The following is an 89,351-nucleotide window of genomic DNA, read 5'->3' on the forward strand; positions in this document are numbered from 1 at the left end:
CTTTTTATTCCTTCTGTCTCTGCATGGGCGAATTTTGCTGCTTCATCCATTAAAACTTTCTCCCTTGCGTCATAGGCTTGCCGGAAAGAAGAATCTTGACTCATACGTTCCCATTTATTTATCGCTTTTTGTAAAATAGGATCTTCGTTCATAGCAATATCCTCCAATAGTTTAGTTAAGTGCTCATCCTCATTTGCTGAAAGCAATAAAAGCCAACGAACAAATGGATCTTTCCACGGATTTACTTTTTCTTCATGCCATTGTTCAGTTAACTTTGGAATTTCTATAATGTGGATTTCTATGTCTTCACTCAGGAGTTTTTGTTGTTGTGTATTCCATAATATGCTCGTTGTATGGAAGGCTGGGTGTTCCGAAAACATTACGAAGTTTAGTAAGTTTATGGTGATGGTTTTGTGAAGTGCACTGTAGGGCATCCCTTTTTGTAGTTGAGATGTGTATAGTCTTCCCCAATAATATAAACTGCGTTTAACCATATCGTGATTATTATTGAGTTGTATTTCTACATTAACTTTTGTTCCTGTTTCTAATGTCGCTGAAATGTCTAAAATAGATAACTTATCCTCTTCATATTCCCTGTGTAAATGTGGATCTTCTAGTTGTAGAGAAGCAATGGGCGACTCTAAAGACTCTTGTAACATAGCATTTAAAAATGCAATTAGAATATCTTCGCTACCATTCGTACCAAACAATTGTTTAAATGCAAAATCAATGCGTAAATTAACTAACTGTTGGTTGAACAAAGTTTGTCCTCTCCCTTATATGAAGGTGCTTCTTTCCTTCATTGTACATAAAAAGAACTAGAGTATGCAAACAAGCCATTATTCTATTAGAGGTTGTTTAGAGATTCCTATCATTGATTACCACGAAAATTTCATATGGACTGTGTGGGTATCACTTAGTAAAGAAAGTTATGATGAAGTATTAGAAAAGTGGGATGAGAGAGGCCGAGAAAATAGTGATCCTTATTTTGGTTGGTTATCTGTAGAAATACGAGTTTATCCAGAAACATTAAATTTAAAAACAAATGTACATATAAGAGAAGTTGGAACGGCACCGTATGTTGAATTAGAGCCAACCGAGCATCCTTTAGCAATCGAACAAAGAAATGGAATTACTTTAGAGAGAGTTAAAGAAATACAAGAAATGATTCAACGACATAGCTAGATTAGAAGAGAAAAAACGAGTGCTAGCACTCGTTTTTTTCTTTACACAACCGCAGGATTATAAATCATCGTAAAGTGTCCTGGTAATAATTCAATGTGACAAGGTGTATGAAGCGAACTTTCTCCATCTGTATCTACTTCTTTTTCTTCTTTCGTTTCAATATGAATGGATTTCGCTTTTACGTGGAAGATGTCATTTTCATTTGAGTCTTCAAATAGTTTCTTTCCGATGTAATCTTTAAATGCTTGAATACCTGTTGATTTGACTACGAAAATATCAAGTGTTCCATCATCACATTTTACGTTCGGAATAAAGGATGGAATACCACCAAGATATTCACCATTTCCAACCATGACAAGGACAGCTTCGTCTTCATATACTTGTCCGTCATAAGTAATTTTTACCGGGAATGTTTCAGCATTTTTTACAGTTCGAATTGTGCTTAAATAGTAACCGATTTTACCAAGCTTTGCTTTTTCTTCTGCATCGATATTGTTTGATACTTCAGATACGAGTCCAATGCCCCAGAAGTTTAAGAAATGTTGTTCATTTGCTTTTGCAACGTCAACTGGTTTTACGTGTTCCTTTGTGATAAGTTTTGCTGCTTCTGCAATGTTTTGCGGAACACCAAGTGTGCGAGAGAAGTCATTGCAAGTTCCACCTGGAATGATTGCAAGTGTAGGTCTAGTTTCGAGAGGTGCTAAGCCATTTGTGCATTCAAATACTGTTCCATCACCACCAAAGACGATAATTAAATCTACTTTACTAGCAAACTCTTGGCAATATTTTGTTGCATCACCTTGTTTTTTCGTATGAAGGATATGTAGATCAGGAAAAGCTGCGACAAGAGGTGGTACGATTTTCGTTAAATTTGTATGTAAGTCACCTTGACCAGCTTTCGGATTTACGATGAGGAGTACTTTTTCAAATTTTGTCTTTGTCATTTTTATTCTCTCCCTTTGTCTTTTACGAATCGTGATAGAAAATAAACCTCCATCAGTAATTGATGGAAGCTTATTTTATTATATTACTCCGTTACAACTGAAGCGATAAATGGTAAGTTACGATATTTCTCAGCACAGTCGATACCGTAGCCAACGATAAATTCGTCTGGAATTTGGAAGCCAACATATTCAGCTTTTAAGTCCACTTTACGGCGTTCTGGTTTATCAAGTAGCGTACAGAACTTAAGTGCCTTTGGTTTATGCATAAAGAAGTGGTCTTTTAGAAAATGAAGTGTTAAACCAGAATCGATAATATCTTCTACAACAATTACGTTTTTCCCAGTAATGTTTACGTCGATATCTTTTAGTAGTTTCACTTTTCCTGTTGTTTCTGTTTGATTTCCGTAGCTAGATGCAGAAATAAAGTCAATTGTTACATCATTTTTGATGTGACGAATTAAATCAGCAGCAAATACGAATGAACCTTTTAATACTGCGATAACTACGATTTCTTCTCCTTCAAAATCACGTTCGATTTGAAGTGCTAATTCTTTAACTTTTGCTTGTAATTGTTCTTCAGAAATTAAAGTGTCTTTTATTTTAATATTCATTGTAATCCTCCTACAGTGTAAAACTTGCGAACATTTCGACTGTAAAGGATAGAATAGAAAAAGTCAAAGGAGATAGTAATTTTTTACAAAGATAACGCCAAAATCATCTGATGATATGATATACTAAGTGTATTAAGAAAACGCTTCCATAAAGGGTGAATATGATGAAGAAGAAACAGTACACAAGTGTAACATTTATAAAAGCATTACTTTTAACAATTGTTCTTGGCCTGTTGGCTTACGTAATTGATGTACCTGCGATTCGTATTTCATTAATTGGAATGACTTTAGTGTTAGGAGCAATTTCGCACGGTATGATGTCGCAGCTAAAAGAAGCTGGACTTGATGATATGAGAGATCATATAGATAAAAAGTAAGAAACCTTCATTATATAGAGTGAAGGTTTTTTTGTTTCTTACAAAAATGTAAGGTAGTTGTAAGGCAAATCGATAGTTGCATAATAGCATTTTGGATAAACTATGGGTGTAAGGTAAAAGGCAAGCATATTTTAGGTAAATTAAGTTTTAGGCACTCTATATGTGAAAAAGGAGTAGGAGGGCATGGAGAAACGTTGGACGACCTTTTCTTTTTTAGCGACTAGTAACACCGTAATGCTAGATGGAAAAATGGATTTTTTGCACTTGTTTGATCGTGAAGATGATCATTCTTCTTCTAAATTTACAATGAAATGGAATAAATGGAGCGATAGTTGTAGGTTTGAAGAAGAGACCCCTAACGAAGAGCAAAAGATTATTTTAACAAACCCTATTAAAGCGTGGGTTGTTCAACGTCGTAAGTGTAACGTCAAAAATCACTTCAAGAAAACTGAGCCGAGACAATTAGTTATCGCTCCGGCCCGTTCTACTTCCAAATCACGCGAAAGTAACATGTAAATAATTGAGACACACACCCGAAAAAACATCGTACATATTGCGATGTTTTTTTCTTTTTCTACAATGAAATCTTTAAATGAAATATATTTCATCTGCATCTTATATTTATATCTCTTGCTTATTCTAGTAATACATCCGATGCGAGTTGATGTGAATAAAATATAAGGAGAGAATGAAAATGAAAAAGAGACTATTACCAATTTGTGCAATGGCACTTTTAGCAGTAGGATATTCTTCAGTAGCGAGTGCAGATACTGGAACAGTAACAAAGGAAGAAGCACAAGTGCAACAAGATAAAGCTAAAAAAGAAGAAGCTATTAAGGAACAGCAAAAAAGTGAAGTAGAGAAAAAGCAAGCGGCACAAGTACAAGAAAAAAATGATATGGCTAAAAAAGAAGAAGCAATAAAAGCTGAGAAAAAAAGTGAAGAAGAGAAAAAGAGAATAGCGCAAGAACAGTTAAAAAACGATATGGCCAAAAAAGAAGCAGCGATAAAAGCCGAGCAAAAGAATGAAGTAGCTAAAAAAGAAGTAGCAAAGCCAGTTGTACAAGGTGAAAAATTACCAAATACAGCATCAAATAATGTAGCAATGATGGGATTAAGTGCATGTCTTGTAGCGGTAGGTACATTATTTGGTTTGAATCGTCGCAATAAGATTAAAGCGTAAATAAAATATTTTCCTATAAAGAATAGGATAATTTCATATATTAAAAATGGTAGGTTACTCCTACCATTTTTGGCATGGAGGAATGAAGAATGAAGTTACTCAATTATATCGGTATCATATTGATGGCTATAGGGCTATTCATGGGATCCTATTATGCTGTGGAATGGTATAAAGGAAGAAGCTCTGCCGGGCAATTAACTGCAGAAGAAATAAAGAGTCTTAAAAATATACAATATACTCAACTTTCTCGTGAAACACCTGTAACTTCTCAAGTGCCTTCTTCTCAAACAGAACATAAAGAAGGAGAAAAGGTAGCGATGTTAAACATACCAAAAATAAAGAAAAAGTTTTCTATATATTGGGGAGCGGATGATACGACTTTGAAAAAAGGAGTGGGTATGTTCGTTAGTAATTTAACGACAACACCATCTGGAGGGGGACATACTGTACTGAGTGGACATCGAGATACTGTATTTACAGATTTAGGGGAGTTGAAAGAAAAGGATACCCTTGTTTTAGAGTATGATAATAAAACGTACACATATGAAATTCAAAAGACATGGATTACTCATGCGGATGATCGTACTGTTATTATAAAAAAAGAAGAACCGATATTAACACTGACAACTTGTTACCCATTTGATTATATAGGGGATGCACCAGATAGATATATTATCGAGGCGAAGTTAACTGGCAGTTATTCAAAATGAAATTATAGTTTTTGAAAGCAGGAGGGGGATATATCAGTTATGTCAAAAAACATTTTAATTGTTGAAGATGAAGACATATTACGTGAAATATTAAAAGATTATTTTTTAAGTGAACAATATGTAGTGTTTGAAGCGAGGGACGGGAAAGAGGCTTTAGTTGTATTTGAAGAAGAAGAGGTTGATTTAGTTATTTTAGATATTATGTTGCCAGAACTCGATGGATGGTCTGTTTGCCGAAGAATTAGGAAGACGTCTGAGGTGCCTATTATTATGCTGACGGCGCGCGTAGATGAAGACGATACGTTACTTGGTTTTGAACTTGGGGCAAATGACTATGTGACGAAGCCGTATAGTCCGCCAATTTTATTAGCAAGAGCGAAAAGGTTGTTAGAAAGCAGAAAAGTGACAAAGCAACTTTTAGAGAATGAAGATGATACATTATCAATCCACGATATTCACGTTCATTTTCCGTCGCGCACTGTTACGGTAAATCGAACTGATATTAATTTAACACATACAGAATTTGAAATATTAGCGTATTTCATGAAAAATCAAGGAATCGTTTTAACGCGAGAACAACTCATTTCAAGAATTTGGGGATATGAATTTGCTGGCGATGATCGAACGGTTAATAGTCATATTCGTAATTTAAGAAATAAATTAGGAGAGAAAGCAAAGTACATTACAACTGTAGTACGAACTGGTTATAAATTTGAGGGGAATATATGAGAAAAGGAATTGTACTAAAATTATTTACTCTTACAACAGCATTATGTATGTTGATTTTAGCGACGATATTTATTGGACAAACGATATTTTTTAAACAATATTATGCGAATCGAAAAGTGGAAGATATTAAAGTAAATTTAAATTCCTTTGAGAAGAATTATTTAAACTACACAGGAAACGTAGAAGGAATTCAGAAACTTGAGCAAGACTTTTTAAGAGAAAATAATACGTGGATTACGACATTAGATAAGAACGGGAATTTAAAACATGCAGATGATTTTTATTTTGAAGTAACGATAGATCGTAGGCAACAAAAGAGCTTTGGACAACAAATATTCAAAATTCCTTTATACAATCTCGTCAATATAGAAGAGATTGATAATAAATCATCAGATCAGTTTCTAGGCCAAGGAATTTATTTTTCTGGAGTGAAAAAAGGAGATAGTTTTATTCCATTCTCTTTCTCGTTATCTAAGCAGAATTTAAGTGGATCTAATAAACCGTTAGAAAAAGCATTTAAGGAGAAAATGAGTAAATTAGATGAGGAGAAAAAGAAAGCAGCTGAGGAACAAGTAAGTAAGGAAAAGAAGCCGGCTGTTCAGGAGCAAGCTGCCCAAGAACCAGATGCTTACATAGGTGGGTTTGTTACAAAAGTACAGTTTCCAGATGTAAAAGGTCCTGTGAATCCAATTTATAAAAATACTTTATTTTTGGATAGTATAAAAGAATTTCAAACGGATGTATTACTAAAAGAGAGTAATCAAATAGAGTATTCAACAAAGACAATGGACTATGAAAAGAATGATATAAAATATAAATTATTAATGAAACCAATAAAAGAAAAAGATGGATCAGTAACATATATTTATGCGATGGCTTCTTTACAGCCCGTAGATGAAGCTGTACAAATGGTGCAAGATTATTACATCTATATCATTGCATTTGTAGTCGTTCTTATTTTTTTAGCTTCGTTTTATTATTCAAAACAAATTGCAAAACCATTATTAAAAATAAATGATACGACGAAGAAAATAGCACAATTAGATTTTACAGAAAAAATACCCATTACTTCAAAAGATGAAATTGGAGATTTATCGAAAAATATTAATGTGCTATCAAATAAACTCCATTCGCATATTGGGCAGTTAGAAGAAGATATTGAAAAGGAAAGAAAGTTAGAAAAGACGCGAAAAGAATTCATTTCTGGTGTTTCACATGAATTAAAAACACCGCTAAGTATTATGAAAAGCTGTATTTCTATTTTAAAAGACGGGGTAGCTGAGCATAAAAAGGATTATTATTTTCAGGCGATGGAGAGAGAAGTAGACAAAATGGATACGTTAATTTTGGATATGCTTGAGTTAGCTAAATTTGAATCTGGTACATATAAAATGAAAAAGGATTCGTTTTATATTGATACAGTAATTGAAGACATATGTGAACATCTATCTGTGGAAATAGAGAAAAAAGAGCTTCGTGTTCATAAAAATATATGTTCATTTGAAGTGATTGCAAATCAAGGCCGGATTGAACAAGTCATCGTGAATTTCATTACGAATGCCATACGTTATACACCAAATAAAGAAGATATTATTATTTCTACAATAGATGAGAAGGATCGTATAAAAGTGTGCATTGAAAATAAAGGTACTCACATTGAAGAAGAACAATTAGATAAAATTTGGGATCGTTTTTATCGAGTGGATACAGCTCGTCAGCGTTCACAAGGTGGGACGGGGCTTGGGCTTGCCATTTCAAAGAATATTTTAGAACTACATGATACTGAATATGGGGCAGGAAATACAGAAGATGGTGTGTTATTTTATTTCTATTTACCGAAAAAAGCGTAGAAAATATGATCTACGTTTTTTTAAATTATTTTCATATTATCTTTACCTAATCTTTATTTTTAATCAGTATAATTTGTTTAGAATATGAGGTTATGTAAGGAGTCGATGAACCGTGCATAGCAATTGGCTAAGTATAATGGTATTTATTTTCTTTTGCGCATTTATTGTATTTTTAATTGATATTACGATATGAAAAAAGAGCGCTCATTAAGCGCCCTTTTTTTGTGTATTCATTTGATAAGCACTGATGCTTTTGAATAAGCGTGGTGAAGTGAGGAATAAAAATATAAGTAAAACTGTACATAAAATAAAAGAACCAAGCATTGTACTTCCATTTACGATTAATGAATATAGTACAGCTGATTGACCTTTCGGTGCATATTGTCCCCAGAAAATAATACCGGCAATAAAGTGACAGAAGTAGCGAGCAAAGCTACCGACAAATGTAGCAAGGATAATATAAACAAGGATTTTCTTACCATGGTTTTGTTTTGCTGAAGGTCTTTCTTTACGACTACCTAAACTTGATTGCTCTTCACTATTTTCATTGGAAGTTAAAAGTGCTTTTTGAATTGGGCGATGGAATAATCCAGCAAATCCAATAAAAGCAAAGGCAATGAAGTATTCAATGAATGCTTGCACCGGTGTTAAAATGTAAGCATCTCCTACAACAATTTGTAAAAGACCCCAAATTAAGCCTCCTAAGAAAGCCGTTTTAAAACCCCAGCGGTAAGCGATAATAAAAATAGGAATCATAGCGAATGAGATAGAACCGCCTGTTGGAAGTTTAAGTGATAATGGTAAAATATCGATAATCATGGCGAAGGCTGCAAGAATAGCAGATTCGATCATCGCTTGTAAATTGGTGTTACGCATGTTGTCTCCCCCTAAATCCAAGTTGTACAAAAAAGAATAGATATCATAGGAGGATACGAAATACGTAAATAAAAATGAGGTATGTATTTCGGACGTTTGCACAATCCCTGCGTTAGCATTAACTAACAGGTTCGAAGGGTCGGAACGAAGTGTTCCCTCTCAGCGGCATGGCTCCCCCAGTGATAACGAGATTCTTTATTTGCTATTGTTTATTGTAAGCGAAATGGATGAGAATGGCAAACAAATGCTGTATGACAATAATTGAAATAGAATTGTAGCGAAATGTTAATAAATATGAAGCAAAAGGGTATAGTACAAGAGAAATTGGGTGTGGTATAATTTTTTTGAAAATAATTATCATTCTCTTCTGAGGGGGAAGGTTATGAGCTTAGTAGATATTAAAATTGGAGAGAAAGTGTTAGTAAAAAGTATTCAGTCTTTAGATCAGCTATTAAAGCGTAGACTAGCTGCTTTCGGTCTTGCGGAAGGAAGCGAACTTCGCTTGAAACAGAAAGCGATGTTCAAAGGTCCTTGTACATTGGAGTGTCGTGGACAGTTAATTAGTATTCGTCATTGTGACGCGAAAATGATAAAGGTGGAATTAGCGTGAATAAGGTAGCTTTGCTAGGGAATCCGAATACAGGGAAGACATCATTATTTAATGCACTTACTGGTTCTTATGAATACGTAGGAAACTGGAGCGGTGTAACAGTAGAAAAAAAGGTTGGTAAATTAAAAGATAGACAAGGAACATTAATTGATTTACCAGGTGTGTATGATTTAAATCCAGTTTCACGTGATGAAGGTGTTGTAACAAACTTTCTATTAACAGAAGAATTTAATCATATGTTAAATATCGTAGATTCCTCGCAGTTTGAGAGAAATATGCATTTAACGTTGCAATTACTTGAATTTGGTAAGCCGGTCTCAATTGGTTTAAATATGGTTGATGTGGCGAAGCAAAGAGGAATTGTCATTGATGTAAAACGATTATCAGAACTATTAGGTGTAACAGTCGTTCCTGTCGTTGCAAGAAGTGGAAAAGGTTGTGAAGAACTACTTGCGACTCTTAAAGAAAATGACAAAAAGGAGAAAAAGCCATTCCTTATTTCATATGGTGTACAAATGGATGAAGGAATTGGAGAAGTAATTGCTCTTTTAGAGACAGCGAATTATGAGCATCCGAGATGGTTAGCACTTCAATTTTTAAGCAATAACGAAGTAGTAGAAAAAGAAATGAAAGCATTACCAATTTATAAGGAACTCATAGCCATTCGATCTCGCTTAGAAGGAAAACTTGATTGTACGTTAGAAGAGCACATTTACAAAACTCGTGAAGCGTATATTGAAAAGTTAAAAACAAATGTTATGAAGCATGAGAAAGAAGGAAAAATTCCTTTTTCAGAAAAAATTGATAGATTAATTACACATAAAATTTTAGGACTTCCAATCTTTTTAGCAGTTATGTTTTTTATTTTTCAGGTTACGTTTACGTGGATTGGTACACCTTTATCGGATATGTTAGATGAGTTTTTTGGTGGTCAGCTTACGGATTGGGTGACGGCTGGACTTACAAGTATTGGAGCTTCTGATTTTATTCAAGCACTCGTTACAGAAGGTATTATTGCCGGTGTTGGTGCTGTATTAGTATTCGTACCACAAATCTTTGCACTATTCTTTTTCATTTCATTATTAGAAGACTCAGGATATATGGCGCGAATTGCAGTTGTTATGGATAGAATTATGGAGTTCTTTGGCTTAAACGGTAAAGCTTTTATTCCGATGATTATTGGTTTTGGATGTAACGTTCCAGGTATTATGGCAGCGAGAACGATTGAACAGGAGAAAGAGCGCTTACTTACAATTTTAGTAACACCGTTTATGTCTTGTTCAGCACGATTACCTGTATATGCATTATTTGCGGGCGTATTCTTCCCTAATAGTCAGGCGACTGTTGTATTTTCTTTATATGTCGCAGGTATTGTTCTGGCATTACTCGTTACAAAAATTATGTCTCTTACGATTTTGAAAGCAGAAAAATCTATTTTCGTAATTGAACTACCGCCTTATCGTGTGCCACAAGCGAAAACGTTATGGCTGAGCACGTGGGAGAAAGGAAAGGGATTTGTTCGTAAAGCTGGTACATTCATCTTTGGTGGTTCGGTTGTTATTTGGTTATTAAACTATGCAGGTCCATCAGGATTTGGCGTTGATATGGGAGATAGCTACTTAGCGATGATTGGTGGATTTATCGCACCATTATTTGCACCGCTCGGCTTTGGAACGTGGCAAGCTGCGGCATCCCTTTTAACAGGATTTTTAGCGAAAGAAGTTGTCGTTTCTACAATGGCAATTATTTATGCGGTTAAAGAAGATGTGCTTGGAAATGTAATGGGAGCACATTATACAGCATTATCAGCTTATGCATTTATGTTCTTTATTTTATTATATGTTCCGTGTTTAGCGACCGTAGCTGTTATTAAACGTGAAACAGGATCAGCGAAATGGACGATTTTTTCAGTCGTTTATCCACTCGTAGTTGCTTATGTATTAACGCTCATTATATACCAAGTTGGATCCTTACTCGGATTCTAGAAGGAGATGTATTGTGATGATGGTCAATATTATAATTGGAGCTATCATTTTTGGTTATGCAGCATATACGTTAGTTAATTTTGTAAAGAGAAGTAAAAAAGGAAAATGCGCGGCATGTTCTTTAAATAAGTCATGTCAGTCGCAAACTTGTAGCCCGGATATGGAGCAAATTGCTCATAATAAATAGAAAAAAGCTTTGCGAATTTCGCAAAGCTTTTTTGTTTTACTTTTTACTTTTTAATTTTTACAAGTTGAGAAGCTTCTACGCCTTTGTAACCAGGGAATTCTTTACTCGGGTCTTTATCAAATTTTAATACACCTACAGATTTTTCATCACCTTTTACATTGCTGTAAGTTGCGTCATCAACAATCGCATACATATCTGTATATGCACGGCCACTTCCGATAATTGTGTTGCCTTCATATTTTAATTTCGCTCCATCAAGTGTAGCATTTTCTACTTTCTCTTTTGCGAATAATACACCTTGTTCTGTTGTTACAGCTGGTAATTTATCAAGTGGTTTCGTGTTGTCTTTTTCATCAACTTTGCTAAGTAACTCTTTTTTCACTAGTTCTTCACCAGTTTTCTTATCCATTACAAGAACTTTTTTACCATCTAATGTTGTCATTTTCATTTTATAGAAGTCTTTTTCTTTCACTTCTTTTTTGTTTTTATCTGTAATTTGTTGAACTTGTTCTTCTGAGCCGTACAGTACAAAACCGTTCGCTTTCTCTCCTAATAAAGAACAACCTGATAATGCTCCAAATGAAATTGCTGCTGCTAATCCGATTCCTACTAATTTTTTCATGATGATTTCTCCTTTTATATGTTTTATAGTAAATACAATTTTTGTATTAGTGCTTACATGTGAAGAAGCTTGTTTGTTGCTTCTGGTATTAGTGTATAAGAAATATCGGAATGCAACTATCGAGTTAGCTTACAGTAACATTACACTTATGTAATTTAGTGAAATTGCACAAAAGTAAGTTAATTTCAAAGAGGGATAATGAGAATATATTAGAAATGCAATATTGTATATAGAATGTCATATTATAATGGATGTATTTTGGAAATAACATGTAAGGACATATTAGTTTTGTTATAATAAACACATAGGCTGTAAAAATGAATATTCTTTACTGTAAAGGGAGATTTTTCAGTTTTCCAAGTAGTGAATTTGAAATATGAGGTATATCATAGGAGGAATTTAGATGTCTGTATTTAAACGATTAAGAGATTTAACAATGTCGAATGTGTACTCGTTAATTGAAAAAGCGGAAGATCCAGTTAAGATGACGGATCAATATTTACGCGATATGCAAGCGGATGTACAAGAAGCTGAGAAAAGTGTAGCAGCTCAAATCGCACTTGAGAAGAAATTCAAAATATTATTTGAAGAGCAAGAAGCACTTGTGAAAAAACGTGAAGAGCAAGCTCATATGGCTGTTCAAGCTAATAACTTAGATCTTGCGCGTCGTGCATTAGAAGAAAAACAAAATGCAGAGCAAAAGATGAATGAGTATAAAGCAAGCTACGAGCAAAATAAAGCTGCTGCTGATAATCTGCGCCTTAAGCTAGAAGAAATGCGCAAGCAATTAAATGAGCTGAAAAATAAACGTGAAACACTTGTAGCACGTGTAAATGCAGCGAAAGCACAGAAAAATATTAATCAGGCGATGTCTGGATTTGATTCAAATTCAGCAAAAGCTGGTTTAAGCCGTATGGAAGAGAAAGCTCTTCAATTAGAGGCTGAAGCGGAAGCAAGCGGTGAAGTTTATAAAAAAGAAAAGTCATTAGATGATGAATTCGCAAGCTTAAACAAAAATTCTGCTGTTGACGATGAATTAGCTCGTATTATGAAGCAGTATGAGAAATAATATAGAATAGAGACAAATGAACCGACATGTCTAAACAAATTCATGTCGGTTTTCTATTATATTTTTGAGGAGGTTTTGCAATGACATGGATGAATGTAGTTGCCATGCTTGTATGGACTGGAGCGAGTGCAGTACTTTTATTTGCAATTATGTGGGTTGATTCGATTTTTACAAAATACAATGATTTAAAAGAAATCAAAAATGGAAATACAGCTGTAACAACTCGTTTTATTATGAAATTATTTGCACAAGGGTACATTTTATCTCAATCGATAACGAAAGCAAATGATTTATGGCAAGCACTTCTTGCATCAGCAGTTTCTTTCGTTATTTTATTAGTGGTAGAAATGTTTATCGAATTCGTATTAAAGAAAATGTCTGGTCTTGATTTAGAAGAAGGTACGAAAGAAGGTAGCGTTGCACATGCGATGTTAGCCGGATCATTACATATTGTTGGTGCACTTATTTTAGGTGCTTGTTTATAAAGAGAAAAGGAGGGGTAAATCATGAGTTTATTTAAACGAATTAAAAATATAATGAAAAGCCCAGAGCCACCGAAGCCGGAAAAGAGTCTTTTAACGTTAGCTCCTGGTGATATGATTGAAGTTTCATTAGTCATGTACGAATTAACTGGGAAAACGAGTATGCATTCTCGCAAGGAAATTGTTTTAACACTGCAAGACGGGAAAGACATTCGTTATTTAAAAATTGAAGATCGTGAAAATACGTATTACAAATTATATACACCAATTGATGGTCGCTTAGATTCAATTGAGGAAATTCCGACGACAATTGAAATGGATGATACTGAGTATCATATGGAAGAACAATATAACGGACGTGTTGTTGTGATGGGGAAAACACCATTCTCCGCTTCAGAGGAACAGTATGTATGGGAATTCCAATCAGATAATCGAAAATTATTGCGTATTGAATGGCAAAATGGTCGCACAATGATGTATGAGGGAGAAGCAATCATTCCTGCTGATGTACAAATTATAAGAGCAACGTAAGGGGGCGTAATCATGTCAAACCGATTGTTTACCATGATTAAATCGTTTGTGATCCCTATACTTGCTATCGTTACATTACTTGTTGTTGCTGGTTATGCCTTATCAGGTTGTCAAGGCGGGCAGACAAAGTCGATTCAGGACCGTTATCCGCTTGAGTCTGTCGCAAAGGAAGGTAAACAAGAATCTTACGTGTATAGGGCCGCCAATCGGTCAGTTCCTGAAGTCGCGAAGGAACTTATAGCCGAAAGGAAACCGAAACAAGCATCTAAAGAAGACGAAAATCAAATGTTTCTCGTTTATTCGGATAAAATGTATAACCTTCAAAAGGATAAAGAGAAACCATCTGATACGTTAATTGAAGTAAGTAATGAAGAATTTGTCCGTCACAACTACCAACCGTCCTTCTTGCAAGGATATATTATGGGTAGCATATTAAACGATATATTCGGTTCACGAAAATCATCATATGGTGATTATCGAGGATATAATGACAGACAAAATCATAAACCAGTTATTCCAGAGAGACCACCTACGAAAGAAGAAAAGAAAACCCCACCTCCAATTACGAAGGAAGGGAAAGGGTCTATCATTAAGCGAGGCGATAATGTAGATTCGAAACCATCAGTAGGTGATAAGGGAAGTATTACTGAAAAAGGAAGTAATACGACGCCCCCACCTTCTACTGGAAGCAAGGGTAAAATTACAAAAACACCAGGTGGTTCAAGTGGATCAGATGTGAAGCCGAAATCATCTATTAAAACGCCGCCAAGAAATACATCTCCTCCGAAAACGAGGGTCGGTGGTTCAGGGAAAATTACGAAGAGAAGATAGTTATAGAGACCGAAAAGTGGAATTTGCTTTTCGGTCTTTTTTATTATGGGAATAAATTCCTTTTAGCTGATACAATTAATACATAAGGAGGGGATAGTATGACTACGTATAAAAGATTTAGTGTAATTATGTTCCTTGTATTATTCCTCAGCTTGTTTATTAGCACGACAATGAAATTTCATTTTGTAGTAGGTATTCTATGGATACTGTGTACATGCACTTTATTGTTGTATATCCCGCTGCGTTTTCAACATGAAGTGACGGCTTTTCAAAAGTATGTAGCGTGGATTAAACGTGGGAGTCGGTGGGGCGAGTAAAAATATATATACTTACTGAAAAAAACTGACAACGATAGCAACTTAATAATAAGAAGAGGGTGTGCCAAAATGTTAGCACACCCTCTTTTTTCATAATGATTAATGAATATCACGTTTCTTGAAATTACCGCCTTTTACTTCTGCTACATCATAAACGGTAATAAAGGCATTAGGATCGATTTCATTAATAAGTTCTTTCATTTTACTTTCTTCTAAACGGTTAATTACGCAAGAAATTTCTTTGAATTTCTCTCTTGAATAACCACCGTATACTTCGTTATATGTTGCACTTCGGCCTAAACGATCACGAATTGTTTCTACCATCAATTCAGGCTCTTTTGTAATGATTTTAAATGCTTTCGAACCACTTAAACCAACTTCAACGATATGAATCACTTTCGAAGCAATAAAGTAAGCAATTGCCGAAAGGATAGCTCCTTGAAGACCGAATACGGTTGATACGAAAATAAATACGAACATGTTTAAGAATAAAATAAGGTCACTCGTTCCAAATGGTAACTTACGAGAAAGCAATACAGCAAGCATATCGATTCCATCTAATGCTCCACCGTTACGCAATGCTAGTCCCATACCAAAACCGATGATAATACCACCAACAACTGTAACTAATAATGTATCGCCTTCAATAATAGCTGGTATTCCGTGCATGACAACGGTACCTATTGCTAATGAAGCAATCCCGATAATGGAATAAATCGCAAAGCTTTTACCGATTTGCTTATATCCTAACCAAACGAAAGGAATGTTAATAACTGCGATTAGAGCTCCTAATGGCAATCCAAATAATCTTGAACTAACGATACTTAAACCAGTCACACCACCATCTGATACGTTATTTGGAATTAATACTGCTTCTAATCCGTACGCTGTGATAAATGCCCCAATAATAATCATCAAAGCTTTAGAAGCAATTTTTAGCTTATTGGGCTTGTTTTTGATAATTTTCTCCATGTAATTTCCTCGTTTCAAACTAGTTTCTTATTTGTTACGTAATTCACACCTAAATTCCATTTTAACATTTAATTTGAAAAATTTCTCCTTTAATGGATGTATGCAGGGAATATTATGACCATATTATCTTTAAAATATTTTTGAAATAAGTATAAGAAATCCCATCCTTTCAAAGGATGGGATGCTATTAAGAAAATATAAAACTAAGTACTGATACGAATACAGCGAAGCCTAAAATAGTTCCACATATTTTCATATGGCGCTTACGTCCCATTACGACAATCGCAACATATTCACGGATCATTGCGTTAGGCCAATAATAAAATGCAGTTTTTGATCCGATCCCTTGGCTGTTAAGACCAGCTTGTCTTGCATATATACCAGCGCGGAAAAGGTGAAAATTATTTGTGGTAAAAATACTTTTATATTTACCTTCAGGCTTTAAAGAATCCATAATTTCTTTAGAGAACAACATGTTTTGATATGTGTTTACAGAGCGATTTTCTTGCACTGTATGTTCAATCGGAATACCTTTTTCAACAGCGTAATTTTGCATTGCTTCTGCCTCAGGAAGTCCTTCATCTGGACCTTGACCGCCAGAGAAAATAATTGTTGGTGGTGTATTCACAGCAGCTTGTTTCCAATAAAAGTCGATAGCTTTATTAATTCGGCTTGCAAGTAAAGGTGGTACTTTATCATTAATTAAGCCGCTACCGAGAACGATAATGAAATCTTGATTACGTCTTGGTCTGTTGAATTGGTATAAAAAATATGCGCTTAAGAAGTTAGATAAGTGTATAAAGAAATATATGCTTATAAGAGAAATAGCTGCAAAAATAGGCTCTAAATGCGATGAAACTAAACTTGCTGGATTTATAATAGGGAGCATTATAAAGAATAAAATCCCTAAAGCAGCAATTAAAGTTAAAGAGTTTGTGAAGCGTCTTCCTTCACGTTGCATTAAAATTTTTGCATTAAGAAAGAGTCCAAACATTAAAGCGACTATAGCAAAAGGAATCATTACAAGTAGTGCTAGCATGGGGATGATAACGATAAAATGTAAATCGTTATTACCAGACTCAAATGAGGCTATAGCGCAAAATAATAGAAATGAACAGATAAAGGCATTAAATAAAAAGCCGTTTATTATTTTTCGCGGATCTTTTAAATACGAGATAAGAAAAATAATAAACAATATAAGAGGAATAATTCCGAAATACATCATAAATATAGTACACCTCAATTTGTATAAGAATTTGACATACCTTTTATATTACATGATTTTATAAGTAAAAATGAAAGAAAAAATGATTTTGAATTTTCTCAATAAAATATATAGATACGTATGTTACAATATATTCAAAGCGATATATTAAAAGTAAAATGGTTGAAAAGGCACTCAGTAGAGTGCTTTTTCTTTTTGTATGCAATTGTGCATATTATATTTTTTTTCAAATGAAGAGGATTACAATATAAGTTGTAGACAGACTTTATAAAGCAGAATTTCATACAAACATTTCCCTCTACTTTTTGTATCTAACAATCGTATAACAATAAATAATTCTGTTTTATAGTGTCTGTTTTTGAAAGGTGGCTTCTTTGAAGGCACCTTTTTTTTATTAGTATAGATAGTTTTCACTGTTAGCATAGTATAAACTATCTATACTAAACATTAGCAATCTTCCGTATAAATATTATCAATTTACTATATATTCCAGTGGTGTTAACCTACATATGAAAGGCTTTCTTTTTCAAAATATTACCCCTAATAAAATTTTGAAGAAGTCAACTGTCTCCAAACTTGTCTTTATGCTTAAAGAAAAAGCACTCAATTTGAGTGCTTTTTCTTATTGAAACATGCTATTTTTCTAGGCGATTTTCATAAAATAAAAGTAAAGAAATGAAAGTGGGTGACAAAATGCCGGCAGTTGTGGAAGGTGTTATTATTGAAAACTGCAATGGAACAATTAATGTAGGTGACAAATATAACGTACAGCCGATTGAAAAGACGAAGGCTTATAATGGATCGGGATCATCAAATACAGGAATGAAAGTACAAACGTTTAGCGGGATTAGTACAGCTGATGTATGGGATAATGATGCGAATGATCAGGGGATACAGTTTACTTTATAGTACAGTATGTAAAATTGCATAAAATGATGAAGTTGCCCTATGATACAATCTAGCTGTGAGCTGTTAATGATTCTTCTATAGTGTAGTTGTTAGATTAGAAATATAACATCTTATCGAAAATCATACGTACAAAAAAAGACACTTCAAACGAAGTGTCTTTTTTATTTTAGTGATATCCTTTAGCAGAGTCTTTATGAATTTTATTTTTAAAAATACTGTAGCTCCAAAGCTGATATCCAATAACGATTGGTACCATGACCATTGCTACGAAGAACATAATTTTTAAGTTTAATTGACTACCAGCTGCGTTGTATAACGTTGTACTGTATGCATCGTTAATACGGGATGGTAACATTCTTGGGAACATACCTGCAAAGCCAGTTGTCATAAACATTGCGATTGTTAGGCAAACGAATGTGAATGCAAGGCCGATTTTATGTTTGTACACCATAATAAGTGCGAGTACACTCATTAGCATTGCAAGTACTGGAAGAATGAATAGTACCGGATATTCCGTAAAGTTTTGGAATAAGTTTGTCCGATTAGCAGTTGCTACATAGAAGATAGCTAAAATAATAGCTGCTGCCATTGAAAATGGTCTTGCGATTTTATAAGCACGGTCGGATACTTCACCAGTCGTTTTAATCATGACCCAAAGGGCACCGGATACGACAAATATAGCAGTGAAGAACAACCCTCCTAAAATACCGTAATGGTTTAGTAAGCTAAGTAAATTTCCTTCATAGCCATTTTTTCCGATTTGTAGTCCGTAATACAAGTTAGCGAATGTAACACCGAATAAGAAGGCGATTAGGAAACTGCCAATTGCAAATGCCCATTTACAAGTTTTTTGCCAAATTGGTGAATCATCTTTATGCATGAATTCCAGTCCAGCGGCACGAGCAAATAGTGCAAGTAATACTAAGAATAACGGTGTATATAGATAACTAAACATATTTGCATATGTGACTGGGAAGGCAGCAAATGTTGCGCCACCAGCTGTAATTAACCACACTTCATTACCGCCCCAGAATGGGCCAATTGCTTCTTGTAATTGATTTCGTTCTTGTCGATCTTTCGTAACGAAAGGAAAGATCATTCCGTTACCAAGTGCATACCCGTCAAGGATGAAGTAAACTGTCCAAATCACGCCCCATAAACCGAACCAGATGATTGCAAGCATATCATGAGACATGGGCCACGCCTCCCTCAGTAGCAGGATCTTCTAATGCTGCAGGTCCTTTTTTCGCGAACTTCAGCATTAAGTATACGTCTGCGATTAAAAGTAAAGTGTAGAACAAAATTAAACTAATTAATGAGAACCAAATTTGCGGGACAGATATAGGTGATACAGATTCTGCGGTACGCATTAGTTTATATACTGTCCAAGGTTGACGACCTACTTCAGCGACAATCCATCCTGCGTTAATCGCGATATAAGGAAGTAAGACAGACCATATTGTAATTTTTAAATAACGTTTTGAGTTTTCTAGTTTTCCTTTTCGGTTTAAATAGAAGCCATACCAAGTTAATGCCATAAAGAACATACCAAGTGCAACCATTAAGCGGAAGCTATAATACACGAGGTTAACATTTGGACGTTCATCTTTCGGAATATCTTTTAAACCAACAATTTCGCCATCAAATGAGTTTGTATAGAAGAAGCTTCCGAGTTTTGGAATCGTAAGGAATTCAAAGTTTTTCTCATTTTTTACATCAGGAATTTGAACAATTGAGAAGCCTTGTCCTTTTCCAGTTTCCCAAACTGCTTCCATCGCAGCTCCTTTTGCTGGTTGATATTTAGCTGCTGATACACCAGATTGATGTCCCATAAACGGTGTAATTGTTGCGGCGAATAAGCCTAACATTAAACCAAACTTAAATGATTTTTTGAAGAATTCCACTTCATTTTTACGTAATAAGTGATAGGCACTAATTGCCATAACGAAGAAAGCACCTACGATATAACAACCAATGACAGTATGGAAGAACATATTCCAAGCATATGGATTTGTAACGAGTGCCCAGAAATCATTTAATTCAGCGCGGCCATTACGTACTACGTAGCCAACAGGGTTTTGCATAAATCCGTTTGCTGTAATAATCCAAAGGGCGGAAATATTTGTCCCAAGTGCAACCATCCACATACAGAAGGCACGGAACTTTGGTGAAATTTTGTCTTTACCGAATAACCATATTCCCATGAAAGTAGATTCTAAGAAGAAGGCAACGAGTGCTTCGATTGCGAGAGGTGATCCGAAAATATCTCCCATATATTTGGAGTACTCAGACCAGTTCGTTCCAAATTGGAATTCCATCGTAATCCCAGTTATAATCCCCATTACGAAGTTAATTGTAAATAATTTACCCCAGAAATTTGCCATTTTACGGTATGTTGGATTCAATGTGCGGGCGTATTGAGTTTCCATACATGCTACTAAAATGACAAGTCCGATTGTCAAAGGTACAAATAAAAAGTGATAAAAAATAGTAATTGCAAATTGAAAACGACTCAGTAACAGAACGTCGGACATAATAAATATTCACTCCTTTTTTACATTATCTACAATCAGTTTATAGTGAAAATACGTTTAAAGTATGTGAGACTTGTTACAAAGCTGTGTGTATATTTTGAAAGAATTATGTCGATTATCTGAAAATATCTTATTTTTACTATAAAGCGATATCCTTTTTGAGTTTTTCATATTTTGGTACACTATATAAGTAATGTAAATGAGAGAAAAGAGGGTTTTTTACTATGAAGTCATTAGAAGAGATTTTACAATACAATGAAAAATTTGTTGAAGAGAAAAGATACGAAGAGTATGAAACGGGAAAATTCCCGAATAAAAAAATGGTAATTATCTCTTGTATGGATACTCGTCTTGTTGAATTATTACCAAAAGCAATGAATATGCGTAACGGTGATGTGAAAATTATTAAAGTAGCAGGAGCTGTTATCTCACATCCATTCGGAAGTATTATGCGTAGTATTTTAGTTGCTGTATATGAACTTGGTGCTGATGAAGTTTGTGTAGTTGGTCACCACGATTGCGGTATGGCAAAAATTCAAGCAAGCAGTACAATTGAGAAGATGAAAGAGCGGGGTATAACAAATGAGAAATTAGATACACTCCGTTATTCTGGAATCGATTTAGAAAGATTCCTACAAGGGTTCTCTAGTGTAGAAGAAAGTGTAGAACATAGCGTATCGATACTTCGCAACCATCCATTACTTCCAGAAGAAGTACCTGTTCACGGTCTTGTTATAGATCCTGATACAGGAAAATTAGATTTAGTTGTGAATGGTTACGACAATTAAGAATTTACTTTGTCATTCTTTTTATCTGGGACAGGATCAAATCCTCCCGGGTGGAAAGGGTGACATTTTAATATACGCTTACAAGTAAGCCAAAAGCCTTTGAGTGCACCATGTTTTTGAAACGCCTCTAATCCGTAATGAGAACAAGTCGGATAAAAGCGGCAAGTTGGTGGTGTCATCGGAGAAATGAACTTTTGATAAAAGCGTATAATCCCAATAAAAATCTGTTTCATAATGGTCTCCTTTTCAGCATAGTCTTAAAGTATTATAGCACGACGGTACATAATACTTTACTAATGTGCATTTCCGTTATATCATATTGGATATAACGGAATTAAATTAAAAGCGGGAGAGATGTTGTATGCCATCAGTAGAAAGCTTTGAATTAGATCATACGATTGTAAAGGCACCTTATGTAAGACATTGCGGAGTTCACAATGTAGGTAGTGACGGTATTGTAAATAAATTTGATATTCGTTTTTGCCAACCGAATAAACAAGCAATGAAACCAGATGTTATTCATACGTTAGAACATTTATTAGCATTTAATTTACGTAAATATATTGATCGTTATCCGCATTTTGATATTATCGATATTTCACCGATGGGCTGCCAAACAGGATATTATCTTGTAGTAAGCGGAACACCGACAGTACGAGAAATCATTGATTTATTAGAATTAACATTAAAAGATGCGGTTCAAATTACAGAAATTCCAGCTGCAAATGAAACACAATGTGGTCAAGCGAAGCTTCACGACTTAGAAGGAGCACAACGCTTAATGAACTTCTGGTTAAGCCAAGATAAAGATGAACTTGAGAAAGTGTTTGGATAAGAAGAAAAACTGCCTGTGAAAGGGCAGTTTTTTTATTTGTAAAAGAGAAAAGTACAGGTTTTATAGAAAAACAATGAGTTTCACTTATGAGCATTTTTAAGAAATGAAAGGCAGTAGGTGAATATATTAATGAGAGCTCCTGTTTGAAAAACAGGAGTTTTTTGTGTGAATGGAGTATTGACTTTAACGTATACGTCAAAGTTTATAGTGAAGATAAATAAGGCGTGAGGAGGAAACGATGAATAAGTATAGCATTGGTGAAATTTCAAAAGAAACGAATGTAACGACGAGAACACTTAGATATTATGAGGAAATTGGATTATTAAAACCGTCGTACGTTGCTGAGTCAGGATATCGTTACTATTCAAAAGATGATGTAATTACATTGCAACAAATAACAACGTTTAAAAAGCTTGGTTTTAAGCTTTCGGAAATAAAAAAAGTGTTAAAAGAGGAAAAGGGGAATTCAGAAGAAAGATGGAAAAGTGCAATTCAAAATGAAATTCAAACAATACAAGCGGAAGTAAAAAGATTACAGGACTTAGAAAAACTATTATATACAGCATTTCATTCCATTGAATTAACTGGAGAGCTTAAAACAGAAGATTTAATGTTATTCATAAAATCAGTACAGGGAATTGAGCAGAGAGAAAATTTCCGACAAAAATATTTTACGGAGGAAGAACAGAAGGTTATAGAGGATTTACCAACACTTGAAGAAAACAATGAAAGAACAAAAGAATGGTTACAAGTATTAAGAGCAATTCGTCAGCGTATAAATGAACCAGTAGATTCACCGGAAATTCAAAAATTAGCGGAAAGGGTAGTGGCTTTTTCAATGCACGTATTTCATGAAGATGAACAATTAATAAATAAGTATTGGGATTTAATTAAACCTGAAGAGGGAGAGATTGCAAAAGTATATGGACTTGATTCGGAAACAATGAAGTATATAGATGAAATGGTGGAGTATTATTTGAAAAAGGAGGAAGATAAATGACAGCCACGCAAAAAGAAAAGCTATATGGAAAGGAGCACGCACGATTAGAGCGGCAATACTTTTATAAACATGTGGGGATTTTCATTTTTGCACAGCTTCTATTTATTTTTATAGTAGGGCTTGTACCAGCTCAAGAGTTGCCAAGCGGTTCCTATTTCCTTCATATGAAAGAGTGGATTTTAAATAAACAAATTGGATTTTATAAAAATGAAACGATTAATACGATTACAAGTGTCTGGACATCAGTGCTTATTATTCATTTTATATGGGCGATGTCTTACATTCTTTTTCCGAAAAAGAAGCGTAATTCTTCGAAACAAGAAACAAGAGAAGAGATAAAAGAAGAAGTGAAAAAGAAAAAGGAGATTAGCATAAATAGGGCGTGGATGTATTTAGTATTTGGGGGCTTAATTGAAATATATTGGGCGACAGGATTAAAAACAAATTCAATGAGTATTTTGACACTCATTGCAATTTTAGTGAGCTTTCAACTACTAATTGAAGCAACTAAAAAAATTCCAATTGGTACGGCATATGCAGTATTTACTGGAATTGGTACAGTTGGAACGATATTGGTAGATATTTTATATTTCAAAGAACCATTTTCGCTCATCAAAATTTTCCTCGTTTGCTTATTGGCACTATTTATTATCGGATTGAAATTTAGTGGGAATAAGGAAGAGGTGAAATAAAGTGGCATGGATCTATTTAATTATAGCTGGGCTCTTTGAAATTGTCGGTGTAATTGGGATAAAGAAAGTAGCCAAAAATAATAGTTGGACGAATAATATTATTTTAATAGGTGGTTTTATTATTAGTTTTCAATTTTTAACGATGGCGCTTCAAGAAATTCAGTTATCGATCGCATATGCAGTTTGGACTGGAATCGGAACGCTCGGGGCAGCAGTTGTCGGTATTTTATTTTTTCAAGAACCTAAAAACGCTTTTCGGATTATTTGTATTGTTGGGATTATGGGGACGATTATTGGATTGAAAGTAGTGAGTTAAAGAAGAGCACACAAGCTCTTCTTTTTTATGGAAGTATGTCAGAAATCCCAACGAAGAAAGTGATTATCCCAACTATAAAACAAAAGATAGCTTTCGATTTTTGCTTTTGTTGTATTTCAGCAACTCCCGAAAGAATAAATGTGATGCTTAAAAGGATAAATACATAAGAGAAAAGAATAGAAATTCGTGTAAAAAGACTAAAAAAAGAAAGAATAAAAGCAATAGCAGATAGTAAGATTCGAAGGTTTGTTAGCATAGTATCCTCCAATTTATTAACTGTTTAAAAAATCCAAATTAGTGAGAGGTAATGGTCAGTAGGTGATTGGAAATTATATGTTATCTTTAGTGAAAGTAGTTCGATATTACAATGAAGAGCATAAGACTAGAAACGAAAAAATGCGAGATACCCATTGATTTTCTTCCGGATTTCAGTTCATTAATTCCTAGAAGAATAAAGAAACAACTGAGAGCAAATTGCATGTATGGGAGAAGTGTGAAGTTGTCGGTAGCAAGAGAATAAGTGCAAAGAGAGAGTGTGAGAAGCATGAAAAAATAGCGTAATCCAGTTAGCATTGTATACCTCCTTTAAAGAGACTATTTATCGAAATATTTCTGAGAAGCCAAGAAATAAAGCACCAGCTCCCGCTAACAGAGCAAGTATACTACCACCTTTTTGCTGTTTTAAGATTTCCTCTATACTAATAACGAAAGCCATCATCCCTAAAAAGATGAACATATAAGGCATAATTTCTCTATTACTAGTAAAGAAACTATAGATTGCTATACATAAAGCAATAAGTGAAAAAGTAATTCGCAATCCTTTTAGCATACATGTATCCCCTTTATTTTATATAGCTAATGATAAGAACAATCCAAATGAAAGCACCGGCAACAATACAAATGAATCCTGTTCCTGAATCCTTCTTTTTTATTTGTTCCATTGCAATGAGGAACATGAGAGCTCCTAATAAAAATTGTGAAAGTGGTAGAAAGTTATTTTGACCTGTATAGAGCCCGATTATCGACATTATGATCACAGTGAGTGCGATTGCAATGCGAAGTACACGAAGCATATTATGAATCCTCCTTATTATTTTTTGTATAAGGATTATCTTCTGGTTTATCAACGGAATGTTTGTATGCATAGCCTTTATTAATTGTCATGATGGAGAGTACGAGGATGATTAGGACGATGATAATACCGATAATTAATATTTTGAACATAAAATCCCTCCTTTTCTTTATTTTACATAATTTTGTAATTGATGAAAACAATAGAAAATAAAAGGATGAAAGAAGGGTGTTACATGGAGACGAAAAAAACATATTATATATCAATAGGAAATGGTCAAATTTCACAAGTGAAGACGGCGGATACGTATAATTTTGAGATTTCCGCAAATGATGAGGAAATTATGGAATTACGAGAGCACTTTGATCAAGCATATGTAGAAGATTTAGGGTCATTTGTACGCTCCCACGTTCCATTTGTTGAGTATCATCACGATTCAAATAATGACCGATATGATGAACAACTACAAAAAGCATATAAAATGATTTACGATTTAGGAAATCATGAGACGAAAGAATTAGTCGCACAAATGGGAATAATCAATGGATTGTAATTGGATAATATTATGCAGAAAAGCGAGAATATGCTACAATTTGTGGTAGGAAAAACTTGTAACCATCAATAGGGGAGTAATGGCATGTACAAATTTAAAGATTATTACCACAACACTGTACAATTATCGTTTGAACGTTATCCATTTTCTCCTGAGCCAAAGCATGTTTGGGTTGTATGCCGGTACGGGGATCAATGGTTATTAACACATCATTTACGTCGCGGTCTTGAATTTCCAGGTGGTAAAGTAGAAATAGGGGAAACACCGGAAGAAGCGGCAGTTCGAGAGGTTCATGAAGAAACCGGCGGCATAGTTTCTGATTTAACTTACTTAGGACAATACAAAGTATCTGGAAAAGACAAAATAATCATTAAAAACATTTATTTTGCAACAATTAGTGCGGTAGAAGAACATACGCATTACGAAGAAACGAAAGGGTCTGTTTTATTAAAAGACATTCCTGACAACATTAAAACGAATAGAAAATTTAGCTTTATAATGCGCGATGACGTATTAGCGCGTACGATGAAACATATAGAAGAAATCGGCTGTTTTACGAAGTAAAGTGGCCGGTTTCTTTTTTTGTATGTAAGAATAAATGTAAATATATCTTCACATTATTTTGGGTATATTATACAATTTTGTAAAGATATATTTACATTTTAGGAGGGGGAAGATGGATAAAAGAAAAGAAACGACTATTACTGTTTCGATGGTTAAATTAAACTTTTCTTTATTTTTTATAATAATTGCTTTGTCGTTTGGAATTGGTTATTTGCATATATTTCTTTCAGATGGGGTTCAAGTTGAAGTTACATTATTAACGATGTTTCTTTTTATTATCGCAATGATTGTTCTCGTTTGTATTCATGAAGCGATACATTTAATTGGCTTTCGCTATATCGGAGGTGTTCCGTGGAGTGAACTAAAATGGGGCGTTAATTGGAAATTAGGTGTTGCATATGCTCATTCTAAACAGGCGGTTACAGTAAAGCAAATGAAGAAAGTGTTAATGCTTCCGTTTTTACCAACTGGAATTTTGCCAATTGTATTGGGATTAGCTATGAATCTGGAGCCACTCTCATTTTTAGGAATTCTACTAACAGGAGGTTGTATCGGTGACATTGCCGTATATCAAAAAGTTTCAAAGTTTCCAGATGATGCGCTAGTAAAAGATCATCTGAGTAAACCTCAGTTTACAGTGTATGAATAATAAGAGGAGGCGTTTTTGAAAAACGCCTCCTCTTATTATTGTTACTTTTGGTTGGTGAATTGATATATTGTGAAAATCGCTGATATAATTTATTTGTTATTATTGTGTTGATACCTCCACCTCTAAAAACGAAAGCACCCCCAACAAATCATCTACGATACGTGAATGCTTAAAATCACCCCAAAACGAATCTTTTTTCCAAACACCAAGAATCCCTACTTGTTCAGAACCAAGCACATCGTTTTCTGGATGATCTCCAACATAAAGACATTCTTCTGCCTTAACATCTAGTCTTTGCAAAGCACGTTCGAAAATTTCAGGGTGAGGTTTTTTAATTCCTTCAGCTTCTGAAACGAGAATGGTGTTTGTATACGTATGTATATGTAGTGCTCGAAGGTTGCTCATCTGAAATTCAGTAAAACCATTTGTGATAATACCAATTTTAATGTTTCGCTGTTTTAACTGTTGAAGTAGTTCATGCGTGTTTTTGAAAGGAATACAATGATGTTGGAAGTTTGTAATATAGTCGTGTAGCAGTTGCTCTTGCGTTAAAGTAGTAATGTTGTATTCGGAAAGGAGAGTAGCATATACTTTATCCTTCCACGTATAGCCATTATTATCGAGTTCAAGAAATCGAGAACAATACTCTGATTTCTCTATACTCATCAAATGTGAGGAGAAGCGATTATATTGCTCACAAATAAATTGTTCTAAAGATTGGCGCCGATCTAATAGTGTTCCATCTAAGTCGAATAAGATTGCACGAATCATGAGAAGCCTCCTTGCAGTTTTTATAATTAATTATCGCATATTCGTAAAAAAATGATTATGATATTTTGTAGAATGGAATAATGGGGGATTGCATGAAGAAACTGTATGGTAAGTTAGTGTGTTGTATTATAGCAAGCAGTTTAGTTGCAGGATGCGATAGTGCTATCGAGGTTACGAAAGAAAAAGAAATTTGTAAAACAGAAGAAGATTGCACACAAATAGGAGATAAAACATTACAAAAAGTATATAAAAAGATAGAGGAACTTTCAGAACTTGAAAAAGTAGAGGATTATGACATAGAAGAGTATGAAAGTATGAATATGAAAGAGGCGGAACAGAAAAAAGAAGAGGATGACAATTATTTCTTTTTAGCTTCTTATTATATCGATGGTGATGAAATTGTAGATCCTTATTTTGAGAAATTGGATCGTAAGAGATTGAATAAAGCTTTTGCAGATGACGAAGTAGCAAAAGATGACTTGTTAAGCCAGCGGCAAGATAGAGAGTATCATGAAACGTTATGGGACATGTATCGCACTCTCATTCCAGTGAAATATCGTGAGAATATAACAGGGTTTGATCTAATAACGGATGGTTATGACGGCGTTGTTGCCCATGTCATGCCAAGTATGGATGACCCGAGAGATTGGTTGCTTAGTTTAGACGTGCTCGATTCTGGGGTGAATATAGATGAAGTGATGAAAACATTAATTCATGAAACGGCTCACGTATTAACGATTGGGCATAAACAAGTACCAGTGGATAGGAAATATTTAGAGGCGTTTGATGAAGAGAAAGACATTTCATCATATCGAAATAAATGTAAAACGGTGTTCTTGAAAAATGGATGTGCGAGAAAAACTTCGTATATTAACCAATTTTATAATGAATTTTGGAAACCAATTGAGCAAGAGTGGACAGAAAAGAAAGTAGAAGAAAGTGAAGAGGCACAAATTAAATTTTATAAAGAAAAGCATGATGAGTTTGTATCGCTGTATGGAACAACAAATGTAACGGAAGATATCGCAGATACATTTACAGCGTTCATTTTACAAGATTCAAAAAAGGTGAAAGAAGGAACAGAGTTAAAATATAAGAAAATTGCTTTCTTCTATCAGTTCCCTGAGCTTGTAAAAATGAGAGCGGAAGTGCTGTCGGGATTATATGATGTTTCGAAAACGATAGAACAACAAAGTGGAGACTAATGTGAGTTATGCGTTCGATATAGTTTCGTTAAAGTAAAGCGTGAAGAATTTTTAATTCTTTGCGTTTTTTCATGTTGATAAAATTGAAAATTCTGTATTTTTCTTTAAAAGAAGAAGGAACTGGAGGTATAAAATAGAATTAGTATAAAAACGTCACAATTTAGACACAATTATAATGCGCGTGTTGTAGGGACTATAAGTTTACTCTCGAGGAGGTAATGAAACGTATGAAAACGATTCTTGCTGTTGCTGGTCTCATTTGGGTAATGTCTCACGGTTTTCCGATTTTTGAAGGGGAGCAAATTCGTAGTGCTTTGAATGAAAAGTTTAATGATTATCATGTGATAGATCGAAAAGATAATGTCGTTACAGTACGTGTGAAAGACTGTTTCCATACAGTTACGGTTGCGGATGGAAACATTACAAATGAAACGAAAATGTGTGATAAAAGGTAAAAGAAAGAAGCTGACTATAGCGTACTGTTTTGAGTCAGCTTCTTTTTCTTTTTCCAATTAGAATTTTTTCAAATGCCTCAACAAATACATACATAAGAGTTGCAAGAACACATGTGAGTAGTACGCTAAGTAAGACGAGTGTGAAGTTAAAGACTTGGAATCCGTAGCTAATTAAGTAGCCAAGTCCTTGTTTGGAAACGAGAAGTTCTCCGAAAATAACACCGACCCAGGATAAACCAACGTTTACTTTTAACGTTGAGATAATTGCTGGAAACGATGCAGGGAGAACGACTTGCTTATAACATTGCCATTTATTTGCACCAAATGTGTCCATCACTTTTATATAGTTAGAATCGACTTCTTGAAATGCACTGTAAATAACGAGAATGGTAATGATGATGGAAATGATTACTCCCATTGCGATAGAAGATGAAATGTTTGGACCGAAAATAACGATGATGATTGGACCGAGTGCAACTTTTGGCATTGCATTTAGGACGACGAGATAAGGATCAAGTACGCGGGCTAGAAGTGGCATCCACCAAAGGAACGTGGCAATAATAGCACCAAGTACTGTTCCGAGAATAAAGCCTACTCCTGTTTCCAGTAATGTCGTCCATATGTGGACCCAAAGTGAACCGTCGATCCATTTCGTTAAGAAGAGATCCCAAATACTCGAAGGAGAGCTAAAGAGTAAAGGATCAATCCATTCTTTTTTACTAGCTATTTCCCATAGTGCAAAGAAAAGAATAAGTAGTAAAAGTTGTAGCGAGCGAGCAATCCAAGCGCGTCTGCGTTCGTTCTTTCGAAATTGTTCATGTAGTTGTTTTATATTATCCAAGTCGTTCCAGCTCCTTCCATATATCTTGAAAGAGGGCTGGGAAATCGTAGTGATGGCGTGCTTCTAACGGTGATAAAGAACGGATACTTTCCGGGACGATAAAGGTTTTTGCGATTTTTCCGGGATTCGCTTGCAGTAAATAAATACGATCACTCATCGCGATCGCTTCTTCAATATCATGAGTAACAAGTAGTGATGTTTTCTTATATTTATTTAGTAAGTTGAAAACGAGTTCTTCTAGTTTTAATTTCGTTTGATAATCGAGTGCGGAGAATGGTTCATCTAGTAATAAAATTTTCGGATCAGTCGCTAATGTTCGAACGAGAGCGGCACGTTGACGCATACCGCCGGATAGTTCACGAGGATATTGTTCTTCTACACCATGAAGACCGACTTGTTTTAAAAGATTTAAAGTATGTTCTTTCATCTGCTCATCATAAATCTTTCGAATATGAAGTCCAAGCATAATATTTTCTTCAATCGTTTTCCAAGGGAATAAGTAATCTTGTTGCAACATATATCCCATAGATGATGTTTTCGTTGTAATCGGTTCACCATCTAAAAAGACGATACCGTCAATTGGATCAAGTAGTCCAGCAATGATTGAGAGGAGCGTTGTTTTACCGCAACCACTTGGACCGAGTATAGAAATAAATTCGCCTTCTTCCACTTGTAAGCTCATATCTTCGAGAATAAGTTTGGCATTCTCTTTTGCAAAAAAACAGTGAGAAACGTTACGTATTTGCAAAAAACTCATACACTTCGCCTCTATTTCTTAATAACGCTTTCGGCAATTTTTGTATTGACGAGCGCTTCATGTGGGACTTCTTTTTGTAATTCACCAGCGTCTTTCATAATAGTTTGGAGCTGTTTCCATTCTTCTGCATCTAATAGTGGATTTGTCGCATAAGAATGTTGCTTTTTATACCGTTCAATTACTTTTACTGTAATGTCTTTTGAAGTGTCTTTAAATAGCGGGGAAACAGTATCAGCAATCTCTTCTGGACTATGTGTATCAACCCATTGCTGTGCTTTATAGAGAGCACGTGTGAACTTTTCAGCAGCAGCTTTATCTTTCTTTAAGAAACTTTCTTTTGCCATGAACGTTGTATAAGGAACAGTACCAGATTCATTTCCGAATGAAGCGACGATATAACCTTTACCTTCTTTCTCAAGTATACTTGCAGTCGGTTCAAAGAGCTGTACAAACTCTCCAGTACCAGATGCGAAGGCATTTGCAATATTAGCAAACTCGATATTTTGAATTAAGTTTGTATCTTTATGAGGATCAATGCCATTTTTCTTTAAAACGTATTCTCCAACCATTTGCGGCATGCCGCCTTTACGCTGTCCTAAAAATGTAACACCTTTTACGTCATTCCAATTAAAAGAGTCTAGTTTTTTACGTGAAACTAAAAATGTCCCATCTGTTTGTGTAAGCTGTGCAAAGTTAATGACAGGGTTTTTCGCTCCTTGTTGATGAACGTAAATAGACGTTTCAGAACCGACGAGAGCGATATCAATTCCGCCAGATAATAGGGCGGTCATCGTTTTATCGCCACCAGCTGTTGTTTGTAGGTCAATATTTAGTCCTTCATCTTTAAAAAATCCTTTTTCAATCCCAACATATAATGGGGCATAGAAGAGAGAATGGGTAACTTCGCCGACGCGAATGTTTTGAGTTTGTTCTTTCGTACCTTCTTTTTTACTACTACAAGCAGCAAAAGTAAAAACAGCTAGTAACATGATGCAAAAAATCACGATTAATTTTTTCACTATATAACACCTCCTAGAAGTCACTCTACAAGCATGATATGTAGGTAATCGCCCATATGTGAGTGTAGATAGCAGGAATTTTTTTGGTGGTAAAGAAGTACAAATATAAGGGGTGATAAAATGGAGTACGAATACGATGATAGCGTACATTTACATCTTGATTATTTCGGGACAGAATGTGATATGGAATCGATTGCTTATAAGAGAAAGAATGAAGACGTATGGGATGTGTATTTTAATTTTGGAGTATACGGTATTCAGAAAGACGATGTAGAGTTAGGGAGATTTATGGACGAATATGCTGGTCATTACGTTTTTTCTGTACATGCTCGCGATCTTAGCTGGGAATTTGGAAGTGCCCAGTTTGAAGAGTGGGTTTTGAAAAATCGGATAGTAGAAAAAACGCTACAAAAATAGGAGGAATTTTGTGATTGGATTTCTCATCTTATTATTTATTTTTGTGGCCGGATTTTTTATCATGCAAATGCTTATTTACCGATTTGCAAAGAAAAACATCCATAAATATACAAAAATAAAATGGTTTCATATGTGGCTACATATGAATATGAAAAAAGGTCCGAGATTAGATTTTTTTGATTTTGTAATTATAGTACTCGTATGTATCGTATGGAAAATATGGCTGCTTCCTTTTATATAATACACATGCTAATCATTTTCTCTTTTATCATAAAATAACGAAAAGAACCTGTCTTGTGGCGGGTTCTTTTCGTTATAGTAATAGTTGTAAAAAACTTGCATTTATACATAAAACAGTGAGTGGTGTTGTGAAAGATATTTTGACAAATACAGAAACACATACATACAGAATTAAAGTGTGGGGAATAAGAAAGAGGTCGTCCAACGGTGGACGACCTCTTTCTTATTATGCTTGGTTAGTGCGGAAGAATGGAAGTTTCTGCACAATGTGAATTAATCCGTATGCAAGAATTAAGCACATAAGAGGATTAATGAAAAATCCATAGCGATTAATTGCTAAGAATAAGTTTGAGAAGATAATGTAAATAATAGAACTTGCTACTAGCATCATAACGCGTTTATGTTTAAATGAATTTAGCATGAAGCAGAAGCTGCTCAAGAATGTACCGGTGATAAACACTCTATGACATAGTTGCATAAAGTTGTGAATACGGTATTGGTCTACAGCAGGAGCTGTTTTGAATAATTCAATTGTTTTACCGACAGTGAACCAAGAGAACCAATAAGTGAAGTCCGTCTTAAATCCGTTCTTGATTAATTCTTTTGCGTATGCACCTTTGTCATCTAAGCCTTTAGCTCTCATTTCATTTACTATATTTTCATATCCAATTTTATTAAATGGATCTGCACCGGCAATTAGTGGATCTGCACCTTGGGTTGAGAATAAAATAAATTGGTTGAGTGCTAAGTAGTTACGAACAACCCATGCGCCAATAATAAAGAAAGGTCCGATAAACCATAACAATCCGATTCGAATGGAGTCTTTAAATCCATATGTAAATAACACAACAAGAACAGGAATGAGCATCATTGGAGCTGGATTTGGACGGAACATAAGTAAAATTGAAACGACAATTCCAAACCATATATGGAATTTCACTTTATTGTATTTCCATGCGAGAACAAATACATATACACATAACGCCAATAAGAATATGGATGGAACTTCTGTTAGCAATGTACGGAAGTATGTATAGTTACTTGGATAAATAGCATATAAAATACTTGCAACAATTCCATAAATGTTTTTTTCGAACAATTCTTTTCCTATTAAGAATACTAATAGCACTGTACAAAGATTCATGATCATGTTAATAACAGTTGCTACGTAATAGTAAGGAATTGATGTAATATCAGAAATAATCATAGCGCCAGCTAATAGTAATGGCTGACCTGGTGTAATATATGCATTTTTTCCTGGAACTTCACTAGGTTCTAAATACACATAACCAAATACACCATGTTTTAATAGTTGTTCAGCTGTTAACGAATAGTTAAAGGCATCATTTGCACCATATGTTACTTTGACTAACTCTCCATCTAATCCTGGCTGTTTTACTAAACAAAAAACGTGCAACAGGAAAGAAAGCGCCAAAATTACATATACCGCTTTAGGCAAACTCTTAAACTTAGTAAGCAAAAATGAGCAACTCCTTTTTTATTAATTCTTTCGTATTTTTATTGGAAATCTTTAATAGTATTAAGGATTTCCAAAACATAGTTATTATATCATAAAGTGGAATGCTGAAATTAAGTTTTTCAAGAATGAGTAATTTGTATGCCACAATTTAACTGTTGATTAAGGGAATATTAAGACAATACATTTATGATAGAAACAAGTATGCAGACGAAATATGTAATATATGTTATTTTAATAGAAATAGTTCTTTCGATGCGGGGGAAATTAAGACATAGAAACGAGGGAATGAATTGAAGTATGGTTCTACACTTTTTCATCTTCCAAAAAGAAATATATTAATTTCTAGCATTATAAGTAGTATGGTGACTTTATTAGTAATAACTATGCTGTTTATGATTTTAAAGGTTTTTAATTTAGACATGATGAAAGATCATTTAAATCAAAAGCTTGTTTTAAGTGTTATGATGATTTTCATATGGGGCATAACGTTTTATATTACGCATTTCAATAAAAAAGAGATGTCTATACTTAGAGCATCCCTGCGAGTGCATTTTATATTACTTTTACTAGCTCATACAGTAGCGTTATTTTATATTGTCATGCAAGTTAATATGAGTTTCATAGAGGCAATGAATTGGATTTACTTTTATAATATGCAGTTTATATTAAGTTTTGTAGTAATTTATGCAATATATATTCTTGTATATAATTTAATAGGTAAGGTTTTTCTAAGTATGGTTTTAACGAGCTGTACGTTAGTCATTTTAGGTATTGTGAATTATTTAAAGCTTATTTTCAGAGGCGATCCGTTATATCCTTCTGATTTCACACAAATTACGCATATGCAATCTGTTATACCGATGGTGATGGACTATTTTAGCTGGAGCTATATTTTTGTCATTATCTTAAGTATCGTAGCTTGTATTGTTGCAGGGATATATATGAGAAGCAATATTCAAAATGTAAAGATTCATCTAGGAATAAGAGCCTTATTAGTAGTAGGATCTATTTTTGTTCTATATGCGTACGGTAATTTTGCGAATACATTTATGAATAAAGTATTTCAAAAATCAGGTGTAGATTTTGTTTTGTGGAATCAAAATGAGAACTATGCTTCAAATGGTTTTGTACTAGGGTTTATTAGCAATTTAGATACAACAGTTATGGAAAAACCAAAAAATTATTCTAAAGAAAATATGCTTCAAATAGCAAACGATATAAAAAAACAATATAGTGGAAATATAGGGAATGAAAAGAAAAAAGAGAAACCGAATATTATTTTTGTAATGAGTGAATCGTTTTGGGATCCGACGAAAGTAACTAACCTTTCTTTTAGTGAAGATCCTGTACCAAATTTACATCATTATATAGAAAACTTTCCTGGTGGACAAACTATTTCTCCTACATTTGGGGGAAATACGGCGAACGTTGAATTTGAGGCATTAACGAGTTATTCGATGAGTTTGTTAAAGCCAGGTTCTATACCATATCAGCAGGTCATTACAAATAAGAAAGAAATTCCATCAATCCCTACGGCGTTGAAAAAAGAAGGTTATTATACAAGTGCAATTCATTCATTTGGTCGCACATTCTTTAAACGTGACGATGTATATAAGGTGTTAGGATTTGATAAGTTTAATGCAGAGGACACGATGGGAAATGTGGATATTGATGGAGATTATATTAGTGATTTAGCGATGAGTAAAGAGATAATTGCTGAGTTAGAGGAGCAAAAACAGCCAACATTTATTCATGCAGTTACGATGCAAAATCATTTTCCATTTACAGAAGGCCGATTTGGTGAAAACCTAATAGAAATTAGCGGTCTAGAAAATGAAGAATCAAAGGGAGAATTAGAGACGTATACAGAAGGCTTAAGACGTTCAGATGAGGCCCTTCAATATTTAATAGAGCAACTAGATAATTTAGATAGACCTACATTATTAGTATTCTTTGGAGATCATCTTCCATCATTAGGAACAAATAAATCTTTTTATAAAGAAAATGGGTATATAACGAATGAAAAAACACCGAGCGAACGTTTAGCGATGGCGCAAACTCCGTTATTAATGTATGCAAACTTTGATATGCCAAATGATAATTTAGGTTTAGTAAGCCCAATTCATTTTTCTAATCTTATTTTTGATTATGCAGGATTAAATAAATCCTTATTTTATCAATTTTTGTCGGAACTTTACAAGGAAATACCAGTGCTTAGAGATGAATTAAAAGTTGATAAAAATGGAGAAGTAATCAATGATTTAACAAAGAAACAAAAAGAAATGTTAGAGCAATATAAAATGCTTCAATATGATTTACTCGTTGGAAATCAATATAGTAAAGATATCCTCTTTAAATAAAAGAAACAAAAAGAACTTGTATAACGATACAAGTTCTTTTTTCATAGTATTTAACGGGGTAACCAGACAAGCTGGGTTTAGGGAGTATTACTTGTACATTTAGTATATATGAAAATATAATCGTTTTATTTGTGTATTTGTGAGAAATGTGTGAATTTTATGTTTTATAAAAAACGATTATGTTAACGTTCATTCTTATATTGCAGTTGTTATGTCTGTAAAAATTTTATCAGTTCTTTATTTAATTCATCCGCTTGATCGATTGGTGAACCATGACCACTATTTGTAAGAGCATGTAACTGAGAATTTTTAATTCGTTGTTGCGTAAGCTCAGCACTTTTGTAAGGAATTAGTTGATCGTGAACGCCGTGGAAGATTTTTGTTGGGACGTTAATTTTATTTAAATCTTTCGTTACATCTTCATTTGCAGCTGCTTGTAAAATTTTGATAAGGGCATAAGAAGCGGACTGCATACCGAGATAAGAAAACCATTCAAGGGTTGCAGCTCCTAAGTTTCTATTGAAAAAGGATAAAGATACATCATTTAAAAATTTTGGTAAATTAGCATACATTTGATTAATGAGAGCATCTGCTTGTTCTTTCGGTACACCGTAAGGGGACTCTTGATTTTTAACGAAAGAGGGGGAGACAGCGTCAATTAATGCGAGCTTAGAAATGCGGCGCCCATTATAGCGAGACATATAGCGAATAGAAAGAGCACCACCAACTGAGAAACCGACTAACGTAGCGTTCTCTACTTGAAGTGCTTCCAGAACAATTGCGATATCATCGGCTAATCGATCATACGTGTAACCAGTCCATGGCTTATCAGATTGTCCATTCCCTCGTATATCCATGGCGATACAGCGAAAGCCATGCTCTGGTAAAACATTGAGTTGATATTGATACATTTGATGATTTAAAGGCCATCCATGAACGAAGAAAACAGTCTTACTACCTGGACCAGGATTAACGTCTTGCACAAAAATATGCACATCTTTCTCGACAGTAACAAACATAAGTGTCCCCCTATTTTATGAATATGCTCTATCCCAAAAGCGTTGTTTTGTCATAGCTTTAATAAATTCATTTGCTAGCCGCGTAGGGTCTTGTTCTATTAAAACACCAGGCTTTCCTTCGATATTTAAAGATTGAATAATAGAAGAGCCGTTTTGGAAGGAGCCAATCGGCTTAAAGTGATTATATGATTCTACGACAAATGAACTTGCTTTGTTAAGAAAATGATCATCCATCTTTCCGCCAATAAGAAGTAATCCATCATAAAGGAGTGGTGAGCCTGTTAAGAAAGTATCATTTACTTCCCACTGTCCATTTGGCGTTCCCTGCACTATGCCTAATCGTTCGGAAACGATCACTGGTTGAAGACCTACTTGTTTGAACTGATTTATTATATATTGTGCGCTTGGTCCATCATATCCATTTGCAACAATGACACCTACTCGTAATGTATTAGGACTAAAGGTTGTATTTGCCATACTTAGTGCTGGAGATGATTTTGTAACGTTGGATTCTTGCACATTTGGGACTTTTGCTCCGAGAGCTTCTGCAACTAAAGTAGCCAATTCTGTACTAATATGTCCAATCATATCCACGACTTGTTGGCGGACAGATTTACTTTTGACTTTTCCTAATTCAAAGGAGAAAGCCTGCATAATATGGATTTTTTCGAAGTGACTCATACTATTCCAAAATAAACGAGCTTGAGAGAAGTGGTCTTTGAAGCTAGCAGCAGTTTCCCTTGTTTTATGACCAGATACAGTAGAAGGATATGTAACGAATCCCCCCTTTGTTCCAGGTACAGTATAAGGAGAATTATTTGCTAAGGAATTGTTATGGTAGGCAACTTTTCCTTTGTCGATTATATATTTAGACGCACCATCTCTTTGGTTGTTATGAAATGGGCATATTGGACGGTTAATCGGTAGTTCTTGATAATTTGTACCAACGCGTGCTAATTGTGTGTCTGTATAAGAAAAGAGTCTACCTTGTAAGAGAGGGTCATTGGTAAAGTCAATACCACGGACGATACTTCCAGGGTGTAGTGCCACTTGTTCAGTTTCAGCAAATACATTATCTACATTGCGATTTAAGGTCATTTTCCCAATGATTTTAACGGGAAAATCTTCTTCAGGCCAAATTTTCGTTGCATCTAATATATCGAAGTCGTATTTAAATTCGTCCTCTTCTTTTAAAATTTGAATGCCAAGTTCGTACTCAGGATAGTTTCCAGCATTAATATTTTCCCACAAATCACGGCGATGGTAATCTGGGTCAGCACCACCTAGTTTTTGTGCTTCATCCCAAATTAACGAATGAACGCCAAGCTTTGGCTTCCAGTGGAATTTCACGAATCGTGACTTTCCATTTTTATTAACTAGACGAAATGTATGAACGCCAAATCCTTGCATCATTCGAAAGCTTCTTGGAATTGCACGATCGGACATAATCCACATCATCATTGCAGCTGATTCTTGATTGTTGGCGATGAAGTCCCAAAAAGTATCATGTGCTGTTTGACCCTGTGGAATTTCATTATGTGGCTCTGGTTTAAGGGCGTGAATAAGATCAGGAAATTTAATGCCATCTTGAATAAAGAAAATGGGAATATTATTTCCTACTAAATCAAAATTTCCTTCTTCTGTATAAAATTTAACGGCGAATCCTCTTACATCTCGATTCGTTTCATTTGCTCCTTTTGATCCAGCTACTTCAGAGAAACGAATAAAAAGCGGTGTTTTTTTTGAAGGGTCTTGTAGAAAGTGGGCCATTGTTAGCTCTTCTAAAGATTCATATAACTCAAAAATGCCATGTGCTCCGTATCCTCGTGCGTGAACGACTCGTTCTGGAATTCGTTCACGGTCAAAGTGAGAAAGTTTTTCTCGCATAAGGAAATCTTCTAGAAGGGTAGGGCCACGATCACTGGCAGTTAAAGAGTTTTCATCATTTGAAATTTTAACACCTGTATTTGTTGTCATCTCCTTTCCTTCATTTTCACGCGTGAAAGATTGGAGTTGTTCTGTCTTTTTATTTTTTTTGCCGTCCATAAAAAACACCTCCCATAATATACGTATTATTGTTTATGTTTTTTATGCTTGTATATAGCATGAAGATGTTGCGTCGTTGGGATGATTTTCCTCAAATGTTCGATTTATCTTTGTTTGTCTATGAAAATCATTTATTATAATAAATGGTATTCTTCGAGATATTATTTTGAAGGGGTGTTGAAGTGAAAGAAAGTTTTCTATCATATAAAGAAGAAGAAAAGAATGCAAAAATCCTTTTATGGGTGTTATATGTCATTGTTATTGTATATCAAATTTTCTATGCAATCGTATTAGACGATAAATCAATAATGGATAAGGGATACAAAATAGTATGGCAAGTTATTTGCGGAGTAGCAATACTGTGCGTGAATATATATTTAATGAAAAAAGAGAAGGCAAAACTTGTTAAATATGCATGGATATTTGCATACATAGGGATAGAAATCGCTAATATATTTTCATATATTTTTTATAATAAGGCGGCGTTTGATGCGACAAATATAATAGAAATTATTCTCATTTTCTTTGTACCCATATTTTTAAATAAAAAATTCTATGTGTTTTTACTTTCCTCTATTGTAGGAAAATATTTAATTTATTTATTTGTATTAGAGGAAGTAAAAGCATTTATGTTCCTTATTATGTGTACACTTATGTTAATAGCTGCATATATCATTTTAAACCGATTTTTACAATATCTTTCAGCTGTAAAGGAAAGTATAGCGATTGCTAGTGAATCACAGAAATTAGCAGTAATCGGAAAAATGGCAGCGACGGTTGGACATGAAATTAAAAATCCACTCGCTTCATTAAAAGGATTTACGCAATTACAACGAGAGAAGCATGAAGAGGATCCTACTTATAAACGTATGATTTTTGAAATAGAAAATATGAATAATATGATAAGTGAGTTAATGGAAGTTGCTACATGCAAACCTTCTATTTATAAGAAACATGATGTAGGAAAAATTGTATTACAAGTAATAACAAGTCTTCGCGAAAAAATGAATGAATTAAACGTGCAGTTTATTTCGAATGTGGAAGAAAAAACAATAGAAGTTGAATGTGATGAACGAAAAATAAGAGGAGTCTTTTTATATACGATAAAAAATGCTTTAGAGGCAATGGAACAAGATGGCATATTACATGTAAGATTAGAAAATAAAGGGAAAGAGTATGTAATGATCAGCGTGATTGATAATGGTCATGGTATTAAGCAAGAAAACTTAATTCGTGTTACAGAGGCCTTTTATACAACGAAACAAGATAAAATTGGTCTGGGACTTACGGTAGCGAATCGAATTGTCGCCGAGCACCTTGGTGAGCTGCATATTTCAAGTGAAAGAGATACTGGAACGAGAATAGACATCATTCTCCCAAAGAAGTGTAGAAATACTGAAATCCAAGTGGAAGAAAAGCTAGGAGTTACCATATGAATAAAGGCTATATATTTAAAAACGAAGAAATAAAGGCGCTGAAAGCATTTTTAAGTTTATTTTTCATTATATTTTTTGTATATGATCTTGCCTATGAATTTATCGTACCGTTAATCGGTGGAGAGCAAGAAGGTGTAGGAGAGTTTGAAGATGGTTTAGGTTTATGGCTTTACTTTTTGATGGTAGTATTGTTTTGCGTTGGGATATACTTTATGAAATGGAAGAATGCTTTTGCGGTAAAGTATATTATTCTAATTGGCTATAATGTATTAGATTTTATCCATAACATTATGATTTATTATGGTAGCGATGCAGAATTTGACGGTGGAAATATAGTAGAAGGATTTTTTATTTTGTTTGCACCAATCTTTGTGAATAAAAGATATTTCTGGTTAGTTCCAGCGATACTTGTCGGAAAGTATGCTCTTACAGGAATCATTATTCAATCTTCTCTCGTTTTAATCCCAATGGCATTATATAGCGTATTTACTATCATATGTTGGATTATATTTTTGAGGGTTCAGTCTTATGTTCGTACGCTTGAGATGATGGACAAAGAAATAAAACAGACAGAAAAACTAGCAGCTGTTGGAAAGATGGCAACGGTTATTGGTTATAAGATTAGAAGACCTTTAGCAAACTTAAAAAAACTTGTGAATAAACAAGCAGACAAGCATCCAGAGGATAAAATTTATAGTGATATTATGAAACAAGAAGTAGATCGGATTCATATAATTGCTACAGAACTTAGTGGATTTGAGAAATCTAAATCACTAGAATCAGAAACTCATAACGTACAAGAAATTATCTCTTATGTTATTCGAGTTATGGAAAAGCCTGCTTTAAAACAAGGAGTCTACATACAAGGTATTTACAGTAAAGACTTACCATCAATTTCATGTGATGAAAAACGATTAAAACAGGTCTTTTTTAATTTAATTAAAAATGCAATTGAAGCAATGTCAGTTGGCGGAACAATTACGATTAAAGTTACTGTAAAAGATGGAATCATCATTCAAGTGAAAGATGAGGGATGCGGCATTCCGAAAGATAAAATTCCAAAGTTAAATGAAGCCTTTTATACAACGAAAGAAACAGGAACTGGTCTAGGTTTAGTAGTTACAGAAAAAATTATTAAAGACCACGACGGTAAAATGAGTTTTGAAAGTGAAGTTGGGGTTGGAACGACGGTTGAGGTTATGTTACCACTGCATTAAATAGAAAAAACATCACTTCCAAATAAGTGATGTTTTTCTATTTTATCTTGCTATTTATGGATAGTAAAAATCTCATTTTATCGATAAAGAATGTATGATGTATTTCTAAGATCAAAATGTTTTTTTAAGTTTTTATTATGGATTTTCCAGTGGAAAATTTAGACTATAAAAATTAATTGTTTTTTTCTAAAAAAACTATTTTCTTTTTTGGGTTTTAATGGTATATTCAAAACACGATAAATAAATACCTATTTTTGGCACACTATTCGAAAGGATAGGTCGCAAAGCTAAGAGTCTAAAGTAATGAAAATTACTATGATAGTCTGGTTGCAGTTTGGATTTTCACACATAGTTGTATGTATGAAAATCGAAGAGGCAACCGGATTTTTTATTGTCTCAAAAAGAAAAAATAAATGGGCACACTATTCGAAAGGATAGGTCGCAAAGCTAAGAGTCTAAGGTAATGAAAATTACTATGATAGTCTGGTTGCAGTTTGGATTTTCACACATGTTGTGATGTATGAAAATCGAAAAGGCAACCAGATTTTTTATTGTCTCAAAAAGAAAAAATAAATGGGCACACTGTTCGAAAGGATAGGTCGCAAAGCTAAGAGTCTAAGGTAATGAAAATTACTATGATAGTCTGGTTGCAGTTTGGATTTTCACACATGTTGTGATGTATGAAAATCGAAAAGGCAACCAGGCTTTTTATTTTCTAGGAATACACATTATGATTGTAAATTTAGCTGAATAATAAATTTAATGTTCGAAATATTCGGTTCATAAGAAGTGAGGGAGGGAAGTACATTGCAAAATCAAATAGGTAAATTTGGGCGTATACTTCTCGCTGGAGGAATATTATTTACGCAAGTTGGTGTGCTAGATTACTCTGCAACGAAAGTTTATGCGGTTACAAACGACGAGCAAGGACGTTTTATCGTTCATATGGATAAACAAGAAATAAAAGTTGATGAAAATGTAGTATTAAAGATTACAAATACAAATAAACAAGATGCTAATATCGAGCTGAAATTATCTAATGAACAGCTGTTCAATGAAGCAGAAACAAAAAAAATGAACGAAAACAATAAAGCGATTCAAAACATTTCAGTAACAGAAGATCACATTGTAAAAATTGAAAAGAATGAACAAAGTAATTTTATCGGTGACGTATATGTAGTCATTCAAATGAAAAAAGCTGGAGAGTACAAATTTGAACCGATAGTGAAGTTTGAAGGGAATGAAAAGAAAATTGAATCTCCTTCTCTACATGTTGTAGAGAAAAAAGAGGCTTTAAATGTAGCTATTTCTGATGAAAATCCAAAGGCTTCAGAGGAAGTTATGAAAAAAGAAATAAGTGAAAAAGTGAAAGTATCGGAAGAAAATAAAAAACAAGAAATAAATTCTACTAATGCTGAAGTTCCAAAAGAAACGAAGACTTTAGCGAAAGAAAAGGTTAATGAAGAACTCGTATCAAAGGAAAATGAATTAAAAGAGAGCAATAAGGTAAACGAAAATAATCAGGAATTACCTGCTATTCAAGCTGAGAAGGTATTAAAGAGCCAATCTCTACTAGCTGCTAGTCCTGTTACAAGTATTCTTAAATATCCAAATGTAAAGGTAATAAATAATAGAACAGGTGAAGGGCCTTCTATCTCGGGTAAATATGCTTTTAGATTTGTTTGGAGCCCACAAGTAACATATGAGGTAAAGGGTAGTAGCAATGACAGAACTGGTCAAAGTCAATATACATTTAGAAATTCAAATAGAGAACAGTACGTATTAGTAAAAAAAGCTGGTGAATATCAAGGGAAATGGATTGATGTCCGTATTAATATTCACTCTATGACAGCTTCATCTGTAGATGTTAAAACACCAATAACTAAAGGTGATGCAAAAAACTTTTTACAATTATATGGGAACGGAAGGTCAGGACAAACTTATAATGCTTCCTTTGAATTTTATGAACACGGAACAAGTAAAAAAGTACCATTAACGGCAATGTGGAATTTCAAAAGGATAAATAGTTATAAAAATGTAACGTTACGTAATGATGGTAGTCATTTAACGAATTTATACGTGTATGATACGAGTTCAATTAGGTATCAAGACAAAGGGAATAATAAAATCGAGTTTTCTGGAACAGCAGGTCCAGTAGCTACTCCAGAAGCAGATATGACAATTACATTTGATAATTTAACAGAATTACCGCTAGAAGTTAGATTAAATGCTTCAGGTGTTAATGTATCATACGACCAATTAGCGATTGCACAAATTGAAATTCCAGCTCCAAGTGTAATAGGAGATATTGTGGAAGATAATTCCCGTCAACTTTCTTATAAGGTATATCAAAATATGCCTGCTCAATCGAAAGAGATTCACTATGCGAAATCTTTTGTATTAGAAAGTGAAGTGAATAAGGATTTTACTGTGAATGATGTTTCCATTCAAGATGTGGAGAGTGGAGATGATGTAAGTAGCTTCTTTGATATTAGCAGGACAAACAACAATAAAGTCACTGCGGTTGCGAAAGTAAATGCGCTAAAAACAGAAGAATTCAACGGGAAAATTTATGAAATGACAATTACAGGTTCTCCTGTAAAAGGTGCTAATGTAATGAAATATTACAAAGATGGTTATCTTGAAATACCGGTGTCAGCTAAAAATTATTTAGATGGCGATAAGAATGGACAAGATAGTAATCGAGATGGAATCGCAAAAATAAGGTATAAAGGTATTCCAACTGGGAAACCAGTCCCACAAAAAGTAGTGCAAGGAACAGATTTAACAAAAATGGATATTTCTAAATTTGTGACAGATTTATCTGTAGATACGAATTTGGATGTAGATAAACCAATATCAGTAGTGAAGTTAATCAATATTCCAGATACCAAAACAATAGGGAATCATACTGTAACGGTTGTAATTGAAACGAAGCAAGGTGTACAAGCGGAGATTCAAGTGCCGGTTACTGTCGTTGATGGGACTTTAAAGTTAGTAGACGTACCAAAAGAAATTACATTTGGAGATTTAACAATTCCATCGAAAACAACGACATACGCACCGAAGAGGATTTCAAATCCTTTAAAGGTAACCGATGATCGTGTTAAAAAGCAAAAATGGAGTGTATATGTAAAGGAAATCACACCATTAACTTCAGTGCAAAATGACATATTGACAGGAGCATTGATTTACAAACGAAATGGAAAGGATACACCTTTAAGTACCTCTAGTATAGAAGTATTCTCGTATATTTCTAAAAACGATGAGGAGGTTTCACTAAATTGGAAGGAAAACGAAGGAATTCATTTACAAGTAAAACCAGGGCCGAATGTTAAAGCAAATACTAAATATGCTGGACAGCTAGAATGGACATTAACCGATGCTCCTCTCTAAAAATATATGAAATATATAAATTTTAGAAAGGAGAGAGTAATGAAAAAAATAGTTGGTATTATCGCTTCCACAGTTATATGTGTGCCGTTTCTTATGGCAAATGTAGTAACGGCTACAAGTACGAATTCAAAAGCGGGTATTACATTTTCGAATAGCTATACACCAAATACATCAACTGATCCGACAAAGATAAATACAAAAAAAGAGACAGTTGATAAAAATAAAAATGGAGATAAATATTTACCGAAAACAGGAGGCCAGACACGGGACTTCAAACAATATATAGGATTGTTTTCGATTGTTTTATCTCTATATGTATTCAAAAGAATTAGGGGAAAGCAAGTGTATTTAAAATAAAAAATAGATGAAAACAGAGAAAAGGGGAAGGTACATATGAAACTAGCAAAATTAGCATTAATCGGTGCAGTATCATTAACATCAGTTGCAGCAGTAGGAACTTCAGCATTTGCGGAAGAGAAAGCAAATATGAAATCAAAAACAGATGTAACGTTTATTGAAGATACAAGCACAACAGATCCAAACAATCCAGAAAATCCAAATGAAAAAGTTACACCAGAGAACCCTGGTGACCATGAAATAGGAACAAAAGGTCCATTAAGTATTAACTACGTTTCTAACTTACACTTCGGCGAGCAAGTTATCTCTGGTAATGATCAAACGTACTTTGCAAAATTGGATAAAGTGAAACAAGGGAGCAAAACAGTTGAAGTACCTAACTTCGTATCTGTAACAGATAACCGTGGTACAAATGCAGGATGGAAATTGAAAGTAAAGCAAAATGCACAATTTAAAAGTGGTAATAGTGAGTTAACAAATGCAGCTTTAAGCTTAAGTAACCCAGCTGTAAATTCTGTAACTGATGCACAATATGCACCTACAACATTTAAAAATAAAGTAACGCTAGCTCCAGGTGGAGATGCGGTGGAAATTACTACTGCCGCAAAGAATAAAGGTATGGGTGATTGGACGACTGCATTCGGTAAAGGAACAGAACAAGGTAAAAAGAGTGTGAGCTTATTCGTACCAGGTACGACAGCGAAAGAAAAAGGTGCGAAATATTCAGCTGAGTTAACTTGGACTTTAGAAGATACACCAAACTAAGCTTATACAAGATTGAAAATTAAGAATGACTGAATTTTAAAAATGATCATAAAGGGGTATAAAACTATGAAACTAGCAAAAATAGCATTAATTGGAGCGGTAACATTATCATCAGTATCAGTAGGAACGTCTGCATTTGCAACTGAGAAAGATGGCGGGAAATTAGACTCAAAAGCATTCATTAAATTCGAGAAAAATACAGATAAAATTGATGTTGTTAATCCAGAGAATCCAGATGAAACTGTAGATCCAGTTGATCCAGATAAAAAAGGTACAGATGGTCCACTAAGTATTGATTATGTATCTAACTTCAACTTTAAAACACAAAAAGCATCAGGGAATAACGAAATCTACTTTGCAGAATTAGATAAAGTAAAGAAAAAAGTAGACGGTTCTGTAATTGACGTGCCGAACTACGTTCAAGTAACAGATAATCGTGGTACAAATGCTGGATGGCATTTAACAGTAAAACAAAATGGTCAATTCAAAACTGCAGATGATAAAGCGTTGGATGGCGCGGCATTAACATTAAAAAATTCAGCTTTGAAATCAAATGCAGGTAGCGACGCACCAACAGCAGAACAATCTATCACATTAAATCCAAGTGGTGCAGCATCTGATTTAATCGATGCAAAAGAAAACCAAGGTATGGGTACATGGGTAAATACGTTTGGTAAAGATGCAACAGAAGCGAAACAAAGCGTAGAGTTATCTGTACCAGGTAAAACGAAAAAAGAACAAACACAATACACAACTTCACTAACTTGGGAACTAACAGACGCTCCTATGTAAGTAAGAGGAATTTTAAGATAAAAGAGGAAAATGAGAAGAGATAAGGGAATGGCTTTAACCTTGTCTCTTTCTTGTCTATAAAATGGATATGAAGGGGATTACATAAGAGATGGTAAAAAAACTATTTACTAGCTTACTATTAATTACATTCTTCATGGTAAACGCTTTTTCAGTATATGCAGCTGAAATGAAATTCGCTGTGACAGCAGTTATACCAGAAAATCAAATTGATAAAAATCAAACGTATTTTGATTTGAAAATGCAACCTGGACAAAAGCAAACAATTCAAGTCCAAATGAAAAATGATACGAATAAAGAAGTTGTGGTAGAATCGTTTGCTAATACAGCAATTACGAATAGCAATGGTATTACAGATTATAGTACAGTAGAACCAAAAACGGATTCTACTTTGAAATATCCGTTTTCTAAAATTGCTAAAATGCCAAAAGAAACGAAAGTCCCAGCTAACAGCATAGTGACAGTTGATATAAACCTAGAAATGCCAAATGAGTCGTTTGATGGTGTTATTTTAGGTGGTTTATACTTTAAAGAAAAAGAAGATGAGAATGCAAAGAAAAAAGATGAAGGTGTGCAGATTGAAAATAAATATGCATACGCAATTGGTGTTGTTTTAAAAGAAACAGATGCTGAAGTAAAACCAGACATGAAATTAAACGAAGTAAAGCCAACACAAATTAACGGGCGTAACGTTGTTACTACAAATTTACAAAACGTAAAGCCAGCAATGTTAAAAAATTTAAGTGTTGATGCAAAGGTATATAAAGAAAAAGGTACAGACATTTTATTTGAAGCAAAAAAAGAAAATTTAAGAATGGCGCCAAACTCAAACTTTGATTACGCTATTAGCTGGGAAAACAAAGCATTTGATCCAGGAACGTACCGAGTAGAAGTGAAAGCCACTGATGGCAATCAAAAATGGGAATGGACGAAGAAATTTACAATTGAAGGAAAGACAGCTGATAAGTTAAATGATACAGCGGTAGAAGCGAAAAAAGACTACACACTATATTACATTATCGGCGGAGTACTACTGTTAATTATATTATTAGTTCTTGTATTCTTCTTAGGTAGACGTTCTAAAAAAGAGGACGATAACGAAAAATAATATATTGATAGTGTAAAAAGAAATTAATGGATGTTTTACTACGAAAAATATATAATGGCTTTGTCTGTTATTTGTTGTAGTTCATTTATATTTCTATTTGTTGACCCGAATCTAGGGTCTTTTTTTATGAAATGAATTGCTATATGTTAGTAATTAGAAAAACAGAATATACAGCACTTGCAGTATGAATATAAAGAGCGGTTGTATCCTCTCACAAAAATAGGTTTCCAGCTGTAATACTGGTAGCACCAGTAAAGTCGGTGCTACCAGTAGGTTCATTTTTCGGCACAACGAAAGCATTTACGTAGGTACATGTGCTTTCTCATTTATCTATTTTTCTGTGGTCGGTTGTATTGTGTATATAAATTAAAAAAATGATAGTGTTAGAGCCACCATTTCTCCTGCGGAAGCAAAATAACATCCACATCAAAATTCTCTTTAAACCAATCATACATCAATGTCTCTTTCACTAAATATTCAGAGGCAGAGTGTGACACCCCAATTAGAGACATATTCGTTTCTTTTACATAATCCATAATGAGAGAGTATTTATGTCGGCCGTAATCATTGTCGATATGGCAATGGATTTCTCCTGTAATATATGCTTCAGCACCTTTTTCTTCTGCTTCCTTCATTAAAGATACAACATCGCCACATCCAGCGATAATTGCGATTTTTTTGATGGAATCATGTCGTTTCCCTTCGAAGTCTGTGTAAGGAATCTGGAAGAGTTGTTTTAGATGTTTTTGGAGTGCTTCTGTTGATGTTTCATCTATTTCACAAATAAGGCCAACTGGTTCTTGTTCTGGACCTCCATATGCAAAGTGGTCCACTACAGTAGCGTTTAATGCTTTTGCAATTGAAATACTCGTTCCATGTGTTTGATGAAAATCCATTGGTACGTGACATGTATATATAGAAAGTTGTTTTTCTTTTATTTCTTGCAAATATTTTTCAGGGATTGGTATGAAACCGCGGCCTGATCTTCCAATTGGATCACCACACTCCATTACAAGGGGATGGTGCATAAAGAGTAAATCACCAGGTGTGGATTGTGAAATGAATGTTTCAAGAATGTCATTTGTAGGGAATACAGCTAAAAATACTTTGTTTACATTTTCAGATCCGTGCATCATAAGGCCGTTAAATAAATCTACAAAATTTGCTTCGAAAAATTGTTGCCAAGGAAATTTGATAGGATCATATACGGCTGGGATAAATCGACTAAAGGCACTATCTTTTCCGTATTTTTCAATTTGGAATAAGTGATCGAGTGATTGCTCTATTTTTTTTAAGGCTGGCATGTTTAATAATCCTCCTTAAGATGATTCTTGCTTTATGAGTTGTTTGTATTCTTCGTAGCAAAATAAGAAGCGGATAGGAAACAAATAAAACCTAGAATCCAGCTAATAGAAGGAGAATAGGGAAGTACATGCTGTAATAGCATTCCGCTAGAAATGAAGAAACTACTAAATAGACCTAATAACATAGGATATCGTTGTAGTTTGAACACAGATAGTAAACATCCTTTCTCCTGCATGAACTACTCATAAAAGCTCGATTGTTGAAACTTTATCACATACATTGTATATTAGTCTTAATTTTCTGTATATAACTTTTAAGAAAAATGGTGATACAATATATGAATGATAAGAGAAGAGAGGATGAAGATTAACATATGTACGTTACTGTAACAGAAGCAGCATATAAAAAGATTATGGATACGATTCCAAGTGAAGCGAAATATATAAAGTTATTTTACGATAATGAGGGTTGCGGTTGTGTCATGAGTGGAATCATCGATTTAGTAGCTGTAGCAGAAAAAGATGAGCGCGATGTGGATATTGAATCAAGCACAATGAATTTTATCGCTGATCGTACAAAGCTTGTATTTATGGACGATAAGTTAACGGTTGATTGGCATGAAGGTGGAGGAACTTTTCAGTTGAAGAGCCCAAGCCAGTTTTATAATCCAAATATGAAATTACACGTTCGAGTATAGTAAAGGAAATGTGAGTCCAAAATGTATTTTGGATTCACATTTTTTTATTTTATAAGGCGCTATTATTGTCGATTTTTGTTGATAAGTCGATATATTGAAAAAATCGCCGATATAATTTCATTTACCAAAACGTCCCAATAGTAAAAAGGTTTTTTCACATAATGAAATGTACATATGATTGAATTTTCTGTATAATCTTATTTGCGGAGGGGATACGCATGAGAAGATGGGGAATTGAGTTATTAATTTTAAGTGTTGTTATTATTTGGGGGATTAACTATACGATTGCAAAGTATGGATTTTTAGAATTTACAGCAATTGAATTTACTGCACTTCGTATGATGGCGGCGGCACCGCTCCTGTTACTTCTTACCTTTTTTATTGAAAAATCGGTTTATATGGAGCGAAAGGATATACCTAGATTAATCATCGTTAGCGTTGTAGGTATTGTACTGTATCAAACGTTATTTATGGAAACTGTCAAATATACATCCGCTACAAATGCCTCTTTACTCATTTCTATTTCACCTATTTTTACAACTGTATTTGCGATTTTTCTGAAACAAGAAAATTTTTCTTCTCGAAAGTTAATCGGTTCTATGATTGCTTTTGTTGGTGCAGCATTAGTTTTAGTAGCAGGACATTCACTTACTAGTTCTTTTTATGGCAATGGAATTGGACTTATTACATCAATATGCTGGGGGCTTTATCCTGTTTTAGCAGGACCATTAATTAAAAAATATTTAGCATTACGTGTTACAGCATGGTCTGCATTAGTGGGTGCGATTCCGCTATTATTGTTAAGTGGTCCGCATGTGTTTGTCATGCCATTTCACATTACTCACGGAATGACACTATTTGCTTTACTATATTCTATTTTCTTTGTCACAGTATTTGGCCTAGTAATGTGGTATGTTGGTGTTCAAAAAATTGGGGCGTCACATACGATGGTATATATGTATATAACGCCGCTTGTAGCTGTTTTATTTGCAGCTGTCTGGGCAAATGAATATGTATCGTTTCAACAAATCATCGGTGGAATTATCATTTTTGTCGGTCTATGGTTTGTGAAATCGGAGAAAGTAAAAGTTCATTCTATTGCAGGGGAACCTATATCAAAATAGGAAAACAGATCACCTATGATCTGCTTTCCTATTTTTTTATTTTTGGTAAGAAGATGAGAAATAAGATAGCAGTAATAAGTGGAATTAAGTTTAAAAATGGAATACGGAAGAGTGTAATAAGAATAATACCTGGAAGAAGAACACCGAGGACAGCGTAAAAAATGCTATGGTTTTTCGTGTACCAATACAATGAAAGTCCGATAAGTGCAGGGATAATGAGGTGAATGAGAGCCATTAAAAAATAAATCATTAGACGCCCCCTTTATTTGTGTGCTTATTACATCATATCCGTATGTTCATAGATTGATATCATTTTTTTGATAAATGGACGAAAAAAGTTTGAAAAACCGTCACAAAATATGAGAATATGATGTTTGAAATCTTGTATAATATTATTTTCTAAAAGCATTTAAACAACATAAACATACTGTTTATGTTGTTTTTAATTTGAGTGAAATGGATGTAAGGAATATGGATTTGAAAGAAATTTTTTGTTGGATAGATAAGAACGAATGAAGAGAGGTACAGCATGATTAGTATGTCACTAAGATCATTTAAAATCCAATCGTATTATATACTAGGTATTTTGTTACTAGGTTGGATGTTAACACCGTTTTCAGCACACTTTTTAGGCGCTGGAATTGGGCTTATTGTAAGTATGTATTGCGTTTGGCTTCTAGGGAGAAGAATTGAGAAGCTTGGAGATAGTATTGTAAAGAAGACGAAAGCACCGACACTCGGTATGTTTAACCGTTTTGCAGCTGCCATTTTGGGTGCTATTATTATGTACGAAATTGAGCACCACATGGTTATGTGGGCATTTGCAGTAGGGATTATGGGTGGTTATTTCTTAATCGTTGTGAATTTAGGATACTATAGCATGAAAGATGAGAAAGAACTAACAAAGAGCTAAAAGAGATAAAAAGATAAAAGACTTCTTTTTAGATGGAATAGATGATCCAGCCACGAATAGAAGCGGTCAGGGCCTTTTTTAACCCCATATGATGTGAAACCCGAGAGATGTAGCGAGTAGGGATATAATGTATATATTCGAAGCTGTAATTTTATAATCTAGGTCACAGATGAAGAGATTAGCATTTCACTTTATATAAGATATAGAAAGAAGCTTACGTTTTCACGTAAGCTTCTTTTTTATGTAAGTGTGTGTAACCGTTAAGCCGCATTGGGTTTTGTCGGTGAGTACGCGAAACTTTACGGTTACAAGACACTTATTCATATGAGTAAAGGGTTATTCCAACAGAAAGTTTTAATTTAAGCGATTGGACCGCCTAAGTTAATAATATCTTCAGAAACGCTTTCGAACTTTTTGAAGTTCTCTTTGAATTCATTTGCAAGCTCGATTGCTTTTGCTTTGTAAGCAGCTTTATCAGCCCAAGTTTGTTCAGGCATTAACACTTCGTCAGGTACACCTGGTACGTGAAGTGGAACTTCAAGACCGAAGATATCATGTTTAGCTGTTTCAGTTTTTGCAAGTTCGCCGTTTAATGCTGCTTGAATCATTGCACGAGTATAACCTAAGTTCATACGTTTACCAACGCCGTATTCGCCGCCAGTCCAGCCAGTGTTTACTAGGAATACTTTCGCATCGTGTTTCTCGATTTTTTCACCAAGCATTTCAGCGTAGCGAGATGCATCAAGTGGTAAGAATGGTGAACCGAAGCAAGTTGAGAATGTAGCTTGCGGAGATGTAACGCCGCGCTCTGTTCCTGCTAGTTTACTAGTGTAACCACTTAAGAAATGATACATAGCTTGCTCTTTTGATAACTTACTGATTGGAGGCAATACGCCAGATGCATCAGCAGTTAAGAAAATAATTGTATTTGGGTGTCCAGCAACACTTGGCAGTACGATATTGTCGATCGCATGCATAGGGTATGCAGCACGAGTATTTTCTGTTAAAGTAGTATCGTTGTAGTCGGCGATACGCGTTTGGTCATTAATGATAACGTTTTCTAAAACAGATCCAAATTTGATTGCATCGAAAATTTGTGGTTCTTTCTCGTGAGAAAGGTTTACACATTTTGCATAGCAACCGCCTTCAATATTGAATACACCGTTATCAGACCAACCGTGCTCATCATCACCGATTAATTTACGGTTTGGATCAGCAGATAATGTTGTTTTACCTGTTCCAGATAAACCGAAGAATAGTGCTACGTCGCCTTCTTCACCTACGTTTGCAGAGCAATGCATAGAAAGGATATCTTGTTCAGGTAATAAGAAGTTCATAATAGAGAAGATTGATTTTTTCATTTCTCCAGCGTATTCTGTACCACCAATTAGTACGATACGTTTTTCGAATGAAACCATAATGAATGCTTCAGAGTTTGTACCGTCAACAGCTGGATCAGCTTTGAAATTCGGTGCAGAAACAATTGTGAACTCTGATTCATGAGTTGTTAATTCTTCTTCAGTTGGACGAATGAATAATTGATGTACAAATAAATTGTGCCATGCATATTCGTTAATAACTTGAATTGGTAGGCGGTAATTGCGGTCAGCGCCTGCAAATCCTTTGAAGACGAATAACTCTTCTTTTTCTTTTAAGTATTCTAAAACTTTAGTATATAATTTATTAAAATGTTCTTCAGAAATCGGTTGGTTCACAGCTCCCCAAGCAATTTTGTTAGCAACCGATGCTTCTTTCACAATAAATTTATCTTTAGGAGAACGTCCTGTATATTTTCCAGTTGAAGCAGAAACGGCACCAGTCGAAGTTAATTTCCCTTCATTTCGCATTAATACTTTTTCCACTAATTGCGGAACACTTAGTTGAATCTGTGCATTGCTTCCGTTCAATAATTCGTGTAAACCAATTTGGACATTCACAGTACTCATATTTATATACCATCCTTTTCATTTAATGAAATATTTCTCGTAATCCCCAACAAGAGTATAACACAATTATATAAATAATGTATACTATTTATTTCTTTTTGTTTGTGTGAATGCATTATTTCCCTATTAATATTTCATTTCAGGCGTATTGAGAAAAACTTTCAGGAAAATGTGAATATTAATTGACAAATGAATATCATTTCTTTAGTATAGGTTGGGACGGATACTCTCTTATCCCGAGCTGGCGGAGGGACAGGCCCGATGAAGCCCAGCAACCTCACTTGTATTGATAAATGCAGGTGAATAGGTGCTAAAACCTGTGCGAGGCTACAGGTCTCGAACGATAAGAGCGAAGGGCAAAAAGCAGTATGCAAGTAGCAAATTAAACCTTTCCTCTATGTAAAGTAGGAAAGGTTTTTCTGTATGCTTGTGTGGGAGAATAAATGTATGTCGCAGTTTGTGGCAAATTAAGGATGAGTTCCGTACAATATATACAATTACTGTAGGGAGGTTTACCACATGACAAAAAAACGTCATCTGTTCACATCTGAGTCTGTAACTGAAGGACATCCAGATAAAATTTGTGACCAAATTTCTGATTCAATTTTAGATGCGATCTTATCAAAAGACGCAAATGCACGTGTAGCTTGTGAAACAACTGTAACAACTGGTTTAGTATTGGTAGCGGGGGAAATTACGACTTCTACTTACGTAGATATTCCAAAAATCGTTCGTGAAACAATTCAAGGCATTGGTTACACACGCGCAAAATACGGATTCGATGCAGAAACTTGTGCTGTTTTAACATCTATCGATGAGCAGTCTGCTGACATCGCTATGGGTGTTGACCAAGCGCTAGAAGCACGCGAAGGTCAAATGACTGACGCTGAGATTGAGGCAATTGGTGCAGGAGACCAAGGTTTAATGTTTGGTTTCGCATGTAATGAAACACAAGAGTTAATGCCACTTCCAATCTCGCTTGCTCACAAATTAGCTCGCCGTTTAACTGAAGTACGTAAAGATGATACATTATCATACTTACGTCCAGATGGAAAAACGCAAGTTACAGTTGAGTATGATAAAAATGGTAAACCAGTACGTGTTGATACTATCGTAATTTCTACACAACATCACCCAGATGTTACATGGGAAGAAATCGATCGCGACTTAAAAGAGCACGTAATTAAAGCTGTAGTACCAGCAGAATTAATGGATGGAGAAACAAAATTCTTCATTAATCCAACTGGCCGCTTCGTAATTGGTGGACCACAAGGTGATGCTGGTTTAACAGGACGTAAAATCATCGTTGATACTTACGGTGGATACGCTCGCCATGGCGGCGGTGCATTCTCTGGTAAAGATGCAACAAAAGTTGACCGTTCTGCAGCATATGCAGCTCGTTATGTTGCGAAAAACATCGTAGCAGCTGGTCTTGCTGACAAAGCAGAAGTACAACTTGCATACGCAATCGGTGTAGCACAACCAGTATCAATTTCAGTTGATACATTCGGCACAGGTAAAGTATCTGAAGACGTACTAGTAGAACTAGTTCGTAACAACTTCGATCTTCGCCCAGCTGGTATTATTAAAATGCTAGACTTACGTCGCCCAATTTACAAACAAACAGCAGCTTACGGCCACTTCGGACGTACTGATGTAGATCTTTCATGGGAACGTACAGACAAAGCTGCAGCTTTAAAAGAGCAAGCTGGTCTATAATATATGAAAAAAAGCTTTGCGCGGTGAGCGCAAAGCTTTTTTTATTTCGTTTTACTTACAATTTGAATACATGATTTGCAATATACTTCGCCTTCTAGCTCAATATACTTTTTCGTATTAGTCATGCCTTTTCATACGTTTGTATTTCCTTTTTACATGATTTACAAAGGGTGGGTTTCTACTGGAACATATGCAATCAACCTTTCATTTGACGTGCTTTACCTGCGCAAAAGGCACTGCTTAGTAAAAATAGTGTCGCGAATATAATGCTTACTAATGTAGCGTATGGAATTGCACCTTTTAAGGAAAAGCCGACAGTGATTGAAGCGATGAATAAGAGGATGAATGTTGTTGTTAATTTTTTATAAAGTTCCATACCATGTAGACCTCCAATTTATTTTTTAGTACAAGTTTTAAAATTGAATTCTATTATGTAGAAAATATAAAGAGTAGCTAAAGATGTGTAGTCTAGGAGTATAAGAAAGTGCACTTTCCTTTTTGTGGGTTAGTATACTTATATTGTATCATGGCGCATTATTGGCTTCATACATAATTGTGTAAAGATATGTATGATAAAATGAAGAAAAGTTTTTAAGAAAGGAAAGATAAAAAATGAGTGTAACTGAACATAAAAAACAAGCTCCAAAAGAAGTGCGTTGCAAGATTGTTACGATTTCCGATACACGTACGGAAGAAACGGATAAGAGCGGACAACTATTACATGAATTGTTAAAAGAAGCGGGCCATACAGTAACCTCTTATGAAATTGTAAAAGATGATAAAGAAAGTATTCAGCAAGCAGTGTTAGCTGGTTATCATAAGGAAGATGTAGATGTTGTATTAACAAATGGCGGTACTGGTATTACGAAGCGTGATGTAACAATTGAAGCAGTGTCAGCTCTATTAGATAAAGAGATTGTCGGGTTTGGTGAGCTGTTCCGCATGATTAGTTATTTAGAAGATATCGGAAGCAGTGCAATGTTAAGTAGAGCGATTGGCGGTACAATTGGACGCAAAGTAGTTTTCTCGATGCCAGGGTCGAGCGGAGCGGTTCGTCTTGCGATGAATAAATTAATTTTACCGGAATTAGGCCATATTACATTTGAGCTGCATCGCCAATGAGTAAGTGGGTTGGAATTGTATTAGCGGGCGGTATGTCGAGTAGATTCGGTGAGCCAAAAGCGTTAGCGAGCTGGCAAGATAGTACTTTTATTGAGCATATTTTGAAAGAGATGACGAGTGTGCTCCAAGAAGTTGTAGTCATCAGTCATTCTGATATAAAAGAGCGAGTAGAGCAATTCGTACAAGTTCCTGTTATAGAAGATATTCCGCACTATAAAGGAAATGGGCCGCTTGCCGGCATTGTATCAGGAATGGAATACATAGAAGCAGATTGGTACGCTATTATGCCTTGCGATGCGCCAAATGTTTCGCATGAATGGTTTACCATTTTACTGGAGCAAACGAGCAATGAATATGATGCGGTTGTACCTATTATTAATGGAAGAAAACAGCCGCTACTTGCAGCGTATCATAACCGCGTGAAAGAAAAGATTTATGCTTTACTTCAGGAAGAAAAAAGAAGTATGGGGCAGCTTTTATCACAATGTAATGTGAAGTATGTTTCTGGAGAAGATGTACAAGTGAATGCGGGTTGGTTTATAAATGTAAATACGAAAGAAGAATATGTGCAGGCTCAAAAAGACCTTTCAAATGAATGAAAGGTTTTTTTGATATACAGAATTGGGGAACAATTGCTGTATAAAGGTATGTGAGTAAGTTGATTTTAAGGGGAATTCTTAAAATCATTATACAGCAAAAACAATGTATAACCATATATTAATTTTTATGGGTTTTTATTACAAGTCTGTTTAGTTATGTTTATTTTTGCTATAATGAATATGGAAATAAATGATATTTCACCTTATGTATCATTCATTCAACTAAAATTTACAAGTGTGTAATAAACTCCCTTCGTTTTTTGAAGGGAGTTTTTCTGTTCAAGCAAGTAACTCTGATGTGGTATGCTGAAGGACTTCTTCATACTGGTTAAGTAAGCCGCGAAAGATCTCATCCCAGCTTTTTGATTTCGCAAAAGATGAAGCTGCTATTCCCATTTGCTCAAGTTTTTCTTCATTTTGCAATAAAGAATAAATGGATGATAGAAATGCATCCACATTTTTAGGGGGACAAAGAATTCCCGTTTTTCCATCTGTAATAATATTTTTAACCCCGCCACTATTTGCACCAATAACAGGTGTACCGCATGCGAGTGATTCAAGTACGACATTTCCGAATGTTTCAGTAGCTGATGGAAATACCATTATGTTAGAACAAGCATATGCTTCAGCTAAATCCCCGCCTTGTAAATAGCCAGTAAAAGTGACATTTGTTTGCGGAACAGCTTCACGCAAATTTGTTGCTAGAGGGCCGTCTCCTGCGATGAGCCAATGAATGTCGTTTCGAGTATGCGATGTTTTAACGATAAGGTTTTGCAACGTATCAATATCTTTTTCAGGAGCAATTCGTCCTACATAGGAAAGAACATACTTCGCTGTAATATTATATTTTTTTCGGAATAGGTCTGTATTGTAAGCTGGATGAAAGAGTGTGCAATCTACACCACGTCCCCAAATGGAGAGGGCCTGAAAGCCTTTATTTTTTAATTGATGTAATGTTTCAGGGGAGGGAACGAAATTTTTTTGCATATGACTATGAAACCATTTTAAATAGTTCCAAAGCATATTGGAGAGAAATTCAATTTTGTAATAGCGTAAATACGCATCGAAATCAGTATGATAAGAACCGACAACTGGGATGTTTAATTTTTTTGCGTAATACAGTCCACAAAGTCCCATGTTGAAAGGTGTGGCAATGTGAATAATGTCAGGTTTAAAGGAATGAAGTTCCCGTTTAATACGCGGAGTAGGAAAAGAAAAGCGACATTCTGGATATAATATTGTTAACGGGATACTTCTCATCTTGTTCACATTAGCCACGAAATTATCTTCAGCTGTATGTTGAGGGGCGAAAACAGAATAAGCGATCTGTTCTTTCTGAAAGTAACTTGTTAATCGTTCTAACGTTTTCGCAACCCCGTTAACTTGTGGCGTAAAAGTATCGGTAAAAATGGCGACTCTCATCATATCACTCCTTTATGTGAAAAGTGGGATGAATTGATAAAAAGAGATGATGCCAGAGCAAGTGCCAAGGCACATGCCGACGAATACATCTGACGGATAGTGAAGCCCTAAATAAATACGAGAAATACCGACGCATAATGCTAACGGTAATAGGAAAGCAAGTAAGCTTGGATTATAGCAAATAAATGGAATGAAGACAGAGAAAACGGCTGTTGTATGACCAGACGGGAAAGAGTGGTCTTTTAATGGATGGACTGGATATTTCGCATCCTGAATTGTTAAATACGGACGTTTTCGTGGATACCACCTTTTTAATATTTGTACAGGAATATGGCTAATTGCTAAAGAAATAGCAGCAGCGATTGCCGCTTGGTGTAAAGTCCCTTTTGCAAAAATTAAAAAGAAAAGTGTAAGTGCAATGGAGAAAGTAGCACCACCGATATGGGTAATATTGCTGAAAAAGATATTTAATGTTTTTTGATCAAAGTAGCGATTAATTCCTTTAAAAATGTAACATTCTATTTTATATAATCCACTGACCTTCATGAAAATTCTCCTCCCTCGTTTACATATATATGGAGATATTAGCTTTTATTTTAATAAGATTTTGTTGAGGGAGTAATAATGTTTTGTAAAGAAAAAGTTAGTTTTTATATAAAAAAAGCTGCCAGTATTATGGCAGCAGTAAAATCATTTTTGTAGTGATTTATAATATTGACCTTTTTCAACATACTGCGTACGAATACGCTCCATATCTTTACGGTCTTCTTCTGTTAATTCACGAATGACTTTCGCGGGGCGACCGAAAGCTAACGTGTTTGGTGGAATTTTCTTTCCTTGTGAAACAAGGCTTCCAGCGCCGATAAAAGCTCCTTCGCCGATTTCAGCACCATCTAATATAATGGATCCCATTCCAATTAAAGCATCTTTTTTAATATGACAGCTATGTAAAATAACTTGATGCCCAACTGTAACATCATCTTCTAAAATAAGAGGATACTGAGGGCTTTGGTGGAGGGTGCATTGGTCTTGTACATTTACTCGGTCTCCAATGATTGTTGGTGACACATCACCACGGATGACCGTATTAAACCAAATACTTGATTCCTCTCCAACGGAAACATCGCCTGTAATCGTAACATAGTCAGCGATAAAAGCACTACTCGCAATTTTCGGATTTTTTTCTTTGTAAGGATATATCATGTAAAGTCTTCCTTTCCTAGAGACTAGTTTTAGTGTATCAAATTATGAGAAAGAGTGAAATGGAGGAGGTCCGTATGTGGAATTATGAAGCAGAGGAAGCGAAAGCTGTCATTGTTATTGTGCACGGCGCAATGGAATATCACGGACGTTACGAAGCCGTTGCGGAAATGTGGAATCATATCGGCTACCACGTCGTGATGGGGGACCTTCCGTCACATGGAACGACTTCAAGAAATAGAGGACATATTGATTCATTTGATGAATACATAGAGGAAGTTAAATTATGGGTGAAAGAAGCGAGAAAGTATAGGTTACCTATTTTTTTATTCGGTCATAGTATGGGTGGTCTTATTGTCATTCGTATGATGCAAGAAACGAAGAGAGAAGATGTCGAGGGTATTATTTTGAGTTCGCCTTGTTTAGGGGTAGTGACTGGACCCTCTGCTCCGCTTCAATTTGCTTCAAAAATATTAAATGTTGTGGCTCCAAAATTGCAATTTGCAACGAATCTTACGGTGGAAATGTCAACACGTAACCATGAAGTGAGAGATGCAATGGAGAATGATTCTTTGTTCTTGCGCAAAGTATCAGTACGTTGGTATAGTGAATTGATTAAGTCTATCGAAATTGCTCATAAAAAAATAGATGATTTTCCAGATGTTCCGCTCTTGCTAATGCAAGCTTGTGAGGATAAACTTGTAGATAAAACACGTGTCCGCACTTGGTTTGATAATGTTAAAATAAGTGATAAGGCTTTTAAAGAATGGCCGAATTGTTATCACGAGTTATTAAATGAGTATGAGCGTGATGAAATTTTGAGTTATATTCAGTCATTTACTGAAATACATGTCAATAATATAGTAAAAACAAACAAATAAATCATTATTTGTACATTTAATAGAGGAGATGAAGGAAGAAGTGAACGTACCGAGTAATCCCATAACGCTCATGGCGAAAGTATACCGTGATGTGTTTCCGGTTGTACACCATGAGCTAGCGATGTGGAAAGAGCGTGCCTACCATATTCCGAATGATGAGCTTCATAGTCAGGCAATCGCAAGTATTGAGCATAAAACGTTTCATTGTGAGGGTGGTGGCATTTTATCGCTGCTAGCAAATGAACACCGAGAGGAATGTATTCGTTTTATCGTAGCGTATCAAACAATCAGTGACTATTTAGATAATTTATGTGATCGCAGTACATCACTTGATCCGAATGATTTTGCCGCGCTACATGAATCAATGTTAATGGCACTATCACCTGAAGTGGAAGGTGGCGGTAATTATTATCGTTACCGTGATGATCAAGATGATGGTGGTTATTTAGATGAACTTGTTGAAACGTGCCAAGATGTTTTAAAGAAAACGAAGCACTATGACAAAATTGCTCCTGTTCTTCATGAACTTGCTTGTTATTATTGTGATTTACAAATTCATAAACACGTGAAGTTAGAAGAAAGAGAACCGCGCCTGAAAAATTGGTTTGAAGCACATAAAGAAAACTTACCTGAGATGAGCTGGTTTGAATTTTCAGCATGTGCCGGTTCTACACTTGGAATTTTCTGCCTTGTAGCATATGCATTTCATGATGAATTACATGATGAAGATATTGCGAAAATTAGACAAGGATACTTTCCTTACGTACAAGGACTTCATATCTTACTTGATTATTTCATTGATCAAGAAGAAGACCGCATAGGCGGGGATTTGAATTTCTGTAGTTATTATGAAAACGAGCAAGCTATATTAGATCGTATGAAACACTTTGTAGAAGAAGCAGAGAAGAGCATTGGTGATTTGCCTCATGCGAAGTTTCATCGCCTTATAAGCCGAGGGTTACTTGGTATTTATTTATCAGATCAAAAAGTATCAGCACAAAAGAATATGCACAAAATGGCACGGCGCATTGTAAAGTACGGAGGCCTCACTTCACGATTCTTCTATTGGAACGGGAAGATGTACCGAAAGAAAATGGCGCAGTGATGAAGAAAACCACTCATGTAGAGTGGTTTTCTTTGTTATAATATGGTAAAGGTGGTGGTGGAAATGAAGCGATTGTTTCAAAAGCTATATGACAATATTGAAGTAACATTACTTGTGCTACTTTCCATTTCATTTGTAACTGGAATGTATATGATGATGAATAAAACCGGCGGTCCTACAACGATGGATTATGTAGCTCAAATTATCATTGCATTGATTATTATAGTAGATATTGTTTTTTTAATAAGTGGTAGAAAAAAAGAGAACAGTAAATAAAAAGCATTTGTACACGATGGTACAAATGCTTTTTCATTATGATCGTATTTTTAAAAATACATATATAAGAAGTTCAATTGCAAAAATAACTAAAACAGATAGTCCGAATAAAGGCATGACAGCGCCTAATATAACCATCATGATAAAGAAAACGAATATACTTTTCTTATCTCTTTGCTTTGGAGGTGCTGCTAATTTTCCTTTCGGCTTTCTTGCTAACCACATTTTTACTCCGTAATAAATGAGAAGTAGTAGAGATAATGTCGTTAGTAAGCATAATATTTTATTTGGCCATCCGAATAAATGTCCTTCGTGAAGTGGGATACCGTAAGTGAACCATTGTGCAAGTAATCCATAATCACGGTAGTCCGTTTTTGAAATGAGTTCCCCGCTATATTGATCAAAGTAAGCTGTTATCTCTTCACTTGGTGCAACGTGCATCCCTGTAATACCAGAACCGCTCGATTTCGAAACAGTGAATACACCTTTCGGATCAGCTGGTAGTGAAATAACATATGGCTTCTTTATTTCAATTCCTTTTTGTAATTCATCGACAGAAATTGCTTTCGGTTCATTTGAATTCGATTCAGGAGGAGCTTCTTTTCTTGTTGCCCACGGCAATTCTTTTACCTTTGATTCAGGCGGTGCCATGTACAATTTTGGATATCCGAGTGATTCATTAGAAGATGCAATTTTATAAATTTGGTTCCCCATAAATCCTGACCATGGCAATCCAGATGCGATTAGCAGAAAGAGAGGAATTGTAAATATAATACCGATAATAGAATGACGTCTTTTTGCTTTTTCTCGCTTATTGGATGATGGTGTGTTTTTGAATTGGCGTATACTCATGTACAATCCGGTTACAATTAAAAAGATTGTCCAGCATGCTGCAAGTTCTACAGTATAGTTGACGACAGTGCCACCAACTAAAAGAGAACTATGTAATTCCCGCATGATATTGGCAAATGTTTCACTTGCGTTTTGATCCCCAACAATTTGATTATTACTATCTAAATACACATATTTTTGTTGCCCAGTATACTCATTTGCAATTGTAAGTCTCGTATTATAATCCCCATTAAACTCACTAATTTTCGCCACGCTATAATGTGGATATTTTTTCTCTGTTAAGGAAATAGAATCAGCCATCGAAATAGATTCTGTTTGAGCGCTCTTTCCAAAATATAAATCCTTATAGATGAAATCTTCAACTTCCTCCCGAAATAAATACCCAATTCCGCTCAGTGACAACGTAATAAGAAGCGGCGTAATAAAAAGTCCAGCATAAAAATGCCAACGCCAAAAAATGTAATGAAGCGAACGATTTTGTTTCATACTTTCAGTTCCCCTAACCTTCCCTATATGAATAACTACTTATTTAATATAGCGAGATTAAGTGTGATTACTTTGAAAGAATTGTGAAGAAAGTTAAAAGTTTTTAGGGGTTTCAACAAACATAAAACACATTTCAAAAGGAAGGTGTTCAATGTTTATAAATGTTTCTTCTTATTTGATAAATACATTTCAACAACCGCCTCAGCAAGACATTGAGCAGAATCAACAAAATCCTCACTAGCCACTACATTCAAATCGGTACATGCGATAATAGCGGTATCAACTTCATCTTTCAATTGTAAAACGAGCGTATTCCATAATTCGCGAGCTTCTTCAACCTCCCCAGATTTAATATAAGTAATGATTTGATTAATCATTTCCTGCCATTTTTTATGATGAATGTATTCTATATTACGTTTTGTAATCCCATCTTGGTAAATCCCAGCTTGAACAGTTGCTTCTGTTGCGAGAAGAGCAACTCTTTTTGTATTTTCAGGAATTGTTTTTAACGTCTCATCAACTATATTCAAAATAGGAATAGAAAGAGATCGCTGTAATTCTTCAAAATAAAGATGCGCTGTATTGCACGGCATAGCGATAAAGTCTACGCCAGTACTTTCAAGTTTTTGTGCCCCTTCAATAATCGCTTTTTTCATCGTCTCGTGATCAATAGGACGATCCATGTAAAACGGTGTTGGGCACGAATAAATCATCATATGAGGAAAGTCCATATCATGTTTTGCTCCGTATATTGTTTGGCACCTTGCTACAACTGTATCGACGAATGGACCAGTTGATTTTGGCCCCATTCCTGCTAGTATTCCGATCATTGTTTCGTCTCCTTTAAGAATGTTTATATCCATTATATAGGAAAATAAAAAAAAGACGTGCAGTGAATGCACGTCTTTTTTTGTTATGTTTTGTCGAACAATCGATATATCCGAGAAATCGTTGATATATTGTAAGTTATGATAGATATATCGAAAAAATCGTTGATATATCCCGAGTTACGATAGATATAATTGAAAAATCGTTGATATATTATCGCTTCTCAATCGCCACAATAAATGGCGGGTTATTTTGTTGGTTAATGAAGCCGTAGCGCAGTACGTGAGCTTGTTTTTGGTCTAGTTCTTCGGCAAATGTAAGTACAGCGTCGCGTTCTACTTGTCCTTCTGGGTGTCCGTGGTAAATAACAAGGACGATGATACCTTCAGGTGCCATTACTTCTAATAATTGTTCGATCGCTGAGATTGTTGAGTTCGGTTTTGTAACGATATGCTTGTCTCCGCCTGGAAGGTAACCTAAGTTGAAAATTGCGCCTGTTACTTTTCCTTTTGCATCTTCTGGTAATACGGATAGAAGTGTATCGTGACTATCGTGAACTAAAACAGTACGTTCGAAAAGTTCTTTTTCTTTTAGACGAGTTGTTGAGCTTTCAATTGCCTCTTTTTGAATATCAAATCCAAATACTTTTCCGTTATCTCCAACGATTTCAGCTAGGAAGCAAGTGTCATGCCCATTGCCGAGTGTTGCATCTACAGCGTAATCGCCTTCTTTTACTGCTGTTTGCAAGAGAGTGCGAGCAAACGGTAATACACGTTCTAATTTCATTTTTGTTTCTCCTCATTTGCATATTTTCCTTGCCAGCTTCCGCGGCGTACAAATTCTGCATCGATGGAATTTAATACTTCCCATTTATTTAAGCTCCACATTGGGCCAATCATTAAATCAGGTGGACCGTCACCTGTGATACGGTGCACAATTACGTCTTCTGGAATAATTTCAAGTTGGTCAACAACGAGACTTACGTAATCCTCAAGAGAAAGGAACTCGAGTTGTCCTTTTTCATATTGCTTCACCATTGGCGTTCCTTTTAATAAGTGAAGTAAGTGGATTTTAATTCCTTGTACGTCAAGCTTCGCTACTTCACGAGCTGTTTCCATCATCATGTCGTAATCTTCAAGTGGAAGGCCGTTAATAATATGAGAACAAACTCGAATGCCGTGCTTACGTAATTTATTTACACCTTCCACATAAGACGGATAATCGTGAGCGCGATTAATAAGATTTGCAGTACGTTCATGAACAGTCTGTAGTCCGAGTTCAACCCAAAGGTAAGTGCGTTTATTTAAGGCCGCTAAATATTCAACAACATCGTCCGGTAAACAATCTGGACGAGTCGCAATAGAAAGACCGACAACGTCTTTTTCTGCTAGAAGCGGTTCGAATTTTTCTTTTAACACTTCAAGTGGTGCATGTGTATTTGTGTACGCCTGGAAATAAGCGATACATTTTCCGTCTTTCCACTTTGAGCGCATTTTTTCTTTCATTTCATGATATTGCGTTATAACATCATCGCGGCGATCGCCAGCGAAGTCACCAGATCCAGCAGCACTGCAAAATGTACAACCGCCATAAGCAACTGTACCGTCACGGTTTGGGCAATCGAAGCCAGCATCTAATGAAACTTTAAAGATTTTTTCACCAAATTCATTTCGTAAATGATAATTCCATGTATGATAACGTTTATTGTCGTTTGTATATGGAAAAGGGTTTTGAACCTTCATTACTTTCCCTCCTAAGCCGAGTCAAAATGAAACAAAATCCATTATAACATACTCATAAGGTAGAGATGGAAGGGACACACTAAAGGAGAATTGAAGCAAGGAGGGACAATTATGGCAGAGCGTCAATCACTTGAATCGTATATTACACAAGCGGAACAAGCTGTGGAATATGCGAAAGAACAATTAGACCAAGGCATGAGACAAGAGCATTACAATACGATGGAGTATTCAGATGCGCAGTTAAAATTAGAACAAGCGTATAACGATTTACAAACGATGCAACAACATGCGAATGATGAGCAACGTGAGCAATTAAATAGAGCACGCATGGCAATTCGCCAACTGCAACATCAAATGATTATTACACCGCACTAAGAAGGAGTGAATGTAATGGCGAAACGTTCAGATCAAAATAATCCAGAGCAAAAAACACAAAATGGACATAACGCTGAGTTTTCGAATGAACTTGATCCCATTGTTCAAGTAAAACAGCGTAATAGTAAAAAAGGACAACCTCAAAAATCAAAACAATCAGAGTAAACCAGGTCGAAATATGACCTGGTTTTATTTTGCTATATGAAAATAATGTAAGATTCCTGTAAGGTTTGCCGATAGTTGTAATTGTCCTTTTCCAGTAGAGTAAGGGAGGATTAAGTTTTATACAAGGAGTTGCTTTATGGGGAACAATATTACAAACAAGCGAATTGATGAGTTAGATTACATTCGTGGCTTTGCATTACTGGGGATTATTTTAGTAAATATTCTTGCACTACTTCATATTAAAATCCCAGATCCTAATACAGTGGATGCGAGCTATCAAAGGTTTCTATACTTATTTGTAGAAGGTCGTTTCTTCTCAATCTTCTCATTCTTATTTGGAGTAGGATTTTATATCTTTATTTCAAGAGCGATTGCGAAAGGGAACAATGGCTATGTTTTATTTTTACGTCGCTCAGTAGCATTATTTATTTTTGGTTTAATTCATCAAATGTTTCAGTCTGGAGAAGCACTAGCGTTATACGCAATTTGCGGGTTAATCGTTTTACCGTTTTATAAAGCGAAAAAAGAAGTGAACCTAGTACTAGGACTTATTTTGACAATTGCCTTCAGTGTAATGGGAGTTAAAGAACTATTACCACTTGGCTTAATTTTATTAGGGCTTGCTGCAGGACAATATCGTGTATTTGAAAACCTTGCGCAAAATATAAAGAAAGTCGCTATTTTTACAGGTATTATGTTTGTTTTAAGTGTCATAGCTGTATGGTATCAATATGGGTACGTTCCTGCTAATCCATTTGTGAACATGATACTTATGAATGAGGATGGGACAATGGATGCCGCAAGTCAGTTTTTAAAAATTGGCGTTACAGTTGGACCAATTATTTCAGCTTTCTATGTTGGAGCATTAATTTTACTACTTCAATTAAAACCAGTTCAAACATTGTTAGCACCACTGAAATATTATGGCCGCATGGCTTTAACGAATTATATTGGACAAACTGCAATGATTTTAATCGCAGGAAGTGTATTTAACTTTGCAGAAAACTTAACGTACATGCAGACTTTATATGTGTGTATTGCAATTTATGCAATTCAAATTGTATGTAGCGTAATTTGGATGAAAATCTTTAAAATGGGTCCATTAGAATGGATTTGGCGAGTTGTTACGTATTGGACGGTAACACCTTTAAAGAAATAGAGAGAGAAATGGGCTATTCCTTTTGTGGAACAGCCCATTTTTATTTTCATCTTTTTCGGAAAGTTGATATTCGTTCGCGAATCGCCGATATATATTGGAAATCGCTAATAAAATTTCATTTATCAACGAACCTTACACACTTATCTTTTTTATATTACAAAAGTGTAAGGTAAATGTAATGTTAACAAATAGCAGTTCTCCTTTAAAAAGCGCAAAATAGGTAATGGAAAAACAAGCGTAGGAGGATATATATGACGAAACCAGTTGTAGACGTGAAAAATGTTCAAAAAGTGTACGGTAAAAAAGGTGAGAACCAATCACATGCATTAAAAGGTGTTTCATTCTCAATTCAAGAGGGTGAGTTTGTAGGGATTATGGGACCATCTGGTTCTGGTAAAACGACATTATTAAATGTAATTTCAACGCTTGATAAAGCAACGGGCGGCGTTGTTGAAATTGCGGGTACGGATATTACGAAAATGAAGCAAGGCGAGCTTTCTGATTTCCGTTCACAAAAATTAGGATTCATCTTCCAAGACTTTAACTTATTAGAGAACTTATCTATTTATGAAAACATCGCACTTCCATTATCTCTTCAAGGTGTCGCGTCACGTAATATTGGACCGAAAGTAGAAAAAGTAGCAGATATGTTAGGGATTACAGAAATTCTTCAAAAGTATCCATCTGAAGTATCTGGTGGACAGAAACAACGTTCAGCAGCAGCGCGTGCTTTAGTACATGAGCCTGCAATTATTTTAGGGGACGAGCCAACAGGAGCGCTTGATTCTAAAAATGCAACGAGTTTACTTGATGCGATGACAAACTTAAATAAAGATCAAGGCGTATCTATTATGATGGTTACACATGATCCGTACAGTGCAAGTTACTGTCAGCGTATTTTATTCATTCAAGATGGTGAACTATATAAAGAAATTCACCGCGGCGGTACACGTGAAGAGTTTTATAAAGAAATTTTAGATGTGCTTGCGGACTTAGGCACACAAAAAGCGTAAGAAAGGGGGTTCTAGAGCATGTTATTCAAACTTTCCATGTCAGGGCTAAAGAGTAAGCTAAAAGATTACATCGTCTTACTTGTCGGTCTTGTCATGTCGATTTCAATTTTTTATATGTTTCAAACGTTAGCACTAAATGAATCATTTCTTGAATCTAATTCAGTGATTAAATCAATCGGATTTGTATTCCAAGCAGGTTCATTTTTATTAGCAATCATAACGTTCTTCTATATTTTATATGCGAACTCTTTCTTACTATCTCTTCGTCAAAAAGAGTTTGGTATGTATATGATGTTAGGAGCAAAAAAGCATAAAGTTACATTACTTATGTTTATTGAGACAATTGTATTAGGCGCCGCGTCTCTTGCGATCGGTATTACAGTTGGTGTAGGACTTGCAGAAGGTATCGGTCAATTATTAATGAAACAATTAGAATTTGCTGGTGAAGGCTATAAAGCATTTTACCTGCCATCAATGACTGTTACTTGTATTTTCTTCTTTGCATTATTTGTACTATCAGCAATTATGAACAGTATTAAGTTATCACGTATTTCTGTATTGCAACTTGTACATGCAGATGCACAAACAGAACGTGTTGCAGTAAAAGGAAAAATGACAGGTTTAGTTGCATTCCTAGCGGTTATTTTATTAGGAATTGGCTATGCATCAATGATTTATATGGAAAAATTAAGAGAGATGGGAATCCTTATTGCATTAATTACAACAACAGCTGGTACTTACATGCTATTTGGATCACTTCTTCCAGTTATTATTAAAAAGTTAAAAAGTAATAAAAAGCGTAGTGAAAAAGGACTTAATGCTTTTACATTTGCACAATTAAATTTCCGTATTAATAGCTTAACGAAAGTACTTGCAACAGTAGCGATGTTAGTTGCTCTTGGAGCTGGTGCAATTTCAGGTGGTATGGCGTTTAAAAATAACGTTATAAAAATGGTTGATGGTTTAGTAATCTATGATTCAGTAGTTCATAATCCGACAGCTGAAGAAAAGAAAATTTTAGACGGTATTACATTTAAAGAGAAAAGCGAATATCGTTACAAAGTAGATGATAAATACGTTTACTATGTAAAAGAAGATTTAGAGAAAAATCGTCCTTTAGTAAAAGATATGGAAAATATGAAGTCGATGAAGGATTTAGTAAATACGAAGAAGGCTTCACAGGAATTACCAGTAGGCGCAGTTTCTAGAGAAATGAATGAAAAAGATGCGAACGCTAAAGAACTTCCAGAAGAATGGGTCGATGCTTTTAGCACAATTCATCCATATTATATATACGAAGATCATGCAATTAAAATTGTAGATCAAAAAATGTACGATGGGATAAGTGGTAAAGAAGGTATAGCATTTATCGGAAAAGCAGATGATTTCTTAACATATACAAAAGAATGGAAAAAACTTGACGAGTTGCAATTAGATAAATATAAAAATGTAACAGCTGAAAGAATGAACAGTAAATATCAATCTTACGACATGTTCTATGGTGTTGCTAGCGGAACAGTATTTATGGGCTTCTTCCTTGGAATTGCTTTCTTAGCAATGATGGCAAGTTGTTTAATGTTCAAAATTCTTTCTGGTGCCTCAAAAGATATTACGCGTTATCAAATGCTTCGTAAAATCGGGGTACGCCGTGAATTATTAACAAAATCAATTTATAAAGAGTTATTCTTAGTATTCTTATTCCCAGCAATTGTAGGTATTGCTCACGTATTAGTTGGTATGAATATTTTCGGATTTATTTTACTTGATCCGTACTTCCGTATTTGGGTACCGATTGTTATCTTCGTAATTATTTATGCAATTTATTACTTCATTACCGTTCAATTGTATAAAGGAATTGTTCTTCCGAAAGAAGATTAATAAAAAACCGAGCGAAATTGCTCGGTTTTTATTATTTTCAGAAAAAACACTTTAATGTTACTGAAATATATAATATAATGTAAATAAGTAACGTAACATAAAAGTAGAAGCAGCTGGATAAGGAAAGGAGGAATCCAATCTATAGAAAGAAGCTGAACTTTTATCCCCTATTTCTTTTCAAACCACAACGTATTTGTACAATCGTAAATTTCCAAATTGAAAATTGCTTGAATCACAAAAGTATATTGTGAAAATAATGGATAATACATGGAAATCTCATAGCATGATAAGGTAAAATGGACAACATGATGAGAAAATTACCGTTCATAAGATGAGGAGAATACATGTATGGAAGTTGTAGAGGCATTAAAAGATATAAGCCAAATTGAGGCTATGAAAAAATATTTAAAAGAGCACTCCCAGCGAGATTATCTTTTATTTGTTATTGGAATTAACACAGGATTAAAAATTACAGAACTACTTAGTATGAAATTTGAAGATGTATTAAATGAAGACGGGACTGTTAAAGAGTTTTATACTCTTCCTGTGAAAGATGAAAAATTTAAACAAGATATTTATTTAAATACAAAAGTAAAAGAAGCGCTTTTAGATTACGTACAATCTATTGGCGTTAAAAGAGAAAATTACGTATTTCAATCTAATAAAACGCCAAATTCAATTACGCGCCAACAAGCGTATCGTGTAATTCATAATGCTGCAGAAGCAGTTGGAGTTGTTGGTAAGATCGGAACAAATTCAATGCGAAAAACGTTTGGATTTCATGCGTACAAAAGAGGGATAGCGATTGCGTTATTGCAAAAACATTTCCATCACGCGACTCCATCAGAGACGCTAAAGTATTTAGGCATCTCAAAGGATGAGACCTTTAAAACGGAGATTGATGTCGATTTATAAAAGCCGTAACTAAAAAAATTAGGAGGCGGAAAATATGAATATTAGAGAGAGTGAACTGCCGGGTATTGGATGTAAGTTTGAAGTGATTACAAAAGGTAATGAAAAGATGGTTATCGTTATTCATGATGATGGCCGAAGAGAAATGTACCATTTTGATGCTGATCATGAGGAGAGTATTTCAAGCGTCTCTCTTCGTGATTCTGAAGCGAGACAAATTGCAGCTATATTGGGCGGAATGGTATATAGGCCACAAGCTTTAGATACGATTGAAATGGCCTTTGAAGGATTATCAATTGAGTGGTTTAAGGTGGAAAATAATGCACCAGTCGTACAAAAAACAATTGGTAGTTTACATGTCCGAAACACATATAATGTAACGATCATTGCCATTTTGAAAAAGAATATGAAGAAGTTCTTTAATCCAGGTCCAGATTCTATCATTGAAGCTGGCGATATGCTTGTATTATCAGGCGAAAGACATGAAGTAAAAAGAATTATTAATGAGTTGCTTTCAGTAGGAGGGGATTCATAATCGATGGATACTTTAATCTTTGAAGTTGGGACTGCGTTAGTATTAGTCGCTTTTGCAGCTATTCTCGCTGCAAAGTTAAAGTTCTCGATTATTCCGTTTCTCATTATACTCGGTATGCTAGTGGGGCCACATGCGCCAGATTTAGGGCTTATCGATTTAAGATTTATTGAAAGCGGAGAAGTTATTTCCTTCCTCGGCCGTGTTGGCGTTATATTCCTCTTATTCTATTTAGGCTTAGAATTCTCAATTAAAAAATTAATTAAATCAGGAAAATCAATTGCTTTTGGGGGAACTGTTCATATATCGCTTAATTTTATATTAGGTTTACTTTACGGATATATAATGGGTTTCCCCTTATTAGAAACATTAATTATTGCTGGGATCATAACAATTTCATCGAGTGCAATTGTTGCGAAAGTAATTGTTGATTTAAGAAGATCTGGTAATAAAGAGACGGAGCTAATTTTAGGAATCATTATGTTTGATGATATCTTTTTAGCAGTATATTTATCAGTCGTTTCAGGATTAGTACTCGGAGGGGCAACATCATTTGTAGGTGCTCTTACATCTATTTTAATCGCAGTAGGGTATATGCTACTATTCTTTGTAGTTGCTAGAAAAGCTACACGATTCTTAAATAAAATGTTAGATATTTCGTCCAATGAAATTTTCATTATCGTAATATTCGCTATTTTATTCTTTGTAGCAGGATTTTCAGAAACGATTCATGTCGCGGAGGCAATTGGAGCATTATTATTGGGGCTCGTCTTTTCTGAAACAGAGCATAGTGATCGAATTGAACAGCTCGTTGTTCCATTTCGTGATTTCTTTGGAGCTATATTCTTTTTCAGCTTCGGTTTAAGTATAGACCCATTTTCGCTTGGGGGAGCAGTGTGGTTGGCATTAGGAGCAGTTTTCATTACTCTTATCGGTAATTTTACTGCTGGAATGGTAGCGGGGCGTAAAGCTGGGTTATCGCATAAGGCTTCTACGAATATCGGTTTAACACTTGTATCACGCGGAGAATTTTCCATTATCGTCGCGAATATTGGAATTGCGGGCGGCTTAATGGCAACGATTAAACCATTCTCAGCTTTGTATGTTTTAATATTAGCATCGTTAGGACCTTTGTTAACGAAAGAATCTGGGAGAATATATTCCTTATTAGATAAAATATTTAAATGGAGCGCTAAAGAAAGTGCGAAGCGAGAAAAAGAAGTTGGATAGTATAAATAAGGGTAGACTGCATGAAAATTTCATGCAGTCTACCCTTTTATATATTGTTACTGTTGTCGTTTTTTGTCGGTAAGTTGATATAATTGAAAAATCGCTGATATATTTTGAGTTGCGATCGATATATTTCCAAAATCGCTGATATATTTTCAAGCAGGGATAAATATAATTTCATTTACCGTCGAACCATTATCTGAATTTCATCAACTATTAATCAGTTGCCTTCCTATTTAAAAACGACTACAATTTTACTGTTATATATATGAACGAAAAAAATAGAATAGGAGGGGAAACTATGCCAAGGAAAGTATGGCTATTAGTAGCTGGGATGATTATTAATGTCACGGGTGCTTCTTTTTTATGGCCTTTTAATACAATTTATTTGCATGATCACCTAGGCAAATCTTTATCTGTGGCCGGAATGGTATTAATGATCAACTCGCTTACTGGTGTAATCGGAAACTTGCTCGGCGGTGTTTTATTTGATAAATGGGGCGGTTATAAATCAATTTTAGTAGGGATTGTCATTACACTTGTATCGATTTTAGGTCTTGTGTTCTTCCACGGTTGGCCGTTATATGTTGTGTGGCTAGCGTTAATCGGCTTCGGTTCTGGGATGGTCTTCCCATCGATGTACGCGATGGTTGGTACGGTTTGGCCAGAGGGCGGAAGACGAGCGTTTAATGCGATGTATGTTGGACAAAACGTTGGTATTGCGATTGGAACAGCGTGCGGTGGTTTAGTTGCTTCATATCGTTTTGATTATATTTTCTTAGCGAACTTTATTTTATACTTTGTTTTCTTCTTAATTGCTTTTATCGGATTCCGTGGTATGGAAGACAAGAAAGAGCCAGGAGTGCAAAAAGAAGTCGAAACGAAAAAAGGGTGGTCACTTACACCTGGATTTAAAGCACTTCTTATCGTGTGTGTAGCATATGCTTTATGCTGGGTTACATACGTACAGTGGCAAGGAGCGATTGCAACACATATGCAAGAATTGAATATTAGCCTTCGTCACTATAGTTTATTATGGACGATAAACGGAGCGATGATTGTTTGTGCGCAGCCACTTGTTAGTATGCTAATTCGTTGGATGAAGCGTTCCTTAAAACAGCAAATTATGATTGGAATCTTCATTTTTGCGGTGTCATTCATTGTGTTAAGTCAAGCGCAGCAATTTACGATGTTCCTCGTCGCGATGGTAACATTAACAATTGGTGAGTTATTTGTATGGCCTGCGGTTCCAACGATTGCAAATATACTTGCACCAAAAGATAAATTAGGGTTTTATCAAGGGGTCGTAAATAGTGCGGCGACTGTAGGGAAAATGTTCGGGCCGGTCGTTGGCGGAGCAATTGTGGATTTATACAATATGGAAGTATTGTTTATAGCAATCATGGTAATGCTTGTAGTAGCGCTTATAGCAACGAGTATTTATGATAAACGAGTAAAAGTAGAAGAAACAGTTGAAGAAAAAATTGCAGTTTAGTTTGACGGAACATGTTCACATGTTTTAGAATATATTTAAATAAAACAACCTTTAGAACAAGGGAGATAGCTCGGCTGTCTTAAGATGAATTCGTTAGTTATTAAGAGTAACGATTAACCGAGAAGTCCTCGCTTTAAGTAAGCTCTTAAGAGATACTAGGTGAAGGATAGTTCACTTAACTTATATGTGTAATAACAGTGAGAAGGAGTAGTAGTAATAGAAGCTGGTTTAGAGAGTTGACGGTCGGTGCAAGTCAATCCACGTTTCGTTATGAACTCGCCTTTGAGTTGCAGTTGTGAAACTAATAGTAGCAATTGCCGTTAATCCACGTTACGGATCTAAGCGAATGTATATTTTTACATTAATTTAGGGTGGTACCGCGGGAATCTATAACCTCTCGTCCCTTTCTAGGGATGAGAGGTTTTTTGTATTTTGGGCGGTGAAAATAAACAGAATTTCAAGGAGGGTATCTCATGAGCTTTAATCATCAAGAAATTGAGAAGAAGTGGCAAGGGTACTGGGAAGAGAATAAAACATTCCGTACGCCAGATGAGACAGAAAAACCAAAATTTTATGCACTAGATATGTTCCCATATCCATCAGGTGCAGGCTTACACGTAGGACATCCAGAAGGTTATACAGCGACAGATATTTTATCTCGTATGAAGCGTATGCAAGGGTATAACGTTCTTCATCCAATGGGATGGGATGCATTTGGTCTTCCAGCAGAGCAATATGCACTTGATACTGGAAACAGCCCAGCAGAATTTACAGAGCATAATATTAATACATTCCGTAATCAAATTAAATCATTAGGTTTTTCTTACGATTGGGACCGTGAAGTAAATACAACAGATCCAAACTACTATAAGTGGACACAATGGATCTTCCTGAAATTATTTGAAAAAGGTTTAGCTTACGTTGATGAAGTACCTGTAAACTGGTGCCCAGCACTTGGTACAGTACTTGCAAACGAAGAAATCATTGACGGTAAGAGTGAGCGTGGTGGACATCCAGTTGAGCGTCGTCCGATGAGACAGTGGATGTTAAAAATTACAGCTTACGGAGATCGTCTATTAGAAGATCTAGATGAGCTTGATTGGCCTGAAAGCTTAAAAGATATGCAACGTAACTGGATCGGTCGTTCTGAAGGTGCAGAAGTACACTTCAACATCGACGGTACAGACGAGAAGTTCACGGTGTTCACAACGCGCCCTGATACACTATTTGGTGCAACATATTGTGTACTTGCTCCGGAACATGCACTTGTTGCAGAAATTACAACAGCAGAACAAAAAGAAGCGGTAGAAGCTTACATTAACGCTGTAAAAATGAAGAGTGACCTAGAGCGTACAGAACTTGCGAAAGAGAAAACTGGTGTATTCACTGGTGCTTACGCAGTTAACCCAGTAAACGGTGAGAAATTACCAATCTGGATCGCTGACTATGTTCTTGCAACTTACGGAACAGGTGCTGTAATGGCAGTTCCAGCTCACGATGAGCGTGACTATGAATTCGCATCAGTATTTAATCTTCCAATGAAGGAAGTTGTAAAAGGCGGAGATATTACGAAAGAAGTGTACACAGGTGATGGTGCACACGTAAACTCAGCATTCCTTGATGGATTAAATAAAGAAGAAGCAATCGCAAAAATGATTGAATGGCTTGAAGCAACGAGCGCAGGAAATCAAAAAGTAACGTACCGTCTACGTGACTGGTTATTCAGCCGTCAACGTTACTGGGGTGAACCAATTCCAGTAATTCACTGGGAAGATGGTACAATGACAGCTGTGAAAGAAGAGGAATTACCATTAGTTCTTCCGAAAACAGAAAACATCCGTCCTTCAGGTACAGGTGAATCACCACTTGCTAACATTGACGAGTGGGTAAATGTTGTTGATCCTGAGACTGGTAAAAAAGGTCGTCGTGAAACGAACACAATGCCGCAATGGGCTGGTAGCTGCTGGTACTACCTACGTTACATCGATCCAAACAATAGCGAAGCACTTGTAGATCCTGAAAAAGTAAAACAATGGCTTCCAGTTGATATTTATATCGGTGGTGCAGAACATGCTGTACTTCACTTACTATATGCTCGTTTCTGGCATAAAGTATTATACGATATCGGTGTAGTTCCAACGAAAGAACCGTTCCAACAATTATTCAACCAAGGTATGATTCTAGGTGAAAATAACGAGAAAATGAGTAAATCAAAAGGTAACGTTGTAAATCCTGATGATATCGTAGCAAGTCACGGTGCAGATACACTTCGTCTATACGAAATGTTCATGGGACCATTAGATGCTTCAATCGCTTGGTCTGAAAATGGTCTTGACGGAGCTCGTCGTTTCCTAGATCGCGTATGGCGTCTATTCGTTCAAGATAACGGTCAATTAAGTGAGAAAATTACTGACGCACCAAATAAAGAGCTTGAAAAAGCTTACCACCAAACAGTGAAGAAAGTAACAGAAGACTATGCAGAGCTTCGCTTCAACACAGCGATTTCTCAAATGATGGTATTCATCAACGATGCATACAAAGCTGAAACACTTCCGAGAGAATATGTAGAAGGTTTCGTAAAAATGATTGCACCAGTTGCACCTCATATCGGGGAAGAGCTATGGAGCAAACTTGGATACAATGAAACAATCACATATGCAAGCTGGCCAACATTTGATGAGTCTAAACTTGTAGAAGATGAAGTTGAAATCGTTGTTCAAGTTATGGGTAAAGTTCGCGCAAAACTAACAATGAGTAAAGACGCATCAAAAGAAGAAATGGAACAACTTGCACTTGAAGCAATTCAAGACCAAATTGAAGGGAAAACAGTTCGTAAAGTAATTGTTGTTCCTGGAAAACTTGTTAACGTTGTTGCAAACTAATGTATTCTAAATAAAAGCTCAGAGTATGTATACTCTGAGCTTTTTTGTGTAGAAAATAATCTCTGAATCACCTTAGTCTAAGTTTTCAATTATTCCACTACATACAAATAAAAGAGCGGAATTCCAATACAGACAAACACCTATTTTTCTACAGGAAATATGATAAAAAAGGTAGGCTAAATTGAGTAGAAGAGGTGAAAGGAATGAAAGGGATGGACAATAATGCACCACATGGCTTTTTCGGAGGTGGTTCGGATAGTTATGAACAAATGATGTTAATGGGAGGAGGGCAACAAGGATACGGTGGGATTCCGAGTTGGATGGGCGGAACACCTGGAGGGTTTTCCACATCAGTAGCGGGTGTACAAACTGGAATTCCAACATTAACAGGAGGATTTCCATCATCGGTAGCCGGAGTGCAAACTGGAATCCCAACATTTGTCGGCGGAGCAGCAGGAGGAGTACCAGTAGGCGTACCAAGTGCATTTCCATCTTTCGTTGGAGGAGTACAGACAGGATTTCCTGTACCAGGAGTAGGTGTTGTAGCAGGAGGAGTAGGTGGATATCCGCAAGTAGTTCACGGTTACCATGGTCATCATCACCATCATCAAGGTCAACACGGCCATCATGGTCATCACCATCATCAAGGTCAACACGGCCATCATGGTCATCACCATCATCAAGGTCAACACGGCCATCATGGTCATCACCACCATCAAGGTCAACACGGCCACCAAGGTCATCACCACCATCAAGGTCAACACGGCCACCAAGGTCATCACCATCATCAAGGTCAACATGGTCATCAGGGGCAACAAGTACATCACCAAGGCCACCACCACATTCATCCGCAAGCTGTTCTTTATCAAACTCATCAAGGCCAACACGGTCACCATGGACAGCACCACCAAGGCCAACATCATGGACACCATCACCAAGGCCACCACGGTCATCATGGGCACCATGGCCAGCATCAAGGCCACCACGGTCAACAGCACCAACAGCACCAACAATATCAACAACAGCAACAATCTTCTCCTTGGACAGGTGGAATTGGAGCAGGGGCAGCGGCAGGAGCAGCTAGTATTAGTGGAGCAGCAGGACACGCGGGGCACGTGGGTCATTAATGAGCTACAGAAAAAAAGACATAATAAAAAACTGCTAGGAAATCCTAGCAGTTTTTTTTAGCTTCTTGGCGCTGACGTTCGATTTCAGCACGAAGTTGTGGCTCTGGTGCTTGCCAGCCTTCTGGTTTTAAAATTTTGCCGTCGCCTTCGCGGAAGCGAGGTTTTCCATCAGGGAATAGCTTTGCCATGTTTGCGTTATTTACAATTTCAAATCCTTTATCAGGACGTACGCCCATTTCTGCAAACGTGCCGAATGCAAAGTAAATAAGGTCAATCAGTGCATCGTATTGATCTTCAACAGTCGTTGCCTCTAGAAATTCTTCTAGTTCTTCCTGCATAAAACTTGCACGGATTTTTGCGCGCTCTTCTGTTAATTTTGTTGGAGTATTTGTTACAGGATGTCCGAATACTTCATGCATTTTCGCAACAAGTTCGTATCCTTTATCTAAACCTTTTTCGTTTGTCATGTTGTTTCATCCTTTCTTACGTTATGCCGAAGTTTATTGTAACATAAGGTGATTATGAAATGAAAAGAACATCTTATCGAAATAAGATGTTCGCTCGTTATTCTTCTTTTTTTATTAAAAGGGATGAAATAAGATCGATGCCAAAAATACCGACCAGTAACATTGGTATAACGACAAGCAAGTAACGTGTGAAGGAAACATTTTTTAAGTATGTATGAGCAAATAAAAAGACGCCGAGAAATAAAATACCATTTAAAATAGGCTTTACTAATTTTTTAGACATAAGCTCCCCCATAAATATCTTCTCTCTCTATTTGATAATAAAAAAACTCCTCTCTCCGTTGTATCATGCTGGAGAGAGGAGTTCAATCATTTCTCATTCAATGACACCAGAATTTGTAATATTTACGGTGTATTTTATATGAACCGGAACATCTTTATACATTTGTCTCCATTCTTCTAATTTGAATGGGCGATAATGTTGCTTATACTTTGCACCTAGCCCGAGAGGATCGACGCCTAAAGATTTAAGTTGCTTAATTAACTTAGCAGCTTGTTTATCTAATTGTTTTTGGACATCTTTTTCAATGTTTTTTGTGTTCTTGTTATTTTCTAAGTTAATTTGTTTTGATAGTTCTTGAATACGTGCATCAAGACGAACGTTAATGAAAAAAGAAGGCTTTCCGTTTTTAATTTTTATATCGTAAGTTGGAACAGAACGAATATTATTAATCATTACGTACGCAGAATCTGTTTTAAATTCATGTGAATCTAATTTATGTTTCTCTAATAGTCCTTTAAATATGAACATATCTTTTTCCGCAATTTTACCGATATATTTATCCTTTTTAAAAAGGCCAATTCCGGTAATTTTTATTTTATCACCATGCTTCTTTAGAATGGGAATATAGTAGTCTTTTCCTTCTTGATAATAGCGAAATGCTCCTATATGTAGATTATCCGCTGGTAAAGGTCCGGTCTCCATGTTATGTTCTAGCAATTTTTTTATATAAATTGCAACGTTGTATGAAGTCGAATATTTGCCTTTTAAAAGTTCAGTACCATTCCCATCTAATAAAGCAGCATATAAAGCGTTCCCTATATTCACATCTCGAAGTAATGTATCGAATGAAGTAGACATTCCTGTTTTGGCAAGTCTTATTGTATATAGAGCGACACGCATTTGTCCGCTAGCAAATGGTTGAGAAGACTCTAAAGATGTGTCTGCTTTTACTTGTTTTACCGCATTTGCACTGCCTTCAAAAACTTGAACTTTATTTCCTTTTTTCTGAATGGGACAAACGAATGTCACTTTTACTTTATTATCTTTTGCGACATCAAAAACGCTTCCTTGAATAAGTTGTACATCATCGATAATATTTTTTTGTAAACATCCAGTTAGACTGAAGAATGTTATACAAGAAATAAGTATTAATTTACTTGTGCTTTTGATTTTTTCCATTTTCTTTTCACCCACACAATAATAAATAGGATTGGGATGTATATATAAATGAGCCAAAAACTAACTTTTGATACATTACTAATAAAGTTATTAATATCGTGTCTGTTTGTTAAAAGTTGCGAAACAATGAGAGTGATAAAGATAAAAGCAATTAAAACACCCCTTTGTTTTACACGGAATATTTCATGAGTTCCTCTCATTGACGCCCATAAAGGGAGGATAAAACTTGAAATAATAACGAGTGCATAGCCTGAAATTGCAATATATTCGAGTCTTTCTATAAATGGTAATTGAATGACTTGGGTCATAGAAAGTTGTGCCCATATTGTTTTTAACAATTGCTTCTCACTAAAAAATGCAAAGGCTAAAAGGGTACTAAATAGATATAGAAGATTTGAAAATAGTGCTCCAAGCTGAGCGTATTTATGAGATTGCATAGGCTTTTTCACAAATGGATACACCATGAGGTAAATCTCAAAACCGGTCATACTGTAGATTGACAGTTGAGCGGATTTTAAAATGTCTGAAAAAGAATGTGTGAATATAGGTAGTAAATTATCCCAATGTGAATATTTCAAAACGAATAAACTTAGAAATAAATATCCTAATGTACCACCAACAGAGATGACGCAAATACCGGTAATGACACGAAATCCAGAAGAGATAATGTAATAGCTAACTAAGCATAAAAAGAGTGTTAACATAAAGGTGGAAGCGGTAGGAAACATCCATACTTGAATAATTTCAACATATGTTCGGATGACTGAAATACTAACGATTAAAAAATAAGCCATAAAGATGATGCTAATGCCATTTCCTAGCCATTTTCCAAATGTTTGCCGATGTAAATCAACTAAATTCCCATTTGTTTCTTTTAATAAGACATACATCATCCATATAATAATATGGATAAAAATTCCTGTGATTATAACTCCCATCCAGCCGTCGTATCCAGCGGCTTTTGCGATAATTCGAGCGAATCCGAGAACTCCAGCACCGAACTGTGCACCGTGAATTAAGAAGAAAACAAAGACAGGAGATATTTGATATTTTTCTTGAACTTTACTCATCGAATGCACCTCATTTCTTAATCATCAAAGTCTGATCTATGTTTTGTTGAAATTCCTTTCGCTGCTTTTTTTACATGTTGTGGCCTTGCTTGTACATCTCTTGTATCAATCATTGTTAAAGGAAAACGAATCCAAGAATCTTTAACAGATTGTTGTCTTGTTGGATAAAACAAAGCGTACGGCTTGCGTAAAGAAGTAAGCCTGAATAGATGAGTAAATAAGAAGATAAATCCAAGAGAAATCCCGAACAATCCGCCTATTTCTGCAAACATAAGAAAAGGAAAGCGTAGTAATCGAACAGCGTTACCCATTTTATAAATAGGTGTAATAAAGGAAGCAAGTGCTGATAAGGCAACGATAATTAATAAAATATTGCTCGTTAAACCAGCTTGTACAGATGCTTGCCCGATTACGATACCGCCTACAATACCGAGCGTTTGACCAACTTTCATTGGTAACCTTGCGCCGGCTTCTCTTAATAAATCAATTGCAAGTTCTAAAAAGAGCGCTTCAATTAAAGGTGGGAATGGTACTTGTGCCCTTGATAAAATCAAAGTTTCAAGTAAATCACTTGGAATAAGTTCATAATGATAATTTAAAACTGCAACGTATAACGGTGTAGCGCAAATTGAAAATAGAACGGCAATTAATCTTAAAATCCTTGAAAATGTAGCGTACATCCAGGAGACGTTATAGTCTTCTGGTGAAATGAAAAAATCGAAATAGGATACAGGTGTTAGTAAAACACTTGGAGAACCATCAACGAAAATAGCGATTTTTCCATCAATTAGTGCTTTTGTAACTCTATCAGTGCGTTCTGTATTGATATAGAGAGGGAAGATTGATTTTTCACCCATCAATTCTTGTATATAAGCACTATCATTAATTTGATCATACTCAAGAGCGCGTAATGATTCTTCTAGAAAATCTACATTATCTTTTTCAGCGAGGTTGTCTAAATACATCATGACAACTTTTGTTTTGGAAAACTCGCCGATAATCATTTCTTTTGTTTGTAAATCCAAAACAGGAAGACGTTTTCGAACTAAATTAATGTTTGTATCAATATCCTCTACAAAACCTTCTTGCGGACCAATAACAGTTGATTCGTTTAAAGGAGGGGTTGGTGCACGATAATTATCAATTGCAATGTTTGCAAGCATACATTTTTGATCTTGCTGATTCAATTGAATAATCGCATGCCCCTTTAAAACCATATCCTCAATTTTTTGTAAGTCGTTCGTAATTGTAATGCCGCTCATCGGAATATGTTCTTTTAGTTCTTCTAGAGAAGCACAAGGTTTCTCTAAAAGAGTAGGCATTAAATATTTCTGTAATTTCTCTCCATCAAGTGAAGGGCGATAGTAAGAAATCCAATAAGGCATCGTTTCATCGTCAGATGTATGGTAATTAATAAAATCACTAGACTTTTTAAGTTTCTCTATTAAATCTTGTAGAGAATGAATACGGTCTTTTTCTGGTTTTGTAAAGTCATAAATACTATTACCTCCAGAGCTTTGTTGCTTATTTTGAGAAGGTTCATCTTGCTTAGTATTTTGTTTTTTATCCTGAGAAGAATCACCTTGCTTAGCGCTTTGTTGCTTATCCTGAGAGGAATCCTCTTGCTTAGCGCTTTGTTGCTTATCCTGAGAGGAATCCTCTTGTTTAGAGTTTTGTTGCTTATCCTGAGAAGTTTCCTCTTGTTTAGAGTTTTGTTGCTTATCCTGAGAAGAATCCTCTTGTTTAGAGTTTTGCTGCTTATCCTGAGAGGAATCCTCTTGTTTAGCACTTTGTTGCTTATCCTGAGAAGAATCCTCTTGTTTATCGTTTTGTTGCTTACCTTGAGAGGAATCCTCTTGTTTAGCGCTTTGTTGTTTATCTTGAGACGAGTCCTCCTGTTTAGCACTTTGTTGCGTATCCTGAGAAGAATCTTTTTGCTCGTTATTTTTACCCTTATTATGTTTCATACTTCTAGTCTGTTCTTCGTTATCATCCTCTTGATTGTTAGAATGCTGCTCCCAGTTATCTGTTTCGTTTGCTTCTGGTGTATTTGATTTTTTTTTCTTACGTAACCAATTCCAAATCATATGTACGCCCTCTTTAATCTTGTAATATAGTGCTATTTTGTGGCTAATTTTGTATATTATTCATTTATTTATGAAAAGAAGAAGGAGATTAGTTTACATAGAAAAAAATCTTTAGTAAGCAGTTCATACTATAACAGGGAGAGGGAGAGTCTGTGCAAATTGTAAAAAAGGAGAAGTTCGTTTTAAAAGAGTTTATGTTTGAAAATGGCAGAGAAATTCCTGTTCAAATGGGATACGAGACATATGGTACGTTGAATAGAGAAAGGTCAAATGTGATTTTGGTTTGTCATTATTTTAGTGCAACAAGTCATGCGGCAGGAAAATATACAGTGCATGATGAGGAGTCTGGTTGGTGGGATGGGCTCATTGGACCTGGGAAAGCAATTGATACAAATAAGTATTTTGTTATATGTACGGATAACCTTTGTAATGTGCAGGCGAGGAATCCATATGTGATTACAACAGGACCGAAATCGATTAATCTAGAAACTGGAGAAGAATATGCTATGGATTTTCCGGTTTTTACATTTCTTGATGTAGCTCGTATGCAATATGAGTTAATAAAAGGTATGGGAATTTCAAGGTTACACGCTGTAATCGGACCGTCGGCGGGGGGAATGATTGCACAACAATGGGCGGTTCACTATCCACATATGGTAGAGCGGATGATTGGCGTTATTACGAACCCACAAAATCCAATTATTACGTCAGTAAACGTAGCGCAAAATGCGATTGAGGCAATTCAACTGGATCCAAGTTGGAAAGATGGAAAATATGGAGAAGAGCAGCCTATAAAGGGGCTTCATTTAGCGAGTAGAATGATGTTTATGAATGCGTTTGATGAGCATTTTTATGAAATGGCATTTCCTCGTAATAGTATCGAGATAGAACCTTATGAAAAGTTTTCTACATTAACATCATTTGAAAAAGAGATAAATACAGCGACATATAGAAGTATAGAGTTAGTAGATGCAAATTCATGGATGTATACTGCGAAGGCAGTTTTATTGCATGATATTGCACATGGGTTTTCTTCACTAGAAGAATCTCTTTCTAACATAGAAGCGAATGTACTTATGATTCCGTGTAAACAAGATTTGCTTCAGCCGTCTCGTTATAATTATAGAATGGTAGATATTTTGCAAAAACAAGGAAAATATGCGGAAGTGTATGAGATTGAAAGTATAAATGGGCATATGGCAGGAGCATTTGATATTCATTTATTTGAAAAAAAAGTTTATGAATTTTTAAATCGGAAAGTATCTAGTTTTGTGTAAAAGACAAATGATGGGGAAAAGGTGCAATGTTTGTAGTAGGCACCTTTTTTTACATAATTTGTAGACGGAAAATATATGTAGCGATTGCTATACCGAAAAACGCTATGCTAAGCAATAGAAATAAGAATGACATTTCTTGTGGGGAGTTTATTTTTCTATTATTTTTCATACTAAGAGCAATAATTGCAGCGAGTAAGAACACAATGCCCATAATGAAAAGAAAAAGCGTCATTTTAATCGACTCCTTTCATAAAACAAGTATATTGAGGATACAATGTGCTAGTTATGTTTGTAAAGAATAAATTTTTAGAGAAAATTGAGAAATAGTTTTTCGATTCTTTGCGTTCTTTCTTTTGCGTGCTAAAATTGGTAGAGAATGTTTGTGAAAAAGAAACTAAAGGTTTTATTGTATATAAGGAGGAACTACATATGACAGAAGTTAATACAATTACTACAGAAGAGGTACAAGAGCGTTTAGAAAATGGAGAAACGTTATTTCTAGTAGACGTAAGAGAAGATGAAGAAGTAGCGGCAGGAAAGATTCCAGAAGCTGTACATATTAAAATGGGCGATATCCCACATAAAGTAGATTTCTTTAATAAAGAGAATGAATATATCTTTATTTGTCGTTCGGGAATGCGCAGTGAAAATGTATGTCATTATTTAAATGAGCAAGGGTTTAAAACAGTGAACATGGTTGGCGGTATGCTTCAATATGAAGGTGAAACGAAATAGTTAATAGTTAAAAACTTGAAACGAGTCTGTTTCAAGTTTTTTTCTTTTGCATACAGTATAAAAAAGGAGGAGGGGGAAATGGGAATTAATTTGCGTAAAGTGAAAATTATTAATAATACAGGCGCTGTTAATGTCGGTGACTGTTATGATATCTCGCCTTTAGCTGTGGCAAAAGTATATGCAGGTGCTGGAGGATCGAGTGCGGCTATTTTTTTAAATGGAAAAAGGCAGCCAGAAGCGGTGATTAGAACATCGGTATTTCTTCCGCCTTTGGCAACAAGTACACGTACGTTAGGTTCATAAAGGAAAGGTAGAGTGTAATTATGCCTGCGCATATAAAAGAATTTGTTATTGTTAATAATACTGGAAATATATTTACCGGTGATAATTTGAGTGATACTTCATTTACTGCTTCGAAATCATATAGTGGTTCGATGGGATGCACTTGGATTGATGTTGTTACAGTAATAGGGACGGAGACAAAGCTTTGTTTACAACCAGGAGATTCTGTCACAACAACATATACAAGAGGCACTCCTGCTGGTACTGTAACAGGAACAAATATGGGGCAAAGTGTAAATGCATCGGGTATAGCACAAGCTGTCCCTAATACAGATAATATGGATTCAATTGCAGGACTCCCTTAAGGCATTAAGGGAGTTTTTATTATTTAAAATAAAAATAGTCTTGGAAATTATTTTTGTAAATAGATTAAGAAGAGGCTTATTTATTATGAAAAAGACGGTTTGTAGGTGGTGAAAGTGTGAAGAATCGTGATAATAATCGGAAGCAAAATTCGTTAAGCTCTAATTTTAGAATTCCACCCGAACTTATTGGGCCTACTTTCCCCCCTGTTCCAACTGGATTTACAGGTATAGGGATTACTGGTCCAACTGGTCCACAAGGCCCAACAGGACCTCAAGGACCAAGAGGATTACAAGGTTCGATGGGGGAGATGGGCCCGACAGGACCTCAAGGTGTGCAAGGGATACAAGGATCAGTTGGGCCAATAGGTGCAACTGGACCAGAAGGACAGCAGGGGCCACAAGGATTGAGAGGACCACAAGGAGAAACTGGAGCGACAGGACCTCAAGGGGTGCAAGGGTTACAAGGTCCGATTGGTCCAACGGGAGCGACTGGGGCACAAGGTATACAGGGGATACAGGGATTACAGGGGCCAATTGGAGCGACGGGACCTGAGGGACCTCAAGGAATTCAAGGCGTCCAAGGGTTACCGGGTGCAACTGGTCCACAAGGAATACAAGGAGCACAAGGGATACAAGGAACACAAGGACCGAGTGGAAATACAGGTGCAACCGGAGCGACTGGAGCAACTGGTCAAGGAATAACAGGCCCGACTGGAATAACAGGTCCAACTGGAATAACTGGACCATCTGGAGGACCTCCTGGTCCGACAGGGCCAACTGGTGCGACAGGTCCGGGTGGCGGACCGAGTGGAAGTACAGGTGCGACTGGAGCAACGGGGAGTACTGGGGCTACAGGAAGTACAGGGGTAACAGGAGCAACGGGAACTACAGGTCCGACTGGAAGTACGGGAGCACAGGGCTTGCAAGGAATACAAGGAATTCAAGGAATTCAAGGGCCAATTGGCCCAACAGGTTCAGAAGGACCGCAGGGGATTCAAGGTATTCCTGGTCCGACGGGAGTAACTGGTGAACAAGGAATTCAAGGAGTTCAAGGTATTCAAGGGATAACGGGAGCAACAGGAGATCAAGGTCCGCAAGGGATACAGGGGGCTATAGGTCCTCAAGGGGCCACAGGAGCAACAGGAGATCAAGGTCCACAAGGAATACAAGGAGTACCAGGGCCATCAGGAGCAACAGGACCACAAGGAGTTCAAGGGATACAAGGTCCAATGGGCGATATAGGACCAACAGGTCCAGAAGGCCCAGAGGGACTTCAGGGCCCGCAAGGAATACAAGGAGTACCGGGGCCAGCTGGAGCAACGGGTCCAGAGGGGCCACAGGGGATACAAGGAATTCAAGGACCGGTAGGAGCAACAGGCTCACAAGGTCCCCAAGGAATTCAGGGAATTCAAGGTGTGCAAGGGATAACGGGAGCAACAGGAGTACAAGGAGCAACTGGAATTCAAGGTATACAAGGAGAAATAGGAGCAACGGGTCCAGAGGGTCCCCAAGGAGTGCAAGGTGCTCAAGGGGCGATTGGTCCAACAGGTCCAATGGGCGCACAAGGAGTGCAAGGAATACAAGGGATTCAAGGCCCAACAGGTGCACAAGGAGTGCAAGGTGCTCAAGGAATACAAGGAATTCAAGGTCCGACGGGTGCAACAGGAGATACGGGAGCAACTGGGGCGACAGGGGAAGGAACTACAGGCCCAAC

Annotated in this window: 98 protein-coding genes, 2 pseudogenes, 5 riboswitches and 1 other annotated feature (1 of these 106 only partly in view); of the genes and pseudogenes, 61 read left to right on the forward strand and 39 right to left on the reverse strand. The window is 35.6% G+C overall.

What is annotated here, in order from left to right:
• Nucleotides 1-761: the 5' portion of an Rpn family recombination-promoting nuclease/putative transposase gene (locus H6481_RS15155; RefSeq protein ID WP_182812196.1), read on the reverse strand. Its footprint begins 199 nt before the window's first position; only the first 761 of its 960 coding nucleotides appear in the window; its start codon is at nt 759-761; the stop codon falls past the left edge of the window.
• Between the two features lie 76 nt (nt 762-837).
• Between H6481_RS15155 and H6481_RS15160 the strand changes: the two are divergent.
• Nucleotides 838-1,185 (forward strand): annotated as a pseudogene (locus H6481_RS15160) (DUF2199 domain-containing protein); the annotation flags it as partial.
• A gap of 41 nt (nt 1,186-1,226) precedes the next feature.
• Here H6481_RS15160 and H6481_RS15165 read toward each other — a convergent pair.
• Together H6481_RS15165 and hpt are read right to left on the reverse strand one after the other, a co-directional pair.
• Nucleotides 1,227-2,129 carry a YegS/Rv2252/BmrU family lipid kinase gene (locus tag H6481_RS15165; RefSeq protein WP_182812199.1) on the reverse strand — a complete coding sequence of 301 codons (903 nt, stop codon included), beginning with the start codon at nt 2,127-2,129 and terminating at the stop codon, nt 1,227-1,229.
• A gap of 83 nt (nt 2,130-2,212) precedes the next feature.
• On the reverse strand, nt 2,213-2,740 hold the full coding sequence (hpt, locus tag H6481_RS15170; RefSeq protein ID WP_065485468.1) for a hypoxanthine phosphoribosyltransferase: 528 nt from the start codon (nt 2,738-2,740) through the stop codon (nt 2,213-2,215).
• A gap of 161 nt (nt 2,741-2,901) precedes the next feature.
• Between hpt and H6481_RS15175 the strand changes: the two genes are divergently transcribed.
• The 6 genes from H6481_RS15175 to H6481_RS15200 all read left to right on the forward strand — a co-directional run bounded on the left by H6481_RS15175 (nt 2,902) and on the right by H6481_RS15200 (nt 7,589).
• Complete coding sequence (locus H6481_RS15175) at nt 2,902-3,117, forward strand: hypothetical protein (RefSeq protein ID WP_002001286.1); 216 nt, start codon at nt 2,902-2,904, stop codon at nt 3,115-3,117.
• Between the two features lie 183 nt (nt 3,118-3,300).
• Nucleotides 3,301-3,633, forward strand: a complete 333-nt coding sequence (locus H6481_RS15180; RefSeq protein ID WP_071731798.1) for a hypothetical protein — start codon at nt 3,301-3,303, stop codon at nt 3,631-3,633.
• Between the two features lie 178 nt (nt 3,634-3,811).
• A complete protein-coding gene (locus H6481_RS15185; protein ID WP_000746704.1) occupies nt 3,812-4,300 on the forward strand; it encodes an LPXTG cell wall anchor domain-containing protein in 489 nt (162 codons plus the stop codon).
• Nucleotides 4,301-4,389: 89 nt separating this feature from the next.
• A complete protein-coding gene (locus H6481_RS15190; protein WP_000771598.1) occupies nt 4,390-5,010 on the forward strand; it encodes a class D sortase in 621 nt (206 codons plus the stop codon).
• Between the two features lie 39 nt (nt 5,011-5,049).
• On the forward strand, nt 5,050-5,739 hold the full coding sequence (locus H6481_RS15195) for a response regulator transcription factor (RefSeq protein WP_000041862.1): 690 nt from the start codon (nt 5,050-5,052) through the stop codon (nt 5,737-5,739).
• The gene (locus H6481_RS15200) at nt 5,736-7,589 is read left to right on the forward strand and encodes a HAMP domain-containing sensor histidine kinase (protein WP_065485466.1); all 1,854 of its coding nucleotides are present in this window, start codon (nt 5,736-5,738) and stop codon (nt 7,587-7,589) included. Before H6481_RS15195 ends, H6481_RS15200 begins: the two co-directional genes overlap by 4 nt.
• A gap of 207 nt (nt 7,590-7,796) precedes the next feature.
• Here H6481_RS15200 and thiT read toward each other — a convergent pair whose 3' ends face one another.
• Nucleotides 7,797-8,465 carry an energy-coupled thiamine transporter ThiT gene (gene thiT, locus H6481_RS15205; RefSeq protein WP_065485465.1) on the reverse strand — a complete coding sequence of 223 codons (669 nt, stop codon included), beginning with the start codon at nt 8,463-8,465 and terminating at the stop codon, nt 7,797-7,799.
• A gap of 86 nt (nt 8,466-8,551) precedes the next feature.
• Nucleotides 8,552-8,653, reverse strand: a riboswitch (TPP riboswitch).
• Nucleotides 8,654-8,847: 194 nt separating this feature from the next.
• Between thiT and H6481_RS15210 the strand changes: the two genes are divergently transcribed.
• The 3 genes from H6481_RS15210 to H6481_RS15220 are packed head-to-tail and all read left to right on the forward strand — an operon-like array spanning nt 8,848 to nt 11,247.
• On the forward strand, nt 8,848-9,075 hold the full coding sequence (locus H6481_RS15210; RefSeq protein WP_000060512.1) for a FeoA family protein: 228 nt from the start codon (nt 8,848-8,850) through the stop codon (nt 9,073-9,075).
• Nucleotides 9,072-11,060: a ferrous iron transport protein B gene (feoB, locus tag H6481_RS15215; RefSeq protein ID WP_053563489.1), complete on the forward strand. Its 1,989-nt coding sequence runs from the start codon at nt 9,072-9,074 to the stop codon at nt 11,058-11,060. Before H6481_RS15210 ends, feoB begins: the two co-directional genes overlap by 4 nt.
• A gap of 16 nt (nt 11,061-11,076) precedes the next feature.
• Nucleotides 11,077-11,247, forward strand: a complete 171-nt coding sequence (locus H6481_RS15220) for a FeoB-associated Cys-rich membrane protein (protein ID WP_000989598.1) — start codon at nt 11,077-11,079, stop codon at nt 11,245-11,247.
• Between the two features lie 43 nt (nt 11,248-11,290).
• On the opposite strand, the gene H6481_RS15225 is transcribed toward H6481_RS15220, so the two are convergent.
• Nucleotides 11,291-11,869, reverse strand: coding sequence for a lipoprotein BA_5634 family protein (locus tag H6481_RS15225; protein ID WP_048565089.1), 579 nt, complete (start codon nt 11,867-11,869; stop codon nt 11,291-11,293).
• A gap of 403 nt (nt 11,870-12,272) precedes the next feature.
• On the opposite strand from H6481_RS15225, the gene H6481_RS15230 reads away from it, so the two are divergent.
• The 5 genes from H6481_RS15230 (at nt 12,273) to H6481_RS15250 (ending at nt 15,099) form a co-directional block, all read left to right on the forward strand.
• Entirely contained in the window at nt 12,273-12,938 is a 666-nt protein-coding gene (locus tag H6481_RS15230; RefSeq protein ID WP_000110280.1) for a PspA/IM30 family protein, read from the forward strand.
• An 80-nt stretch (nt 12,939-13,018) separates the two neighbouring features.
• Complete coding sequence (locus H6481_RS15235; RefSeq protein WP_000220087.1) at nt 13,019-13,423, forward strand: DUF350 domain-containing protein; 405 nt, start codon at nt 13,019-13,021, stop codon at nt 13,421-13,423.
• A gap of 21 nt (nt 13,424-13,444) precedes the next feature.
• Nucleotides 13,445-13,951 carry a DUF4178 domain-containing protein gene (locus tag H6481_RS15240; protein WP_000051755.1) on the forward strand — a complete coding sequence of 169 codons (507 nt, stop codon included), beginning with the start codon at nt 13,445-13,447 and terminating at the stop codon, nt 13,949-13,951.
• Between the two features lie 12 nt (nt 13,952-13,963).
• The gene (locus H6481_RS15245; RefSeq protein ID WP_182812202.1) at nt 13,964-14,782 is read left to right on the forward strand and encodes a DUF4247 domain-containing protein; all 819 of its coding nucleotides are present in this window, start codon (nt 13,964-13,966) and stop codon (nt 14,780-14,782) included.
• A gap of 98 nt (nt 14,783-14,880) precedes the next feature.
• Entirely contained in the window at nt 14,881-15,099 is a 219-nt protein-coding gene (locus H6481_RS15250; RefSeq protein ID WP_016123492.1) for a hypothetical protein, read from the forward strand.
• A 99-nt stretch (nt 15,100-15,198) separates the two neighbouring features.
• On the opposite strand, the gene H6481_RS15255 is transcribed toward H6481_RS15250, so the two are convergent.
• Both H6481_RS15255 and H6481_RS15260 read right to left on the reverse strand, forming a co-directional pair.
• On the reverse strand, nt 15,199-16,071 hold the full coding sequence (locus tag H6481_RS15255) for a YitT family protein (protein WP_000411241.1): 873 nt from the start codon (nt 16,069-16,071) through the stop codon (nt 15,199-15,201).
• A 187-nt stretch (nt 16,072-16,258) separates the two neighbouring features.
• On the reverse strand, nt 16,259-17,293 hold the full coding sequence (locus tag H6481_RS15260) for a YdcF family protein (RefSeq protein ID WP_182812258.1): 1,035 nt from the start codon (nt 17,291-17,293) through the stop codon (nt 16,259-16,261).
• A gap of 678 nt (nt 17,294-17,971) precedes the next feature.
• Here H6481_RS15260 and H6481_RS15265 point away from each other — a divergent pair.
• A complete protein-coding gene (locus H6481_RS15265; protein ID WP_002001299.1) occupies nt 17,972-18,205 on the forward strand; it encodes a spore germination protein in 234 nt (77 codons plus the stop codon).
• Between the two features lie 166 nt (nt 18,206-18,371).
• On the opposite strand, the gene cydB is transcribed toward H6481_RS15265, so the two are convergent.
• Both cydB and cydA read right to left on the reverse strand, forming a co-directional pair.
• Nucleotides 18,372-19,400, reverse strand: coding sequence for a cytochrome d ubiquinol oxidase subunit II (gene cydB / locus H6481_RS15270; protein WP_000017662.1), 1,029 nt, complete (start codon nt 19,398-19,400; stop codon nt 18,372-18,374).
• A complete protein-coding gene (cydA, locus tag H6481_RS15275; RefSeq protein ID WP_001286164.1) occupies nt 19,390-20,739 on the reverse strand; it encodes a cytochrome ubiquinol oxidase subunit I in 1,350 nt (449 codons plus the stop codon). The genes cydB and cydA overlap by 11 nt, the downstream gene beginning before the upstream one ends.
• Nucleotides 20,740-20,963: 224 nt before the next feature.
• Between cydA and H6481_RS15280 the strand changes: the two genes are divergently transcribed.
• Nucleotides 20,964-21,527: a carbonic anhydrase gene (locus tag H6481_RS15280; RefSeq protein ID WP_000838173.1), complete on the forward strand. Its 564-nt coding sequence runs from the start codon at nt 20,964-20,966 to the stop codon at nt 21,525-21,527.
• Here the strand turns inward: H6481_RS15280 and yidD are convergent.
• A complete protein-coding gene (gene yidD, locus H6481_RS15285; RefSeq protein WP_098583594.1) occupies nt 21,524-21,760 on the reverse strand; it encodes a membrane protein insertion efficiency factor YidD in 237 nt (78 codons plus the stop codon). The two genes, H6481_RS15280 and yidD, sit on opposite strands and share 4 nt — an antisense overlap.
• A gap of 128 nt (nt 21,761-21,888) precedes the next feature.
• On the opposite strand from yidD, the gene luxS reads away from it, so the two are divergent.
• The 4 genes from luxS (at nt 21,889) to H6481_RS15305 (ending at nt 24,370) form a co-directional block, all read left to right on the forward strand.
• Nucleotides 21,889-22,362 (forward strand): S-ribosylhomocysteine lyase LuxS, encoded by a 474-nt coding sequence (gene luxS / locus H6481_RS15290; RefSeq protein ID WP_001141371.1) that lies wholly within the window; start codon nt 21,889-21,891, stop codon nt 22,360-22,362.
• A 238-nt stretch (nt 22,363-22,600) separates the two neighbouring features.
• Entirely contained in the window at nt 22,601-23,362 is a 762-nt protein-coding gene (locus H6481_RS15295) for a MerR family transcriptional regulator (protein ID WP_097961166.1), read from the forward strand.
• The gene (locus H6481_RS15300; protein WP_000127524.1) at nt 23,359-24,054 is read left to right on the forward strand and encodes a multidrug efflux SMR transporter; all 696 of its coding nucleotides are present in this window, start codon (nt 23,359-23,361) and stop codon (nt 24,052-24,054) included. The genes H6481_RS15295 and H6481_RS15300 overlap by 4 nt, the downstream gene beginning before the upstream one ends.
• Nucleotide 24,055: 1 nt before the next feature.
• A complete protein-coding gene (locus tag H6481_RS15305; RefSeq protein ID WP_000312334.1) occupies nt 24,056-24,370 on the forward strand; it encodes a multidrug efflux SMR transporter in 315 nt (104 codons plus the stop codon).
• A gap of 25 nt (nt 24,371-24,395) precedes the next feature.
• Here the strand turns inward: H6481_RS15305 and H6481_RS15310 are convergent, their stop codons facing one another.
• The 4 genes from H6481_RS15310 to ytzI form a co-directional block, all read right to left on the reverse strand.
• The gene (locus tag H6481_RS15310) at nt 24,396-24,626 is read right to left on the reverse strand and encodes a DUF3953 domain-containing protein (RefSeq protein ID WP_000957188.1); all 231 of its coding nucleotides are present in this window, start codon (nt 24,624-24,626) and stop codon (nt 24,396-24,398) included.
• A gap of 342 nt (nt 24,627-24,968) precedes the next feature.
• Complete coding sequence (locus tag H6481_RS15315) at nt 24,969-25,199, reverse strand: DUF3953 domain-containing protein (RefSeq protein WP_000911975.1); 231 nt, start codon at nt 25,197-25,199, stop codon at nt 24,969-24,971.
• 13 nt (nt 25,200-25,212) lie between these two features.
• Nucleotides 25,213-25,443 (reverse strand): DUF3953 domain-containing protein, encoded by a 231-nt coding sequence (locus H6481_RS15320; protein WP_000946673.1) that lies wholly within the window; start codon nt 25,441-25,443, stop codon nt 25,213-25,215.
• 1 nt (nt 25,444) lies between these two features.
• Nucleotides 25,445-25,594: a YtzI protein gene (gene ytzI, locus H6481_RS15325; RefSeq protein ID WP_120460622.1), complete on the reverse strand. Its 150-nt coding sequence runs from the start codon at nt 25,592-25,594 to the stop codon at nt 25,445-25,447.
• A gap of 83 nt (nt 25,595-25,677) precedes the next feature.
• Here ytzI and H6481_RS15330 point away from each other — a divergent pair, with 83 nt between their 5' ends.
• The 3 genes from H6481_RS15330 to H6481_RS15340 all read left to right on the forward strand — a co-directional run bounded on the left by H6481_RS15330 (nt 25,678) and on the right by H6481_RS15340 (nt 27,208).
• Entirely contained in the window at nt 25,678-25,995 is a 318-nt protein-coding gene (locus H6481_RS15330; RefSeq protein ID WP_182812205.1) for a hydrolase, read from the forward strand.
• 84 nt (nt 25,996-26,079) lie between these two features.
• A complete protein-coding gene (gene mutTA, locus H6481_RS15335; RefSeq protein WP_000276382.1) occupies nt 26,080-26,559 on the forward strand; it encodes an antimutator 8-oxo-(dGTP/GTP)ase in 480 nt (159 codons plus the stop codon).
• Between the two features lie 112 nt (nt 26,560-26,671).
• Nucleotides 26,672-27,208 (forward strand): DUF3267 domain-containing protein, encoded by a 537-nt coding sequence (locus tag H6481_RS15340; protein WP_097961165.1) that lies wholly within the window; start codon nt 26,672-26,674, stop codon nt 27,206-27,208.
• A 99-nt stretch (nt 27,209-27,307) separates the two neighbouring features.
• Here the strand turns inward: H6481_RS15340 and H6481_RS15345 are convergent, their stop codons facing one another.
• Nucleotides 27,308-27,979: an HAD family hydrolase gene (locus tag H6481_RS15345; protein WP_016512212.1), complete on the reverse strand. Its 672-nt coding sequence runs from the start codon at nt 27,977-27,979 to the stop codon at nt 27,308-27,310.
• 92 nt (nt 27,980-28,071) lie between these two features.
• Here H6481_RS15345 and H6481_RS15350 point away from each other — a divergent pair, with 92 nt between their 5' ends.
• Entirely contained in the window at nt 28,072-29,184 is a 1,113-nt protein-coding gene (locus tag H6481_RS15350) for a recombinase family protein (RefSeq protein WP_120460620.1), read from the forward strand.
• Between the two features lie 227 nt (nt 29,185-29,411).
• Nucleotides 29,412-29,639: a hypothetical protein gene (locus H6481_RS15355; protein ID WP_000849112.1), complete on the forward strand. Its 228-nt coding sequence runs from the start codon at nt 29,412-29,414 to the stop codon at nt 29,637-29,639.
• Nucleotides 29,640-29,673: 34 nt separating this feature from the next.
• Here H6481_RS15355 and H6481_RS15360 read toward each other — a convergent pair whose 3' ends face one another.
• The 3 genes from H6481_RS15360 to H6481_RS15370 are packed head-to-tail and all read right to left on the reverse strand — an operon-like array spanning nt 29,674 to nt 32,256.
• Nucleotides 29,674-30,480 (reverse strand): ABC transporter permease, encoded by an 807-nt coding sequence (locus H6481_RS15360; RefSeq protein WP_000368798.1) that lies wholly within the window; start codon nt 30,478-30,480, stop codon nt 29,674-29,676.
• A complete protein-coding gene (locus H6481_RS15365) occupies nt 30,473-31,237 on the reverse strand; it encodes an ABC transporter ATP-binding protein (RefSeq protein WP_000009022.1) in 765 nt (254 codons plus the stop codon). The genes H6481_RS15360 and H6481_RS15365 overlap by 8 nt, the downstream gene beginning before the upstream one ends.
• An 11-nt stretch (nt 31,238-31,248) precedes the next feature.
• A complete protein-coding gene (locus H6481_RS15370) occupies nt 31,249-32,256 on the reverse strand; it encodes an ABC transporter substrate-binding protein (RefSeq protein WP_182812208.1) in 1,008 nt (335 codons plus the stop codon).
• 120 nt (nt 32,257-32,376) lie between these two features.
• Here H6481_RS15370 and H6481_RS15375 point away from each other — a divergent pair, with 120 nt between their 5' ends.
• Nucleotides 32,377-32,673, forward strand: a complete 297-nt coding sequence (locus H6481_RS15375; protein WP_000455579.1) for a DUF3986 family protein — start codon at nt 32,377-32,379, stop codon at nt 32,671-32,673.
• 10 nt (nt 32,674-32,683) lie between these two features.
• A complete protein-coding gene (locus H6481_RS15380) occupies nt 32,684-32,914 on the forward strand; it encodes a hypothetical protein (protein ID WP_000578980.1) in 231 nt (76 codons plus the stop codon).
• A gap of 225 nt (nt 32,915-33,139) precedes the next feature.
• Here the strand turns inward: H6481_RS15380 and H6481_RS15385 are convergent, their stop codons facing one another.
• On the reverse strand, nt 33,140-34,393 hold the full coding sequence (locus H6481_RS15385) for a glycosyltransferase family 39 protein (RefSeq protein ID WP_023523225.1): 1,254 nt from the start codon (nt 34,391-34,393) through the stop codon (nt 33,140-33,142).
• A gap of 290 nt (nt 34,394-34,683) precedes the next feature.
• Here H6481_RS15385 and H6481_RS15390 point away from each other — a divergent pair, with 290 nt between their 5' ends.
• The gene (locus tag H6481_RS15390) at nt 34,684-36,753 is read left to right on the forward strand and encodes an LTA synthase family protein (protein WP_182812211.1); all 2,070 of its coding nucleotides are present in this window, start codon (nt 34,684-34,686) and stop codon (nt 36,751-36,753) included.
• A 209-nt stretch (nt 36,754-36,962) separates the two neighbouring features.
• On the opposite strand, the gene H6481_RS15395 is transcribed toward H6481_RS15390, so the two are convergent.
• Both H6481_RS15395 and H6481_RS15400 read right to left on the reverse strand, forming a co-directional pair.
• Nucleotides 36,963-37,772 carry an alpha/beta hydrolase gene (locus H6481_RS15395; RefSeq protein ID WP_000498279.1) on the reverse strand — a complete coding sequence of 270 codons (810 nt, stop codon included), beginning with the start codon at nt 37,770-37,772 and terminating at the stop codon, nt 36,963-36,965.
• A 15-nt stretch (nt 37,773-37,787) separates the two neighbouring features.
• Nucleotides 37,788-39,818, reverse strand: a complete 2,031-nt coding sequence (locus tag H6481_RS15400; RefSeq protein ID WP_182812214.1) for a catalase — start codon at nt 39,816-39,818, stop codon at nt 37,788-37,790.
• Nucleotides 39,819-40,000: 182 nt separating this feature from the next.
• Between H6481_RS15400 and H6481_RS15405 the strand changes: the two genes are divergently transcribed.
• From H6481_RS15405 to H6481_RS15435, 7 genes are all read left to right on the forward strand, one after another.
• On the forward strand, nt 40,001-41,254 hold the full coding sequence (locus H6481_RS15405) for an ATP-binding protein (protein WP_000664860.1): 1,254 nt from the start codon (nt 40,001-40,003) through the stop codon (nt 41,252-41,254).
• Nucleotides 41,251-42,471, forward strand: a complete 1,221-nt coding sequence (locus H6481_RS15410; RefSeq protein WP_182812217.1) for an ATP-binding protein — start codon at nt 41,251-41,253, stop codon at nt 42,469-42,471. The genes H6481_RS15405 and H6481_RS15410 overlap by 4 nt, the downstream gene beginning before the upstream one ends.
• A gap of 246 nt (nt 42,472-42,717) precedes the next feature.
• Nucleotides 42,718-42,806: riboswitch (cyclic di-GMP riboswitch) on the forward strand.
• A gap of 71 nt (nt 42,807-42,877) precedes the next feature.
• Nucleotides 42,878-42,966: riboswitch (cyclic di-GMP riboswitch) on the forward strand.
• Between the two features lie 71 nt (nt 42,967-43,037).
• A riboswitch (cyclic di-GMP riboswitch) is annotated at nt 43,038-43,126 on the forward strand.
• Between the two features lie 152 nt (nt 43,127-43,278).
• Nucleotides 43,279-45,867, forward strand: coding sequence for a WxL domain-containing protein (locus tag H6481_RS15415; RefSeq protein WP_182812220.1), 2,589 nt, complete (start codon nt 43,279-43,281; stop codon nt 45,865-45,867).
• Nucleotides 45,868-45,906: 39 nt separating this feature from the next.
• Nucleotides 45,907-46,224, forward strand: coding sequence for a cell wall anchor protein (locus H6481_RS15420; RefSeq protein ID WP_097961161.1), 318 nt, complete (start codon nt 45,907-45,909; stop codon nt 46,222-46,224).
• Nucleotides 46,225-46,260: 36 nt separating this feature from the next.
• Entirely contained in the window at nt 46,261-46,989 is a 729-nt protein-coding gene (locus tag H6481_RS15425) for a WxL domain-containing protein (protein WP_000761531.1), read from the forward strand.
• Between the two features lie 66 nt (nt 46,990-47,055).
• Nucleotides 47,056-47,781, forward strand: a complete 726-nt coding sequence (locus tag H6481_RS15430; RefSeq protein ID WP_097961160.1) for a WxL domain-containing protein — start codon at nt 47,056-47,058, stop codon at nt 47,779-47,781.
• A 109-nt stretch (nt 47,782-47,890) separates the two neighbouring features.
• The gene (locus H6481_RS15435; RefSeq protein ID WP_023523218.1) at nt 47,891-48,907 is read left to right on the forward strand and encodes a DUF916 and DUF3324 domain-containing protein; all 1,017 of its coding nucleotides are present in this window, start codon (nt 47,891-47,893) and stop codon (nt 48,905-48,907) included.
• A 383-nt stretch (nt 48,908-49,290) separates the two neighbouring features.
• Here the strand turns inward: H6481_RS15435 and H6481_RS15440 are convergent, their stop codons facing one another.
• Together H6481_RS15440 and H6481_RS15445 are read right to left on the reverse strand one after the other, a co-directional pair.
• Nucleotides 49,291-50,211: a Nif3-like dinuclear metal center hexameric protein gene (locus tag H6481_RS15440; protein WP_063548851.1), complete on the reverse strand. Its 921-nt coding sequence runs from the start codon at nt 50,209-50,211 to the stop codon at nt 49,291-49,293.
• A 32-nt stretch (nt 50,212-50,243) separates the two neighbouring features.
• Nucleotides 50,244-50,420, reverse strand: coding sequence for a hypothetical protein (locus H6481_RS15445; RefSeq protein WP_033667186.1), 177 nt, complete (start codon nt 50,418-50,420; stop codon nt 50,244-50,246).
• A gap of 165 nt (nt 50,421-50,585) precedes the next feature.
• On the opposite strand from H6481_RS15445, the gene H6481_RS15450 reads away from it, so the two are divergent.
• On the forward strand, nt 50,586-50,909 hold the full coding sequence (locus H6481_RS15450; protein ID WP_000289570.1) for an iron-sulfur cluster biosynthesis family protein: 324 nt from the start codon (nt 50,586-50,588) through the stop codon (nt 50,907-50,909).
• A 218-nt stretch (nt 50,910-51,127) separates the two neighbouring features.
• Entirely contained in the window at nt 51,128-52,033 is a 906-nt protein-coding gene (locus H6481_RS15455) for a DMT family transporter (RefSeq protein WP_182812223.1), read from the forward strand.
• 28 nt (nt 52,034-52,061) lie between these two features.
• Here H6481_RS15455 and H6481_RS15460 read toward each other — a convergent pair whose 3' ends face one another.
• Complete coding sequence (locus tag H6481_RS15460; RefSeq protein WP_000639042.1) at nt 52,062-52,283, reverse strand: hypothetical protein; 222 nt, start codon at nt 52,281-52,283, stop codon at nt 52,062-52,064.
• A gap of 279 nt (nt 52,284-52,562) precedes the next feature.
• On the opposite strand from H6481_RS15460, the gene H6481_RS15465 reads away from it, so the two are divergent.
• On the forward strand, nt 52,563-52,946 hold the full coding sequence (locus tag H6481_RS15465; RefSeq protein WP_000624926.1) for an ATP synthase subunit I: 384 nt from the start codon (nt 52,563-52,565) through the stop codon (nt 52,944-52,946).
• A 359-nt stretch (nt 52,947-53,305) separates the two neighbouring features.
• On the opposite strand, the gene pckA is transcribed toward H6481_RS15465, so the two are convergent.
• Nucleotides 53,306-54,892: a phosphoenolpyruvate carboxykinase (ATP) gene (pckA, locus tag H6481_RS15470; protein WP_182812226.1), complete on the reverse strand. Its 1,587-nt coding sequence runs from the start codon at nt 54,890-54,892 to the stop codon at nt 53,306-53,308.
• 228 nt (nt 54,893-55,120) lie between these two features.
• Nucleotides 55,121-55,242, forward strand: a riboswitch (SAM riboswitch).
• Nucleotides 55,243-55,411: 169 nt separating this feature from the next.
• Between pckA and metK the strand changes: the two genes are divergently transcribed.
• Nucleotides 55,412-56,611 (forward strand): methionine adenosyltransferase, encoded by a 1,200-nt coding sequence (metK, locus tag H6481_RS15475; protein ID WP_182812228.1) that lies wholly within the window; start codon nt 55,412-55,414, stop codon nt 56,609-56,611.
• A gap of 196 nt (nt 56,612-56,807) precedes the next feature.
• Here the strand turns inward: metK and H6481_RS15480 are convergent, their stop codons facing one another.
• Nucleotides 56,808-56,987: a hypothetical protein gene (locus H6481_RS15480; RefSeq protein WP_000424797.1), complete on the reverse strand. Its 180-nt coding sequence runs from the start codon at nt 56,985-56,987 to the stop codon at nt 56,808-56,810.
• A gap of 236 nt (nt 56,988-57,223) precedes the next feature.
• Between H6481_RS15480 and H6481_RS15485 the strand changes: the two genes are divergently transcribed.
• Together H6481_RS15485 and H6481_RS15490 are read left to right on the forward strand one after the other, a co-directional pair.
• On the forward strand, nt 57,224-57,733 hold the full coding sequence (locus H6481_RS15485) for a molybdenum cofactor biosynthesis protein B (RefSeq protein WP_000117130.1): 510 nt from the start codon (nt 57,224-57,226) through the stop codon (nt 57,731-57,733).
• A complete protein-coding gene (locus tag H6481_RS15490) occupies nt 57,730-58,332 on the forward strand; it encodes a molybdenum cofactor guanylyltransferase (protein WP_000049580.1) in 603 nt (200 codons plus the stop codon). Before H6481_RS15485 ends, H6481_RS15490 begins: the two co-directional genes overlap by 4 nt.
• A gap of 279 nt (nt 58,333-58,611) precedes the next feature.
• Here H6481_RS15490 and H6481_RS15495 read toward each other — a convergent pair whose 3' ends face one another.
• The 3 genes from H6481_RS15495 to H6481_RS15505 form a co-directional block, all read right to left on the reverse strand.
• The gene (locus H6481_RS15495) at nt 58,612-59,754 is read right to left on the reverse strand and encodes a glycosyltransferase family 1 protein (RefSeq protein WP_001261649.1); all 1,143 of its coding nucleotides are present in this window, start codon (nt 59,752-59,754) and stop codon (nt 58,612-58,614) included.
• A 12-nt stretch (nt 59,755-59,766) separates the two neighbouring features.
• Nucleotides 59,767-60,300, reverse strand: coding sequence for a phosphatase PAP2 family protein (locus H6481_RS15500; RefSeq protein WP_000868578.1), 534 nt, complete (start codon nt 60,298-60,300; stop codon nt 59,767-59,769).
• Between the two features lie 144 nt (nt 60,301-60,444).
• Nucleotides 60,445-60,957, reverse strand: coding sequence for a gamma carbonic anhydrase family protein (locus tag H6481_RS15505; protein ID WP_000640208.1), 513 nt, complete (start codon nt 60,955-60,957; stop codon nt 60,445-60,447).
• Nucleotides 60,958-61,031: 74 nt separating this feature from the next.
• Between H6481_RS15505 and H6481_RS15510 the strand changes: the two genes are divergently transcribed.
• The 3 genes from H6481_RS15510 to H6481_RS15520 are packed head-to-tail and all read left to right on the forward strand — an operon-like array spanning nt 61,032 to nt 63,216.
• Entirely contained in the window at nt 61,032-61,835 is an 804-nt protein-coding gene (locus H6481_RS15510; RefSeq protein WP_063548843.1) for an alpha/beta hydrolase, read from the forward strand.
• Between the two features lie 40 nt (nt 61,836-61,875).
• Nucleotides 61,876-62,940 carry a tetraprenyl-beta-curcumene synthase family protein gene (locus tag H6481_RS15515; RefSeq protein WP_053563513.1) on the forward strand — a complete coding sequence of 355 codons (1,065 nt, stop codon included), beginning with the start codon at nt 61,876-61,878 and terminating at the stop codon, nt 62,938-62,940.
• Between the two features lie 42 nt (nt 62,941-62,982).
• Entirely contained in the window at nt 62,983-63,216 is a 234-nt protein-coding gene (locus H6481_RS15520; protein WP_118961730.1) for a hypothetical protein, read from the forward strand.
• 36 nt (nt 63,217-63,252) lie between these two features.
• Here H6481_RS15520 and H6481_RS15525 read toward each other — a convergent pair whose 3' ends face one another.
• The 4 genes from H6481_RS15525 to H6481_RS15540 form a co-directional block, all read right to left on the reverse strand.
• A complete protein-coding gene (locus H6481_RS15525; protein ID WP_063548840.1) occupies nt 63,253-64,554 on the reverse strand; it encodes a PepSY domain-containing protein in 1,302 nt (433 codons plus the stop codon).
• A 155-nt stretch (nt 64,555-64,709) separates the two neighbouring features.
• Nucleotides 64,710-65,384 carry an amino acid racemase gene (locus tag H6481_RS15530; protein WP_182812231.1) on the reverse strand — a complete coding sequence of 225 codons (675 nt, stop codon included), beginning with the start codon at nt 65,382-65,384 and terminating at the stop codon, nt 64,710-64,712.
• Between the two features lie 211 nt (nt 65,385-65,595).
• Complete coding sequence (locus tag H6481_RS15535) at nt 65,596-66,168, reverse strand: class I SAM-dependent methyltransferase (RefSeq protein WP_000764492.1); 573 nt, start codon at nt 66,166-66,168, stop codon at nt 65,596-65,598.
• Entirely contained in the window at nt 66,165-67,124 is a 960-nt protein-coding gene (locus tag H6481_RS15540; protein WP_182812234.1) for a TIGR01212 family radical SAM protein, read from the reverse strand. The genes H6481_RS15535 and H6481_RS15540 overlap by 4 nt, the downstream gene beginning before the upstream one ends.
• A gap of 111 nt (nt 67,125-67,235) precedes the next feature.
• Here H6481_RS15540 and H6481_RS15545 point away from each other — a divergent pair, with 111 nt between their 5' ends.
• From H6481_RS15545 to H6481_RS15595, 11 genes are all read left to right on the forward strand, one after another.
• Nucleotides 67,236-67,499, forward strand: coding sequence for a YtzC family protein (locus tag H6481_RS15545; RefSeq protein WP_000840868.1), 264 nt, complete (start codon nt 67,236-67,238; stop codon nt 67,497-67,499).
• Nucleotides 67,500-67,514: 15 nt separating this feature from the next.
• Entirely contained in the window at nt 67,515-67,664 is a 150-nt protein-coding gene (locus tag H6481_RS15550; RefSeq protein ID WP_001129340.1) for a hypothetical protein, read from the forward strand.
• A gap of 136 nt (nt 67,665-67,800) precedes the next feature.
• Nucleotides 67,801-68,823 (forward strand): DUF418 domain-containing protein, encoded by a 1,023-nt coding sequence (locus H6481_RS15555; RefSeq protein ID WP_182812237.1) that lies wholly within the window; start codon nt 67,801-67,803, stop codon nt 68,821-68,823.
• 251 nt (nt 68,824-69,074) lie between these two features.
• Nucleotides 69,075-69,836 (forward strand): ABC transporter ATP-binding protein, encoded by a 762-nt coding sequence (locus H6481_RS15560; RefSeq protein WP_000165837.1) that lies wholly within the window; start codon nt 69,075-69,077, stop codon nt 69,834-69,836.
• A gap of 18 nt (nt 69,837-69,854) precedes the next feature.
• The gene (locus tag H6481_RS15565; RefSeq protein WP_053563518.1) at nt 69,855-71,714 is read left to right on the forward strand and encodes an ABC transporter permease; all 1,860 of its coding nucleotides are present in this window, start codon (nt 69,855-69,857) and stop codon (nt 71,712-71,714) included.
• 348 nt (nt 71,715-72,062) lie between these two features.
• On the forward strand, nt 72,063-72,629 hold the full coding sequence (locus H6481_RS15570) for a tyrosine-type recombinase/integrase (RefSeq protein ID WP_000454210.1): 567 nt from the start codon (nt 72,063-72,065) through the stop codon (nt 72,627-72,629).
• A 34-nt stretch (nt 72,630-72,663) separates the two neighbouring features.
• Complete coding sequence (locus H6481_RS15575; protein ID WP_001026053.1) at nt 72,664-73,161, forward strand: cation:proton antiporter regulatory subunit; 498 nt, start codon at nt 72,664-72,666, stop codon at nt 73,159-73,161.
• A 3-nt stretch (nt 73,162-73,164) separates the two neighbouring features.
• A complete protein-coding gene (locus tag H6481_RS15580; RefSeq protein WP_000380176.1) occupies nt 73,165-74,388 on the forward strand; it encodes a cation:proton antiporter in 1,224 nt (407 codons plus the stop codon).
• A 301-nt stretch (nt 74,389-74,689) separates the two neighbouring features.
• Nucleotides 74,690-75,883 carry an MFS transporter gene (locus tag H6481_RS15585; RefSeq protein ID WP_182812241.1) on the forward strand — a complete coding sequence of 398 codons (1,194 nt, stop codon included), beginning with the start codon at nt 74,690-74,692 and terminating at the stop codon, nt 75,881-75,883.
• Nucleotides 75,884-76,071: 188 nt separating this feature from the next.
• Nucleotides 76,072-76,291, forward strand: a binding site (T-box leader).
• Between the two features lie 65 nt (nt 76,292-76,356).
• On the forward strand, nt 76,357-78,765 hold the full coding sequence (gene leuS / locus H6481_RS15590) for a leucine--tRNA ligase (RefSeq protein ID WP_098818420.1): 2,409 nt from the start codon (nt 76,357-76,359) through the stop codon (nt 78,763-78,765).
• 203 nt (nt 78,766-78,968) lie between these two features.
• Entirely contained in the window at nt 78,969-79,892 is a 924-nt protein-coding gene (locus H6481_RS15595; RefSeq protein ID WP_182812243.1) for a hypothetical protein, read from the forward strand.
• A 44-nt stretch (nt 79,893-79,936) separates the two neighbouring features.
• On the opposite strand, the gene H6481_RS15600 is transcribed toward H6481_RS15595, so the two are convergent.
• The 5 genes from H6481_RS15600 to H6481_RS15620 form a co-directional block, all read right to left on the reverse strand.
• The gene (locus tag H6481_RS15600) at nt 79,937-80,359 is read right to left on the reverse strand and encodes an HAD family hydrolase (protein ID WP_134197991.1); all 423 of its coding nucleotides are present in this window, start codon (nt 80,357-80,359) and stop codon (nt 79,937-79,939) included.
• Nucleotides 80,360-80,456: 97 nt separating this feature from the next.
• Nucleotides 80,457-80,642, reverse strand: coding sequence for a hypothetical protein (locus H6481_RS15605; protein ID WP_000038781.1), 186 nt, complete (start codon nt 80,640-80,642; stop codon nt 80,457-80,459).
• 93 nt (nt 80,643-80,735) lie between these two features.
• The gene (gerHC, locus tag H6481_RS15610) at nt 80,736-81,821 is read right to left on the reverse strand and encodes a spore germination protein GerHC (RefSeq protein ID WP_000411392.1); all 1,086 of its coding nucleotides are present in this window, start codon (nt 81,819-81,821) and stop codon (nt 80,736-80,738) included.
• A complete protein-coding gene (locus H6481_RS15615) occupies nt 81,791-82,891 on the reverse strand; it encodes a spore germination protein (RefSeq protein WP_182812246.1) in 1,101 nt (366 codons plus the stop codon). The genes gerHC and H6481_RS15615 overlap by 31 nt, the downstream gene beginning before the upstream one ends.
• Nucleotides 82,892-82,908: 17 nt before the next feature.
• Nucleotides 82,909-84,978, reverse strand: a complete 2,070-nt coding sequence (locus H6481_RS15620) for a spore germination protein (protein WP_182812249.1) — start codon at nt 84,976-84,978, stop codon at nt 82,909-82,911.
• 152 nt (nt 84,979-85,130) lie between these two features.
• Here H6481_RS15620 and H6481_RS15625 point away from each other — a divergent pair, with 152 nt between their 5' ends.
• The gene (locus H6481_RS15625) at nt 85,131-86,255 is read left to right on the forward strand and encodes a homoserine O-acetyltransferase (RefSeq protein WP_182812252.1); all 1,125 of its coding nucleotides are present in this window, start codon (nt 85,131-85,133) and stop codon (nt 86,253-86,255) included.
• A gap of 49 nt (nt 86,256-86,304) precedes the next feature.
• Here H6481_RS15625 and H6481_RS15630 read toward each other — a convergent pair whose 3' ends face one another.
• Nucleotides 86,305-86,487, reverse strand: coding sequence for a hypothetical protein (locus tag H6481_RS15630; RefSeq protein ID WP_000171889.1), 183 nt, complete (start codon nt 86,485-86,487; stop codon nt 86,305-86,307).
• Nucleotides 86,488-86,684: 197 nt separating this feature from the next.
• Here H6481_RS15630 and H6481_RS15635 point away from each other — a divergent pair, with 197 nt between their 5' ends.
• From H6481_RS15635 to H6481_RS15650, 4 genes and pseudogenes are all read left to right on the forward strand, one after another.
• Nucleotides 86,685-86,990 carry a rhodanese-like domain-containing protein gene (locus tag H6481_RS15635; protein ID WP_000141254.1) on the forward strand — a complete coding sequence of 102 codons (306 nt, stop codon included), beginning with the start codon at nt 86,685-86,687 and terminating at the stop codon, nt 86,988-86,990.
• Nucleotides 86,991-87,068: 78 nt separating this feature from the next.
• Entirely contained in the window at nt 87,069-87,293 is a 225-nt protein-coding gene (locus H6481_RS15640; RefSeq protein ID WP_000512463.1) for a spore germination protein, read from the forward strand.
• A 20-nt stretch (nt 87,294-87,313) separates the two neighbouring features.
• On the forward strand, nt 87,314-87,637 hold the full coding sequence (locus H6481_RS15645) for a hypothetical protein (RefSeq protein WP_001110852.1): 324 nt from the start codon (nt 87,314-87,316) through the stop codon (nt 87,635-87,637).
• Nucleotides 87,638-87,753: 116 nt separating this feature from the next.
• Nucleotides 87,754-89,351: pseudogene (locus tag H6481_RS15650) on the forward strand (BclA-related collagen-like exosporium protein); the annotation flags it as partial.

The organism is Bacillus sp. ME78, assembly GCF_903970865.1.
GTDB lineage: Bacteria > Bacillota > Bacilli > Bacillales > Bacillaceae_G > Bacillus_A > Bacillus_A cereus.

Coding starts and splice junctions, on each gene's coding strand:
- H6481_RS15165 (WP_182812199.1), bottom strand. CDS start 2,129: ATGACAAAGACAAAATTTGAAAAAGTACTCCTCATCGTAAATCCGAAA.
- hpt (WP_065485468.1), bottom strand. CDS start 2,740: ATGAATATTAAAATAAAAGACACTTTAATTTCTGAAGAACAATTACAA.
- H6481_RS15175 (WP_002001286.1), top strand. CDS start 2,902: ATGATGAAGAAGAAACAGTACACAAGTGTAACATTTATAAAAGCATTA.
- H6481_RS15180 (WP_071731798.1), top strand. CDS start 3,301: ATGGAGAAACGTTGGACGACCTTTTCTTTTTTAGCGACTAGTAACACC.
- H6481_RS15185 (WP_000746704.1), top strand. CDS start 3,812: ATGAAAAAGAGACTATTACCAATTTGTGCAATGGCACTTTTAGCAGTA.
- H6481_RS15190 (WP_000771598.1), top strand. CDS start 4,390: ATGAAGTTACTCAATTATATCGGTATCATATTGATGGCTATAGGGCTA.
- H6481_RS15195 (WP_000041862.1), top strand. CDS start 5,050: ATGTCAAAAAACATTTTAATTGTTGAAGATGAAGACATATTACGTGAA.
- H6481_RS15200 (WP_065485466.1), top strand. CDS start 5,736: ATGAGAAAAGGAATTGTACTAAAATTATTTACTCTTACAACAGCATTA.
- thiT (WP_065485465.1), bottom strand. CDS start 8,465: ATGCGTAACACCAATTTACAAGCGATGATCGAATCTGCTATTCTTGCA.
- H6481_RS15210 (WP_000060512.1), top strand. CDS start 8,848: ATGAGCTTAGTAGATATTAAAATTGGAGAGAAAGTGTTAGTAAAAAGT.
- H6481_RS15220 (WP_000989598.1), top strand. CDS start 11,077: ATGATGGTCAATATTATAATTGGAGCTATCATTTTTGGTTATGCAGCA.
- H6481_RS15225 (WP_048565089.1), bottom strand. CDS start 11,869: ATGAAAAAATTAGTAGGAATCGGATTAGCAGCAGCAATTTCATTTGGA.
- H6481_RS15230 (WP_000110280.1), top strand. CDS start 12,273: ATGTCTGTATTTAAACGATTAAGAGATTTAACAATGTCGAATGTGTAC.
- H6481_RS15235 (WP_000220087.1), top strand. CDS start 13,019: ATGACATGGATGAATGTAGTTGCCATGCTTGTATGGACTGGAGCGAGT.
- H6481_RS15240 (WP_000051755.1), top strand. CDS start 13,445: ATGAGTTTATTTAAACGAATTAAAAATATAATGAAAAGCCCAGAGCCA.
- H6481_RS15245 (WP_182812202.1), top strand. CDS start 13,964: ATGTCAAACCGATTGTTTACCATGATTAAATCGTTTGTGATCCCTATA.
- H6481_RS15250 (WP_016123492.1), top strand. CDS start 14,881: ATGACTACGTATAAAAGATTTAGTGTAATTATGTTCCTTGTATTATTC.
- H6481_RS15255 (WP_000411241.1), bottom strand. CDS start 16,071: ATGGAGAAAATTATCAAAAACAAGCCCAATAAGCTAAAAATTGCTTCT.
- H6481_RS15260 (WP_182812258.1), bottom strand. CDS start 17,293: ATGTATTTCGGAATTATTCCTCTTATATTGTTTATTATTTTTCTTATC.
- H6481_RS15265 (WP_002001299.1), top strand. CDS start 17,972: ATGAAAGTGGGTGACAAAATGCCGGCAGTTGTGGAAGGTGTTATTATT.
- cydB (WP_000017662.1), bottom strand. CDS start 19,400: ATGTCTCATGATATGCTTGCAATCATCTGGTTCGGTTTATGGGGCGTG.
- cydA (WP_001286164.1), bottom strand. CDS start 20,739: ATGTCCGACGTTCTGTTACTGAGTCGTTTTCAATTTGCAATTACTATT.
- H6481_RS15280 (WP_000838173.1), top strand. CDS start 20,964: ATGAAGTCATTAGAAGAGATTTTACAATACAATGAAAAATTTGTTGAA.
- yidD (WP_098583594.1), bottom strand. CDS start 21,760: ATGAAACAGATTTTTATTGGGATTATACGCTTTTATCAAAAGTTCATT.
- luxS (WP_001141371.1), top strand. CDS start 21,889: ATGCCATCAGTAGAAAGCTTTGAATTAGATCATACGATTGTAAAGGCA.
- H6481_RS15295 (WP_097961166.1), top strand. CDS start 22,601: ATGAATAAGTATAGCATTGGTGAAATTTCAAAAGAAACGAATGTAACG.
- H6481_RS15300 (WP_000127524.1), top strand. CDS start 23,359: ATGACAGCCACGCAAAAAGAAAAGCTATATGGAAAGGAGCACGCACGA.
- H6481_RS15310 (WP_000957188.1), bottom strand. CDS start 24,626: ATGCTAACAAACCTTCGAATCTTACTATCTGCTATTGCTTTTATTCTT.
- H6481_RS15315 (WP_000911975.1), bottom strand. CDS start 25,199: ATGCTAAAAGGATTGCGAATTACTTTTTCACTTATTGCTTTATGTATA.
- H6481_RS15320 (WP_000946673.1), bottom strand. CDS start 25,443: ATGCTTCGTGTACTTCGCATTGCAATCGCACTCACTGTGATCATAATG.
- ytzI (WP_120460622.1), bottom strand. CDS start 25,594: ATGTTCAAAATATTAATTATCGGTATTATCATCGTCCTAATCATCCTC.
- H6481_RS15330 (WP_182812205.1), top strand. CDS start 25,678: ATGGAGACGAAAAAAACATATTATATATCAATAGGAAATGGTCAAATT.
- mutTA (WP_000276382.1), top strand. CDS start 26,080: ATGTACAAATTTAAAGATTATTACCACAACACTGTACAATTATCGTTT.
- H6481_RS15340 (WP_097961165.1), top strand. CDS start 26,672: ATGGATAAAAGAAAAGAAACGACTATTACTGTTTCGATGGTTAAATTA.
- H6481_RS15345 (WP_016512212.1), bottom strand. CDS start 27,979: ATGATTCGTGCAATCTTATTCGACTTAGATGGAACACTATTAGATCGG.
- H6481_RS15350 (WP_120460620.1), top strand. CDS start 28,072: ATGAAGAAACTGTATGGTAAGTTAGTGTGTTGTATTATAGCAAGCAGT.
- H6481_RS15355 (WP_000849112.1), top strand. CDS start 29,412: ATGAAAACGATTCTTGCTGTTGCTGGTCTCATTTGGGTAATGTCTCAC.
- H6481_RS15365 (WP_000009022.1), bottom strand. CDS start 31,237: ATGAGTTTTTTGCAAATACGTAACGTTTCTCACTGTTTTTTTGCAAAA.
- H6481_RS15375 (WP_000455579.1), top strand. CDS start 32,377: ATGGAGTACGAATACGATGATAGCGTACATTTACATCTTGATTATTTC.
- H6481_RS15395 (WP_000498279.1), bottom strand. CDS start 37,772: ATGTTTGTTACTGTCGAGAAAGATGTGCATATTTTTGTGCAAGACGTT.
- H6481_RS15400 (WP_182812214.1), bottom strand. CDS start 39,818: ATGGACGGCAAAAAAAATAAAAAGACAGAACAACTCCAATCTTTCACG.
- H6481_RS15410 (WP_182812217.1), top strand. CDS start 41,251: ATGAATAAAGGCTATATATTTAAAAACGAAGAAATAAAGGCGCTGAAA.
- H6481_RS15420 (WP_097961161.1), top strand. CDS start 45,907: ATGAAAAAAATAGTTGGTATTATCGCTTCCACAGTTATATGTGTGCCG.
- H6481_RS15425 (WP_000761531.1), top strand. CDS start 46,261: ATGAAACTAGCAAAATTAGCATTAATCGGTGCAGTATCATTAACATCA.
- H6481_RS15430 (WP_097961160.1), top strand. CDS start 47,056: ATGAAACTAGCAAAAATAGCATTAATTGGAGCGGTAACATTATCATCA.
- H6481_RS15435 (WP_023523218.1), top strand. CDS start 47,891: ATGGTAAAAAAACTATTTACTAGCTTACTATTAATTACATTCTTCATG.
- H6481_RS15440 (WP_063548851.1), bottom strand. CDS start 50,211: ATGCCAGCCTTAAAAAAAATAGAGCAATCACTCGATCACTTATTCCAA.
- H6481_RS15450 (WP_000289570.1), top strand. CDS start 50,586: ATGTACGTTACTGTAACAGAAGCAGCATATAAAAAGATTATGGATACG.
- H6481_RS15455 (WP_182812223.1), top strand. CDS start 51,128: ATGAGAAGATGGGGAATTGAGTTATTAATTTTAAGTGTTGTTATTATT.
- H6481_RS15460 (WP_000639042.1), bottom strand. CDS start 52,283: ATGATTTATTTTTTAATGGCTCTCATTCACCTCATTATCCCTGCACTT.
- H6481_RS15465 (WP_000624926.1), top strand. CDS start 52,563: ATGATTAGTATGTCACTAAGATCATTTAAAATCCAATCGTATTATATA.
- pckA (WP_182812226.1), bottom strand. CDS start 54,892: ATGAGTACTGTGAATGTCCAAATTGGTTTACACGAATTATTGAACGGA.
- metK (WP_182812228.1), top strand. CDS start 55,412: ATGACAAAAAAACGTCATCTGTTCACATCTGAGTCTGTAACTGAAGGA.
- H6481_RS15480 (WP_000424797.1), bottom strand. CDS start 56,987: ATGGAACTTTATAAAAAATTAACAACAACATTCATCCTCTTATTCATC.
- H6481_RS15485 (WP_000117130.1), top strand. CDS start 57,224: ATGAGTGTAACTGAACATAAAAAACAAGCTCCAAAAGAAGTGCGTTGC.
- H6481_RS15490 (WP_000049580.1), top strand. CDS start 57,730: ATGAGTAAGTGGGTTGGAATTGTATTAGCGGGCGGTATGTCGAGTAGA.
- H6481_RS15495 (WP_001261649.1), bottom strand. CDS start 59,754: ATGAGAGTCGCCATTTTTACCGATACTTTTACGCCACAAGTTAACGGG.
- H6481_RS15500 (WP_000868578.1), bottom strand. CDS start 60,300: ATGAAGGTCAGTGGATTATATAAAATAGAATGTTACATTTTTAAAGGA.
- H6481_RS15505 (WP_000640208.1), bottom strand. CDS start 60,957: ATGATATATCCTTACAAAGAAAAAAATCCGAAAATTGCGAGTAGTGCT.
- H6481_RS15510 (WP_063548843.1), top strand. CDS start 61,032: ATGTGGAATTATGAAGCAGAGGAAGCGAAAGCTGTCATTGTTATTGTG.
- H6481_RS15520 (WP_118961730.1), top strand. CDS start 62,983: ATGGTAAAGGTGGTGGTGGAAATGAAGCGATTGTTTCAAAAGCTATAT.
- H6481_RS15525 (WP_063548840.1), bottom strand. CDS start 64,554: ATGAAACAAAATCGTTCGCTTCATTACATTTTTTGGCGTTGGCATTTT.
- H6481_RS15530 (WP_182812231.1), bottom strand. CDS start 65,384: ATGATCGGAATACTAGCAGGAATGGGGCCAAAATCAACTGGTCCATTC.
- H6481_RS15535 (WP_000764492.1), bottom strand. CDS start 66,168: ATGAAATTAGAACGTGTATTACCGTTTGCTCGCACTCTCTTGCAAACA.
- H6481_RS15540 (WP_182812234.1), bottom strand. CDS start 67,124: ATGAAGGTTCAAAACCCTTTTCCATATACAAACGACAATAAACGTTAT.
- H6481_RS15545 (WP_000840868.1), top strand. CDS start 67,236: ATGGCAGAGCGTCAATCACTTGAATCGTATATTACACAAGCGGAACAA.
- H6481_RS15550 (WP_001129340.1), top strand. CDS start 67,515: ATGGCGAAACGTTCAGATCAAAATAATCCAGAGCAAAAAACACAAAAT.
- H6481_RS15555 (WP_182812237.1), top strand. CDS start 67,801: ATGGGGAACAATATTACAAACAAGCGAATTGATGAGTTAGATTACATT.
- H6481_RS15560 (WP_000165837.1), top strand. CDS start 69,075: ATGACGAAACCAGTTGTAGACGTGAAAAATGTTCAAAAAGTGTACGGT.
- H6481_RS15565 (WP_053563518.1), top strand. CDS start 69,855: ATGTTATTCAAACTTTCCATGTCAGGGCTAAAGAGTAAGCTAAAAGAT.
- H6481_RS15570 (WP_000454210.1), top strand. CDS start 72,063: ATGGAAGTTGTAGAGGCATTAAAAGATATAAGCCAAATTGAGGCTATG.
- H6481_RS15575 (WP_001026053.1), top strand. CDS start 72,664: ATGAATATTAGAGAGAGTGAACTGCCGGGTATTGGATGTAAGTTTGAA.
- H6481_RS15580 (WP_000380176.1), top strand. CDS start 73,165: ATGGATACTTTAATCTTTGAAGTTGGGACTGCGTTAGTATTAGTCGCT.
- H6481_RS15585 (WP_182812241.1), top strand. CDS start 74,690: ATGCCAAGGAAAGTATGGCTATTAGTAGCTGGGATGATTATTAATGTC.
- leuS (WP_098818420.1), top strand. CDS start 76,357: ATGAGCTTTAATCATCAAGAAATTGAGAAGAAGTGGCAAGGGTACTGG.
- H6481_RS15595 (WP_182812243.1), top strand. CDS start 78,969: ATGAAAGGGATGGACAATAATGCACCACATGGCTTTTTCGGAGGTGGT.
- H6481_RS15600 (WP_134197991.1), bottom strand. CDS start 80,359: ATGACAAACGAAAAAGGTTTAGATAAAGGATACGAACTTGTTGCGAAA.
- H6481_RS15605 (WP_000038781.1), bottom strand. CDS start 80,642: ATGTCTAAAAAATTAGTAAAGCCTATTTTAAATGGTATTTTATTTCTC.
- gerHC (WP_000411392.1), bottom strand. CDS start 81,821: ATGGAAAAAATCAAAAGCACAAGTAAATTAATACTTATTTCTTGTATA.
- H6481_RS15615 (WP_182812246.1), bottom strand. CDS start 82,891: ATGAGTAAAGTTCAAGAAAAATATCAAATATCTCCTGTCTTTGTTTTC.
- H6481_RS15620 (WP_182812249.1), bottom strand. CDS start 84,978: ATGATTTGGAATTGGTTACGTAAGAAAAAAAAATCAAATACACCAGAA.
- H6481_RS15630 (WP_000171889.1), bottom strand. CDS start 86,487: ATGACGCTTTTTCTTTTCATTATGGGCATTGTGTTCTTACTCGCTGCA.
- H6481_RS15635 (WP_000141254.1), top strand. CDS start 86,685: ATGACAGAAGTTAATACAATTACTACAGAAGAGGTACAAGAGCGTTTA.
- H6481_RS15640 (WP_000512463.1), top strand. CDS start 87,069: ATGGGAATTAATTTGCGTAAAGTGAAAATTATTAATAATACAGGCGCT.
- H6481_RS15645 (WP_001110852.1), top strand. CDS start 87,314: ATGCCTGCGCATATAAAAGAATTTGTTATTGTTAATAATACTGGAAAT.